The organism is Bradyrhizobium sp. WSM471, assembly GCF_000244915.1.
Lineage (GTDB): Bacteria > Pseudomonadota > Alphaproteobacteria > Rhizobiales > Xanthobacteraceae > Bradyrhizobium.
The window spans coordinates 3,575,772-3,686,732 of record NZ_CM001442.1 but is presented as its reverse complement, the minus strand read 5'-3'; the positions used below and the strand labels follow the sequence as shown (position 1 = coordinate 3,686,732).

At 63.9% G+C, this 110,961-nt stretch carries 109 protein-coding genes (1 of these 109 cut by a window edge); 44 read left to right on the top strand and 65 right to left on the bottom strand.

From position 1 onward, the window contains the following. Both BRA471DRAFT_RS16110 and BRA471DRAFT_RS16105 read left to right on the top strand, forming a co-directional pair. Window positions 1–1,127, top strand: the 3' portion of a protein-coding gene (locus BRA471DRAFT_RS16110) for a long-chain fatty acid--CoA ligase (RefSeq protein ID WP_007608956.1). The gene continues 499 nt to the left of window position 1, outside the view; 1,127 of the gene's 1,626 nt are visible here — the last part of the coding sequence; its start codon lies beyond the left edge, outside the window; its stop codon occupies window positions 1,125–1,127. 41 nt (window positions 1,128–1,168) lie between these two features. Beyond that, a complete protein-coding gene (locus tag BRA471DRAFT_RS16105; protein ID WP_007608955.1) occupies window positions 1,169–2,380 on the top strand; it encodes an acyl-CoA dehydrogenase family protein in 1,212 nt (403 codons plus the stop codon). 21 nt (window positions 2,381–2,401) lie between these two features. Here the strand turns inward: BRA471DRAFT_RS16105 and BRA471DRAFT_RS16100 are convergent, their stop codons facing one another. The 5 genes from BRA471DRAFT_RS16100 to BRA471DRAFT_RS16080 all read right to left on the bottom strand — a co-directional run bounded on the left by BRA471DRAFT_RS16100 (window position 2,402) and on the right by BRA471DRAFT_RS16080 (window position 7,243). Continuing rightward, complete coding sequence (locus BRA471DRAFT_RS16100) at window positions 2,402–3,268, bottom strand: HlyD family secretion protein (protein ID WP_007608943.1); 867 nt, start codon at window positions 3,266–3,268, stop codon at window positions 2,402–2,404. After that, a complete protein-coding gene (locus tag BRA471DRAFT_RS16095; RefSeq protein ID WP_007608941.1) occupies window positions 3,265–3,471 on the bottom strand; it encodes a DUF1656 domain-containing protein in 207 nt (68 codons plus the stop codon). Before BRA471DRAFT_RS16095 ends, BRA471DRAFT_RS16100 begins: the two co-directional genes overlap by 4 nt. After that, complete coding sequence (locus BRA471DRAFT_RS16090; RefSeq protein ID WP_007608940.1) at window positions 3,468–5,519, bottom strand: FUSC family protein; 2,052 nt, start codon at window positions 5,517–5,519, stop codon at window positions 3,468–3,470. The genes BRA471DRAFT_RS16095 and BRA471DRAFT_RS16090 overlap by 4 nt, the downstream gene beginning before the upstream one ends. A gap of 217 nt (window positions 5,520–5,736) precedes the next feature. Beyond that, window positions 5,737–6,645 (bottom strand): amino acid ABC transporter substrate-binding protein, encoded by a 909-nt coding sequence (locus BRA471DRAFT_RS16085; protein ID WP_007608938.1) that lies wholly within the window; start codon window positions 6,643–6,645, stop codon window positions 5,737–5,739. Window positions 6,646–6,823: 178 nt separating this feature from the next. Further along, the gene (locus BRA471DRAFT_RS16080) at window positions 6,824–7,243 is read right to left on the bottom strand and encodes a nuclear transport factor 2 family protein (RefSeq protein ID WP_007608934.1); all 420 of its coding nucleotides are present in this window, start codon (window positions 7,241–7,243) and stop codon (window positions 6,824–6,826) included. Between the two features lie 143 nt (window positions 7,244–7,386). Between BRA471DRAFT_RS16080 and BRA471DRAFT_RS16075 the strand changes: the two genes are divergently transcribed. Further along, a complete protein-coding gene (locus BRA471DRAFT_RS16075) occupies window positions 7,387–8,628 on the top strand; it encodes an amidohydrolase family protein (RefSeq protein ID WP_007608929.1) in 1,242 nt (413 codons plus the stop codon). 212 nt (window positions 8,629–8,840) lie between these two features. Next, on the top strand, window positions 8,841–9,152 hold the full coding sequence (locus BRA471DRAFT_RS16070) for a hypothetical protein (protein ID WP_007608928.1): 312 nt from the start codon (window positions 8,841–8,843) through the stop codon (window positions 9,150–9,152). Between the two features lie 12 nt (window positions 9,153–9,164). On the opposite strand, the gene BRA471DRAFT_RS16065 is transcribed toward BRA471DRAFT_RS16070, so the two are convergent. The 6 genes from BRA471DRAFT_RS16065 to BRA471DRAFT_RS16040 form a co-directional block, all read right to left on the bottom strand. After that, on the bottom strand, window positions 9,165–10,088 hold the full coding sequence (locus BRA471DRAFT_RS16065) for an NAD(P)-dependent oxidoreductase (RefSeq protein WP_007608927.1): 924 nt from the start codon (window positions 10,086–10,088) through the stop codon (window positions 9,165–9,167). Continuing rightward, complete coding sequence (locus tag BRA471DRAFT_RS16060; protein ID WP_007608926.1) at window positions 10,088–10,957, bottom strand: hypothetical protein; 870 nt, start codon at window positions 10,955–10,957, stop codon at window positions 10,088–10,090. Before BRA471DRAFT_RS16060 ends, BRA471DRAFT_RS16065 begins: the two co-directional genes overlap by 1 nt. A 12-nt stretch (window positions 10,958–10,969) precedes the next feature. Continuing rightward, window positions 10,970–11,662, bottom strand: a complete 693-nt coding sequence (locus BRA471DRAFT_RS16055; RefSeq protein ID WP_007608925.1) for a 4-carboxy-4-hydroxy-2-oxoadipate aldolase/oxaloacetate decarboxylase — start codon at window positions 11,660–11,662, stop codon at window positions 10,970–10,972. Beyond that, window positions 11,659–12,372 carry a PIG-L deacetylase family protein gene (locus tag BRA471DRAFT_RS16050; protein WP_007608924.1) on the bottom strand — a complete coding sequence of 238 codons (714 nt, stop codon included), beginning with the start codon at window positions 12,370–12,372 and terminating at the stop codon, window positions 11,659–11,661. Before BRA471DRAFT_RS16050 ends, BRA471DRAFT_RS16055 begins: the two co-directional genes overlap by 4 nt. A 75-nt stretch (window positions 12,373–12,447) precedes the next feature. After that, a complete protein-coding gene (locus BRA471DRAFT_RS16045) occupies window positions 12,448–13,332 on the bottom strand; it encodes an amidohydrolase (protein WP_007608920.1) in 885 nt (294 codons plus the stop codon). A 29-nt stretch (window positions 13,333–13,361) separates the two neighbouring features. Further along, a complete protein-coding gene (locus tag BRA471DRAFT_RS16040; protein ID WP_007608919.1) occupies window positions 13,362–14,072 on the bottom strand; it encodes a TetR/AcrR family transcriptional regulator in 711 nt (236 codons plus the stop codon). 111 nt (window positions 14,073–14,183) lie between these two features. Here BRA471DRAFT_RS16040 and BRA471DRAFT_RS16035 point away from each other — a divergent pair, with 111 nt between their 5' ends. Next, a complete protein-coding gene (locus BRA471DRAFT_RS16035; RefSeq protein WP_007608917.1) occupies window positions 14,184–15,164 on the top strand; it encodes a tripartite tricarboxylate transporter substrate binding protein in 981 nt (326 codons plus the stop codon). An 85-nt stretch (window positions 15,165–15,249) separates the two neighbouring features. Here the strand turns inward: BRA471DRAFT_RS16035 and BRA471DRAFT_RS16030 are convergent, their stop codons facing one another. Further along, the gene (locus BRA471DRAFT_RS16030) at window positions 15,250–16,398 is read right to left on the bottom strand and encodes a mechanosensitive ion channel family protein (protein WP_007608916.1); all 1,149 of its coding nucleotides are present in this window, start codon (window positions 16,396–16,398) and stop codon (window positions 15,250–15,252) included. Window positions 16,399–16,524: 126 nt separating this feature from the next. On the opposite strand from BRA471DRAFT_RS16030, the gene BRA471DRAFT_RS16025 reads away from it, so the two are divergent. Further along, window positions 16,525–17,775 (top strand): DUF763 domain-containing protein, encoded by a 1,251-nt coding sequence (locus tag BRA471DRAFT_RS16025; RefSeq protein ID WP_007608915.1) that lies wholly within the window; start codon window positions 16,525–16,527, stop codon window positions 17,773–17,775. Between the two features lie 37 nt (window positions 17,776–17,812). On the opposite strand, the gene BRA471DRAFT_RS16020 is transcribed toward BRA471DRAFT_RS16025, so the two are convergent. From BRA471DRAFT_RS16020 to BRA471DRAFT_RS15995, 8 genes are all read right to left on the bottom strand, one after another. Then, complete coding sequence (locus BRA471DRAFT_RS16020) at window positions 17,813–18,055, bottom strand: hypothetical protein (RefSeq protein WP_007608914.1); 243 nt, start codon at window positions 18,053–18,055, stop codon at window positions 17,813–17,815. Window positions 18,056–18,089: 34 nt separating this feature from the next. Beyond that, window positions 18,090–18,353 (bottom strand): hypothetical protein, encoded by a 264-nt coding sequence (locus BRA471DRAFT_RS36900; RefSeq protein WP_007608913.1) that lies wholly within the window; start codon window positions 18,351–18,353, stop codon window positions 18,090–18,092. A gap of 15 nt (window positions 18,354–18,368) precedes the next feature. Continuing rightward, window positions 18,369–18,596: a hypothetical protein gene (locus BRA471DRAFT_RS16015; RefSeq protein ID WP_007608912.1), complete on the bottom strand. Its 228-nt coding sequence runs from the start codon at window positions 18,594–18,596 to the stop codon at window positions 18,369–18,371. Window positions 18,597–18,599: 3 nt separating this feature from the next. Then, complete coding sequence (locus BRA471DRAFT_RS36895; protein ID WP_007592432.1) at window positions 18,600–18,800, bottom strand: hypothetical protein; 201 nt, start codon at window positions 18,798–18,800, stop codon at window positions 18,600–18,602. A gap of 12 nt (window positions 18,801–18,812) precedes the next feature. Next, window positions 18,813–18,995 carry a hypothetical protein gene (locus BRA471DRAFT_RS16010; protein ID WP_007608911.1) on the bottom strand — a complete coding sequence of 61 codons (183 nt, stop codon included), beginning with the start codon at window positions 18,993–18,995 and terminating at the stop codon, window positions 18,813–18,815. A 138-nt stretch (window positions 18,996–19,133) separates the two neighbouring features. Further along, on the bottom strand, window positions 19,134–20,390 hold the full coding sequence (locus BRA471DRAFT_RS16005) for a cytochrome P450 (protein WP_007608910.1): 1,257 nt from the start codon (window positions 20,388–20,390) through the stop codon (window positions 19,134–19,136). 109 nt (window positions 20,391–20,499) lie between these two features. Then, window positions 20,500–20,826, bottom strand: a complete 327-nt coding sequence (locus BRA471DRAFT_RS16000) for a hypothetical protein (RefSeq protein WP_007608909.1) — start codon at window positions 20,824–20,826, stop codon at window positions 20,500–20,502. Window positions 20,827–20,932: 106 nt separating this feature from the next. Further along, window positions 20,933–21,706: a ferredoxin--NADP reductase gene (locus BRA471DRAFT_RS15995; protein ID WP_007608907.1), complete on the bottom strand. Its 774-nt coding sequence runs from the start codon at window positions 21,704–21,706 to the stop codon at window positions 20,933–20,935. Window positions 21,707–21,862: 156 nt separating this feature from the next. Between BRA471DRAFT_RS15995 and BRA471DRAFT_RS15990 the strand changes: the two genes are divergently transcribed. After that, on the top strand, window positions 21,863–23,059 hold the full coding sequence (locus BRA471DRAFT_RS15990) for an amidohydrolase family protein (protein WP_007608905.1): 1,197 nt from the start codon (window positions 21,863–21,865) through the stop codon (window positions 23,057–23,059). Window positions 23,060–23,167: 108 nt separating this feature from the next. Next, window positions 23,168–23,857, top strand: a complete 690-nt coding sequence (locus tag BRA471DRAFT_RS15985) for a hypothetical protein (protein WP_007608902.1) — start codon at window positions 23,168–23,170, stop codon at window positions 23,855–23,857. A gap of 5 nt (window positions 23,858–23,862) precedes the next feature. On the opposite strand, the gene BRA471DRAFT_RS15980 is transcribed toward BRA471DRAFT_RS15985, so the two are convergent. The 9 genes from BRA471DRAFT_RS15980 to BRA471DRAFT_RS15940 form a co-directional block, all read right to left on the bottom strand. Beyond that, window positions 23,863–24,252, bottom strand: coding sequence for a hypothetical protein (locus BRA471DRAFT_RS15980; RefSeq protein ID WP_007608898.1), 390 nt, complete (start codon window positions 24,250–24,252; stop codon window positions 23,863–23,865). Between the two features lie 42 nt (window positions 24,253–24,294). Next, window positions 24,295–24,750 (bottom strand): MarR family winged helix-turn-helix transcriptional regulator, encoded by a 456-nt coding sequence (locus BRA471DRAFT_RS15975; protein ID WP_035974947.1) that lies wholly within the window; start codon window positions 24,748–24,750, stop codon window positions 24,295–24,297. 26 nt (window positions 24,751–24,776) lie between these two features. Then, a complete protein-coding gene (locus tag BRA471DRAFT_RS15970; RefSeq protein ID WP_007592446.1) occupies window positions 24,777–25,481 on the bottom strand; it encodes an ABC transporter ATP-binding protein in 705 nt (234 codons plus the stop codon). After that, a complete protein-coding gene (locus tag BRA471DRAFT_RS15965; RefSeq protein ID WP_007608894.1) occupies window positions 25,478–26,269 on the bottom strand; it encodes an ABC transporter ATP-binding protein in 792 nt (263 codons plus the stop codon). The genes BRA471DRAFT_RS15970 and BRA471DRAFT_RS15965 overlap by 4 nt, the downstream gene beginning before the upstream one ends. Further along, window positions 26,266–28,155: an ABC transporter permease gene (locus BRA471DRAFT_RS15960; protein ID WP_007608893.1), complete on the bottom strand. Its 1,890-nt coding sequence runs from the start codon at window positions 28,153–28,155 to the stop codon at window positions 26,266–26,268. Before BRA471DRAFT_RS15960 ends, BRA471DRAFT_RS15965 begins: the two co-directional genes overlap by 4 nt. A gap of 152 nt (window positions 28,156–28,307) precedes the next feature. Next, window positions 28,308–29,510 (bottom strand): ABC transporter substrate-binding protein, encoded by a 1,203-nt coding sequence (locus BRA471DRAFT_RS15955; RefSeq protein WP_007608885.1) that lies wholly within the window; start codon window positions 29,508–29,510, stop codon window positions 28,308–28,310. 26 nt (window positions 29,511–29,536) lie between these two features. Beyond that, complete coding sequence (locus BRA471DRAFT_RS15950) at window positions 29,537–30,121, bottom strand: amino acid synthesis family protein (RefSeq protein WP_007608884.1); 585 nt, start codon at window positions 30,119–30,121, stop codon at window positions 29,537–29,539. 27 nt (window positions 30,122–30,148) lie between these two features. After that, window positions 30,149–31,045, bottom strand: a complete 897-nt coding sequence (locus tag BRA471DRAFT_RS15945; RefSeq protein WP_007608883.1) for a UPF0280 family protein — start codon at window positions 31,043–31,045, stop codon at window positions 30,149–30,151. Next, window positions 31,042–32,499 (bottom strand): hypothetical protein, encoded by a 1,458-nt coding sequence (locus tag BRA471DRAFT_RS15940; RefSeq protein ID WP_035974002.1) that lies wholly within the window; start codon window positions 32,497–32,499, stop codon window positions 31,042–31,044. Before BRA471DRAFT_RS15940 ends, BRA471DRAFT_RS15945 begins: the two co-directional genes overlap by 4 nt. A gap of 281 nt (window positions 32,500–32,780) precedes the next feature. On the opposite strand from BRA471DRAFT_RS15940, the gene BRA471DRAFT_RS15935 reads away from it, so the two are divergent. Both BRA471DRAFT_RS15935 and BRA471DRAFT_RS15930 read left to right on the top strand, forming a co-directional pair. Further along, window positions 32,781–33,263, top strand: coding sequence for a (2Fe-2S)-binding protein (locus BRA471DRAFT_RS15935; RefSeq protein WP_007608875.1), 483 nt, complete (start codon window positions 32,781–32,783; stop codon window positions 33,261–33,263). Next, complete coding sequence (locus tag BRA471DRAFT_RS15930; protein WP_007608873.1) at window positions 33,263–36,793, top strand: molybdopterin cofactor-binding domain-containing protein; 3,531 nt, start codon at window positions 33,263–33,265, stop codon at window positions 36,791–36,793. Before BRA471DRAFT_RS15935 ends, BRA471DRAFT_RS15930 begins: the two co-directional genes overlap by 1 nt. Before the next feature lie 3 nt (window positions 36,794–36,796). Here BRA471DRAFT_RS15930 and BRA471DRAFT_RS15925 read toward each other — a convergent pair whose 3' ends face one another. Continuing rightward, complete coding sequence (locus BRA471DRAFT_RS15925) at window positions 36,797–37,759, bottom strand: catechol 2,3-dioxygenase (protein WP_007608872.1); 963 nt, start codon at window positions 37,757–37,759, stop codon at window positions 36,797–36,799. Between the two features lie 348 nt (window positions 37,760–38,107). Between BRA471DRAFT_RS15925 and BRA471DRAFT_RS15920 the strand changes: the two genes are divergently transcribed. The 3 genes from BRA471DRAFT_RS15920 to BRA471DRAFT_RS15910 are packed head-to-tail and all read left to right on the top strand — an operon-like array spanning window position 38,108 to window position 41,825. Then, window positions 38,108–39,331 (top strand): hypothetical protein, encoded by a 1,224-nt coding sequence (locus BRA471DRAFT_RS15920; RefSeq protein WP_007608871.1) that lies wholly within the window; start codon window positions 38,108–38,110, stop codon window positions 39,329–39,331. Then, window positions 39,328–40,428 (top strand): hypothetical protein, encoded by a 1,101-nt coding sequence (locus BRA471DRAFT_RS15915; protein WP_007608869.1) that lies wholly within the window; start codon window positions 39,328–39,330, stop codon window positions 40,426–40,428. Before BRA471DRAFT_RS15920 ends, BRA471DRAFT_RS15915 begins: the two co-directional genes overlap by 4 nt. 11 nt (window positions 40,429–40,439) lie before the next feature. Further along, window positions 40,440–41,825, top strand: coding sequence for a triacylglycerol lipase (locus BRA471DRAFT_RS15910; protein WP_156526714.1), 1,386 nt, complete (start codon window positions 40,440–40,442; stop codon window positions 41,823–41,825). Here BRA471DRAFT_RS15910 and BRA471DRAFT_RS15905 read toward each other — a convergent pair. After that, complete coding sequence (locus tag BRA471DRAFT_RS15905; RefSeq protein WP_007608867.1) at window positions 41,822–42,454, bottom strand: hypothetical protein; 633 nt, start codon at window positions 42,452–42,454, stop codon at window positions 41,822–41,824. The two genes, BRA471DRAFT_RS15910 and BRA471DRAFT_RS15905, sit on opposite strands and share 4 nt — an antisense overlap. A 273-nt stretch (window positions 42,455–42,727) precedes the next feature. On the opposite strand from BRA471DRAFT_RS15905, the gene BRA471DRAFT_RS15900 reads away from it, so the two are divergent. The 3 genes from BRA471DRAFT_RS15900 to BRA471DRAFT_RS15890 all read left to right on the top strand — a co-directional run bounded on the left by BRA471DRAFT_RS15900 (window position 42,728) and on the right by BRA471DRAFT_RS15890 (window position 46,393). After that, window positions 42,728–44,467: an ATP-binding protein gene (locus BRA471DRAFT_RS15900; protein ID WP_007608866.1), complete on the top strand. Its 1,740-nt coding sequence runs from the start codon at window positions 42,728–42,730 to the stop codon at window positions 44,465–44,467. Between the two features lie 204 nt (window positions 44,468–44,671). Next, window positions 44,672–45,253, top strand: a complete 582-nt coding sequence (locus BRA471DRAFT_RS15895) for a peroxidase-related enzyme (protein ID WP_007608865.1) — start codon at window positions 44,672–44,674, stop codon at window positions 45,251–45,253. Between the two features lie 198 nt (window positions 45,254–45,451). Next, on the top strand, window positions 45,452–46,393 hold the full coding sequence (locus BRA471DRAFT_RS15890) for a hypothetical protein (RefSeq protein ID WP_007608863.1): 942 nt from the start codon (window positions 45,452–45,454) through the stop codon (window positions 46,391–46,393). Between the two features lie 17 nt (window positions 46,394–46,410). Here the strand turns inward: BRA471DRAFT_RS15890 and BRA471DRAFT_RS38875 are convergent, their stop codons facing one another. Continuing rightward, the gene (locus BRA471DRAFT_RS38875; RefSeq protein WP_007608861.1) at window positions 46,411–46,554 is read right to left on the bottom strand and encodes a hypothetical protein; all 144 of its coding nucleotides are present in this window, start codon (window positions 46,552–46,554) and stop codon (window positions 46,411–46,413) included. A gap of 150 nt (window positions 46,555–46,704) precedes the next feature. Next, window positions 46,705–47,328: a ParB-like protein gene (locus BRA471DRAFT_RS15885; RefSeq protein ID WP_007608860.1), complete on the bottom strand. Its 624-nt coding sequence runs from the start codon at window positions 47,326–47,328 to the stop codon at window positions 46,705–46,707. A 272-nt stretch (window positions 47,329–47,600) separates the two neighbouring features. Between BRA471DRAFT_RS15885 and BRA471DRAFT_RS15880 the strand changes: the two genes are divergently transcribed. The 6 genes from BRA471DRAFT_RS15880 to BRA471DRAFT_RS15855 all read left to right on the top strand — a co-directional run bounded on the left by BRA471DRAFT_RS15880 (window position 47,601) and on the right by BRA471DRAFT_RS15855 (window position 52,464). Continuing rightward, window positions 47,601–47,942: a hypothetical protein gene (locus tag BRA471DRAFT_RS15880; RefSeq protein WP_007608858.1), complete on the top strand. Its 342-nt coding sequence runs from the start codon at window positions 47,601–47,603 to the stop codon at window positions 47,940–47,942. A 233-nt stretch (window positions 47,943–48,175) separates the two neighbouring features. Continuing rightward, window positions 48,176–48,463 carry an acyl carrier protein gene (locus BRA471DRAFT_RS15875; RefSeq protein ID WP_007592476.1) on the top strand — a complete coding sequence of 96 codons (288 nt, stop codon included), beginning with the start codon at window positions 48,176–48,178 and terminating at the stop codon, window positions 48,461–48,463. Window positions 48,464–48,473: 10 nt separating this feature from the next. Continuing rightward, complete coding sequence (locus tag BRA471DRAFT_RS15870; protein WP_007608856.1) at window positions 48,474–48,944, top strand: 3-hydroxyacyl-ACP dehydratase FabZ family protein; 471 nt, start codon at window positions 48,474–48,476, stop codon at window positions 48,942–48,944. Beyond that, on the top strand, window positions 48,941–50,146 hold the full coding sequence (locus BRA471DRAFT_RS15865; protein ID WP_007608849.1) for a beta-ketoacyl-ACP synthase: 1,206 nt from the start codon (window positions 48,941–48,943) through the stop codon (window positions 50,144–50,146). The genes BRA471DRAFT_RS15870 and BRA471DRAFT_RS15865 overlap by 4 nt, the downstream gene beginning before the upstream one ends. 99 nt (window positions 50,147–50,245) lie before the next feature. Beyond that, the gene (locus BRA471DRAFT_RS15860; protein WP_007608847.1) at window positions 50,246–51,523 is read left to right on the top strand and encodes a beta-ketoacyl-ACP synthase; all 1,278 of its coding nucleotides are present in this window, start codon (window positions 50,246–50,248) and stop codon (window positions 51,521–51,523) included. A gap of 8 nt (window positions 51,524–51,531) precedes the next feature. Then, a complete protein-coding gene (locus BRA471DRAFT_RS15855; RefSeq protein WP_007608845.1) occupies window positions 51,532–52,464 on the top strand; it encodes a lipid A biosynthesis lauroyl acyltransferase in 933 nt (310 codons plus the stop codon). A gap of 134 nt (window positions 52,465–52,598) precedes the next feature. Here the strand turns inward: BRA471DRAFT_RS15855 and BRA471DRAFT_RS15850 are convergent, their stop codons facing one another. From BRA471DRAFT_RS15850 to BRA471DRAFT_RS15800, 11 genes are all read right to left on the bottom strand, one after another. Then, on the bottom strand, window positions 52,599–53,705 hold the full coding sequence (locus tag BRA471DRAFT_RS15850) for a polyamine ABC transporter substrate-binding protein (RefSeq protein WP_007608844.1): 1,107 nt from the start codon (window positions 53,703–53,705) through the stop codon (window positions 52,599–52,601). Between the two features lie 5 nt (window positions 53,706–53,710). Next, complete coding sequence (locus BRA471DRAFT_RS15845; protein WP_007608842.1) at window positions 53,711–54,889, bottom strand: aminotransferase; 1,179 nt, start codon at window positions 54,887–54,889, stop codon at window positions 53,711–53,713. Window positions 54,890–54,897: 8 nt separating this feature from the next. Next, window positions 54,898–55,224: a rhodanese-like domain-containing protein gene (locus BRA471DRAFT_RS15840; protein ID WP_007608840.1), complete on the bottom strand. Its 327-nt coding sequence runs from the start codon at window positions 55,222–55,224 to the stop codon at window positions 54,898–54,900. A gap of 171 nt (window positions 55,225–55,395) precedes the next feature. Then, window positions 55,396–57,324 carry a potassium transporter Kup gene (locus tag BRA471DRAFT_RS15835; RefSeq protein WP_007608837.1) on the bottom strand — a complete coding sequence of 643 codons (1,929 nt, stop codon included), beginning with the start codon at window positions 57,322–57,324 and terminating at the stop codon, window positions 55,396–55,398. Between the two features lie 141 nt (window positions 57,325–57,465). Next, window positions 57,466–59,364, bottom strand: a complete 1,899-nt coding sequence (locus BRA471DRAFT_RS15830) for a potassium transporter Kup (protein WP_007608836.1) — start codon at window positions 59,362–59,364, stop codon at window positions 57,466–57,468. 273 nt (window positions 59,365–59,637) lie between these two features. Continuing rightward, window positions 59,638–60,468 (bottom strand): flagellar motor protein MotB, encoded by an 831-nt coding sequence (locus BRA471DRAFT_RS15825; RefSeq protein ID WP_007608835.1) that lies wholly within the window; start codon window positions 60,466–60,468, stop codon window positions 59,638–59,640. Between the two features lie 23 nt (window positions 60,469–60,491). Then, window positions 60,492–61,265 carry a motility protein A gene (locus BRA471DRAFT_RS15820; protein ID WP_007592499.1) on the bottom strand — a complete coding sequence of 258 codons (774 nt, stop codon included), beginning with the start codon at window positions 61,263–61,265 and terminating at the stop codon, window positions 60,492–60,494. Between the two features lie 351 nt (window positions 61,266–61,616). Then, window positions 61,617–62,336, bottom strand: a complete 720-nt coding sequence (locus BRA471DRAFT_RS15815; protein WP_007608834.1) for an RraA family protein — start codon at window positions 62,334–62,336, stop codon at window positions 61,617–61,619. Window positions 62,337–62,503: 167 nt separating this feature from the next. Beyond that, the gene (locus BRA471DRAFT_RS15810; RefSeq protein WP_007608833.1) at window positions 62,504–63,385 is read right to left on the bottom strand and encodes a phosphatidylcholine/phosphatidylserine synthase; all 882 of its coding nucleotides are present in this window, start codon (window positions 63,383–63,385) and stop codon (window positions 62,504–62,506) included. 86 nt (window positions 63,386–63,471) lie between these two features. After that, window positions 63,472–64,176, bottom strand: coding sequence for a phosphatidylserine decarboxylase (locus BRA471DRAFT_RS15805; protein ID WP_256379932.1), 705 nt, complete (start codon window positions 64,174–64,176; stop codon window positions 63,472–63,474). 77 nt (window positions 64,177–64,253) lie between these two features. Further along, complete coding sequence (locus BRA471DRAFT_RS15800; protein WP_007608830.1) at window positions 64,254–66,209, bottom strand: ABC transporter ATP-binding protein/permease; 1,956 nt, start codon at window positions 66,207–66,209, stop codon at window positions 64,254–64,256. Window positions 66,210–66,411: 202 nt separating this feature from the next. Here BRA471DRAFT_RS15800 and BRA471DRAFT_RS15795 point away from each other — a divergent pair, with 202 nt between their 5' ends. Next, on the top strand, window positions 66,412–67,017 hold the full coding sequence (locus tag BRA471DRAFT_RS15795) for a TIGR00730 family Rossman fold protein (RefSeq protein WP_007608828.1): 606 nt from the start codon (window positions 66,412–66,414) through the stop codon (window positions 67,015–67,017). Here BRA471DRAFT_RS15795 and BRA471DRAFT_RS15790 read toward each other — a convergent pair. The 4 genes from BRA471DRAFT_RS15790 to cysS all read right to left on the bottom strand — a co-directional run bounded on the left by BRA471DRAFT_RS15790 (window position 67,014) and on the right by cysS (window position 71,044). Next, window positions 67,014–67,391 (bottom strand): VOC family protein, encoded by a 378-nt coding sequence (locus BRA471DRAFT_RS15790; protein WP_007608827.1) that lies wholly within the window; start codon window positions 67,389–67,391, stop codon window positions 67,014–67,016. The two genes, BRA471DRAFT_RS15795 and BRA471DRAFT_RS15790, sit on opposite strands and share 4 nt — an antisense overlap. Before the next feature lie 50 nt (window positions 67,392–67,441). Further along, window positions 67,442–69,040 (bottom strand): citramalate synthase, encoded by a 1,599-nt coding sequence (cimA, locus tag BRA471DRAFT_RS15785; protein WP_007608826.1) that lies wholly within the window; start codon window positions 69,038–69,040, stop codon window positions 67,442–67,444. Next, window positions 69,037–69,546, bottom strand: coding sequence for a GNAT family N-acetyltransferase (locus BRA471DRAFT_RS15780; protein ID WP_007608824.1), 510 nt, complete (start codon window positions 69,544–69,546; stop codon window positions 69,037–69,039). The genes cimA and BRA471DRAFT_RS15780 overlap by 4 nt, the downstream gene beginning before the upstream one ends. 115 nt (window positions 69,547–69,661) lie before the next feature. Continuing rightward, window positions 69,662–71,044: a cysteine--tRNA ligase gene (gene cysS / locus BRA471DRAFT_RS15775; protein WP_007608822.1), complete on the bottom strand. Its 1,383-nt coding sequence runs from the start codon at window positions 71,042–71,044 to the stop codon at window positions 69,662–69,664. 292 nt (window positions 71,045–71,336) lie between these two features. On the opposite strand from cysS, the gene BRA471DRAFT_RS15770 reads away from it, so the two are divergent. Further along, window positions 71,337–71,642, top strand: coding sequence for a hypothetical protein (locus tag BRA471DRAFT_RS15770; RefSeq protein WP_007592521.1), 306 nt, complete (start codon window positions 71,337–71,339; stop codon window positions 71,640–71,642). Between the two features lie 130 nt (window positions 71,643–71,772). Then, window positions 71,773–72,960: a DUF2865 domain-containing protein gene (locus tag BRA471DRAFT_RS15765; protein WP_035973997.1), complete on the top strand. Its 1,188-nt coding sequence runs from the start codon at window positions 71,773–71,775 to the stop codon at window positions 72,958–72,960. Between the two features lie 210 nt (window positions 72,961–73,170). On the opposite strand, the gene BRA471DRAFT_RS15760 is transcribed toward BRA471DRAFT_RS15765, so the two are convergent. From BRA471DRAFT_RS15760 to BRA471DRAFT_RS15750, 3 genes are all read right to left on the bottom strand, one after another. After that, window positions 73,171–74,928 (bottom strand): NAD+ synthase, encoded by a 1,758-nt coding sequence (locus BRA471DRAFT_RS15760; RefSeq protein ID WP_007608816.1) that lies wholly within the window; start codon window positions 74,926–74,928, stop codon window positions 73,171–73,173. Between the two features lie 91 nt (window positions 74,929–75,019). Next, a complete protein-coding gene (locus BRA471DRAFT_RS15755; RefSeq protein ID WP_007608814.1) occupies window positions 75,020–75,373 on the bottom strand; it encodes a diacylglycerol kinase in 354 nt (117 codons plus the stop codon). Between the two features lie 4 nt (window positions 75,374–75,377). Further along, a complete protein-coding gene (locus BRA471DRAFT_RS15750) occupies window positions 75,378–76,766 on the bottom strand; it encodes a class II 3-deoxy-7-phosphoheptulonate synthase (protein WP_007608813.1) in 1,389 nt (462 codons plus the stop codon). Window positions 76,767–76,947: 181 nt separating this feature from the next. Between BRA471DRAFT_RS15750 and BRA471DRAFT_RS15745 the strand changes: the two genes are divergently transcribed. Together BRA471DRAFT_RS15745 and BRA471DRAFT_RS15740 are read left to right on the top strand one after the other, a co-directional pair. Then, the gene (locus BRA471DRAFT_RS15745; RefSeq protein ID WP_007608812.1) at window positions 76,948–77,844 is read left to right on the top strand and encodes an alpha/beta fold hydrolase; all 897 of its coding nucleotides are present in this window, start codon (window positions 76,948–76,950) and stop codon (window positions 77,842–77,844) included. Between the two features lie 104 nt (window positions 77,845–77,948). Next, complete coding sequence (locus BRA471DRAFT_RS15740; protein ID WP_231171119.1) at window positions 77,949–79,451, top strand: adenylate/guanylate cyclase domain-containing protein; 1,503 nt, start codon at window positions 77,949–77,951, stop codon at window positions 79,449–79,451. A gap of 380 nt (window positions 79,452–79,831) precedes the next feature. Here the strand turns inward: BRA471DRAFT_RS15740 and BRA471DRAFT_RS15735 are convergent, their stop codons facing one another. Beyond that, a complete protein-coding gene (locus BRA471DRAFT_RS15735) occupies window positions 79,832–80,095 on the bottom strand; it encodes a hypothetical protein (protein WP_007608805.1) in 264 nt (87 codons plus the stop codon). 187 nt (window positions 80,096–80,282) lie between these two features. After that, window positions 80,283–81,767, bottom strand: a complete 1,485-nt coding sequence (locus BRA471DRAFT_RS15730) for an aldehyde dehydrogenase family protein (protein WP_007608804.1) — start codon at window positions 81,765–81,767, stop codon at window positions 80,283–80,285. A gap of 113 nt (window positions 81,768–81,880) precedes the next feature. Between BRA471DRAFT_RS15730 and BRA471DRAFT_RS15725 the strand changes: the two genes are divergently transcribed. Next, window positions 81,881–82,963, top strand: coding sequence for a substrate-binding domain-containing protein (locus tag BRA471DRAFT_RS15725; RefSeq protein WP_007608802.1), 1,083 nt, complete (start codon window positions 81,881–81,883; stop codon window positions 82,961–82,963). A 33-nt stretch (window positions 82,964–82,996) separates the two neighbouring features. On the opposite strand, the gene BRA471DRAFT_RS15720 is transcribed toward BRA471DRAFT_RS15725, so the two are convergent. Further along, window positions 82,997–83,572, bottom strand: coding sequence for a hypothetical protein (locus tag BRA471DRAFT_RS15720; RefSeq protein WP_035973995.1), 576 nt, complete (start codon window positions 83,570–83,572; stop codon window positions 82,997–82,999). 158 nt (window positions 83,573–83,730) lie between these two features. Between BRA471DRAFT_RS15720 and BRA471DRAFT_RS15715 the strand changes: the two genes are divergently transcribed. Then, entirely contained in the window at window positions 83,731–84,669 is a 939-nt protein-coding gene (locus tag BRA471DRAFT_RS15715; RefSeq protein ID WP_007608798.1) for a LysR family transcriptional regulator, read from the top strand. Window positions 84,670–84,691: 22 nt separating this feature from the next. Here BRA471DRAFT_RS15715 and BRA471DRAFT_RS15710 read toward each other — a convergent pair whose 3' ends face one another. Genes BRA471DRAFT_RS15710 through BRA471DRAFT_RS15695 form a run of 4 tightly spaced genes read right to left on the bottom strand, consistent with a single transcriptional unit; the run spans window position 84,692 to window position 86,780 of the window. Further along, the gene (locus BRA471DRAFT_RS15710) at window positions 84,692–85,276 is read right to left on the bottom strand and encodes a TIGR00645 family protein (RefSeq protein WP_007608795.1); all 585 of its coding nucleotides are present in this window, start codon (window positions 85,274–85,276) and stop codon (window positions 84,692–84,694) included. A gap of 33 nt (window positions 85,277–85,309) precedes the next feature. Then, window positions 85,310–85,945: a TerC family protein gene (locus BRA471DRAFT_RS15705; protein WP_007608793.1), complete on the bottom strand. Its 636-nt coding sequence runs from the start codon at window positions 85,943–85,945 to the stop codon at window positions 85,310–85,312. After that, window positions 85,942–86,304, bottom strand: coding sequence for a hypothetical protein (locus BRA471DRAFT_RS15700; RefSeq protein WP_007608791.1), 363 nt, complete (start codon window positions 86,302–86,304; stop codon window positions 85,942–85,944). The genes BRA471DRAFT_RS15705 and BRA471DRAFT_RS15700 overlap by 4 nt, the downstream gene beginning before the upstream one ends. A gap of 2 nt (window positions 86,305–86,306) precedes the next feature. After that, window positions 86,307–86,780: a TerB family tellurite resistance protein gene (locus BRA471DRAFT_RS15695; RefSeq protein WP_007608789.1), complete on the bottom strand. Its 474-nt coding sequence runs from the start codon at window positions 86,778–86,780 to the stop codon at window positions 86,307–86,309. A gap of 552 nt (window positions 86,781–87,332) precedes the next feature. On the opposite strand from BRA471DRAFT_RS15695, the gene BRA471DRAFT_RS15690 reads away from it, so the two are divergent. The 7 genes from BRA471DRAFT_RS15690 to BRA471DRAFT_RS15660 all read left to right on the top strand — a co-directional run bounded on the left by BRA471DRAFT_RS15690 (window position 87,333) and on the right by BRA471DRAFT_RS15660 (window position 95,319). Continuing rightward, a complete protein-coding gene (locus BRA471DRAFT_RS15690) occupies window positions 87,333–89,090 on the top strand; it encodes an MOSC and FAD-binding oxidoreductase domain-containing protein (RefSeq protein ID WP_035973993.1) in 1,758 nt (585 codons plus the stop codon). A gap of 172 nt (window positions 89,091–89,262) precedes the next feature. After that, window positions 89,263–90,729 carry a PLP-dependent aminotransferase family protein gene (locus tag BRA471DRAFT_RS15685; protein WP_007608785.1) on the top strand — a complete coding sequence of 489 codons (1,467 nt, stop codon included), beginning with the start codon at window positions 89,263–89,265 and terminating at the stop codon, window positions 90,727–90,729. Window positions 90,730–90,803: 74 nt separating this feature from the next. Continuing rightward, the gene (locus BRA471DRAFT_RS15680) at window positions 90,804–91,430 is read left to right on the top strand and encodes an FMN-binding negative transcriptional regulator (RefSeq protein ID WP_007608783.1); all 627 of its coding nucleotides are present in this window, start codon (window positions 90,804–90,806) and stop codon (window positions 91,428–91,430) included. Window positions 91,431–91,522: 92 nt separating this feature from the next. Further along, a complete protein-coding gene (locus tag BRA471DRAFT_RS15675; protein WP_007608781.1) occupies window positions 91,523–92,350 on the top strand; it encodes a class II glutamine amidotransferase in 828 nt (275 codons plus the stop codon). 19 nt (window positions 92,351–92,369) lie between these two features. Beyond that, window positions 92,370–93,596 carry a carboxylate-amine ligase gene (locus tag BRA471DRAFT_RS15670; protein WP_007608780.1) on the top strand — a complete coding sequence of 409 codons (1,227 nt, stop codon included), beginning with the start codon at window positions 92,370–92,372 and terminating at the stop codon, window positions 93,594–93,596. A 63-nt stretch (window positions 93,597–93,659) separates the two neighbouring features. After that, window positions 93,660–93,845 carry a hypothetical protein gene (locus BRA471DRAFT_RS15665; RefSeq protein ID WP_007608779.1) on the top strand — a complete coding sequence of 62 codons (186 nt, stop codon included), beginning with the start codon at window positions 93,660–93,662 and terminating at the stop codon, window positions 93,843–93,845. A 334-nt stretch (window positions 93,846–94,179) separates the two neighbouring features. Then, a complete protein-coding gene (locus BRA471DRAFT_RS15660) occupies window positions 94,180–95,319 on the top strand; it encodes a hypothetical protein (RefSeq protein WP_007608777.1) in 1,140 nt (379 codons plus the stop codon). 6 nt (window positions 95,320–95,325) lie between these two features. On the opposite strand, the gene gor is transcribed toward BRA471DRAFT_RS15660, so the two are convergent. From gor to rpiA, 3 genes are read right to left on the bottom strand one after another with little or no spacing between them, the layout of a single operon-like run. Next, window positions 95,326–96,714 carry a glutathione-disulfide reductase gene (gor, locus tag BRA471DRAFT_RS15655; RefSeq protein WP_007608775.1) on the bottom strand — a complete coding sequence of 463 codons (1,389 nt, stop codon included), beginning with the start codon at window positions 96,712–96,714 and terminating at the stop codon, window positions 95,326–95,328. A 55-nt stretch (window positions 96,715–96,769) separates the two neighbouring features. Beyond that, the gene (locus BRA471DRAFT_RS15650; protein WP_007608774.1) at window positions 96,770–97,288 is read right to left on the bottom strand and encodes a DUF2059 domain-containing protein; all 519 of its coding nucleotides are present in this window, start codon (window positions 97,286–97,288) and stop codon (window positions 96,770–96,772) included. A gap of 2 nt (window positions 97,289–97,290) precedes the next feature. Then, window positions 97,291–98,004 (bottom strand): ribose-5-phosphate isomerase RpiA, encoded by a 714-nt coding sequence (gene rpiA / locus BRA471DRAFT_RS15645; protein WP_035973990.1) that lies wholly within the window; start codon window positions 98,002–98,004, stop codon window positions 97,291–97,293. A 167-nt stretch (window positions 98,005–98,171) separates the two neighbouring features. On the opposite strand from rpiA, the gene BRA471DRAFT_RS15640 reads away from it, so the two are divergent. The 5 genes from BRA471DRAFT_RS15640 (at window position 98,172) to BRA471DRAFT_RS15620 (ending at window position 103,077) form a co-directional block, all read left to right on the top strand. Continuing rightward, window positions 98,172–98,861, top strand: a complete 690-nt coding sequence (locus tag BRA471DRAFT_RS15640; protein ID WP_007608772.1) for an HAD-IA family hydrolase — start codon at window positions 98,172–98,174, stop codon at window positions 98,859–98,861. Between the two features lie 137 nt (window positions 98,862–98,998). Then, window positions 98,999–99,499 carry a hypothetical protein gene (locus BRA471DRAFT_RS15635; protein WP_007608771.1) on the top strand — a complete coding sequence of 167 codons (501 nt, stop codon included), beginning with the start codon at window positions 98,999–99,001 and terminating at the stop codon, window positions 99,497–99,499. A gap of 108 nt (window positions 99,500–99,607) precedes the next feature. Then, window positions 99,608–100,642, top strand: a complete 1,035-nt coding sequence (gene moaA, locus BRA471DRAFT_RS15630; protein ID WP_007608770.1) for a GTP 3',8-cyclase MoaA — start codon at window positions 99,608–99,610, stop codon at window positions 100,640–100,642. A 169-nt stretch (window positions 100,643–100,811) separates the two neighbouring features. Beyond that, window positions 100,812–101,393, top strand: a complete 582-nt coding sequence (locus tag BRA471DRAFT_RS15625; protein ID WP_007608769.1) for a TRAP transporter small permease subunit — start codon at window positions 100,812–100,814, stop codon at window positions 101,391–101,393. Between the two features lie 28 nt (window positions 101,394–101,421). After that, complete coding sequence (locus BRA471DRAFT_RS15620; protein ID WP_007608768.1) at window positions 101,422–103,077, top strand: TRAP transporter large permease subunit; 1,656 nt, start codon at window positions 101,422–101,424, stop codon at window positions 103,075–103,077. 76 nt (window positions 103,078–103,153) lie between these two features. On the opposite strand, the gene BRA471DRAFT_RS15615 is transcribed toward BRA471DRAFT_RS15620, so the two are convergent. Beyond that, a complete protein-coding gene (locus BRA471DRAFT_RS15615; protein ID WP_007608767.1) occupies window positions 103,154–104,242 on the bottom strand; it encodes a TRAP transporter substrate-binding protein in 1,089 nt (362 codons plus the stop codon). Between the two features lie 278 nt (window positions 104,243–104,520). On the opposite strand from BRA471DRAFT_RS15615, the gene BRA471DRAFT_RS15610 reads away from it, so the two are divergent. Beyond that, window positions 104,521–105,822 carry a M20/M25/M40 family metallo-hydrolase gene (locus tag BRA471DRAFT_RS15610; RefSeq protein WP_007608765.1) on the top strand — a complete coding sequence of 434 codons (1,302 nt, stop codon included), beginning with the start codon at window positions 104,521–104,523 and terminating at the stop codon, window positions 105,820–105,822. Between the two features lie 70 nt (window positions 105,823–105,892). Here the strand turns inward: BRA471DRAFT_RS15610 and BRA471DRAFT_RS15605 are convergent, their stop codons facing one another. Both BRA471DRAFT_RS15605 and BRA471DRAFT_RS15600 read right to left on the bottom strand, forming a co-directional pair. Next, window positions 105,893–107,302, bottom strand: a complete 1,410-nt coding sequence (locus tag BRA471DRAFT_RS15605; RefSeq protein ID WP_007608761.1) for a HAMP domain-containing sensor histidine kinase — start codon at window positions 107,300–107,302, stop codon at window positions 105,893–105,895. Between the two features lies 1 nt (window position 107,303). Next, a complete protein-coding gene (locus BRA471DRAFT_RS15600) occupies window positions 107,304–107,978 on the bottom strand; it encodes a response regulator transcription factor (RefSeq protein ID WP_007592584.1) in 675 nt (224 codons plus the stop codon). A gap of 309 nt (window positions 107,979–108,287) precedes the next feature. Between BRA471DRAFT_RS15600 and BRA471DRAFT_RS15595 the strand changes: the two genes are divergently transcribed. Beyond that, complete coding sequence (locus BRA471DRAFT_RS15595) at window positions 108,288–109,334, top strand: alpha/beta fold hydrolase (RefSeq protein WP_007608759.1); 1,047 nt, start codon at window positions 108,288–108,290, stop codon at window positions 109,332–109,334. A 227-nt stretch (window positions 109,335–109,561) separates the two neighbouring features. Further along, the gene (locus BRA471DRAFT_RS15590) at window positions 109,562–110,542 is read left to right on the top strand and encodes a sensor histidine kinase (RefSeq protein WP_007608757.1); all 981 of its coding nucleotides are present in this window, start codon (window positions 109,562–109,564) and stop codon (window positions 110,540–110,542) included. Between the two features lie 60 nt (window positions 110,543–110,602). Here BRA471DRAFT_RS15590 and BRA471DRAFT_RS15585 read toward each other — a convergent pair whose 3' ends face one another. Then, entirely contained in the window at window positions 110,603–110,947 is a 345-nt protein-coding gene (locus BRA471DRAFT_RS15585; protein ID WP_007608755.1) for a hypothetical protein, read from the bottom strand. Window positions 110,948–110,961 lie beyond the last annotated feature (14 nt).

Below are 110,961 nucleotides of genomic sequence, written 5' to 3'. Positions count from 1 at the left end.
ACGCCGGCTTCACCTGGCCGGAGTTCGACGAAAAGTCGGCGTCCACCATCTGCTACACCTCGGGCACGACCGGCAATCCGAAGGGCGTGATCTATTCGCACCGCGCCGCGATCCTGCAGACCATGGTCTCCTGCAATTTCGACTTCCTGCCCGGGCACCTGGAAGGCGTGCGCGAGGTGATGATGCCGATGGCGCCGCTGTTCCACGGCAACGGCTGGAACATGCCTTTCACCGCGCCTTATACCGGTTCGAAACTGGTGCTGCCCGGCCGCAATTACGAGCCCGACAAGCTCTACGAGCTGCTCGAAGGCGAGAAAGTGACGCTGTCGGCGGGCGTGCCGAGCTTCTGGCTGATCCTGCTCGACTGGCTTGGACGTACCGGCAACAGATTCTCGACTCTTCGTGCAACATTGTCGTCGGGCTCGGCGCCGCCGCGCGCGATGGTCGAGAAGCTCAAGCGCGAGTATGACATCGACTACGTCCAGGCCTGGGGCATGACGGAAGCCTTGGGTTGCTCGATGCCCGGCTTGCGGCCGGGCTCCGAGCATCTCGACGACAAGGAGAAGTTCGACCGCCGCCAGGTGTCCGGCCGCGCCTGTTTCGGTACCGCCTTGCGGATCGTCGACGACGGCGGCAACGAGCTGCCGCGCGACGGCAAGAGCGTCGGCCATCTGCGCGCGCGGGGCCCGTGGGTTGCGTCCGGCTACATGAAGCTCGACGAAGGCCTCGACCGCGACGGCTGGCTGATCACCGGCGACATGGCCGTGATCGACCCACACGGCCACGTCACGCTGACCGACCGCTCCAAGGACGTGATCAAGTCCGGCGGCGAATGGATCTCCTCGATCCAGCTCGAGGACGTTGCCTTGTCTCACCCCGATGTGCTGCAAGCCGCCGTGGTCGCGATCAACCATGAGAAATGGCAGGAGCGGCCTCTGCTCCTCGTCGTCCGCAAGAAAGGCGCGACCGTCGACGGCAAGACGCTGCTCGACCACATGCGTCCGAAGATCGCGAGTTGGTGGATGCCCGACGCCGTCGAGTTCATGGACGAGTTCCCGATGACCGGCACCGGCAAGGTGCTCAAATCGGCGCTGCGCGAGAAATTCAGAGAGTATCGCGTCGCGTGAGCCGATCGCGCCCGGCCTGTCTATCGATCAAGGAGACAAAAATGCTCTACCCGATGTCGCCCAAAGTCGTCGAGCTCAAGCGCAAGCTCGAAAGTTTCATGGACCGGCACATCTACCCGAATGAGGAGCGCTTTTATCGCGAGGCGGAGGAGCTGGGGCCCTGGAAGGTCTATCCTGTCGTCGAGGAGCTGAAGCCGCTGGCGAGCGCCGAAGGCCTCTGGAACCTGTTCCTGCCGGACTCCGGCCACGGAGCAGGCCTGACCAATCTCGAATATGCGCCGCTCTGCGAGGTCATGGGCCGCTCGCATCTCGCCCCCGAGGTCTTCAACTGTTCGGCGCCGGACACCGGCAACATGGAGGTGCTGGAGCGCTATGGAACGGAGAAGGACAAGGAGCGCTGGCTGAAGCCGCTGCTCGCAGGCGAAATCCGCTCCTGCTTCGCCATGACCGAGCCTGCCGTCGCCTCGTCCGATGCGACCAACATCGAAAGCTCGATCGTCCGCGACGGCGACCATTACGTCATCAACGGCCGCAAATGGTACACCACCAACGCGACCGACCCACGCTGCAAGATCTGCATCTTCATGGGCAAGACCGATCCTGACAACGCGGACCGCCACAAGCAGCAATCCATGATCCTGGTGCCGATGGACACAGCGGGCGTCGAGGTCAAGCGTGCCCTGCCCGTGTTCGGCTTCTACGGCGTGCCCGATCGCGCCTCCGAGGTCGTCTTCACCAATGTACGCGTGCCCAAGGAGAACATGCTGCTGGGCGAGGGCCGCGGCTTCGAGATCGCGCAAGGGCGCCTCGGCCCCGGCCGTATCCACCACTGCATGCGGCTGATCGGGCTCTCCGAGCGCACGCTGGAGAAGATGTGCCGGAGGGTGCGCAGTCGCGTCGCCTTCGGCAAGCCGGTCTCCGAGCAGGCGGTGACGCAGGAACGCATCGCGGAATCCCGCATCATGATCGAGCAGGCCCGGCTGCTGACGCTCAACGCAGCCTACGCGATGGACACCGTCGGCAACAAGGTGGCGAAAGCCGAGATCGCGATGATCAAGGTCGCCGTGCCCAACATGGCCTGCCAGATCATCGACTGGGCGATCCAGGCCCACGGCGGCGGCGGCACGTCGAACGACTTTGGATTGACGCAGGCCTATGCGACCGCGCGTTTGCTGCGTCTCGCCGACGGCCCGGATGAGGTCCACAGGAACCAGATCGCACGGTTCGAGCTGAAGAAATATTCGAATGCTTGAAGCGAGTGATGGCAGTCGCGCCTAGTTCAACACTTCAACCGTCGCCGAACGCCCGGCCACCAGCGACATCCCGTCAGGCACATGATCCAGCGCGATGCGCACCGGGACGCGCTGGGCGAGGCGCACCCAGCTGAAGGTCGGGTTGACGTTGGCAAGCAGGCTGGCCCCCTCGGCACGGTCGCGGTCCTCGATGCCGGCCGCGATGCTCTCGACATGACCCAGCAGCGTCACCTTCTCGCCCATCAGTCGGACCTGCACCTTGTCGCCTATACGAATGCGCGCGAGTTTCGTCTCCTCAAAATAGCCTTCGACATGCAACGTGTCGGTGTCGACCAGCGCCATCACGCCCTTCCCGGCCGTGACGTAAGCACCGGGACGCAGATTCATGTTGGTAATCACGCCGTTCACGGAGGCATGCACCTCGCTGCGATCGAGGTTGAGCTGGGCGACCGCACGGTCGGCAACGGCCTGGTCGAAGGCAGCCTTGGCCTGGAGCTGGGTCGCCAGAACCTGCTCCTGCTTCTGCTGCGACACGGCATCCGTCGTGAGCGCGCTGTAGCGCTTCAAATCGGCATTGGCCTGATCGAGCGTGGCCTGATGACCTGCCACGGACGCATCGGCCTGCCGCAGCGCCAGCGCAAATCGCTCGCGATCGATCTTGAACAGGACGTCACCGCGATGGACCTTCTGATTGTCCTTGACCAGCACCTCGGTGACGAAGCCGGACACGTCGGGCGCGACCTGCACCACGTCGGCGCGCACCCGGCCGTCGCGGGTCCATGGCTGCTCCATGTAATAGACCCAGAGCTCGCGGCCGACGGCGAGCGCGGCGACAACGGCAAGGAGCGTCAACGCGAGGCGCCCGAGCCAGGCAAGATTCCCTTTCATGCAAGGTACTCCGAGAGATAGACGACGACGCCGAGAATGCAGACGTAGATCGCGAAATCGAACAGCGCGCGGTGCCAAACCAGCCGGTAGAGATCAAAGCGCTGCATGAAACGGCGCAGCAGAGCACTCAGCCCGTAGGCGATGATGATCCACAACAGCAGCGCTGGCACGAGCACACCATAGATATCGATCACGTATCTCATGCCGCAACACTCTCGCCTGCCCGCGGCCGATAGGCCGGCGCATCCGGAAACAGGCCGCGCCTTATGCCGACGAGGCCGACCAGAGCGTCCTCGCGCGCCTTCTCATTGGGATCCTTCACCGCACGGGCCAGTGCCCGATCGACGCTTGCCAGAAGTTCGGCCGGCATTCCATCGCCCGCATATTTGCGGCAGGCGATGGCGAGCTCGTCGAGCATGTCGTCGATGACGGCAATGGTGGATGCCGCGAGCCCATAGCGGGCACGGCGCAGATCGATAATGTTGATTCCGATACGGAGCTGGACGAGGCTGTCGGTATCGCGCCGGTCGCTCTCGGAGAGGAAGGCGATGCGCTGTACGAGCAATCCGAGCCGGTGCAGCATGAGGCCTGCAAATACGGCGCGATCGCCCCTTCCGCGCCGCTCGGCGGCAACGGCGAGCGTCTTCCAGTTCGACAGCACCAAGCGATTGGCAATCCACTCCGCCCCCACCCCACGCGCGATCCGCGTCACCAACTCGGCGATGGCGACGCCGACGAAGAAGGCAACGGCGGAATTGGCGTAGGACGCAAAGTCCGCGCTGTAGGTCGATTGCAGCGCCAGCAGCGTCGCCGTGTTGGCCGCGAGCGCCATGCCGGTTCCGGTCGTTGCGGGCCGCGCGATCAGCAAGCCATAGAAGAGGAACGTCGGCGCGAGCGCGGCGACCAAAACCTCGAGATGCGAGATCGCTGGCACCAGTGCAAAAAGGTAGATCGCCACGACGACAATGGCGACCAGGGACCACAGGCCAAAACTGCGGATGAAGCGCGCGGGCTCGTCCTGCGCGGCGAAGAACGAACAGGCGACGGCCGCCATCATCGGCGCCGACGCGCCGTCCGGCCAGCCGGTACCGATCCAGAACGCGCAGCAGATCAGGATGGCCGCCGCCGCGCCGGCAGCCGACCACAGGGCAAGGCCGCGATCCCTATGGCGCACCGGCGCGGCACCTGCTTCGGATTGGAAATCCAGATCGAGGGTCGAGACGTTCCGGTTCTCGGCGATCACGTCCGTCAGGGCGCGGCAATCGCGCGAGAGGTCGACCAGATCGCGCAGCCGCGACAACAGGCTGGTGACGATGATCCGCTCCCAGGAGGCGCTGTCGTCGAGGACCGCCTGCTGCCGTGCGATCATGGCGCGAATCCGCTCGGCCGGCTGCCGTGCGTTGGCGTCGCTGGTGATCCATTCCGCGAGATCTTCCAGGAGCCGCCTCAGCTCGGATTGCCGCCACAACGCCTCCTCGCCCAGCGCGGCGAGCCGGTCCTCGAGCGAAGCGATCACCGGCAAAAGCATTAGCATGCGCAGCCGGATTTCACCCAGTCCGACGACGGCATTGCGGTCGGTCAACCGGTCATAAGCAAGATGGGTGGAGAGCGTGTCGATTTCGACGATGTCGGTCGCAAGCTTGATGCGCTTGCCGCGGCGGGTCTCGTTCGTCCCGTGGCGCAACAGGACGACTTGACTTAGGCGCTGCGCGTCCGCCACCCAATTCTCGATGCGATTGGCAACAGCCGGCGCGACGCTGCGTGGAAGGACGATGGTCGAAACCAGGCTGGCGCAGATGATGCCGAGCGAAATTTCCTCCAGCCTCGCCACCGCGGTTTCGAAAATGGCGCCCGGCTCGGATACCGAGGGAAAGCCGATCAGCGCCACCGTGTATCCGGCCAGCATGAAGACGTAGCTGCGCGGGGTGCCGTCGAGCAGCGAGAGATAAAGACAGAGCCCGACCCAGAGCGCGATGGCGAGGCACAGCAGCTCGGGTGCATCGATCAGGTTTGGAACCAGCGCCACCGTCGTGACGGCGCCGACCAGTGTGCCCATCACGCGGAAGAACGCCTTCGAGCTGGTCGCGCCCGCCAGCGGCTGCGAGGTGATGTAGACGGTTGCCATCGCCCAATATGGCCGTGGCAGATCCATCGCCAGCGCGATGACGAGCGCCAGGATCGACGCGGCGAACGTCTTCAAAGCGAAAATAAGGTCCGCGTGGCGGACCAGGAACGGTTCATTTGCGCGCATGGCTATTTCGCTTCGGCGTCGGTCTTGGCGGCTTGCCCACCGTTCTATGCGCTGGAGAGTCGCGAAGGTGACCGCAAGTTCCTCGGGGCGATATCATGCAGCAGGCTGGCCCGGCCCCCAGGCCGGCCCCGCGGCGAGGCGGGGGTTCCCGACGGCCTACTGACATCTCGGCGGACCGCTTGCGCGCAACACGCTTCCGGCGGCGACAACCCTCGCCTCAGTTCACCACGTAGACATCCGGGTCGAAGCTTGAGCTCGGCTTTTTAAAGGCGTTGCGCAAGGCGCCCGACATCGGGACGTTGTAGTTGAGGCCGTTCGGCGGCGTCGGCGATTCCAGCCACTTCTTGTAGAGGACCTCGATCTCCTGGCTCGCGTACAGCTCCGCGGTCGCGCGATCGGCGAGCGCCTTGAACGGCGCGTCTTCCCGCCGCAGCATGATCCCGTAAGGCTCCGGCTTCGAGAACGTCTCCTCGCTGATCATGAAGAGCTGCGGCTCCTTCGAGCGCGCGATCGCGACCGCGAGCTGCACGTCGTCGAGCGCGTAGGCCTGGGCGCGATCGGTTTCCAGCAGCAGGAAGGCTTCGGCCTGGTCCTTGGCCGGCATCACGTTGATGCCGAGATTGCGCTCGGTGTTGACCTTGGCGAGCTGCGTCAGGTTGACCGAGCCGGCCACCGCCGTCACCGCCTTGCCCTTGAGATCATCGATGGTGTTGATTTTTGCGGCTTTCTTGGCCGCAAATCGCGTTGCGCTAAGGAAGTGCGTGTTGGTGAAGGCGACCTGCTTCTGGCGATCGGCATTGTTGGTGGTCGCCGAGCAATGCAGGTCGAGCGTCCCGTTGACCATCAGCGGAATCCGGTTCGACGACGTCACGGCGAGGGTATCGACGGCGATGTCGGGCATGCCGAGCTGCTTCTTCACGGCATCCACGATCCTGAGACAGATATCCATGGCAAAGCCGACCGGCTTCTGGTTGCCGTCGAGATAGCTGAATGGGACCGAGGCCTCCTGATAGCCCAGCGTGATCTTCTTGGTCTCTTTGACCTTCTGAAGCGTGCCCGACAGGTCTTCGGCGGAGGCGGCAGTTGCAAGACATGTGAGAGCCAGGACAACAGTGGGTAAACGCATCGGGAACTCCTCGAGGAGGCTCACGCCTCCATGCCGGGCGCAGCAATCGCACCGTTGATAGCGCAGGCGCGCCGCAGCCGCCAGACGAGCTTGCGTCTATCAGCTATCGCGGCTTGCGATACGGTGACCAGCCGTTTGTCTCCGTGAAGTCAGGGCGGCTCAAGCGCTAGTATGGCTGTTACGCGTCGATGCCGCGCTGGACCAGGATGCGCTCGGCGCTGTCGTTCCAGACGTCCATCTTGGTGATCTGGCCGTTCCGTACGACGAAGCGGTCGACGTAGCGGTTGCCCTCGAATGGGGTCCCATCCATCCATTCGCCGTAGAGCGTGCCCACACTATAGACCACGGTCTCGCCGTCGCCGGGGCAGACGTCGAACCGGTCCATCTTCTTCTTGACCCAGCGGTAGCGCTTGGCGTTGAACCCGGTCGGGCCACGCGGATGATCGAACTCGCGCCCGCCGGTAAAGGTGATCACCGTGCCGGGCGCCATATAGGCCGCCGCGGTGTCCGGATCGGGGATCATCGACGCCGTGAGATAGGCTTCCACGATCTCGGCATCGGACGACGGACCGGCTTCGGCTTTTGCGGTAGCGGACATGGCTCATTCTCCCGGGTTTGCAGAATACTAACGCCGCGCCCGGGGAATACGTGCATATATTTTGAACATTTCCGTCGCTACACTGCCGACAATCTGGAGCCGCCAAACGCGGCCGACCGCACTAAATTCCTTCCGCAAGAGCCATGACCACGCAACCCGCCTTTGACCTCATCTTTCGCAACGCCTTGCTGCGTGGTGCCGCCGACCCAATGGACATCGGCGTCACGCGCGGCCGGATCACCGCCATCGAACCGACGCTCGCCTGCGAGGCCGTCGAGGTCGATGTCGGCGGGCGCCTCGCCCTGCCCGGCTTCGTGGACAGCCACATCCATCTGGACAAGGCCTGCCTGCTCGGCCGCTGCGGGCATGATCACGGCAGCGTCTCGGAAGCGATCCGCGCCGTCTCCGGGATGAAGAAGGACTTTACGGTAGAGGACGTATATGAACGCGGCGCCCGGGTGCTCGAACGTGCCATCGTCCACGGCACCACGCGCATGCGAACCCACGTCGAGATCGATCCGCGCATCGGCTTGCGCGGCTTCGAGGCGGTGAAGGCGCTGAAGCGTGACTATGCCTGGGCGATCGACCTGTCGCTCTGCGTCTTTCCGCAGGAAGGCCTCACCAACGATCCCGGCAGCGAGGAGCTTCTGATCCAGGCGCTGCGCGACGGCGGCGAGGTGATCGGCGGCTGTCCCTACACGGACACCGACCCGAACGCCCATCTCGCACGCATCTTCGACCTCGCCGAGGCGTTCGACGTGGACGTCGATCTCCATCTCGATTTCGATCTCGATCCCTCCTGGTGGCACCTCGACGAGGTCTGCCGGCAGACCGAGCGGCGCAACTACGGGGGGCGCGTGGCAATCGGCCATGCGACGAAACTCTCCGCACTGCCACCGGAGCGGCTGAGGGCCGCCACCGCGCAACTCGTGAAGGCTGGCGTTGCCGTCACCGTGCTGCCGGCGACCGATCTCTATCTGATGGGGCGCGAGGCGACCCACAACGCGCCACGCGGGTTGACGCTCGCCCACAAGCTCGCAGGCGAAGGCGTGGTGTGCTCGGTCGCGACCAACAACGTGCTCAATCCCTTCACGCCGTTCGGCGACGCCTCACTGCTGCGAATGGCGAATTTCTACGCCAACGTGGCGCATGCCTCGGTCAACGACTTCGATACCTGCCTTGATCTCGTGACCGAGCTGCCGGCGCGGCTGATGAACCTCGGGGATTACGGCATCAAGGTCGGAAACCCTGCCGATCTCGTCGTGCTCGATACGCAAGACAGCCGCTTCGCGATCGCCGAGCTGCCGGATATCGTGATGGGCTTCAAGCGGGGTCGGCAGACTTTTGCACGGCAACGGCCCACTCTATTTGGCCCCGGCTCCTGATCGCTCTCAATGCATATCTGCATTGAAGGGCGGCTGATTTCCGAGCAGCTTCCGTTCGATGTTACCGCTCATCGTTCCGTAATTCCGAATCCGGTAGATTCCCGGATAGTAGATTCTTGCTGATTCTCGATAGCTGCGCGCATTGCAAGTCCCGCGGTGCCGGTCATAGTAGGACCGGCACTGATGTCTGCATTCAACGGGGAAGCATCGACATGTTCAGCGCATTCAGCGACATCGACTACCAATCCAAGCGAGCGAGAACGCCCAGCGAGGCTGCCGTGAAGCGGCTCGACGGCATCGGGCACGTCCTGTCGGAGCTCGATCTGGCGGGCGTCGGGACACAGGATGACCTGACGCGCATGCTCCTGACGCTCGATACCGCCGACAAATGTATTCGATCGATCCGCGCAGAATTCCGGACCGAAGTCGCGAACGATCGGCTGGCCCGCAAGGCCGAAGACCTGATGGCGTTGATCGAACGCGCCCGCGACGAGCTCACCGGCTGTCGCACGGCAAAGTCCTGAGCAGGAGCCGCCCTATTTCTCGCGATTGATCTTCGCCAGGATTCGGTCCGCCTCGGTGCGCCAATCAGCGCTGCGGGCGAACTCCTTGGTGCCCTTCATTCCAAACAGGCCCTCGTCGGCGAGGTCCGCCACCCAGGCCTGCCGCTCGGCGGTGCCCTGCGCGGACCACGGCGCCAGCCCCGCTTCACGCACGGTCTCGGCGACCTCGCGTACTTCCTCGGCGCGGCGGCGGCCATGCTCGATCACGCGCTGGAAGCAATAAGCGCCCTGCTTCTCCCAATCGATCGTGGGAAAGGTTTCCGCCAGTGAAGCCAGCACCGCATCCTCGACTCCATAGGCGCGCGCGGTGGTAAAGCTTTCGATGACCATGGCCTCCAGGCCCTTGATCATGACGCTGCGGCACATCTTCACCGCCGAGGAAACCCCGAGCTTGTCGCTCGCAACCTTTGCCGCAAAACCGATCGTGTTCAAAAGCGGCTCCAGCTCCCTGGCACCGGGACCACCGAGCAGCAGCGGCACCTTGATGCGATAAGGCGGCACCGACGTCATAACCGCGCCCTCGACATAGCGTCCGGCGGCGCCATCGATCAGCGCGGCGGCGCGCTGCTTGGCGCCGGGAGACGCCGAATTGAAATCCAGGAACCAGGTGCCCTGATTGATCGCGGCCGCGCAGGCCTTTGCCACCGGCACGGCCTGGCTCGCGGTGACCGCGGAGATGATGAAATCGGATTTGACGGCGAGCTCGGCGTGCGAGGCTGCGAGCCAGACACCGAATTTTTCAGCATGCTCCTGCAGCGAACCGCCCTGCTCGCCTCCGAGCTTGATGTCATAGGCAGAGACCTTGATGTCCTGCTGGCGCAAATCCTCGGCCAGGATCCTGCCGACCTCGCCGTAACCGACCAGCCCGATCTGCCATCGCCTCGGATCACCCGCCATCAGTTCAGTCCTCGCGTTGTCTCGTCGAACAGCTCCTCGACGGCATAACGGCGCGGGATCAGCGCCTGCTGCAACGCATAGTCGATGATCAGCTCCAGCGGCTTCCTGTTGGCTTCGATTCCGAACGGAACAAGGTCCGGCATTGCCGCAGGTCCCGCCTGCATCTTGCTCCGCTTGAGGAGATCATAAATGCCCGAAACCACGTCAGGACGCGATTTCGCCAGCTGATCGGGCACGACCACGAGATGATTGACCGGCACGACGCCGCGACGCGCGTACCATTTGGCGGCTTCCGCGGCCGGATCGGGGAACAGCGTCTGCAGCTTGGGATCATCGGAGGCCTCGCCGAGGACGGCATCGAGCTCGCCGTCGATCAGCATCTGCAAGATCTTCTTGCCCTTCGGCGCGCGCTCGGTGGAGTCGACATATTCGGCGACGTGCGGATCCTCGAAGGTGACCCAGCGTATCTTGTCGAGATTGACGCCGTAGTCGTTGGCGAGAATGCCCCTGATCCAGGCGCCGGTCGTCGTCGTGAACGAGCGAATGCCGACCCGCTTGCCTGCGAGATCGGACGGCCCAAGCGTTCCCCGTTCCGGATTGTGGAGTGCATAGGAATGCTGGAAACGGCCGAGCATGGTGGCAGGTAGCAGCACCAGCGGCTTGCCATGCGCCTTCGCCATCAGATAGGTGACGATCGCCATCTCGCAGACGTCGAAGGCCTGCTCGCGCACCATCGGCTTGAACGCCGTATTGGTCGGCGTGTACTCGATGAAATCGAGATCGAACAGGTCGGAGCGGAGCTCGCCGCTCTTGACCGCCTGGACATGGGGGTGACTGCCGAGCACGGCCTTCAGCTTGAGACGACCCATCGGCCCACTCCGCTAATTGCTTTGGACATCCTCGGGATTGTCGACATAGACGAGCCCGGCCTTCGCCAGGGTCTCGCGCATGCTGTACATGTCGAGGCCCAGCTCGCCCGAAGCTAGCCGCTTGCGCTTGCCGCCTTCGTCCGCGTTGCGCTTCTTCGCCTTCGCGGCGACCTCGGCCGCGTAGCGCTTCGGCACCACCACGACGCCGTCGTCATCGGCCACGATGATGTCGCCAGGATCGACGTTGACGCCGGCGCAAACCACGGGGACATTGACCGAGCCGAGCGTCGCCTTCACTGTCCCCTTGGCCGAGACCGCGCGCGACCACACCGGAAACTTCATCTCGTGCAGTGCCCTGACGTCGCGGCAGCCGGCATCGATGATCAGCCCCTGCACGCCGCGCGCCTGCAACGAGGTTGCGAGCAGCTCACCGAACATGCCATCGGTGTTGTCGGTGGTACAGCCGACGACGAGGATGTCGCCCTTCCTGCACTGCTCGACCGCGACATGGATCATCCAGTTGTCGCCGGGCTGCGCCAGTACGGTGACGGCGGGGCCGGCGATCGCCGCGCCGGCCCAGACCGGCCGCAGATACGGCTTCATCAGGCCGAGCCGACCATAGGCCTCGTGCACGGTCGAGACGCCGTACTCCGCCATGGCGGCGGGATCGGCTCGCTCAATGTTGCGAACGACGACCGGCTTCATGCCAGCTCCTCCGCTACCGTCGGGAACAGGCGCTGATAGGCCTCGCCATACGTCATGGGAACGCCGGTGTTACGGCTGCCCTGGATGCCGCGGTTGAGCGCGACACGCTCGTAGTAGCCCCAGAGATGTTTTTGCGCGGCGAGGATCTGGAACGCCTCGTACTTCTCCTTCCAGACCTCGTCGATCTTGAGGAGCAGGTCCGGCTTGTAATTGCACTGCTCGGGCTGGTGCGGCTCGAACAGAAACACTGGCGGCGCCGAATATTTGTACTGCGCGCCGGGCTTGTGGCCCATGGCCTGCGCGACCACGCGGGTTTCCTGCGCGAAATGCGCCGCGTTCGGATGGTCGAAATTATAGGGGTCCTCCAGCGCATGCGTCAGCACGAAGCTCGGATTGAGCTCGCGGTAGATGTCGACCATGCGGTCGAAATGCGCCTCCGTCAGCTTCAGCGGATAGTCGCCGCAGTCGAAGAACTCGACCTCCGCGCCGAGCAGCTTTGCTGCGCGCTCCGCCTCATCCTTGCGGCCGGCCTTGACTGATTCCAGCGTCGCACCCTTCTCCTTCCAGGCGAACTGGCTCTCGCCGCGCTCGCCGTAGGACAAGCAGACGATCTTCATGCGATAGCCCTTCTTCGCATGCAGCGCGATGGCGCCGCCGGCGCGCCAGACGAAATCGCCGGGATGGGCGGTGACCACGAGACCTGTTTTCATGGGACAAACTCCCCTTTTCTGTTCGTCAACGTCATAAGTTCATCAAGCCGCGCGGCTTGTCGATCGCAAGCGCCGTCATTGGTCGAATTCGAACAGGCGCGCTGGATTTTCGACGAGGATCTTCTGCTGATACTCCGGCTCCGGCGCGAACAGCGGGATCAGGTCGACGAGATCGCCGTCGTTCGGCATCGTCTTGACGTTGGGATGTGGCCAATCGGTGCCCCAGATGACCCGGTCGGGCGCGGACTCGACGATCTTTCGCGCAAACGGCACCGCGTCGGTGAACGGCGGACCGGCCGACGACACCCGCTCCGAGCCGCAGATCTTGACCCAGCATTTCTCGTCGCGCTGCATCAGCTCGATCAGGATCTTGAACGGAAGCTGATCGAGCCCTTCGGACGCCTTCACCCGTCCCATATGGTCGATGGTGTAGCTCAGCGGCAGCCTTGTCAGCGTGTCGGCATATTCGGGCAGATCGATCGCGTCGAAATGCAGGTCGATATGCCAGTCGAGCGGCGCGACCATCGCGACGATGCGTTCGAACACCCGCTTGTCGGGAACGCCGCCGAGATGGCGAACGAAATTGAAGCGGCAGCCGCGGAAGCCGCCCTCGTGCAGTATGCGAATCCCGCGCTCCGTGATGGAGCCGTCGATATTGGCGACCGCGCGATAGGCCCCGTTGCTCTGCGCGATGGCGTCCAGCGCCACCGTGTTGTCGGTGCCGTGCACACTGGCATTGACGATGACGGCACGTTCGACCCCGAGCTTGGCATGTAGCGCGCGGAAATCGGCGAGCGGCGCATCCGGCGGCGTGTAAGAACGGTCCGGCGCGTAGGGGTATTTCGCGCCGGGCCCGAAGATGTGGCAATGCGCGTCGCAAGACAGCTTCGGCAGCTTGAACTTCGGCGTGCGCGTGTTCGGATCGGGCGGCGGAATGGTCGGCATGTACATGGTTGCCATCAGATAAACCGCCGAACGAGACCGAGTGTTCAAGTCTTGCTGCTGACGACCGGTCGTCGCCGTGCCGGCGCAGCCTGATCGGGTGCCGGCGCCTGGAACGCGGCGACGGTGGCCTGCACCAATTGCTCGATGGCGCTTGCGGCATCGCTACCGTCGGCCTCGCCGCGCGACAGGCGCGAGACGCGATCCGGCGTCACCAGCGAATAATAGAGTGCGCCAAGCAGGAAGTGGCTGCGCCAGACGATGTCGGTGCGCGGAACGTGCGGCAGGCTTTCGTGAACAGCATCGATGAAGGCGTGGCTGGTGTCGTCAAAAGTCTGCGCGATGATCTTTCGCGCGACCTCATTACCCTCTGCAGACATCACCGCGCGCAACCGCGTGAACCGCGCCCCGCCCCCGGCAAGATCACTGCCCGAGGTGAAGGCCGGCACGACATAGGCCCGCACCACCGCTTCGAGCCGGTCCTGGAGATCGCGCACGCGCTTGGCGGCGGCGAGCAACTCTGATCGGCGCAAATTCATTGGCCCGCAATGGCGCCGGTAGATCTCCAGCAGCAGACCGTCCTTGGTCTTGAAATGATAGGTGATGCTGCCGGGATTGGCGCCGGCGGCCTGTGCGATATCGCGCACCGACACGGCGTTGAAGCCGTTGGTGGCGAACAGCTCCTCGGCCGCGGCGAGGATCGCCTCGCGCATGTTCGGCTTGCGAGCCGTTTCCTTGCTGGCGGGGTTGCGCATCATGTGATTTGTACTATCGTACAAAAGATCAGGTCTCGTCAACAAAAACCACGGGCGGCGTCCGGACGGCTCGAAAGACCGACGGCACGCAACGCTCGCAAGGAGTGCTGGAAAATGCTGGATTTCAACAAAAAGATCGGCAGCTTGATGCTGAGTGCCGGTCTTCTGCTGGGAGGCAGCGCCGCGCAGGCCGCCGACAGCTATCCGAGCAAGCCGGTTCACATCCTGGTGCCCTATGCTGCCGGTGGCGCGGTCGACGTGCTCGCGCGCACGCTCGGACAGACGTTGGCAAAGACCTGGGGCCAGCAGCCGGTGATCGACAACCGCCCCGGCGCCGGCGGCATCATCGCCTCACAGGCACTGACGCAAGCCGCCCCCGACGGCTACACGCTGATCCTGGTCGCCAGCGGTCATCCGCTCAACCAGTTCATTTATCCGAGCGTGCCCTACGACACCTTCAAGGACTTTACCGCGATCACCGAAGCCGCCTCCTCGCCGCTCGCGATCGTCGTCGCCAAGGACAGCCCCTACAAGACGCTCGGCGATCTCCTCGCTGCGGCGAAGAAGGACCCTGACAAGCTTTCCTACGGCATGTCCGGCAACGGCACCTCGGCGCATCTCGCCGGTGAGCTGTTGAAATACATGTCCGGCACCAAGATCGTCGCGATCCCCTACAAGGGCGGCGCGCCCGCGCTGACCGCCGTGATCGCGGGCGACATCCCGCTCAGCATCAATCCCCTTGCCGAAGCCATCAGCCAGATCGAAGGCGGCCCGGTGCGCGCGCTCGCGGTGACCTCGGCCGAACGCTCGAAGGCGCTGCCGAATGTTCCGACTGTCGCCGAGTCCGGCGTGCCAGGTTACGATGTTTCGGTCTGGTGGGGCGTCCTTGGCCCGGCGAAAATGCCGCCGGAGACCGTGGCGAAGCTCGAAACCGATCTGAAGGCGGCGCTGCAGGACCCGAACGTACTGTCGACACTCAGCAAGATCGGCGCAGCCCCGGTCGGCTCTTCGTCCAGGGAATTCGACGCCTACATTCATGCCGAGGCAACCAAATGGGAGCCGGTGCTGAGGGCCGCCGACATCCGCGCGCAGTGAGGCTGTTCACACGAGGACCGGCGCACTGGACACGATCCAGCAGCAGTCCGGCTGCGCGATGCGACCAAGGCGACCGCCGAGTAGGTCAATTGCGTGCGCTCGCCCGCATCTTTTCCGGCGGCGCGGGACGCCGCACGAAATCGGTGTCATCGTCGCCTCCTCCCGACGGAATCAGGATCGCGCGCTCGCGCGGCAGCGCTTCCGGCATCTCGTCGCGGATGAAGGCGATGAGCTTCTCCCTCATCTCGCAGCGCAGGTCCCAGGACTGCGGCGCATTCCTGGCGCTGACGAGGGCGCGGAGCTCGATGGTGCGCGAATCCGCATCGACTACCTGGAGATTGACCACCTCGCCGTCCCAGAGCTTGGACTCCTTCACTGCTTCTTCCAGCCAACGCCGGATCCGCGGCACGTCGGCACGATAATCGACATGGAACGCAATCACGCCGATCAGGGACGCGGTGTCGCGGGTCCAGTTCTGGAATGGCTTTTCGATAAAATAGGACAGCGGCACCACCATGCGGCGCCAGTCCCACAGCCGGATCACCACATAGGTTGAGGCGATGTCCTCGACCCAGCCCCACTCGTTCTCGATGATGACCGCGTCCTCGATGCGGATCGGCTGGGTGATCGCGATCTGCATGCCCGCGATCAGATTGCTCAGCAGCGGCCGGGCGGCAAGACCAACGATGATACCCGCGGCACCGGCGGAGGCGAACAGGCTGACGCCATATTGCCTGACCGAGTCGAACGTCATCAGCGCGGTCGACACCGTTATGATGACAATGATGATATCGGTGACGCGCTTGAAGACGCGGACCTGGGTGACGTGCTTGCGCGCGACAAAATTCTCGGTGACGTCGCGAAAGTTCAGGAGATACCGTGCCGCGCTCATATCCACGATCCGGATCGAGATCCAGCCGATCAGCGCGATGAAGGCAACGACGAACAGGCGCGTCAGCGGCGTGCGGAAGGCGTCGTCCAGCGGCGCGAGCGGCAGCACCAACGCCACGGCAGCAAGACAGAGGGCCAGCTGAGCGGGGCCCGCCGTGCGCTCGATGAACACGCGCATGAGCGGGAGGCGGGTTCCGAAAGCGCGGTTGAACAGCCAAACCGAGAGGCGATAGATCGACAGGGCCATCAGAATCGCGCCAGCGACCAGACAGAGGCCGACGAACCACGACGGTATCCACCCGAACGTCCTGTCGATGTCGGCCAAAAGGGTCTGCCGATTCATTAAAGTCCCCCCATTTGCGTCGCGCTTGCCGTTCAACGCATTGCAGCGTGGTTCGCTCCCCCGCTCGGTGCAATGCAGCATCCCTCTGGTGCAATCATCGCCGAACTGCGCTATGTCTGGTCAACCATGACTCGACGGACCGGCAGCGCCGATCTTCCCCTTCACACCGGCCGGGTTCCACCCTGGCTGGCGACCCGCATGTCTTCGCTGGGCGCGATCATCACACAGGCGATCGTCCATCACTACGGGCGCGATGCATTCCTCCAGCGGCTCTCGCACCCATTCTGGTTCCAGTCATTCGGTGCTGTGATGGGGATGGACTGGCACTCCTCCGGCATCACGACCTCCGTGATAGGCGCGCTGAAGCGGGGTCTAGGCCCGCTCCAGGACGAGCTCGGAATCTACGTCTGCGGCGGGCGTGGCCAGCACTCGCGCAAGACCCCCGACGAGCTGATGCAGCTCGGCGACCGCGTCGGCTTCGATGGCGCAAAGCTCACGCGTGCGAGTCGCCTCGTGGCGAAGGTGGATAGCGCCGCGGTCCAGGACGGCTTTGACCTTTACCTCCACGGCTTCTTCGTCACAGCCGACGCCAAATGGACCGTGGTGCAGCAGGGCATGAACGGCGACAAGCGACAGGCCCGCCGCTATCACTGGCATTCCGAGGCGCTGAAGAGTTTTGTCGATACGCCGCACAGCGCGATCGACGGACCGCTGCAAGGCGAGATCGTCAATCTCACCGACCATCGCGCCGAGATCTCGCGCGCCGCGCAGCTCGAGCTTCTGAGCGATCTTGGCCCGGATCGCATCCTTTCCGAATTCGAGCGGCTCACCGGGACTGCGCCAGAGCCCGCGCAGGGGATACTGCCGCACCTGATCATGCCCGCGCATCACGATGTCCGGCCAAAGGATGTCTTCGCGCGTCGCCTGCACGGCACACTCGCGGCCGCGGCCGAGCGCGGCCCGGTCGACTTTCCGGAGCTGCTGCTGACGCCCGGTGTCGGCGCGCGCACCGTGCGTTCCCTAGCGATGGTCGCCGAAGTGGTGCACGGCGCGCCCTACCGCTTCAATGATCCCGCCCGCTTCTCGCTCGCCCATGGCGGCAAGGACCGGCATCCCTACCCTGTTCCAATCAAGGTCTATGACGAAACCATTCGCGTCCTGAAGGGGGCGATCCAGAGCGCAAAGCTCGGGCGCGAGGAAGAGATGCAGGCGATCAAGCGCCTCGACGACCAGGCGCGGCGGCTGGAGCGCACCGCGCGCGGGCCGTCAGTGGAAGAGTTCATCTCCGGAGAGCGTGCGGCCTCGCCCGATCTCGACGGGCGCTCCGTATTCGGCTGGGAACGCGACTTGGCATCGACAAAAAAGCGGACCGGCTGAAGACCGGTCCGCGAGTTCAGCGGGAGGAACGCCGCTCTCAGGTCTCGTCGGTGCCCGACTCCTCGTCGAGCCGGTTGGCCGAGTGATCCTGATATTGATCCGTCTGGATCGACTTGCCGTCCATGCCGCGAATGTCGGAATGCTGCTTCTTGTCGCGGTTTGACAGCACCATGTTGTCGCCGATCTTCTCCTTTGGCACGTCCGTCATGGCACCCGTGCCGTCGCCCTTGCCGTGCATGCCCGATCTGAAATGCGTCTTGCTGCCATGACCACCTGGCATCGGTCTCTCCTCTTGCTTTGATCGCCCGTGCAACTCAGTGCTTCTGTTGTGCCGGCGTCGGTTTCGGGGGCTTGTGTCCGCTTTGGCCGGAATCGTTGTGCTTGTTGTGGTCGCTTTCCTGGTTGAGGCCGCCTCGGCTCACCGGGAATTCACTCTGTCGTGCCTCAGGTCTCGCTCGGTGAACGGCGGTGTCCTCCGGATTGTGGCCGAGGGCCCGCTCAAGCTCTCGCGCGTCTGGAACATCCGGCTTGCGCTCGAGGATGCGAACTTGTTGCTCGTGAGTCTTCTTGCCTTGCATGCTCGTCCTCCGGAGCTATCGGTCTCGTCGGCGCGCGCCACTGCGCGCGACGTCCTTGTCGATGCCGCCAGCGGCGTTTACGTCGTTCTCGACATCGCCTTCGATCGTGTTCTCGCCCAAGGCGTCCTCGAGGTCCTCAGGCGAGATACCGGCCATCGTTGCGCCCTTCGATCCGCCGATCAGGGGATTTTCGCGCAGATCCTTCTCGGTCGGTGCGTAGAGTTTGGGTTGCTTATTGCTCATGCCTTACCTGCCTCCGCCTTTTCCGGCCTCGTCATGTCTGTGGTGTGAATCGTGCTCGCCACCTCCGCCGGAAACGCGGCTGTGGTTGCGCTGCGGGTCGTCCGCCGGTGGCTTTTTCACTTCGAGCGGCGCCTTCGCATTCTCATGCGATGCGCCAGGTCCGCCCTGACGGATGCTGTTCGGTGTCTTGGTGGATGTCGACATGAGGTCCGCTCCTCAGCGATCTTGCTGATAGCCTTGGTTGGTGGTGTTCTGCTTGATGTTGCCCTGCTGCCCTTGCTGGTCCGGGTTTTGCGCACGCTGCTGGCCTCGCGGGGCAGTCGAGGACACTTGCTTGCTGTCGCCGGTTCCCTTCGGGCTTTGGCTCTCGGCGGGAACAGGTGGCATCTTGCCGGTCATGATGCTGTCTCCTGTTGTTGATCTGCGACATCGTCCGGAGGAACTCATCGCGGCTTCCGATGTCCCAAAAACAACTAGAGAAACGACATGCCGTTCCTAGCGACGAATGCAGAGAAAATTTTCGCAAGCGTGTAAGTCTCAGCAGGCCGCTGGCTGCGAATGAACCATCATCGATCCGGCTGCTCCGTGACCGTCCGGCACGACAGGGAGGTTCGCGATCGCACGCAGGCCCGGTCGTTTGCGCCAGTGGATCTCCGACACGTCCACAGCAAAGCCAAGCCGGGGCCATCGCACAAACAGCGCTTCCAGGGCGCACGCACCCTCGATCCGGGCGAGTTGATGGCCGAGGCAGAAATGGATTCCCGTTCCGAAGGACATGTGACGGTTCGGCTTGCGCGCGAGATCGAGGCTGTCGGGATGATCATGCATCGCCGGGTCCATGTTCGCGGCGGCGAGCATCACCATGACGCGATCGCCCTTGTTGAGACGCACGCCCGCGAGCTCGATATCCCGCCTCACATAGCGCGGCTTGGAGAACTGCACCGGCGATACGAAGCGCAGGAATTCCTCCACCGCAAGTCCGACGCGGCTCCAGTCCTGCGCAAGCCAGTCGCGAACGCTGGGATTTCTGAGGAGCTCGTGGGCAGAACCGCTGATGAGATGCGTGGTGGTCTCCGAGCCCGCCGCGAGCAGCAGGAACACCATCGACACCATTTCGTCCGGCGTGATCTGGCCGCTCTCACGCTCGACCTGGACCAGCTCCGCGATCAGGCCCTCGCCGCCCCGCACGCGGGCAATCTGCAGCTGCCGTTCGAGGTAGGCTCGCATCTTGCGGAACGCGAACAGCAGGCGGAAGAAGCTGGCGACGTTCGTAAGCGAGGACATCGTATTGGCCCAGGCGATGAAGCGAGGGCGATCGGCCAACGGCAATCCGAGCAGCTCGGAGATCACCGCGAGCGGCAGGATGCGGGCATAGCGCTGGACGAGATCGGCCGGGCTTCCTGCCGAGAACAGCTCGTCGGCGAGACCGTCCGCGATGGCGCGGATGCGCGGCTCCATCGCGACGATCGCGCGGCGGCGGAAGGCCTCGTCCACGATGCTGCGCAGCCTTGTGTGGTCCGGCTCGTCCATCGTCAGCATGTTGTTGGCGATGGTCTTGACGTAGTTCGGCATCCACCAGCGCAGACCTGCGACGTCGCCATCCTCCTTGCGCAGCGTGAAATTGGTGCCCTCCTTCAGCACCTGCGCCGTGGCCTCGTGGGTCGTGGTGATCCAGACATGACCGACGAGAGGAAATCGCACCGCGACCACAGGACCGGACATGCGCAACGTTGCGATCGCCTTGGGCGGATCGCGAAAGAAGGCCTCGCTGGCGAAATCGAGGCGTGGTGCCATGTGATCACCGGAGCGGTTGATGGCGCCTCACCGAGATGGTGCCCGTCATTGCCCGCGCAAGGGGTACGGAACCTCCGCTTCGGCTTCGGTGCAGGCGTGAGAGCCGAGTCTACCCCCGCCCGGGCGAACGCGGGCCGATCTTGCGCTGCTGCTGGTTGGTGTAGGCGTCCCAATTGCTCCAGCTGCCTTTGCTGAGGCTTTGCAGGTCGGTGGTGAGCGGCCGGCGCGTGCGCTTGTCGTGATCGGCAATGGCGCGCTCGGATTGCGCGATCTTGCGCTTGAGTTCCCCGACCGCCTTCTGGGTTTGGCCGTTCCGCTTCGAAGACGCGATCTCGCCCATTGTGAAGCGCGCGGTCTCGAGCGCCTTCAGCTCGGCGCGGTTCTTCTTCAACTGAACCCGGTGCCAGGCGATGTTGCTGTCGCTGTCCGCAACCATGTGGGAACTCCGCTGATTCGTTCCCGCAGTGTATCGCGCGCCGAATCGGCGCCGCAACGGGCGTCCGGCGGCGAAAATACGGTCTTATTGCGCGAAAATTCCGGGCCTAGCGTTCGGCGAAGGCCTTTTCGACCACGAATTGGGCCGGCTCGCCGTGATTGCCCTCGATCAGCCCCCGCTCGCCAAGGAGCACGCGGGTATCCGCCACCAGCGCCGGGCTGCCGCAGATCATGACGCGGTCGTGGGCGGCTTCCAGGGCCGGCAGGCCGATATCGGAAAACAGCTTGCCCGAGGTGATGAGGTCGGTGATGCGGCCGCGATTGCGGAAGGGATCGCGCGTCACGGTCGGATAGTAGATCAACTGGTTGCGGATGTACTCGCCGATCAGCTCGTCCTTCGGCAGCGTCTCGGTGATCATCTCGCCATAGGCGAGCTCCTTCACGTGCCTGCAACCGTGCAGCAACACCACCTTTTCGAACCGCTCGTAGGTTTCGGGGTCCTTGATCACGCTCAGGAACGGCGCAAGGCCCGTACCGGTGCCGATGAGGTAGAGGTTGCGGCCGTCCTCCAGATTGTCGATCACCAGCGTGCCGGTGGCCTTGCGGCTGACGATGATCTCGTCGCCTTCCTTGAGATGCTGGAGCCGTGAGGTGAGAGGGCCGTCCGGCACCTTGATCGAGAAGAACTCCAGCGTGTCCTCGTAATTGGCGCTGGCGACGCTGTAGGCCCGCAGCAGCGGCTTCTCGCCGACCTTGAGGCCGATCATGGTGAATTCGCCGTTGCGAAAGCGGAAGGTCGGGCTGCGGGTGGTCTTGAAGGAGAACAGCGTGTCGGTCCAGTGATGGACGCTCAAAACGGCTTCCTGATTGAAATTGCTCATCTCACCCTTCCGTTGCGCGTCGTGGCGGTTTTCAAGGCGGCAGCTATGCGTCGTTTGTACACGATCATTTGTATACTAATGAATAATCCGGCTTGATCCCGCGGTCAAGGCTGCCCAAGATCGGAAGCGTTGCAGTTAAGGACAAGGACCCATTCCATGGCGCATGACGCACCCCAGGCCACCGGACCCTCGAAGCTCGTGATCCGCAATATCGGCCTGATCCTGTCCGGCGCGCTGGAAAAGCCGATCCTGGATGGTGACACCATCGTCGCCGAGAACGGCAAGATCACCGCAATCGGCCGCTTCAAGGACCTCAACACCGAAGGCGCGACCACCATCGTCGAGGCCAACGGCACCACGGTGGCGCCCGGCCTGATCGACAGCCATGTCCACCCTGTTGCGGGCGACTGGACGCCTCGCCAGAACCAGATCGGCTGGATCGACAGCAATTTGCATGGCGGCGTCACCACGATGATTTCCGCCGGCGAGGTGCATATGCCCGGCCGCCCGCGCGACGTCGTCGGGTTGAAGGCGATGGCGATCTTCGCACAGCGCGCATTCTGGAATCTGCGGCCCGGCGGCGTGAAGGTTCACGCCGGCGCGCCTGTGATCGAATGCGAGATGGTCGAGGAGGACTTCAAGGAGTTGGCCGCCGCCGGCGTCAAGCTGCTCGGCGAAGTGGGCCTGGGCGACGTCAAGGACGGCCCCACCGCGCGAAAAATGGTCGGCTGGGCTCGCAAATACGGCATCCAGAGCACGATCCACACCGGCGGTCCTTCGATCCCCGGCTCCGGCCTGATCGACAAGGACGTGGTACTGGAGGCCGACACCGACGTGGTTGGCCACATCAATGGCGGCCACACCGCGCTTCCCGACGACCAGATCCGCTGTATCTGCGAGGGCTGCAAGCGCGGCCTCGAACTCGTGCACAACGGCAATGAGCGCTCGGCGCTGTTCACGTTGCGCATCGCGCGCGAGATGGGCGATCTCCATCGCGTCATCCTCGGCACCGACGCACCGGCCGGCTCCGGCGTGCAGCCGCTCGGCATTCTCCGCATGGTCTCGATGCTGTCCTCGCTTGGCGACCTGCCGGCCGAGGTCGCGTTTTGCCTTGCTACCGGCAACACGGCGCGGATGCGCGAACTGGATTGCGGCCTGATCGAAGTCGGTCGTTCCGCCGACTTCGTCATCATGGACAAGGCGCAGCACTCGGCCGGCAAGAACATTTTGGACAGCGTCCAGCTCGGCGACCTCCCCGGCATCGGCATGACCATCATCGACGGCATTGTGCGCACCCAGCGCAGCCGCAACACCCCGCCGGCCGGCAGGGTGCCGGAGGTGGTGGCGAAGTGACGCAGCCGGAGCGGCTCGCCGCTCCGCGCGGGCCCCGGAAAGCATTGAACAAGTCGCCAGCCTGCTGCGTCTAACGCAGGCAGTTCATTGCTGGGCGTCGAGGCAGACATGAAGAATTCGTCGCGGATTGCTGCCGGCGTTGCCGGTGCGGTCGGAGGTTATGTCGCGACCTTTGTGCTGTTTTCAGTGCTCGATCTCGGCAACCGGGCGGACCCGATCACGTCTGGTCTATCGGCACTTTTCGTCTACTCTCCTATCGGAGCGATCGCTGGCGTGGTGCTTGCCAGCTGGCTGGTGACACGTTCCGGCGCGGATGCAAGCAATAGCGGTCTCGCGCGCAACAGCCTGAAGTCGCTCGGCGTTGTCGTCCTGCTCTGCGTTGCCGCTGCGGCCACTTACATGGGCGTCGCGTACATGACGGCCACGCCCTGGCTCAACCGGAACGGCGCCACTCCCCAGCTCGTGTTCGAGGTTCGCCTTCCGGCCGGCGCAGCGGTGCCGAAATCACCGCAAGACATCACTATCGAATTGCAGACCGACCTCAACACCATGCCGGGCGAATTGAACTCGGCCGGCTTCCATCGTGACGGCGATCAGCCCGTTATCGCAGGCGAAGTCGAACTGGCGTTCCGAACCTCGCACCGCCAGCTCGCCGTCAACATCCAGGGACAGCCCAGCCGAGTGTACCCGATCGGACTGACGGCATGGGCTCCGCATACGCCGGAGTTCGGAACGTGGCGACGGCTCGCCGACGGGAGCGAAATCCGCTATCGCGCCAAATGGCCGGGGAAGACGTAAGGGCATCACCGCGGTTTTGCGATTTCACAACGCACGTAGGTCTGACGCTTGCCTTGCCCGACCGGACTGTTGTCCATCACCAGCTTGCCATCAGCGGCAATGGAAACACGGGGACTGGAGCGATACTTCTCGCCCTCACCTTCGCAGGCGAGCTTCATTTTCCAGCTGAGCTTCCCGTCGGGAGTGATCTCACTGGCGCGGCACCGGGTCTCGTACCAATAGAGGCGGTTGCCGCCCTCGATGCTCATGCGGTTGGCGCTGTCCTGGTCGCGGCAATCCTTTTTGGTTGACGCCCAGAACCCCTCGTAGGCTTGCGCCGCCAGAGCGGGAGCACACTCGCCCGCCAGCACCGCACTCATACTCAGAGCCATCGCAAACCGGGTCGCCGCTCTCATACCGAAAACCTCGACAAGACCTTCACCGAGGTTAGTCGCGCCTCACCGCAGCTTGTTCAACAGCGCCATCAGCATCTCGCGTTCCTTTGGCTCGAGCGGCGCCAGCGTCTCCCGCGTGATCGAGAGCGCATTCGGCGCGACCTTTTCCGCCAGCTGCTGCCCCGCGCGCGTCAGGCTCACCAGAAGCCGCCGTCCGTCCTCGGGATCCTGGCTGGTCTCGGTGAGGCCGCGCGCCGTCAAACGATCGATCACGCCCTTGATGGTCGCCACATCCATCGCCGTTAGGCGCCCGAGCTGGTTCTGCGAGCATGGCCCGGCCTCGGCGAGCTTCGACAGTGCCGCCCATTGCGTCGGCGTAATATTGGTGCCGATCTCGCGAGAGAAGATCGCGCTGTGGCGCTGCCAGACCTGGCGAAGGATAAAGCCAACCTGCTCGTCGAGCACGTAAGGCGGCTTTGCCGGTTTGACGCTCTTCTTCGCCGCGACGCTTCTCGCCATCCGCTCGATGCCCTTGCCCTTTGCCTTCACAACGACAGATGCGCGTCGCGGATATCCGGACGCGCGTCGAGCTCGGCCATGGTGCCGCCGAAACAGATGCGGCCGCGCTCGATGATATAGGCGCGATCGGAGATCAGCCGCGCAAAATGCAGATTCTGCTCGGAGACCACGATGCTGACGCCCTCCTTCTTCATGGTCAGGATGGCCTCGACCATCTGCTCCACGATCTTCGGCGACAGACCCTCCGAAGGCTCGTCCAGCAGCACCAGCGACGGATTGCCCATCAGCGTGCGGGCGATGGTGAGCATCTGCTGCTCGCCGCCGCTCATGCGGCCGCCCGGGCGATTTTTCATCTCGCCGAGGTTGGGGAACAGCGAAAACAGCTTGTCGCGAGTCCAGTGCGGCGCGTTCGGGCGCTTCGGCTGGCGGCCGACCTCGAGATTCTCTTCCACCGTCAGGTCGGTGAAGATACGCCGCTCCTCCGGCACGTAACCAAGCCCATCCCGCACGATCTCATGTGTCGGGCGCGCCGAGACATCCTTGCCTTCGAACATGATCCGCCCCGAGCGCTGCGCGACGAGCCCGACGATCGAGCGGAACGTCGTCGACTTGCCGGCGCCATTGCGGCCGAGCAATGCCACGACTTCCCCCTCGCCGACCTCGAAGCCGATGTCGAACAGGATATGGGCCGGCCCGTAATGACTATTGAGGTCCTGCACCGTGAGCTTCATACCGATGCTCCCTCGCGATGACCGGCATCGTAAAGGAGGCCCTCGCCGAGATAGACCGCCTGCACCTGCGGATTGCCGCGGACCTCGGCCGGCGAGCCCTCGGCGATCAGCGTGCCGCGGTTGAGCACAATGATGCGGTCGGCGTGCTCGAACACCACGTCCATGTCGTGCTCGGTGAAGAGAACGCCGATCGATTCTTCCCGGGCGATCTGCGCGGTCAGCCGCATCAAATCGACGCGCTCGCGCGGCGCCATGCCGGCGGTCGGCTCGTCCATCAGCAGCAGCTTTGGCTGGTTGGCGAGCGCGACGGCGAGCTCGAGCCGCTTGAGATCGCCATAGGCAAGCTCGCCACAGGGGCGATCCGCGTAACCGCCCATGCCGACCAGCTCGAGCAGTCGCCCGGCTTCGCCGCGGTCGAAGTTCGGCGCCGAGCCCCAAAGATTGTACAATTGCTTGCCGTGCGAGATCAGCGCGACCTGCACATTCTCCCGCACCGTCATGGTCGCGAAGGTCGCGGTGATCTGGAAGGTGCGGCCCACGCCCATCCGCCAGATCTCGCGCGGCTTCCTGCCGGTTGTGTCCTCGCCGAGCAGGCGGACGTGGCCGGTATCAGGCTTGTTCTGTCCGTTGAGCATGTCGAAACAGGTGCTCTTGCCCGCACCGTTCGGCCCGATCAGCGCCAGGATTTCGCCGGCGCGCAACGAGAACGAGACGCCGCGCACGGCGTGCACGCCGCCATAGGATTTGGTCAGTCCTTCGACCGCGAGAAGTGGTGGGGCGACGCTCATTCGGCGGACTCGATCGGCTTGGCAAGCAAGGGTGATCCCGGCGGCGATGCTTTCCTGCGGCGCTGCGCCAGCATCTCCAGCATGCCGACGATGCCCTTGGGGAAGACGACGACGATCAGAACGATGAAGCCGCCTAGCACGAGTTTTGACAGATCGGTCTGGCTGACCAGCCAGATGTTCAAGGCCTTGTAGACGATGGCGCCGATCACCGCGCCCGAGACCGTCTCGACGCCGCCGAGCAGCACCATGACGAGCGCATCGACCGAGAGCGAGATGCCGAGATTGTCCGGGAAGACGCTGCCCTTGAGGTAGGCGAACAGCGCACCGCCGATGCCCGCGGTCGTGCCCGCGATCACGAAGGCCGTCCACTGGATGCGCTTGGCGTTGATGCCGACCGCTTCGCTGCGTAGCAGCGAGTCGCGCGTCGCCCTTAGCGCATAGCCGAACGGCGAGAACACCATCGCCCGCAACGCGATCGTCACGAGCGCCGCAACGCCGAGCGACAGCCAATAGAAATGCGATGGGCTCGCGGCCCAGCTCGCGGGCCAGACGCCCAGAATGCCGTTGTCACCGCCGGTGACGCTCACCCACTGGAACGCGATCGACCAGACGATCTGCGCGAAGGCGAGCGTCAGCATGGCGAAATAGACGCCGGAGAGCTGTACCGCGAAGAAGCCGAACACGGCAGCGCCCATGCAGCCGAGCAGCGGACCGAGCAAGAGGCAGACGATCATCGGCAGTCCCGCCATCTTGGCGAGGAAAGCGACGCCGTAGGCGCCGAGGCCGAAATAGGCGGCGTGACCAAAGGAGGCAAGCCCGCCGACCGACATCAGGAAATGCAGGCTGACGGCGAAGATCACTGAGATCGCGATCTCCGAGCCGACGGTCAGCGCATAGTTGCCGGCAAACAGCGGCAGCGTCGCCGCGATGACAAGCGCTGCAAGCGCAGCAACCCGCTCGTTCGAGTTCAGCGGCCGCCAGGGATTGACGGTGAGGCCCGGTGTCTTGCGCGCCGGCGCCTCGGGCCTGCCGAACAGGCCCCAGGGCCGCACGATCAGCACCGCCGCCATCACCAGGAAGACCAGGATGATGGAGATTTTTGGAAAGATCAGGATGCCGAAGGCATTGAGCTCGGAGACCAGCACCGCTGCGACGAAAGCACCGATGATGCTGCCGAGGCCTCCGATCACCACGACAACGAAGACCTCGACGATGATGCGCAAATCCATCGCATGATGCACGGCATCGCGCGGGATCTGGAGCGCACCGCCGAGAGCGGCGAGGAAAACGCCGACCGCAAACACGCTCGTGAACAGCCATTTCTGATTGACGCCGAGCGCTGCGACCATGTCGCGGTCCTGCGTCGCTGCGCGCACCAGCACGCCCCAGCGCGTGCGCTGGAACAGGAGCCAGAGAATGCCGAGCACGACCGGGCTGAGCACGATCAGGAACAAATCATAGCTCGGGATGTTTTGGCCGAAAAAGTCGATCGCCCCCTTGAATCCGGGTGCACGGCGCCCGACGAGATCGTCTGGGCCCCAGATTAGGACGACCAGGTCCTCGACCATCAAGGTCAGGCCGAAGGTCGCAAGCAGCTGGAACAGCTCGGGCGCGTGATAGATGCGCCGGAGTAGCACCATCTCGACAATGACGCCGATCACCGCCACGGCAAGCGCTGCGATGACGATCCCGCCCCAGAAGCCGAACGTCCCCGATAGGCGCTCCGTCAGCGTGAAGGCGATATAGGCGCCGATCATGTAGAAGGCACCATGCGCGAAATTCACGATCCGCGTCACGCCAAAGATGATCGACAGGCCCGACGCCACCAGGAACAGCGATGCTGCGCTCGCGAGACCGGTCAGAAACTGTACGACGTAAAAGGCCATCGGCGGTCCGGGTTAAGCATAGTTCTCAATATTGGGCTTCATCCTTCGAGACGGCGCTACGCGCCTCCTCAGGATGAGGTCCGGGACCCTCATGGTGAGGAGCGCGGCTGCGCCGCGCGTCTCGAACCATGAGGCCCCGGTCTCTCTTTGCATCAATCCTTCGGACGCAGCTTCTCGACTTCGGCATCACTTGGCAGATAGTCCGCGCCCTTCTTGTAAGACGAGTCCACCATCACGCCCTTGCCGTCCTTCAGCGCGGTCTTGCCGACATAGGCACCGAGCGTCGACTGGTGATCGATCTTGCGGAAGGTGATCTCGCCCAGCGGCGACGGCATCGACAGTCCTTCCGCCGCAGTGATCAGCTTCTCCGGATCGGTCGAATTGGCCTTCGCCAGGATCGCCGCAGCCGACTTGATGGTCTGGTAGCCGACGATCGAGCCGAGGCGCGGATAGTCGTTGTACTTGGCCCGATAGGCCTTCAGGAACGCGTCGTGCTCGGGCGTCTTGATCGAGTACCAGGGATAGCCGGTGACGATCCAGCCCTCGGGCGTCTCCTCCTTGAGCGGGTCGAGATATTCGGGCTCGCCGGTGAGGAACGAGACGACCTCGCGTCCCTTGAACAGACCGCGGGTGTTGCCCTCACGTACGAGCTTGACGAGATCCGCGCCGAAGGTGACGTTGAGGATCGCTTCCGGATTGGCCGCGGCAACCGCCTGCACCACCGGACCGGCGTCGATCTTGCCCTGCGGCGGCCACTGCTCGTCGACCCACTGGATGTCGGGCCGCTTCTCTGACATCAGCTTCTTGAATACGGCAACCGCCGATTGGCCGTATTCATAGTTCGGCGCGATCGTCGCCCAGCGCTTTGCCGGCAGCTTGCTGGCTGCTTCCACCAGCATCGCCGCCTGCATGTAATTGGAAGGACGCAGTCGGAACGTGTACTTGTTGCCCTTCGACCAGGTGATGGCGTCCGTCAGAGGCTCGGCCGCCAGGAAGAACACCTTCTTCTGGTTGGCGAAGTCGCTGACCGCAAGTCCGATGTTCGACAGGAACGTACCCGTCAGCATCGCCACGCCCTCGCTCGACACCAGCTCGTTGGCCGCGGTCTGCGCATCCGCCGGCTTGCCGCCGTCGTCCTTGGAGACGACGACAAGCTTCTTGCCGTTGATGCCGCCGGCCGCGTTGATCTCCTCAACCGCGAGCTGCCAGCCCTTGCGATAGGGCTCGGTGAACGCCGGCAGCAGCGAATAGCTGTTGATCTCGCCGATCTTGATGTCCTGCGCCAGGGCCGAATGAGCCATGCCGCTTGCCAACAGCGCGAACGCCGCGCCGACAAAATAGTTCTTTGCTCGCATCCCAACCTCCACTTTTCTGAAAAGATTTAACGCAGTCCGTCTTCGCCCTTGATCTCCGCGGCCGTCAGCCCGCCGACGCGCGGCAGCGGACGGCCGCTGTCGGTGACGGCGACCGCGACCATGATCTCGTTGGCGCGCGGCGCGTCGTTGATCTGCACTTCCATGCCGTCGAAATGACTGCGCACGAAGGCCGCATCCTTGTGGCCCAGCGGAATGTCCAGCGTCGTGCCGGGTCCACTGCGCTTCTTCGACGACGGGATCAGCGCAGCGCCTTTGCCCAGCACTTTACGGACCGGCGCGCCCATTTTCGGGTGAAGGATGGCAGCGGCATGCTCCAGCTCGCCATTCTCGCCGACGGCCGCAGCCTTGCCATAACTCTGCGCCTTGGACCCGTCGATTCCGAGCGCCGCCACCGCACGCTTCGACAGCAGCTCGCCGAGCTCCTCGCCAATCGCGATCAGCGGCGAGAGATCCTCGACATACTCTCCAGCGAACGGATTCTCGATCACGGCGATCGCCGCCGCACGCCGCGTCGGCGGCGAGACCTGGCGGCCCATCTCCATCTGCGTCTCTTCGACGACGGTGACGATCTTGCGGATGATCGCGCTCATGATTGTTTCCTCAAGCCGCTTCCCTGTTCAGGCATCAACCGCGTTCTCCAGCACAAGCGGGCGCGATCGTTGCCGTTCAATATCCTTGGTCCCGATGACAAGCATATCACCACAAAGCTGCAACACGGCACCCTCGATCAATCCGCGATCGAACAATTGCCGTGCACATTCCGCGCCAGATTCCAGCGCGGTGGTGATCTCGGTCTGCGACAATTCACTGACGTCACGGGTCACGAGCCGCGCGCCGAGATCGCTGTCGGGCTGAAGCTCACTCGCTGGCTTCCGGATGATGGCGGGATGCCCCGGGAGATCGACGGCATTGGCAATGATCGTCGCGGCCGCGTCGGCTTGCGACGCCGTTCCGGCCAACACGGTCACCGCATCGGCAATCCCGAGCGAAAAGCTGCGGCCGTGCCGTCCACTGGTCGCGATGCCGCGCACGGGGTCATCGGCGTCCACCCTGATTGTCCGCATCACGCCGTCGCCATCGGGCCGGTCCATCAGGCCGACCGAAAAATGCTCGCCGTCGCCGAGATGCAGGGCAATGTCGCCGCCATTGTTGACATAGGCTCGATCGAGCGCCGCAGCGTTCAGCATTGCGCCGAGAATCTCCTCCGCCACGGCGCCGGCAACCGCCGCCATCGGCGTAATGAAGTCATCAGCGGCATAAGGCGCGACCGCGGCGTGCATGCGGCGCGCCACGACGCCTACCAGCGAGGTCCGACCCTCGACGGCAGCCCGCAACTCCGGCAGTTCCGCGCAGAGCTCGTCGAGTAATCCCGTGAAGCGCCGGGCGGCCGCCTCATAGGCTGCACGTACCTCGCTCGGCTCTCCCCTCGCCTCGACGATCAAATCAATCGGTCCATCCTGCAAATGCAGCCGCCGGCCATCAGACAGCAACGCGATTTGCGGGAGCCTTGTCATGCCCGAGGTCCGGGAATCGGGTTTTGCCAGGGCAATTGGCGGACATCGTCGCCACGCTGAACTTCGGCGAGCGGTTTCACATAATCCATGTGCCCGCCGAGCGCCGCATAGTCCGACAGCTTCATCGTGAATTCGATCGGCGCGACCAGCGCGGGCGTCGGCACGTAACCGAATGCCCCCGCCGGCATCTGCGTCACGTCGACCATGTAGGTGATGCCGCCGCCCGGCCAGACATAGACCGGCGCGCCACCACTGGTGACGCGCGTCAGCGCGTCCTTCACCGAGCGGGTCAGCCGCACAGGATTGTCGGTCACGCCCGCCCGCAAGGAACCACCGGCGCCCGCCATGAACAGCACCGTACACAGCGCCGGCTCGCAATTCTCCTGAATGCGCTCGACCGAAAACTTGAGGACATCAGGCATCTCGGTCTCGACCGGCTTCAGGGCCTCGTCGAGCACATAATAGGAGGAATGTTCGCCCGTCGTGGATACCATCAGCATCGAGAGGCCAGGCTTGGCCTCATTCGCATCGAACGGTCCCAGGATTGCGAGCGGATCGGAGATATTGGTGCCGCCCCAACCCGTGCCGGGATCGGCGACCTGGAAATAGCGGCCGGGCGTCGAGCGGCGCCCCTTCATCTTGATGCCGGTGTCGGCGATGTCGAGCAGCTTGCCGGCCTGGTGCTCCGAGAGCACGCCGGTGATATGGTCGTCGACCACGACGACCTCGTCGACCTTGCCGTGCCATTGCTTGGCGAACATGCCGATCGTCGCCGAGCCGCAGCCGACGCGCATGCGCTCTTCTTTCATGCCGTTGACGATCGGCGGCTGGCCGGCCTGCACCACCACGCTCGCGCCGCCGTCGATGGTGAGTTCGACCGCCTTGCAATTTGCGAGGTCCATCAACGTGTCGCAGGTGACGCGGCCTTCCTTCTTGGAGCCGCCGGTCAGATGGTGCACGCCGCCGAGCGACAGCATCTGCGAACCGTATTCGCTGGTGGTGACATGACCGACCGCCTCGCCTTGTGCACGGACGGTCGCCGTCTCCGGCCCGAGATAACGGTCGGTGTCGATCTTCACCTTGATGCCGCAATAGGAGAAGATGCCCTCGGTGACGACAGTCACCATGTCGACGCCGTCGACCTCCGCCGAGACGATGAACGGCGCCGGCTTGTAGTCGGGATAGGTCGTTCCCGCGCCGATCGCCGTTACAAAGGTGGAAGGCTCGTGGACGATCTTGCCGTCCCAATCTTCGGTGCGGCTGAACGGAACGAGCTTGCCGCCATGCGACACGGTGCGCTCCAGGATCACATGCGGATCGACGCGGACGAGCTTGCCCTCGTGATTGGCATAGCGGTCGCAGGCGCCCGCCGCGCCCGGCTTGATGTAGCACATCACCGGACACGCATCGCAGCGGATCTTGTCGATGGCGGCGCTCGTAGGTTCAGTCACCATGTCAAAGCCAGCCGACAGTGCAGTTATCATTTGTACACGAACGATGTTGCGCGCCCTCCCGATGGCTGTCAAGCGGCGGTGCGGCGCAAAAGATACGCCTGCCGCATAAAACCTCATTTGCCTATCCGCTCTGTCCACAAAGAAGGCATTCGCGCTGCACTGCGGCATCCACGGCTTGCACGTTTGTGTACAAACGGTATCGTCGCAACATAGATTTTGAGCGGACCTGGATTTCGCGAAGCTTTGGCCGCGGCGCTCGACGAGTCGACTTGGGAACGAGGATGACGCAGACACCGATCCGCATCACCGTGAACGGCAGGATCCACGAGATCACTGCGGCGCGGGACACACCGCTGCTCTACGTGCTGCGCAACGATCTCGCGCTCAACGGTCCGAAATACGGTTGCGGCCTCGGTGAATGCGGCACCTGCACTGTCCTGATCGATGGCGCGGCGGCGCGCTCCTGCGTCATTCCGATCAGTGGCTGCGCCGGCCGCGACATCGTGACGCTCGAGGGGCTCGGTACCCGCGACAAGCCGGATGTGGTGCAGCAAGCCTTCATCGACGAACAGGCCGCGCAATGCGGCTACTGCCTCAACGGCATGATCATGACCACCAAGGCGCTGCTCGCGATCAATCCGCGGCCGACCGAACATGAGGCGCTGGCGGCGCTGCGCTACAATCTCTGCCGCTGCGGCACGCATGTCGAAATCCTGCGCGCGGTGATGCGCGCGTCGGGTCAACTCGCCGGGACCGCTGATTGATGGCCTCCCCTGTTTCGAACGGAGCTGAGCTGCCGCCGGGTTCGCTCGTCGTCGTCCGCACCGTGGACGAGTGCACATCCGAGACCTTCGTCCGCATCACGGCAGACGGTTCAGTCACAGCCTACAATGGTCATGTCGATCTCGGCACCGGCATCCGCACGGCGCTTGGCCAGATCGTGGCTGAAGAGCTCGACGTCTCCTTTGCCCGCGTCGTCGTGGTGCTCGGCGATACCGCAACGGTGCCAAACCAGGGCGCCACGATCGCCAGCGAGACCATCCAGATCACCGCCGTCCCCCTGCGCAAAGCTGCCGCGCAGGCGCGTCACTTCCTGATCGCACGTGCGGCCGAGCGCCTGGAGCTGCCGACAGCCGATCTCAGGATCGAAGACGGCCTTGTGCGCGGGCACGACAATCGCAGCGTCAGCTATGGGGAGTTGATCGGCGGAGAGACGGTTCGTCTCGAGCTTGCCGACGACGTCGCCGTCAAGCCGGTCGGCGATTACGCCATTGTCGGCCAATCGATGCCCCGCGTCGACCTGCCTGCCAAGGCCACGGGCGAGCTGACCTTCGTGCACGACATCCGAGTATCCGGCATGCTGCACGGCCGCGTCGTGCGTCCGCCCTATGCCGGCGTCGACGCCGGACCGTTCGTCGGCACCAGCCTGATTTCGGTCGATGAATCCTCGGTGCGCGACATCCCCGGCATCATAGCCGTCGTGCGCATCGGCGATTTCGTTGGCGTCGTCGCGGAGCGCGAGGAGAACGCGATCCGTGCGGCCGAGCAGCTTGCGGTGAGCTGGCGACCGACGCCTGAACTGACGGATCTCGCCGACGTCGAGACGGCGCTGCGTGCCAATCCATCGACGCCGCGCACCCTGATCGACAAGGGCAACGTCGATGCTGCCATTGCCGTCGCGGCCAAGCCGATGCAGCGCACTTACGTCTGGCCGTATCAGATGCATGCCTCGATCGGCCCGTCCTGCGCGGTCGCCGACTTCCAGGACGGCAACATCCGCGTCTGGTCGGGCACGCAAAATCCGCACGTGCTGCGCGCAGATCTGTCGCTGCTGATCGAGCGTCCCGAGAGCGAGATCGAGGTCATCAGGTTGGAGGCCGCCGGCTGCTACGGCCGCAACTGCGCCGACGATGTCACCGCGGACGCGTTGTTGCTTTCGCGCGCTGTCGGCCGACCCGTGCGCGTGCAGCTGACGCGCGAGCAGGAACACGCCTGGGAGCCCAAGGGCGCCGCGCAGCTCATCGACGTCAATGGCGGCCTGGACGCGAAGGGCGACGTCGCCGCCTACGATCTCGCCACGCGCTATCCGTCGAATGCCGCCCCGACGTTGGCGCTGTTGCTGACGGGGCGGATATCGCCGAAGCCGGACGTCCTCCAGATGGGCGACCGCACCGCGATCCCGCCTTACGATTACGACCACATGCGCGTCGTCGCCCACGACATGGCGCCGATCGCGCGCGCGTCCTGGTTTCGCGGCGTCTCGGCCCTGCCGAACACCTTTGCGCATGAATCCTATATCGACGAAGCCGCGACCGAGGCCGGCGTCGACCCGATCGAATATCGCCTGCGTTACCTGAAGGACCGGCGTGCCGTCGATCTCGTCCACGCGGTCGCCGATCGCGCGGGCTGGACGCCACGACCGGTGCGCGAAGAGAAAGACGGCGAGATCGTGCATGGGCGCGGTTTTGCCTATGCGCTCTACGTCCACAGCAAATTTCCCGGCTATGGCGCGGCGTGGTCGGCCTGGGTCACCGACGTTGCCGTGAATAAGGCGACCGGCGACGTCAGCGTGACGCGCGTGGTCGCCGGGCAGGACTCCGGATTGATGATCAACCCGGACGGCGTGCGCCACCAGATCCACGGCAACGTCATCCAGTCCACCAGCCGCGCGCTGATGGAGGAGGTCTCGTTCGAGCGCGGCGCAGTCGTGGCGCGGGAATGGGGCGCCTACCCGATCATCCCCTTCCCTGACGTGCCCAAGATCGACGTGTTGTTGCTGCCGCGGCCGGACCAGCCGCCGCTCGGCGTCGGCGAATCCGCCTCGGTCCCGAGTGCGGCTGCGATTGCGAACGCGATCTTCGATGCCACCGGCGTGCGATTTCGCGAGCCGCCGTTCACGCCCGAGCGCATCCTGAAGGGGCTGCACGGCGGCGCACCGGCCACGCCGCAGGCGCTGCCCGCTCCGCCTGCGCCACAACCGTCCCGTATCTGGGAGAATCCATTCGCCAAACGCGCCGGCATCTTCGCGACCATCGCGGCGATCTGCACCGCGGCGATCGGCATCGGCGCGGCTGTTTTGCCTGGCCGCGCCATCGCGCCTATCGCGCGGCCTGACCCATCGGTCTATTCCGCAGCGACGATCGCGCGCGGGCAACAACTGGCCGCACTCGGCAATTGCGCGGAGTGCCACACCATGATCGGCGGCGCGCTCAACGCTGGTGGCCGCGCGCTGGAGACGCCGTTCGGCATAATCTACGCAACCAACATCACACCCGACGTCGAGACCGGCATCGGCGCCTGGTCCTATCCAGCGTTCGAGCGCGCGATGCGCGACGGGCTGCATCGCGACGGACGGCAATTCTATCCCGCCTTCCCCTACACGCATTTTTCGAAGACCGGCGACGCCGACATGCAGGCGCTTTATGCCTACCTGATGGCACAGCCGGCGGTGCGCACGACGCAGCCTGCGAATACGCTCGCCTTCCCGTTCAATCTCCGTCCGCTACTTGCCGGATGGAATGCGCTGTTCCACCAGACGCGGGAGTTCAAGCCCGACCCTGCCAAGTCCGAAGTCTGGAATCGCGGCGCTTATCTCGTCGAAGGTCTCGGCCATTGCAGCGCCTGCCATTCGCCGCGCAACGCGCTCGGCGCCGAGCAGCGTGGCGCCTATCTCGCCGGCGGCTTTGCCGAGGGCTGGGAGGCGCCGCCGCTGACCTCACTCTCGCACGCGCCGATCCCATGGAGCGAGGACGAGCTTTTCGCCTATTTGCGCACGGGCCACTCGCGATACCATGGCGTCGCCGCCGGGCCGATGGCGCCGATCGTCCGGGACCTCAAAGCCCTGCCCGACCAGGACATCCGCGCCATGGCCGTCTATCTCAACTCGTTCAATGACAGCGCGACCGGGACGCCGACGCAGGACGCACTCGCGACCGGGTTAGAAGCTTCCACGCAAGTCACGATGGCGTCCTCCAGCGGCGCGCGACTCTATCAGGGCGCCTGCGCCGTCTGCCATGAGGTCGGCGGCCTGCCGCTGTTCGGCAGCCGGCCTTCGCTGGCACTCAACAGCAACCTGCACAGCGCCGCATCGGACAATCTCGTGCAAATCATCCTGCACGGCATCGCCGAGCCGGTGTCGAGCGATCTCGGCTACATGCCGGCATTCAAGAACAGCATGAGCGATGCACAGGTCGAGGAACTCGTCACGTTCCTGCGTAAGCAGTTTGCACCGGACAGGCCAGCATGGACCGGCGTGAAGGAGACGATTGCGCGTGTGAGAGCCGCCACGAACTGAGCGCTACTTCTTGTGCTCCACCGGCGGCGTGCCGTGCGTGTGGAAGGACTCAATCGTCTTCAGGCCCCACGCCTGCCCCTTCTTGCGTTCCTCTTCCGTCCACACGATCGGCTTCCAGTCGGGCGCGAGGATGAGGCGAGCGCCGGCATTGGCGACTTCGACGCGGTTGCCGCCGGGTTCGTAGACATAGAGGAAGAAGGTCTGCTGGATCGCGTGCTTGTGCGGGCCGGTCTCGATGTGGATGTCGTTCTCCAGGAAGATGTCGGCGGCGCGCAGGATCTCCTCGCGGCTGTCGAGGGCGTAGGTGACGTGGTGGAAGCGGCCGGGCGTGCCGGAGTGATCAAGCGAGTAGGCAAAGTCGTAGCTCTTGTTCGACATCGTCAGCCACATCGCCGCTTCGCGGCCGTCGTTGAGCACGATCTGCTCGGTGAGGCGGCAGCCGAGATAATTTTCGAAGAACTCGCGGTTGGCTTTGATGTCCACGGCGAGGCAGTTGAGATGGTCGAGGCGCCGGACGTTGACGCCGCGCGCGGGAAAGCGCTGCGCCTGGTTCTTCAGCGCGGGCTTCAGCTCGGGCGGCGCCTGATACCATTCGGTCTCGTAATAGAGCTCGACGATGTGTCCATCGGGATCGCGGCAGCGGAAGGTCGGCCCCTGCCCCATGTCGCCGTCGATCCAGCCGATATCGAAGCCGGATCCCTTCAGCGCCGCAACGCGGCGCTCCAGCGCCTGCTGGCTGCGCGCGCGCAGCGCCATGTGCTCCATGCCCGATGTCTTCGACGCCGTCAGTTTGAGCGAATAGCGCTCATAGTCGTCCCAGCCGCGCAAATAGACCGACTCGCCCTTTTGCCCGCTGACGGTCATGCCCATCACGTCGACGAAGAACTTCAGGCTCTCGTCCGGCTTCGGCGTCAGCAGCTCCATGTGGCCGAGATGAGCGAGATCGAGGATCGGTTCGGGCTGCATGGTGTCCTCCAAGGCGTGGCTTGCGATACGCTGGACCGGATCCCGCGATCTGGCGCCGGCTGCAATCCGCTCACGCGCCCGTAGGCGGCACCAGGCTGCCGGTTCATTTGTACTAATGTACAAATGATTAGGTCTCGTCAACAAATTCGTTCCAGCCGCGTGCTACCAAGATACTACTCAATCGGTCGCCGCCAATTCGCAGCTATGCGGAAGGCGCGAGACACTTGCGCGCGGCGATTTGTCATCCTCCCCCGGTTTATCTTGACGGCGGACGCTATCTCAAGGTGTATTGTTGGGAACCCGAGCTGCAGCCAATCGCTCGGTGCGCCGGGAGTTGGGGGAAGCTCGATGGCCAAGCAGTCCGGGAGCACGGAACCGGCCGGCAGTTCGCCGGGTAAAGGCATCGCAACGATTCGCGCGGCCGGTGTCCCCGATACGCCCGTCACCAATCCCGAACGACTCGCGCGCCTCGCGCAGGAATGGACATACCTTCTGCGGGTGCGCTCGCGCTGGGCATTCGACGTCGAGTTGCGCAAATCCATCGCCGAGCGCGCCGTCAAGGACCTCGCAGGCGTGGGCGTGTCGACCAAGCGTTTGCGCGAGCTGGCCACAGCCGAACGTATCGAGATCGAGGTGCACGACTGGGATCGCACGGATGCGAGGATCTGTGCGATCCATGAAGCGGCCTGTGAAATTCCCTGGGAATATCTGCTCAGCGCCGGCACGCGCGCGGAAGGCCGTTACCACAGCACCTTGATCTCGCGCCTGTTCGACAACGGGCTCGCGCAGGTCACCCCACACCCGCCGACAGGTATGCTCTTCGTCGAGAGCGCGCCCGGACGCTTCTGGGATAAATACGAATTCGCGGACGAGGAAAAGCGCATCAGCGTCGCGATCGGTGCGATCGACAAACCGGACAACGACAAATACCGGACCATCGTTCGCACGCCCCAGACAAGTGAGCTCGCCAAGACAATCCACGGCTCGAGGTGGGAGGCGATCCACGTCACAGGCATAGATACCCATCAGGCCGCCTGGATCGTCGAAGACTTCTACGTGGACATGAAGACGAAGAACAAGCCGCTGTTCGACACGCTCATCGACTCCACCGGACGGCTGCCAGACGGAATGATCCTTCGCGAAGGTCACGAGAGCGAGCTACCCGTTCCCTACGGCGACCTTGCCAAGATCCTCGTGGGTCCGACGCCACCCCGGATAGTGACACTCAATCTCTATTATTCCGGCGCACGCATCGCGCGCGAGCTGGTCAGAAACAAGGCCCACGTGGCGCTCGGATTTCTCGACGAGATCGACGACGAGGTGGCGGAGCTGTTCTTCCAGGCATTCTACTGGAACTGGTTTCACGGAAAGGACGGACTGATCCTTTCGATCCCGGATGCATTCCTGAAGGCTTGGGAGGCGATGCCGTCGGACAAGGTTCACGGCACGTCAATCGTGATCTGGATGGGACGAAGCATCTTCGCGCCAGGCAGCGAGTCGATCATGAAATCGGCGGCGAGATCGCGTTCCGCCAAGAAGGCGTCTCCCCGGAAGAAGAGGGCAGCCAGATGATCCCGATCCAGGTCGACCTGGACGTGGCGGAGGCAATCAACTATTCCCTCCTGCACAACAACAGGCCCTTGCTCGACAAATTGACGCTGACGCGGCTGACCCAGAAGCCAGTCGAAGCGATCACGATTCAGGTCGAACTCTGCGTCGGCGCCGAGAACTACCCCTACCGTTACACGATCCCGCTCATGGAGGAGTTGCAGCTGCCGCTGTCCTCCGACGTGATCATCCCTCTCACCGCCAGCTTGAGCCGTTCGCTGCACGAGCGAGTGCAGTCCGCCGTTTACGTCAAGGTGACGTGTGGGGGACAGACGGTGTTCGAGGACACCAGGCGCGTCACGTTGATACCCGTGGACGAATGGCTCGACGACACCAAGAACAATCCCTGGCTGCCGTCCTTCGTGTTGCCGAGGGATCCGGCGATCCTTGCGATCATCCACGCCTCCCGGCGTTACCTGGTCGGCATTCTGGACGACCCCGGCGCAGGGTTCGACGGCTACCAGCAGGGCGAACAGCACGCCGTCGATCGCCAGGTTCAGGCCATCTGGACCGCGCTCGTCAACGAATATCGTCTGCAGTACATCAACCCTCCCCCCGCCTATTCGGAGCAGACGCAGCGGCTGCGCACCCCCAGCGAGATCGTCGCTTCCAACACCGGCACCTGCATCGACCTGGCGCTGTTGCTCGCCTCGTGCCTCGAATATGTCGGCATCTTCCCGGTCGTGGTGTTGCTCACCGGTCATGCCTTCGTCGGCTACTGGCGGTCCGAGGAGGCGCACGACGACTTCGTGGGCGTGGCGAAGGTGCCCGCCACGGTGCCGACCGTCGGCGATGCCGCGACCCGCAATGCGGGCTTGTGCTACGTCGATCCTTACGGCTGGAGACTCACCAAGATGAGTTACGCCGAGATCATGGCCTATGTGACGTCGGGCGACCTCGTGATGCTGGAAGCCACCTACCTGACCGGGGCCTACAGCTTCAAGGACGCTCAAACCGAAGGACGGGCCAATCTGCGCAGCCAAAAGGAATTCGACAGCCTGCTGGACATCCAGCACGCACGAAGCCTGAACGTCACCCCGCTTCCGATCATCAATGAATGACGGCATCGAACATGTCACAGTTTGTTGCGGAAGACCCCGGACGTTTCCTGTCGCAGATCAAGGCGGCCGAGGATAACGATGACCTGTTTGTGCCCCTCTATGTCGATCATGACGAGAGGATGGACTCCGTAGCCGGCCTGCGCCGACGCAGGCGGCGCGCTTCCAACACACCCGACGACAACATCCTCGCGGCTTCCCTGGTCGAGGAAAACGGTGTGCTGCGATGGTATGACGGCGTTCCGGCACGCGCGGAAGCGCCGCAGCGCCGTCGTCGCGCACGGCGGGCGGGAGGGCCGCCGCCGCTTCCCGATCAGACGGTGATCCTGACCAAGGAGTTTCCAAGACTCCAGCCGAACAGGGCTGCCGCGGCCATCGGCGCCATCGACATGCGACTCAACTCCGCAATCGATGTTTCGCTGCGCTCACACATACGCCAGTTGCGGGGCGGTCCGTCCAACTTCGTCATCGACGCTGCCGATGCCCATGGACCATTCAAGGGGCGGACCCTGCTGCTGGTCCACGGGACCTTCTCGAACGCCGTCAACATGATCGGCGAGTTCCAGGCGACTGCCGATGGCCAGGCGTTTCTCGGGGCCGCCCTGAACGGACCCGACAAGTACGACCAGGTTCTCGTTTTCGAGCACGCGACCCTTGCCGTCAGCCCGGTTCTGAATGCGCTCGAGCTCGGACGCGCATTCGTCGATGCAACGGGACAAGTTGACGTCGTCGCCCATAGCCGCGGCGGCTTGATCGTGCGGTGGTGGCTGGAGGCGTTCGGCCGCTCGCTCGCCGCGACGACCCGCGTCGTGTTTGCGGGCTCGCCACTCCACGGCACCTCGCTCGCCGCGCCCGACAAGCTCCAGCACGCACTGAGCCTGCTTTCCAATATCGGTACCTTCGCCGAGAAGACGTTACAGCTCGCCGGTGGCGCCAATCCGTTCCTGTGGGTCGCCGGCAAGCTGGTCGAGGTGGTGATGACCGTCACCGGAACGCTTGCACACACGCCGCTCCTTGATGGGCTGGTCGCGCTCGTTCCGGGGTTGTTCGGGCAATCCATGATCGAGAACAATTACGAGCTCAATCTGCTGCGGCTCGGTCCTTGTACGACGCAGCCCGCCTACTTCGTCGTCCAGTCGAATTTCGAGACGGAGAATCCCGGCTGGCAGTTCTGGAAAAATTTCAGGGCACTGCGGATCGGCGACCTGGCCGCCGATGAAATCTTTCCCAGCAAGAACGATCTCGTTGTCGATACGGTCTCGATGTCGGACCTGGGAGCGACGGGCTTCCCGCTCGCCATCCAGGGCGTCGAGGATTTCGGTAACTCGCCCGACGTTTGGCACTGCAATTACTTTCGTCAGACCAGAACGATCGGCTTCATCCGGCGCAGCTTGGCCTAGGTTGCCGGCACTGACAGCTTCGTCGCATGCTCGCGGAACAGCGCACGCAATTGCCGGCGCAGCGGCACCAGCGGTTTCGACGCGGCACCGAGCTCACCCGACGGCGCAATCAGATAGGCCTGTGCCTCGTCCTCGATGACATGTTGCGCGTAACCGGCCTTTGCAATCTGCCGCTCGAGCGCACGGGTATCGTATGAGCGCATCGCCTCACGAACTCCCTTGCGGTAGCCGGCATCGGTGAAGAACAGCGCATGTGCGAGTTCGTGCGTCAGCGTGCTGCCGTGGCCTTGGTAGATCCCGATCACGTAGAAGCGTCCGCGCAGCCGTTCGAAAAAGCGAAGCAGACGCCTCTCCTTCCGCGTGAGCGGATCGAACGCGCCGGTATAGAACGGAGCGAATGCCGTCGAAGGCACGTTGAAACCGGACCAGTCCTGATAGTAGGTGAAATTGCCGTATTGTTCCGCATACCAGTCCATGTACTGCTCTAGCGAGAAAACGCGCCCGTGGAACTCTGGCGACTCGTAGTGCTCCTGCACACGCAGAAAGGTCGACGTCAGCTCATATTGTGTCTTGAAGCGAAGCAGGTAGATGCCCGGGCCTACCCGCTGCTTCACGATCTTTTCCGACATCCGCTACGTCTCTCTCCACGGCCGCTTCGGGCCGCACCGATTCCACTCCGCCTCTTGGCATATGGTAAACTATTCCTTAACCCACCCGCACACCAACCGGCCGGGAAAAAGCAGCATTCTCGCCGTTTCTGCCCACAAGTATGTATTGGAACAAACCTCGCACCCGAATTGTCGCGGATTTAACGAAGCGCCGGCGCCTGCCGCTTAACCGTTTGTCCAGCGACGGCCGTGCATAGTCCGGGCAACCCGTTGCTCTTGTCAGGTTCATTCATTGTGACATCCTTTGGACGCGTGATTTCGGTTCGCGGATCGCTCGCCCGGGTCGGGCTGCTGGCTGAAAGCCGGATGCCGGTCTCGGAAGTGCGGGCAACCGTCGGCCGCTTCGTCAGTATTCGCTGCGCCAGCTCGGTCATCGTCGCGATGATCACCGAGGTGTCCTGCGAGAACCTCTCGAGCAACGACAATTTGATCGCCATCGCCTCGGTCGACCTGCTCGGCGAAATCCTCAACGCGACTGGCAAGGCCAAATTCCAGCGCGGCGTCACCAACTATCCGACCATCGGTGATTCGGTCGACCTGATCACGAGCCAGGAGCTGCGCACGATCTACGCGCCCACCGGTTCCGACCAGATCAATGTCGGCTTCCTTCAGCAGGACAGCTCCGTCGTCGCCTATGTCGACATCGAGGAGATGCTCTCCAAGCACTTCGCGGTGCTGGGATCGACCGGCGTCGGCAAATCGACCGGTGTGTCGCTGCTGCTCAACGAGATCCTCAAGGCGCGCCCGAACCTGCGCATCTTCCTGCTCGACGTGCACAACGAATATGGCCGCTGCTTCGGCGACCGCGCGCTGGTGCTCAACCCGCGCAATCTGAAACTGCCGTTCTGGCTGTTCAATTTCGAGGAAATCGTCGACGTGCTGTTCGGCGGCCGCGCCGGCGTGCCCGAGGAGCTCGACGTCCTCGCCGAGGTGATTCCGCTCGCCAAGGGCGTCTACACCCAATATCAGAACACCGACCGCATCGGCCTGAAGCGCATCGATCCCAAGCAGATCGGCTACACCGTCGATACGCCGGTGCCCTATCGCCTGGTCGATCTGATGTCGCTGATCGACGAGCGCATGGGCAAGCTCGAGAACCGCTCCTCGCGCATCATATATCACAAGCTGATCTCCCGCATCGAAGCGGTCCGCAACGACCCGCGCTACGCCTTCATGTTCGACAACGCCAATGTCGGCGGTGACACCATGGCCGAGGTGATCAGTCATCTGTTCCGCCTGCCGGCCAACGGCAAGCCGATGACGGTGATGCAGCTCGCCGGCTTCCCGGCCGAGGTCATCGATTCCGTCGTCTCGGTGCTTTGCCGCATGGCCTTCGACTTCGGCCTGTGGAGCGACGGCGTTTCGCCGATGCTGTTCGTCTGCGAAGAGGCTCACCGCTACGCCTCCGCCGATCGCAATGTCGGCTTCGGGCCGACTCGCAAGGCGGTGTCGCGCATCGCCAAGGAAGGCCGCAAATACGGCGTCTATCTCGGCCTCATCACCCAGCGTCCGGCCGAGCTCGACGCCACCATCATCTCCCAGTGCAACACGCTGTTCACGATGCGCCTTGCCAACGAGCGCGACCAGGCGCTGCTGCGCGCCGCGGTGTCGGACGCGGCCGCGAACCTGCTCTCGTTCGTACCTTCGCTCGGCACCCGCGAAGTGCTGGCCTTCGGCGAAGGTGTCGCGCTGCCGACGCGGCTGCGCTTCAAGGAGGTGCCGCCGCATCAATTGCCGCGCGGCGAAGCGACGATCAGCAGCGTGCCCTCGGTCACCTCCGGTCACGACATGCATTTCGTCGGTGCCGTGCTCGAGCGCTGGCGCGGTGCCACCTCGCAGCGCGACGTGCCGAACGATCCGGTATTCTCGGCGCCGCCCGCGAAGACGCTCTCCAACGTCGAAGCCCCGATGCTGCAACCGTCGATGGGGCTGGATCCGGACCGCTTCTCGCTGCTGAAGAAGCCGCTGCGGTAAGGGGCGGATACCGCTTCGGCAAACTCCGCCGTCATGCCCGCGAAAGCGGGCATCCAGTACGCCGCGGCTTCTCCGTATCCCATCGCTGTCTCTGGAATACTGGATCGCCCGATTAAATCGGGCGATGACACTGAGTGTGTGGCACGTTGAGGCGACCGCCAGCATCGACTAATGTTCGGTGCCCCCGATCCGGAAAACAAGCCAATGACAAAAACCGCCGCGCAACGCTTCCCCGCTCCCGCTCTCGATGCGCTCCCTGACGACATCCGCACGCGTCTCCTCGCCGTGCAGGAGAAAAGCGGCTTCGTGCCGAACGTGTTCTTGACGCTGGCCTACCGCCCGGACGAGTTCCGCGCCTTCTTCGCCTACCACGACGCGCTGATGGAGAAGGACGGCGGCGTCACCAAGGCCGAGCGCGAGATGATCGTGGTCGCGACCTCGGCGGCTAATCAGTGCCAGTATTGCGTGATTGCGCACGGCGCGATCCTGCGCATCCGCGCCAAGAACCCGCTGATCGCCGACCAGATCGCCACGAACTACCGCAAAGCCGACATCACGCCGCGGCAAAAGGCGATGCTCGACTTCGCGATGAAGGTCTCGGCCGATGCGCAGCGGATTTCCGAGGACGATTTCACCGCGCTCGCGCCGCATGGGTTCAGCGACGACGACATTTGGGACATCGCCGCAATCTCCGCCTTCTTCGCACTGTCGAACCGGCTGGCGAATTTCACCGGCATGCGGCCGAATGACGAATTCTATCTGATGGGACGGCTGCCGAAGAAATGACCGACCGCCGAGCGCTAAAGAAACGGGTCGCCGACAAATGCAGCGGATGAGTTCCCGTTTGACGGGAACTCTGCGTTTTCGCAATCGCACACGTTTAATTAAGAATCTCACCCTCAACTAGCACAAACGCTTTGGCACAACTTGCGTAGTTTCCATCACCGGAGACGTGGATGAGTCGTGCCTGTTGAGGGGCTGCTCATGAACGTGCGGGCATTTGTTATTGCGACATGTATTGGCACGGCATTCTTCGCCGCCGGATACGCATGGAACTATCAGCCCGAAATCATCAACGCGAACGAGATATGGAGCATGTTCGAATCGGAGCATGGCAAGGCGCGAGCTGCCGTCTTGCGCGTCCTCGTTGCGCCGAATTCAGCTCACTTCAACGGCCTGCGAACGATCGATGCGGACCAGGCAAAATACGTATGCGGCTCCGTAAAGGCGATGGACAAGGAGAGGCAGTATGTCGAGGCCGCCTTCGTTTACACCGTCGCGATCGATTTTGCCCGTATCGACGACGACGGCCGGATGACGTCGCAGCGCTCTGCTTACAAGCCCTGCCCAGGCGCGGCCGACGACAAAATTGCCGACCAGAACTCACTGATATCGCCAGGCGCGCTGTCGATGATCAAGACCGTCGAAAAAATGATCCCCAAGTCCAACGGCGGAACGATGGAACAACAGCTTGGCCAGCTGGCCGGACAGACAGCGGCGCTCGCGCCAGGTTCGGCGGACGCGCGGAGATCGGCCGGCACGTCGGGTTCGGCAGCCTCAGCAGGGGCTGGATGGGCACCAGCAGCCCAGCATTCAAGTTCGGGCGTGGAGGCGCGACAAGCAGATGAACTGACGTGGCGTGTCGATCAGCCTCCGGCCGCATGGCCGAATTTCCCCTCGGACCATCCGCTGGCGAAATCGGCGCAGAAGCGGACGAGCGCCGGGGCCCTGGCTTTCGCAACAGATATCGAGGCTCGCTGGGAGCAAGCCAAATCATCCGGCGTTCCGGCCAAGCGTCCTTCGCCTGAGGAGATCAAGGAGGCATGCCGCGCGCTACTTACGATCGATCCCACGGACAAGGATTATCCGCGAGCCTGGGCCGCCTTTGTGCGGCTGCGCAAAATCGATCGCGACGCCGTTGGTTGAACCGGCGTGAATCTGTCCTAGCGCTTCGCCATCAACTCGAGCGCCGGGGCAAAGCGCTCGGAGAACGTCAATGTCTTGGCATGGTGAACTGCGGCAAACGATGCCGATATCCCGGCTGAAGCGACCACGAGCAGGGCAACGGCGAAAACCAGACGGCGCATTTCGGCCTCCTATGAGAGCTCGACGACTCCAACAGATGGCACGGCTTTGTTTCAGCACGGCTTCGCGCGGACGGAAGATGGTTTCGCTCAAGAGGCTGTGATCAGGCCCGCTTTGCGGGGCCGCATGCCGGACCGACGCGAGCGTTGCGCCTAATCATCGTCAGCCGGACCGCACCAGCCGGGCAGATAGATCGCGTCCTTGCTCTTGGCTGAGGACATCGCCTTCTCGAGCGCCTTGTCGAAATTGGCATCCACGGCCTTGCGCGACAGCTTTCGGCGCAGATAATCGGCCCACAGGAATTCGGAGAAGGGGGTTATGTCCTTGGCGAAGCCGCCCATGCGGCGCAGCTCGCCGGCAAGGCTCCGGAAAGGATCGTCCTTGAGATCGACGACGGATTTGGGCAAATCGCGGAACGGTCGCCGTTCGCCCTTGGCGTCGTAGGGGTAGACCCAGCGCTTGTTGTCCATCACGCCCCAGAACGCTTCGCGTTCGACCATCCTGAGGTCGCCGACGATGGTGACCAGCACCTCCTTGACGCCCTCGTCGTGCAGCGCGCGACCGAGATGATGATGGTCGATCACGTAATAGCGCTCGTCGGGGCCATGCACGACGGGGATCATATGCTTGCCGAGCAGATCGGCCTGCTTCTTCTTGTCGTGCTCGCGCCAGCGCTTGCGCTTCTCCTTGACCTCGCGCATCCCGACCGTCATCTGCGTCGGCCGCAGCGACAGGATCGACACCGGATGCACTCTCGGTTCGCGCGTATTGGTCATGGTCGAAAGGCCCTTAACATGGTTGCAGCTGCGTGGTCAGGTTCTCTCGACTATGCCATGGGCATCGCGTCGGCAAAACGCATTAGGCCCGGCGGAGATTATTGCATCGCACCCTTCTGCATGCCCGACACGACCGCGGTTCCGCGGTCATACGTTCGCAGCCCTGCAGGATAGTGCGAACGCGCAATGCACGTGCGCGTTGAGAAGATTTTCTGCAACGCGTTCACCACGTATGCTATCTAAAATCGCTGCTTCGGAGTGATCTCTGCACCATGACAAACCGGCGGCCCATAAGCTCGGATGACGAGCACCGGGTGCTCCAGTTCAGGCCGCGCACCTCGCCTTCCCCGACGGGCTACCGCGGCAACGCTAGCGTGCAGCAATTGCGCGTCGCGCCCGAGCCGCTCGACCTGTCGCGCTACGAGCAGCCCCGCACTGAACCGGACGATTTCCGCCATCGCATGCTCGCCAACGTCGCGGCGCTGGCCTTCACCATCGCACTGACCGCGATCGGGATCTGGCTCGCGGTGAGCATCGCCGACCTGCGCCGGACCCAGGATTGCGTGCTGATGGGCCGCCGTGACTGCGTCAAGATCACGACGCCGCACATCTAAGGAAGACGTCTGGCGAGGCGCGCCGACGGTCCTTCGGCGGAAACGGCTCAGCCGGGGCGTCCCTAGTCCTGTCCCCACACCCGCCGGCTCCATTGAACTCAGGGCGACGCTCCGATATACGGGCTCTCGACCCGGCCAGAGGGGGGTTGAGGGCGTCATCGGGGCGCGATGCCCACCCACCGTTCCACTCTGGACAATCTGAAAAATATCCGCAATCTATCAAAGGCTTACTGATGTCCTCCACATTCGATCAGGTCGCTACGATCATCGCTGAAACCTGCGACATCCCGCGCGACACGATCACGCCGGATAGCCATGCCATCGATGACCTCGGCATCGACAGCCTCGATTTCCTGGACATCGCGTTCGCGATCGACAAGCAGTTCGGTATCAAGCTGCCGCTGGAAAAGTGGACCCAGGAGGTCAACGACGGCAAAGCGACCACCGAGCAGTATTTTGTGCTGAAAAACCTGTGCGCCCGCATCGACGAACTGGTTGCGGCCAAGGGCGCGAGCGCCTAAGGGCGCGGTCATGCAACTCGAATACTTCCACATGATAGATCGCGTCGTCGACCTCAACGTCGACGCGAAGACGATTGTCGTCGAGGCTCAGGTCCCGATGGAGAGCACCATCTTCGAGGGCCACTTCCCGGGCTATCCCCTGATGCCCGGCGTGCTCCTGATCGAATCGATGGCGCAGGCCTCGGGCTGGCTTCAGCTTGGCGTGCTCAAATTCGAGCGCATGCCGATCCTGGCTGCCGTCAAGGAGGCCAAGGTCCGCGGCTCGGTCTTCCCCGGCGATCTCATGAGCATCGAGGCGAGCCTGGCCCATCAGGGCTCGGGCTACGCCGTGACCGAAGCCAAGATCAAGGTCGGCGGCAAGCTGCGCGCGAATTCGACGCTGACCTTCACGCAGATTCCCTTTCCCCATGCGGATATGCGCGCTCACATGGACGCGGTCGCCAAACGCGTCGGCTTTCCGCAACAGGCCGTATCGCCATGACCGAGACTGCTTCGAAGCCCGCCCAGACGGAAGTCTGGATCACCGGCATTGGCCTGGCCACCTCGCTCGGAGAGGGCCTGGACGCCAACTGGGCCGCGCTTCAGGAGAAGCGCATCAATGTCGACGAGAAGGGGTTTGCGCCCTACATCGTGCACCCCCTGATGCCTGTTACCTTCGACAGGCAGATTCCGAAGAAGGGCGACCAGCGCCAGATGGAAGCCTGGCAGCGCATCGGTACCTATGCGGCCGGGCTTGCGCTCGACTCCGCCGGGATCAAGGGCAACAAGGACATCCTGTCGAAGATCGACATGGTGGTCGCCGCCGGCGGCGGCGAGCGCGATCTCAACGTCGACACCGGCGTGCTCACGGCCGAGGCCAAGGGCGCCAACGCGCCCGGCTTCCTCAACGAGCGGCTGATGAGCGATCTCAGGCCGACGCTTTTCCTGGCCCAGCTCTCCAACCTGCTCGCCGGCAACATCGCCATCGTGCACGGCATCGGCGGCACCTCGCGCACTTTCATGGGTGAAGAGGTTGCCGGCGCCGATGCCGCCCGCATAGCATTGTCGCGCATCGCCTCCGGCGAGAGCGACATCGCGTTGATCGGCGGCTCGCACAATGGCGAGCGCAAGGACCTGATGGTCCTGTACGAATTCGGCGACTTCAATCTCAAGGACAAGTTCGCACCCGTGTGGGCGCGCAAGGACCACGCCGGCTTCGCGCTCGGCTCGGCTGGCGCGTTCCTGGTGCTGGAATCGAAGGCGCATGCGGAAGCGCGCGGCGCAAAGCCATTCGCGAAGCTGTCGAGCGTCGTTGCCGACCTTGCCCGCCGCAAGACCCCCGGCGACATGGCCGCGACGCTGGAGAAGCTTTGGGCGAAGTTGCCGAAGCGCGACGGCAAGGGCGCGATCATATCCGGTGCGACCGGCGCGGAGCCGGCGACATCGGAAGAGCGCGGCTTCCTGAAGGGCCACGCCGAGTTCCCGGTGCGCTCGACCGGTACGATGTTCGGCCACACCATGGAGACGCAATTCCCGCTCGGCATCGCGCTCGCCGCACTGTCGATCTCGCGCGGCGCGCTGTTTCCGCCGAACGATTCCACGGGCACCGAGATTGAAATGCAGGGAGCGCCCACCCAGATTGTGGTGGTGGGGGCCGGACACTGGCGCGGCGAAGGCATGGCGCTGGTCGAGGCAGTAAGCTAAAGCGCGTTGCGCTTCGGCAGGTTATTGTTTGGGCATGATCTTCTCGAAAAACCGCGTCACGCTTTTTCGGATCATGCTCCAGCTCAAGCGGGGATCGACATGACTGCACCACGCGACAAACTCGGGCGTCCCGTCGTCGTCGTCACCGGCATGGGAATCATGACCTCGCTCGGCAACGGCAAGACCGACAATTGGGCGAAGCTCGTCGCCGGCGAATCCGGCATCCGCACCATCACGCGCTTTCCGGTCGACGGCCTGAAAACCACGATGGCCGGCACGGTGGATTTTGTCAGCGTCGATCCGTTCTCCTCCACCGGCCTGTCCGAGCGGATGGCCGAACTGGTGACGCAGGAGGCGCTGGACCAGGCCGGCATCGGCGCCAAGGCGGATTTCCCGGGTCCTCTCTTCCTTGCGGTCGCACCTGTCGAGGTCGAATGGCCGCAGCGCCGCGAGCTCGGCCGCGCCGTCGGTAAGCCCGACTTCAATTACGACGATCTGCTGCGCATCTCCGGCGGCGGCAAGTACAGCGCCTATCACCACCGCTTCATGTTCGGTTCGGTCGCGGCCTACCTCGCGGAGACCTTCGGCACCAAGGGTTCGCCGATCTCGTTGTCGACGGCCTGCGCTTCGGGCGCGACCTCGATCCAGCTCGGCGTCGAGGCGATCCGCCGCGGCGAGACCGATGCCGCGCTGTGCGTGGCGACCGACGGCACCGTGAACCCGGAGGCGCTGGTGCGCTTCTCGCTGCTCTCGGCGCTGTCGACCCAGAACGACCCGCCGCAGGCGGCCTCCCGTCCCTTCTCCAAGAACCGCGACGGTTTTGTCATGGCCGAAGGCGCCGGTGCGCTGGTGCTCGAAAGCTATGAAGCCGCCACCGCGCGCGGCGCAAAAATCCTCGGCGTGATCGCCGGCTGCGGCGAGCTCACCGATTCCTTCCATCGCACCCGCTCCTCGCCCGACGGCAAGCCGATCATCGGCTGCATGAACAAAACGCTGGCCGATGCCGGCATGACGCCGGACCAGATCGACCACATCAACGCGCACGGCACCGCGACGCCCGAGAACGACAAGATGGAATACAATACGACGTCGGCCGTATTCGGCGATCTCGTCTCGAAGATCCCGGTCACCTCCAACAAGTCGATGGTCGGCCACACCATCTCGGCCGCCGGCGCGGTCGAGGCGATCTTCTCGCTGCTGACGCTGGAGCATCAGCGCATCCCGCCGACGATCAACTACGACAATCCGGATCCCACGATCCTGTTCGACGTCGTCGGCAACAAGGCACGCGATGCCCGCGTCACCGCAGTGATGTCGAACTCGTTCGGCTTCGGCGGCCAGAACGCCTCGCTGATCCTGACCCGCGAACCGGCCTGACCGGACGCATGGCGCTGCTTCCTGCGAGGACGAAGGCCCGCGCGCGGGAGACGGCCAAGTCGATCGGTGGAGGCCTGATCGGCGCTGCCACCGTCGGCATGTTGCGCACCACGCGATATTTCGATCCGGCCAAGACCTCGGACTTTTTCGCACGCGTCACCAAACTGATCGGCCCACGCCTGCGCGAGCACCGCATCGGCCGCGCCAATCTCACCGCGGCGTTTCCGGACAAGTCGCCCGAGGAAATCGAATCCATCCTGATGGGCGTCTGGGACAATCTCGGTCGCGTCGGCGCCGAATTCGCCCATATGGACCACGTCTGGGATTACGACCGCGATCATCCGGAAAACAGTCGAATCGAATTGCCCAGGCGCAGCATCGAGCTGTTCGACGGCATCCGCGACGACGGCAAGCCGGCGTTGATCTTCGCCGCGCATCTGGCCAATTGGGAATTGCCGGCGCTCGCCGCCGTCGCACACGGGCTCGATGCGGCGATCCTCTACCGCCGACCGAATATCGCCTCCGCCGACCGCATCATCCAGGAGATGCGCCAGGTCAACATGGGTACGCTGATCCCGGCGGGGCGCGACGCGCCGCTGCGGCTCGCGCAGGCGCTCAAGGACGGCAAGCACGTCGCGATGCTGATCGACCAGTATCTGACCGGCGGCGTCGAGGTCACCTTCTTCGGCCGCAAGACCCGAGCCAATCCGATGCTGGCGCGCCTGTTGCGCCAGGTCGAATGCCCGATCCACGGCGTTCGCGTCATCCGCCTGCCCGGCGGCCGCTTCACCGCCGAGATCACCGAAGAGGTCCAGCCGGTGCGCGACGCCGACGGCAAGATCGACATCCAGGGCACCACGCAGGCGATCACGAGCGTAGTGGAAGGCTGGGTCCGCGAGCATCCCGAGCAGTGGCTTTGGCTGCATAGAAGGTGGCGGTGATCTTGTTCCGTCATTGCGAGCGACTTGTCCGCCGTAGCTCGAAGAGCGAAGGCGAAAGCGAAGCAATCCAGAATCTCTCTGCGGACAGATTCTGGATTACTTCGTCGCTTCGCTCCTCGCAATGACCGGCGCGATTACCTTCCCGTCTTCACCCTGGTCCACAGCCGGTTGATAACCCGCTGGGTCGCCGGCTCGCGCGCCGTGATGACGAACAGCTTTGCAAGCGTTGCCTCGTCCGGATAGATGTTCTTGTCGTTCAGGATCTTCGGATCGACCAGCTTCTGGCTGGCGAGGTTGCCGTTGGCGTAGGACAGGAAGTCCGTGTTCTTGGCGGCCACGTCCGGACGGTAGAGATAGTTGATCAGCTCGTAGGCTTCCCTAACGTTCCTCGCATCCGCCGGGATTGCGAGATTGTCGAAGAACATCTGCGCGCCCTCCTTCGGGATGGCGTAGCCGATCTCGATGCCGCTTTTGGCTTCGGCAGCGCGGGCGCGGGCCTGCATGATGTCGCCGGACCAGCCGACCACGAAGCAGATCTCGCCGGTGGCCAGCGCGCTTAGATATTCGGACGAATGAAACTTGCGCACGGAGGGCCGCACCTTGGCGACGACATCGGCGGCCTTGTCGAGGTCGGCCTGCTTGGTCGAGTTCGGATCGAGTCCGAGATAGTTCAACGCCGCCGGAAAGATGTCGTCGGCGGAATCCAGCATGTGCACGCCGCAGTCTTTGAATTTCGCGAGGTTCTCCGGCTTGAACACGATGTCCCAGCTCTCGATCTTCGCATCCGCTCCGAGAATCTGCTTCAGCTTGGCGACGTTGTAGCCGATGCCCGTCGTGCCCCACATGTAATTGGCGGCGTAGACATTGCCGGGGTCGTAGATCGCGAGACGTTCGGTCACCACCGGCCAGGCATTGACCAAGTTCGGCAGCTTCGACTTGTCGAGCTTCTGGAAGATGTTGGCCTTGATCTGGCGCTGGAGGAAATAGGCCGTGGGCACCACGACGTCATAGCCGGATTTGCCGGCCATCAGGCGCGTCTCCAGGGTCTCGTTGGCGTCAAAAGTGTCGTAGACCACCTTGATGCCGGTCTCCCTGGTGAAGGCCTCGAGGACGTCGGGCGCCACGTAGTTCGACCAGTTGTAGAAGTTGACGACGCGCTCCTCGGCCCCTGCGGGGGCGGAGAGCAACGTCAGCGCGGCGGCGATCGTGAGGCCAAAACCAAAGCGGCTGACGTTCGTCATCTCCCCTACCTCTTGCGCCCGCGCACCGCGTCCGACAGCCGCTCCAGCGCGGTGTCGAGCGTCTCGTCCTTCTTCGCAAAGCAGAAGCGCACCACCGAGGTCACGGGGTCCTGCTCGTAGAACGCCGACACCGGGATTGCCGCGACCTTGTAGTCCTTCACGATCCGCCAGCAGAAATCTGTGTCGCTCTCGTTCAGCCCGAGCGGGGACAGGTCGACGGTGAGGAAGTAGGTGCCCTGTGACTTCAGCACCGGGAAGCCGAGGCTCTCCAGTCCCCTGGCGAGGCGGTCCCTGCTCCGCGCCAGGTCCTTGCGCATTGACAGGAAATACTCGTCCGGCTTGCCAAGGCCGTAGGCAACGGCGGCCTGGAGGTTCGGCGCGGTGGTGAAGGTCAGGAACTGGTGCACCTTGGCGGCAACGCGCAGCAACGGCGGCGCGGCGCAGACGAAGCCGATCTTCCAACCCGTCAGCGAGAAGATCTTGCCGGCCGAGCCGACCTTGATGGTGCGGTCCCGCATGCCGGGGATGGTGATCAGCGGGATATGCTTGTGCTCGTCGAAGGTGACGTGCTCCCAGACCTCGTCGCAGATCGCGATGACGTCGAACTCCTGGCAGTAGCGCGCCAACAGCTCGAGGTCCTCGCGCGGAAACACCACCGCGGACGGATTCAGAGGATTGTTGAAGAGCACCGCCTTGGTCTTTGAACTGAAGACGCTTTTCAGCATGTCCTCATTCAGCCGCCAGTGCGGCGGCTCGAGCCGGACCAGGCGCGGAATGCCGCCGGCCTGGCGGATGATCGGCAGGTAGGAATCGTACACCGGCTGGAAGCACACCACCTCGTCACCGGGCTGGACCACGGCGAGGATGGCCGAGGTCAGGGCCTCGGTGCCGCCGGAGGTCACCATCACCTCGCTCATCGGATCGAGCTCGAGGCCGTGCCAGTGGCCGTAATGGGTCGCGATCGCCTGGCGCAGTTCCGGCAGACCCATCATCGACGGATACTGGTTGTAGCCGTTCAGCGAGGCCTCGGCCGCGGCGCGGCGGATGTCCTCAGGCCCGGGATCGTCGGGAAAGCCCTGGCCAAGATTGATGGCGGCATTGTCGCGCGCCGCCTGGGACATTGCCTCGAAGATGGTGACGGGAAGGTCCGCGAAGACCTTGTTGAGGGACGAGCTCTTGGACATCGGCGGGGTCAACCGCCGACCTTGCTGGGAAGACCCGCCGCCTTCCAGCCCAGCATGCCGCCGGCCAGATGCTTGTCGTAAGGCAGGCCCGCGGCCTGCGCCGCCAGCGAGGCCGTCACCGAACGCTTGCCCGAGCGGCAGGCGAACACGACCTCCTTACCCTCCGGATCGGGGATCGCTTTGGGATCGAAAGTCGAGAGCGGCACGACCACGCCGTAGGGATAGGCCTCAGCCTCGACCTCGTTCGGCTCGCGGACGTCGACGAGGAGGTAGCGCCCTTCCGCGACACCGTTGGAGACCTCGTCCGGGGTCAGATCCTGTACTTGATTTGCCACATCATCCTCCAACGTCGCGGGCCGCTGCCGGAGCGATCCCGGCGGCCGGCAACCTCGCCTCTCGGCCGGTGAAAATCAAGCGCTACAAAGGCTTGAGCTGCCTTGCGCAAGTTAAAGCTAAATCGCAGCGACTTGAAGCGCGACCTTCAAATGGAGGATCAGATCGTCACTTCAGATGGTGACCTGGGTGCCGACCTCGACGACGCGGCCGGAGGGGATCTGGAAATAGTCGGTGGCGTCGTTGGCGGAACGGCTGAGCGAGATGAACAACCGGTCCTGCCAGCGCGGCATGCCGGAATGGGCGGCCGGCTTGAGCGCCCTCCGCGACAGGAAGAACGAGGTCGACATGATGTCGAACTGCCAGCCGAGCTTGCGGGCGATCGCCAGCGCCTTCGGCACGTTGGGCGATTCCATGAAGCCGAACTTCAGCGTCACCTTGGAGAAGGTCGGCGAGATCTGCTCCAGCTTCACCCGCTCGGCCGGATCGATGCGCGGGGTCTGCGCGGTTTCGATGGTCAGAATGACGTTCTTCTCGTGCAGCACCTTGTAGTGCTTCAAACTATGCATCAAGGCGGTCGGGGCGCTGAGGGGATCGCTGGTCAGGAACACGGCGGTGCCGGGCACGCGCTGCGGCGGCCGCTTCTCCAGCATGGCCACGAGGTCGGCGAGCGGGAATTCGAGCTTGCGCGACTTCTCGAACAGCAGCCGGCTGCCGCGCCGCCACGTGTACATCAGGATGATCATGAGCGCGCCGAGCGCCAGCGGCACCCAGCCACCCTCGAACACCTTGAGCAGATTGGCGGCGAGGAAGGTGAGGTCGAGGAACAGGAACGGCGCGATCAGGGCGGCAGCCGTGAACGGCGACCACCGCCAGACCTTCCAGATCACCACGAAGCCCATCAACGCCGTGACCACCATAGTCCCGGTAACGGAGATGCCGTAGGCCGAGGCCAGCGCGCTGGAGGAGCGGAACAAGAGCACCAGCAGGACCACCGCGACCAGCAGGAGCTGGTTGATGCGCGGGATGAAGATCTGGCCGGAATGGGCTTCGGACGTATGGCGAATTTCAAAGCGCGGCAACAGACCGAGCTGGATCGCCTGACGCGTCAGCGAATAGGCACCGGTGATGACCGCCTGGCTCGCGATAACAGTTGCGGCGGTCGCCAGCACGACCATGCAGCCGCGGAAAAAACCTTGCGGAAAGAGCTGGAAGAACGGGCTCACGATCGCGCCGGGGTCGCCGAGCACGAGGGCACCCTGCCCCAGATAGTTCAATGCCAGCGACGGCAGCACGATGAACAGCCAGGCGGTCTGGATCGGCCGCTTGCCGAAATGGCCGAGGTCGGCATAGAGCGCCTCGGCACCGGTGACCGCCAGGAACACAGCGCCGAGCGTCACGAAGCCGATGATGCCGTGGTGGATCATGAAGGACACGGCATAGAGCGGGTTCAGTGCGAGCAGCACCTGCGGCTGCTGGATGATCGGGTGGATCGCCGCGATCGCGATCACCGCGAACCAGACGCACATGATCGGGCCGAAGAAGGCGGCGACGCGCGCGGTGCCGCGGGACTGCACGGCAAACAGACCGACCAGGATGATCACGGTCAGCGGTACGATGTAGGGCTCGAAGTGCAGCGTGATGTCCTTCATGCCTTCGATCGCCGACAGCACCGAGAGCGCCGGCGTGATCACGGCGTCGCCGTAGAACAGGGCGCCGGAAATGATGCCGAGCATGACGATGGTTGTTCCGCGGGTGCCGACTGCGCGCTGGGCCAGCGCCATCAGCGCCAGCGTGCCGCCCTCGCCGTTGTTGTCCGCGCGGAGCAGGATCACGACGTATTTGAGCGTCACCACGACGATGAGCGCCCACAGGATCAGGGAGAGCACGCCGAGCACCGCCGCCGGCGTCGGCAACCCCTCCGCGCCAGAAGCCGCCATCACCGCCTCGCGGAACGCGTAGAGCGGGCTGGTGCCGATGTCACCGTAGACGACGCCGATGCTGCCGAGCGTCAGCGCACCGAAGCCGGCGGTGGTGTGGGCATCGCCATGCCCATTGGCCGCCGCCGTTTCCGGGGCGGAAATCGCTACGTCACTTGTCATGGGAGAGCCTGATGGCCTCTAAAAATGCTTCACTGCACAACGGCGGAGGAGCGCGCGGCTTATAGTCCTGCGCTGCCGGCATAGCCTAGCCCGATTTTGGGCCTTAGACATGCAATTTCGCATATCTCTGCCAATCGCCGTTTAGATGGTGACCTGGGTTCCGACTTCAACCACCCGTCCGGTGGGAATCTGGAAATAGTCGGTCGCGTCGTTGGCGGACCGGCTCAGTGCGATGAACAAATGGTCCTGCCAGAGCGGCATGCCGGACTGCGCCGAAGCCTTCAGCGAGCGCCGCGACACGAAGAACGAGGTCGACATGATGTCGAACTGCCAGCCCTGCTTGCGCGCGATCGCGAGCGCCTTGGGCACGTTCGGCTGCTCCATGTAGCCGAAGCGCAGGCGGACCTTGAAGAACTTGTCGCTGATCTTCTCCATCCGGAAACGCTCCGACAGGTCGACCCGCGGCGTATGCGCGGTCTCGATGGTCAGGACCACGTTGTGCTCGTGCAGCACCTTGTTGTGCTTGAGATTGTGCAGCAGCGCAGTCGGCACGAAGGAGGGATCGCTGGTCAGGAACACCGCGGTGCCCTTGACGATGTGCGGCGGCCGCTTCTCCAGGCTCCGGATCAGATCGTCCAGCGGCACCTCGATGCGGCGCGTTTTCTGGATCAGGATCCCCGACCCTCGCCGCCAGGTCCAGATTGTCCCGGCCATGATCACGCCGAACAGCAGCGGCACCCAGGCGCCTTCGAGCAGCTTCAGAAGGTTCGCGCTGAAGAAGCTGATGTCGACCACGACGAAGGGCAGGATCACGGCTGCGGCCGTCGCGGCGCGCCAGTTCCACAATTTCCAGATCACGATGAAGCCCATGATGCCGTCGGCGACCATGGTGGTGGAAACCGCAATGCCGTAGGCCGAAGCCAGATTGCTGGGGGTGTGGAACAACAGCACCAGCAGCATCACACCGATCAGGAGCAGCCGGTTTACACGCGGCAGATAGATCTGGCCGGCATGGGTTTCCGAGGTGAAGCGCACCTCGAAGCGCGGCAGGAGACCGAGCTGCACAGCCTGATAGACCAGAGAATAGGCCCCTGTGATCACCGCCTGGCTTGCGATCACCGTCGCCGCGGTCGCAAGCCCGACCAGCGGCAGCACGAAATGCTCGGGTACCATGCGATAGAAAGAGTGCTCGATCGCGCTGGGATCCGACAGCACCAGCGCGCCCTGCCCGAAATAGTTGATCAGGAGCGAGGGCAGCACGAAGAACATCCAGGCCGACTGGATCGGCTTGCGGCCGAAATGGCCCAGATCTGCGTAGAGCGCCTCACCGCCGGTCACCGCGAGGAACACCGCGCCCAGCGTCACCAGGCCGATCGTGCCGTGCGACAGCAGGAATTGCAGCGCGTAATAGGGATTGATCGCTGCCAGCACCGACGGATCGTCGGCGATGTGAATGGCGCCCAACACGGCAAGAACGGTGAACCAGACGACCATCACCGGCCCGAAGGCCGAGGCGACCAGCGCCGTCCCCTTGCTCTGGACCGCGAACAGCAGCGCCAGGATGAGAACGGTCAAGGGGACGACATAGTGCTCGAAGGCGGGCGTTGCGAGCTTCAGACCCTCGACCGCCGACAGCACCGAGATCGCCGGCGTGATCATGGAATCGCCGATGAACATGGAGGCGCCGACGACGCCGAGCGCCATCAGGAACCAGCTCCGCCGCCCGAGCGCGCGCTGGCCGAGCGCCATGAGGGAAAGCGTGCCGCCCTCCCCGTTGTTGTCGGCGCGCAGCAGCAGCAGCACGTATTTGGCGGTGACGACGATCAGCAGCGCCCAGAGGATCAGCGAGAGCACGCCGAGCACCATGACGCGCGAGACCGGCTGACCGTGGGCCGCGCCCCTGACGGCCTCGTGGAATGCGTAGAGCGGCGAGGTGCCGATGTCGCCGAAGACAACGCCGATGCTCCCGAGCGTCAGGCCCCAGAAACCCGAGGTGACCGGCCCGTCCGGAGCTTCGGTCGATGTGATGCTCGCCGTCATATGAAACTGGAACGCTTCTGCCCGAGAATTGATCCGGCGCCTTTTGACGGTTCCGGCGCGCCTGTCAATCGGCACATCACCATAGCAGGCGCCGGGGCGGATGCTGTGACGGCGCAGCAACGGTCGCCGCCCACGCGACGACATGCCTCAGGTAACATGGTGGCACAAGAGCCCTGAGCCTTTCCGTCCCCGATTGAAGGGGAATTGGCTCTACATCCTTGTTTTGTTGCGCTTTCTTCGTACGAAACGGGGTCCACTTCGCTCGAATGCGCCCTACGGCTTCAGATTCGGCGGCAGCGGCGGATCTTCGCGCATCAGGGTGATGGTCACCCGCCGGTTGGCCGCGAGCGAGGGATCGTCCGGAAACAGCGGCTGGGTGTCCGCCTTGCCGGAGACGGCAAAGACATGGGCGCCCGGCAGGCCCTCGCGTTCGAGAATCTGACGCACGGCATTGGCGCGGTCGGCCGACAGGTCGAAGGCGCCGTAGTCGCTGCGGGTCGGCACGAACCCAGCCGCGGTGTGGCCGGCGATGGAGACGCGCAGCGGCGTCGCCTTGAGCGGGACAGCGAGCTTCTCGATCAGGCGCCGGGTGCGGTCATAGGGCACTTTGGAGCCGTCGGCGAACATCGAGCGGCCGTCCTGGTCCACGATCTCGAGGTTGAGGCCCTGCTTGGTCTCCTCAAACATGATGTGCTTGGACATCTCGGTCAGTTCCGGCATGTCCTGCAGCGCCTGGCGCAGCGAGGCCGCCGCCAGTGCAAAATTGCGGTCGACCTTGATCTTCGCGCCCGACGTGCGGTCACGATCCTCCTGGTCCGGCGTCGGCGTATTGGAGGAGTCCTCAGGCTGAATGTGATCGACGTTCTTCAGCCGAGGGCGGGTCGGCAGCCCGTCGGACTCGACAATGCCGGAATAGCGCGCTTCGGTCTGGACACCGAAGGCGTCGCGCATGGAGCCCGCGACGACCTTCAGCTTGTTGGCATCCTGGGTCGAAAACGCGACGAGCATCACGAAGAAGCTCATCATCAGGCCCATCAGGTCGGCGAAAGTCACGAACCAGCCGTGACCGCCTCCGTGTGAATCGCCTCGCTTCTTCTTGGCCATTTCTCAAATCCCGGCGGGCGGCCTCAGGCCGGTACCGGCTCGCCTTCGGCGTGGCGGTGCTTCTCGGGCAGATAGGCCAGCAGCATTTCCCGGACCAGCGTCGGGCTCTTGGAATCGCGGATCATCAGGATGCCGTCGATGATCAGCGTGCGGTTGGTCTCTTCGTCCAGGAGCTTGCCATGCAGCTTGTCGGCGATCGGGATACAGAACAGGTTGGCGACCAGCGCGCCGTAGAGAGTGGCGAGCAGCGCGGTCGCCATGAACGGGCCGAGCTTTGACGGGTCGGTCATGTTTGCGAACATCTGCACCATGCCGATCAGCGTGCCGACCATGCCGAAGGCCGGCGCGCAGTCGCCGATCGCGCGGTAGATCTTGCTGCCTTCGTCCAGATGCATCAGGAAATTGTCGCGGTCGCGCTCGAGATTGTCGCGAATGAAATCGAGGTCGTAGCCGTCGGCGACGTAGCGGATGCCCTTGGCCAGGAACGGCTCGTCGGTCTCTACTTTTTCCAGCCCCACCGGCCCCTGCTTGCGGGCGATCTCGGCGATGCGGGCGAGCTCGTCGACCAGATCGTGCGCCGACAGACGGCTCATCGTGAAGGCAAACTTGGCGCCGAGCGGCAGGCCGTGGATCAGCGTCGAGAGCGGAAAGCGGATCATGGTCGCAGCGGTCGAGCCGCCGAAGATGATGATCATCGCATGCTCGGAAATGAACATGTGGAGATCGCCGCCCAGCAGCATCATCGTCGCGATGACGACAATGCCCGCCACGAGCCCGATGCTCGTCATGATATCCATGGGAGACTCCAACCCGAACGCAACAACGGCCGTCCTGGCCGATGGCGCGGCCCAACCCCGAACCGCATCGGAACCCTAGTGAGCCGCGATTAAAGACGCGTAAAGGTTAAGTTGAGCCGGCGCGCCTGGCGGCCGCAGCGCGCTGAAAGGCGCCGGCTTTTGCCGAGTGCCGACAGGGATTTCAATCTTTTGCTAACCATACGGCATCGCGCGCACCCCATCACTCAAGGCCGCGCGCGCGAAACCGTCGGCTGCGCTGCCGCGATGTTCGGCGAGCCGGACCGAACTGCCTTGTTCCTGACGGAACAGGGCAGCCTGCGAGCGGCGTCGTAGATCGTTCCAGTCCCGCCGTTAGTGAATCTCCGCCGAGCGCTTCAATGCAGCCTTCAACTTCTCCAGCGAGAAGTCGGGGCTGCGGGCGATCTCGAGGATCGGCGTCTCGCGGCGGCCGCAGAGCTCGGCGGCGTCGGGCAGCTTTGCGGCGATATCGTGCGGAATCACGATGGCGCCGTGCTGGTCGGCGTGGATCAAATCGTCCGACTTCACGGTCATGCCGGCAACGCGCACCTCACCGCCAAAGCTCTCGGCATGCACCCATGCATGCGACGGGCCGATCGAGCCGGCCAGCGCCTGGAAGCCCGGTGCCCATTGCGGGATGTCGCGGATCGAACCGTCGGTGATGACGCCGAGGCAGCCGAGCGCCTTGTGCACGTTGCTCTGCACCTCGCCCCAGAACGCTCCGTAGCCGACGTCGGGACCGTCGATGTCCTGGATCACCGAGATGCGCGGACCGTGGCCGGTCCCGACATATTCGTAATATGCGATGCGACGCTTGGACTGCTCTTCCGGCGGCAGCGAATTTTTCAGCACCGAGCGGATCGCGACCGTGCGGGCGTAGCCGACGATCGGCGGCAGATCGGGGAATGGGCAGACCAATGGCTTGGTGGTGTAGCCGATCAGCCGGCGCTCGGGCGCCACGATCTCCATGGCATTGCAGATCGTCGGGGTGTCGTAGCGGCCCAGCGCTTCGAGGACGGAAGCGGGCAGCGGCCCGGTCGCGTTATTCGTCACGGCGTTCTCTCCCAGATTGGCGGCCGCTGTTGGCGCGGTGCCGCCTGCACCGGGCGATATAGCCGAGATCGGGCCTCAACCCAACTCAGGGCGCCTCATGGCAGATATCCAAGTCTTGCTGCTTAAGTGGCTTGGGCTCAGTGCCTCGCTGCTTGGTGCCTTGCCGTTCAGTGCAGCCGGTCGGGCCGGTCATCGTCCCGCGGCGGCTCCGACAGGTTTGTCAGCGTCGGTGCCGACGGCGGCGACGAGACCTCGCCTCCCGCCGGCGCGGTGGTTTCCAACGCGCGCGCCTGGTCGCGATAAGATTTGTAGCCGAGCGGCAAAGCGAGCAGATACAGCACCGTGCCGATCGACAGCACGTGCCAGGGATAGGCGATCAGGATCGCGATGAAGACGATCACCGCAACGAACGCAGGCAGCACCAGTTCGGGCGGCACGCGCATGCGCTTGGTCTTGCCGGAGAACACCGGCAGGCGCGACACCATCAGGAAGGCGATCAGCAGCGTATACGCAGCCGTCACCGCCGCAGGCAGCCGGCCGAGCTCGAGGAACGCGACATAGATCGGCAGCAGCACCGTGATCGCGCCGGCCGGCGCCGGCACGCCGGTGAAGAAATTGGCGGCAAAGGCCGGCTTGTTGGGATCGTCCATAGTGGCATTGAAGCGCGCCAGGCGCAGGCCACCGGAGATCGCGAATACCATGGCGGCAATCCATCCGGCATTGCCAAGCTCGTGCAGCTGCCAGAAATACAGCATCAGGCCGGGCGCCACACCGAAATTGACGAAGTCGGCGAGGCTGTCGAGCTCGGCGCCGAACTTCGACTGCCCCTTGATCATGCGCGCGATACGGCCGTCGATGCCGTCGAGTGCCGCCGCGAACACGATGGCGTAGACCGCGAGCGACATCCGCCCCTCGATCGAGAGCCGGATCGAGGTCAGGCCGGCGCAAATCGCCAGCAGAGTGATGACGTTGGGCACCAGCATGCGCACCGGGATGGGGCGGAACCGCCGGCGGCGCACGTCTGGATCTCTAGAGTCGTAGGGCGTCATGGCTCGTCCTCACCTTGGGGCGAGATATAGCAAGCCGCGCTCCCCTCCGCCATTGCGGCGGAAGGCCCCTCAGGCCGACTTATTGGTTAATTGGAGCGGTAAGCGCGACTCGGGTCGTCTCCGGCGAGATCGGCCAGAATCGTCTCACCGGCGATCGCGGTCTGCCCTTCCGAGACCAGCGCCTTGGTGCCCAGCGGCAAATAGACGTCTAGCCGCGAGCCGAAGCGGATCAGGCCGAAGCGCTCGCCGGCGCCGATCGCCTGCCCCTCCTTGACGAAGCAGACGATGCGCTTGGCGACGAGCCCTGCGATCTGGATCACGCCGATCCGCGCCGTCGGCGTCGTGATCACCAGCGAGTTGCGCTCATTGTCCTCGCTCGCCTTGTCCAGCTCGGCGTTGATGAACAGGCCGGGGCGGTAGGCGATACGGTCCACCCTGCCCGCGATCGGGCTGCGGTTCACATGGCAGTTGAACACACTCATGAACACCGAGATGCGCGGCAGCGGCCGGTCGCCGAGCCCGAGTTCGGCCGGCGGCAGCGCCATGGTGATCATCGAGACGCGGCCGTCGGCCGGCGACACCACGAGCCCCTCGCGCACCGGGGTCACGCGCACGGGGTCGCGGAAGAACAGCGCGCACCACACGGTCAGGATGGTGCCGATCCAACCTAACGGCGACCAAAGCCAGAACAGGACCAGGCTTGCCAGCGCAAAGCCACCGATGAACGGATAACCCTCCTTGTGGATCGGCGGGATCTGACGCTGGATCGAATCGAGAATGGACATCGCTATCTGCCGCTCAGGGTTGATGGCGCAGGTCGTCCCGCGCGGTGATGTTGTTTAGGCCAGAGTTGGGACCGGAGACAAGGTCACTCCGCCGCCGCAGGCGCCGTGAGGACATCCGCAACCGGCGGTGGCTCCCGATTGGGCGCCTCGCCGGAATCGGCCATCCTGGCCAGTTTCTCGCGCGCCGCCTCGGCCTCGCGCTGCCTGTTCCACATGCTGGCGTAAAGTCCCCCCTCCGCGAGCAGTTTTGCGTGGGTGCCGCGCTCGGCGATGCGGCCCTGGTCCAGCACGATGATCTCGTCGGCGCCGACGATGGTCGAGAGCCGATGGGCGATCACCAGCGAAGTGCGGTTCTTCGCCACGCGCTCGAGCGCGCCCTGGATCTCGTGCTCGGTGTGGGTGTCCAGCGCGGAAGTCGCCTCGTCCAGCACCAGGATCGGCGGCGCCTTCAACACGGTGCGCGCGATCGCGACTCGTTGTTTTTCGCCACCGGACAGTTTCAGGCCACGCTCGCCGACCTGGGTCTCGTAGCCTTTCGGCGCCATGCGGATGAAACGATCGATCTGCGCCAGCTGTGCCGCCTGCTCGACCTCGGCATCGCTGGCGTCCCAGCGACCATAGCGGATGTTGTAGCGGATGGTGTCGTTGAACAGCACGGTGTCCTGAGGCACCATGCCGATGGACGCGCGCAAGCTCGCCTGCGTGACTTCGCGAATGTCCTGGCCGTCGATCAGGATCTTGCCGCCGGAGATGTCATAGAGGCGAAACAAAAGGCGTGAGATGGTCGACTTGCCCGCACCTGACGGGCCGACGATCGCGACCGTCTTGCCGGCCGGCACCTCGAAGCTGATGCCCTTGAGGATCGGGCGGGACGGCTCATAGGCAAAGCGCACGTCCTCGAAACGCACATTGCCCGCGGAGACCACCAGCGGCTTCGCGCCCGGCGCGTCCTTGATCTCGGCCTCGCGCCCCAGCACGTTGAACATCTTCTCGATGTCGATGATCGCCTGCTTGATCTCGCGATAGACCATGCCCATGAAGTTCAAGGGCTGGTAGAGCTGGATCATCATGGCGTTGACCAGCACGAAATCGCCGACCGTATTGGTGCCGTTGCGCACGCCGATCGCGCACATCAGCATGGTCGCGGTCAGCCCCAGCGTGAAAATCACGGCCTGCCCGGTGTTGAGCACGGCAAGCGAAGTGTAAGCCTGGACGCTCGACTCCTCGTAACGCGCGACCGATCGGTCGTAGCGCTGCGACTCGCGGGTCTCGGCGCTGAAATATTTGACGGTCTCGTAGTTGAGCAGCGAGTCGATCGCCTTGGTGTTCGCCTCGGTGTCGGCATCGTTCATCTTGCGGCGGATGCCGATCCGCCACTCGGTCGCGATGTAGGTGTAGTACATGTAGACCGCGACAGTGACGAGGGTCGCGAGCACGTAGCGCCAATCGAACTGCCACAGCAGCACCGCCATCAGCAGCGAGACCTCGACGATGGTCGGGATCAGCTGCAGGATCACCATGCGCACGATGACCTCGATGCCCTCGCGGCCGCGCTCGAGCACGCGCGTCAGGCCGCCGGTCTTGCGCTCCAGGTGGAAACGCAGCGACAACTCGTGCATGTGGATGAAGGTGATGGTGGCGAGCTTGCGCACCGCATGCATGGCAACGCGCGCGAAAATGCCGTCGCGCCATTGCGTCAGCACTGCCATCACGATGCGCATCACGCCGTAGCTGGCGGTCAGCAGCAGCGGCGAGGCGATCACCCAGAGGTGCCAATTGTCGGCCTGGACCGGCGCGGTGTTGGCGCCGGTCAGCGCGTCGGTCGCCCATTTGAAGCTGAAAGGAACCGTCAGCGTGATCAGCTTGGCGGCGAGCAGCAGCACCATCGACCAGACCACGCGCATCTTCAGGTCGAAACGGTCGCCCGGCCAGATATAGGGCCACAGATGCGCCAGCGTGCCCATCAGCGTGGCCCGCTCCAGCGGCCCCCCGGCGGGATCAGGAACGTTGGGGCCGGCGGGCGATTGAACTTGGTCCATCAAGAAGCCTGAAAAGCCCGTCGGATGCGGGCTGTGTTGCCATTAAGGATTTTCGTTTGTCATATAGAGCCTTACCGATGCCCATGCACCCCGCCAGATGGCGAATCTTCGATTGTTCGCCGCCGTTTACCGGTAGATTTCCGGAAGTCCCGAATCACCGATTGGGCTTGACGCCTCTTCGCTGCAATGCATCATGGCACCAATGAGCACGATCAAAACCGTCTGTGTCTATTGCGGCTCCGGCCCAGGAACCAATCCCCGTTTCACCGAAGGCGCCAAGGCGTTCGGCAAGGCGCTCGCCGAGAACAACATCCGCCTCGTCTATGGCGGCGGCTCGCTCGGCCTGATGGGTTCGGTCGCGACCTCCGTGCTCGATCACGGCGGCACCGTCACCGGCATCATTCCCGAATTCCTCCGGAAGCGCGAGAACGCGCTGACCCGCGTGCAGGAGATGATCGTCACTCCAGACATGCACGAGCGCAAGCGGCTGATGTTCGAGCGCTCCGACGCCTTCGTGGCGCTGCCGGGTGGCGTCGGCACGCTGGAGGAACTGGTGGAGCAGCTGACCTGGAAACAGCTCGGCCGTCACGCCAAGCCGGTGCTGCTCGCCAATATCGACAATTTCTGGGAGCCGCTGTTCTCGCTGCTGTCGCACATGCGCCAGACCGAGTTCATCCGCGCCGGCCTCTCGGTCGACATCCTCAAGGCCGATCGCATCGAGGAGATCTTGCCGAAGCTGAAGGCCGCCGTGGCACAGCTCGCTGACGCAGAAAAGCAGCTTGCCCCGGAAGTCGCGCGCAAGCTTTAGTCCGCAGGAAACGTCACCGCCTCGATCCGGTTGCCATCGGGGTCGACGACGAAGGCTGCGTAATAACGCACACGATCGTGCGGGCGGATACCCGGCGCGCCGTCGGACGCGCCGGCGGCGGACAGCGCTGCAGCGTGAAATGCATCGACCTCGGCGGTCGTCCTGGCCCGGAGGCAGATATGCACGCCGCTCTCCGGCGTGACGTGCGGCATGCCCTCGCGCAGATTGATCCAGAATTCGGGATAGGCCTTGCCAAAGCCGATCGTCCGCGGTCGCGTGACGACGCGCGTGAGCCCGAGCGCCCCGAGCGTTGTTTCGTAGAATTTTGCTGAGCGTTCGAGATCGCTGACGCCGACGGAGATGTGGTCGATCATGGGTCGCGCTTCCCCTCTCTCCTCGTCATTGCGTTCCTGGCGCCATGTCCCTACGCCGGCGCCCCCGACTTCACCAGCTTGTAGATCACCGAATCCATCAGCGCCTGGAAGGAGGCGTCGATGATGTTGGGGGACACCCCGACCGTGGTCCAGCTGTCGCCGTTCTCGTCCTCGCTCTCGATCAGGACACGCGTGACCGCGCCGGTGCCGCCGTTGAGGATACGCACGCGATAGTCGATCAGCGTCAGGCCTTCGATATATTTCTGGTACTTGCCGAGATCCTTGCGCAGCGCGACGTCGAGCGCGTTGACGGGACCGTTGCCTTCGGCCGCCGAGATCAGATGCTCGCCGGCAACGTCGACCTTGACCACCGCCAGCGCCACGGTGACGCGCTCGCCATGCGAATTGTAACGCTGCTCGACATTGACGTCGAACTGCTCGACCTCGAAATAATGCGGCACCTTGCCGAGCGTGCGCCGCGCCAGCAGCTCGAACGAGGCGTTGGCGGATTCATAGGCATAGCCTTGCGCCTCGCGCTCCTTCAATTCCTCGACCAGCCGCGACAGCTTCGGATCGCTCTTCTCGTAGGCGATGCCGGCGCGGTCGAGCTCGGCGATGACATTGGAGCGGCCGGCCTGATCGGACACCAGCACCTTGCGGTGATTGCCGACCCGCTCCGGCAAGACATGCTCGTAGGTCTGCGGATCCTTCAGCACGGCGGAGGCATGGATGCCGGTCTTGGTGACGAAGGCGCTCTCGCCGACATAGGCTGCATGACGGTTCGGCACGCGGTTGAGCATGTCGTCGAGTGTGCGCGACACCTTGACGAGGGTCGCAAGCTTTTCCGCCGTGACGCCGATCTCGAAAGCGTCGGCAAACTCAGCCTTCAGCTTCAAGGTCGGGATCAGCGAGCAGAGATTGGCGTTGCCGCAGCGCTCGCCGAGGCCGTTCAGGGTGCCCTGGATCTGCCGCGCCCCCGCGCGCACCGCGGCGAGCGAATTCGCCACCGCCTGCTCGGTGTCGTTATGGGCGTGGATGCCGAGATGATCGCCGGGGATGTGCTTCGCCACTTCGGTAACGATGGCCTCGATCTCATTCGGCATGGTGCCGCCGTTGGTGTCGCACAGCACCACCCAGCGCGCGCCGGCTTCATAGGCGGCTTTCGCGCAGGCGAGCGCAAAACCGGAATCCTCCTTGTAACCGTCGAAGAAATGCTCGCAGTCGAGCATCACCTCGCGGCCGGCGGCCTTGGCCGCCGCGACGCTGTCGCGGATCGAGGCGAGGTTCTCCTCGTTCGTCGTCTCCAGCGCAACGCGCACCTGATAGGCCGACGACTTCGCCACGAAGCAGATGGCGTCGGCTTTCGCTTCGAGTAGACCGGCCACGCCGGGATCGTTGGAGACCGAGCGCCCCGCCCGACGTGTCATGCCGAACGCAGTGAAGCGCGCATGCGAAAACTTCGGCTTGGTGCCAAAGAACTCGGTGTCGGTCGGATTGGCGCCGGGATAGCCGCCCTCGACATAGTCGATGCCGAGTTCATCAAGCATCTGAGCGATGATTTGCTTGTCGGTCAGCGTGAAATCGACGCCATTGGTCTGCGCACCGTCACGCAGCGTGGTGTCGAACAGATAGAGGCGCTCCTTGCTCATTGCAGCGCTCCCGTCGCGGGTCCGCTGCCCAGCGTCTTTTGCATGGTGGTGTTGGCCAGCCACTCGTCGTTGACGGTGATGCTGTTGCGCTGCATGGCGACATAGCCGCGCTTGGCGAAAAAGCCCTGCGCGTTGTCGCTGGCGTCGACCGTCAGCTTGTCGGCGCCGCGGCCGCCCGCAAGCTTTTCCAGCGCATCGACCAGCATCGTCGCCAGGCCCTGCCCGGCCACGGCCGGATGCACATAGAGCATGCGGACATGATCCTTGCCGCGCAGCGAGGCAAAGCCCACCGGTGATCCCTCCAGCGTCGCGATCAGCGTCAGGTCGGAGGCGAGCCGCTTGCCGAATTCTTCGTCCTCGGCCGCCGCCATCCAGGCCTGCTGCTGCGCTTCGCTATAGTCGTCGCCGGTCAGCTCTTCGATGCTGGCGGCGAAGATCGCGGCGAGAACCGGCACGTCCTCCGGCAGGAAGGGCCGCAAGCCGGGCTTTGGGAGTGCTTGTGCCATCGTCTTCACCACATCCCATAGAGTTTCAGCGCCAGCGCCACGGCGGCGCCCAGCAGCAGGATTTTCAGCGCGATGTAATAGAACCAGTGCCGCGGAAAAGGCGTGTCGGGCCGCTTCATCGTGCGACCTCCCAGGTCGTGCCTTCCTTGGAGTCCTTGATCGCAACGCCCATCGCGGCAAGCAGATCGCGGATACGATCGGACTCCGCAAAGTCCTTGCGCGCACGCGCCGCCGTCCGCTCCGAGATCAGGCGCTCCACTTCCTTGGCATCGACGCCGCTCGCCTGCTGCTTGCGTCCTTCCCACTGCGCGGCACTCTCGGAGAGAAAGCCGAGCAGACGCAACGAACCCGCGAGAGCACCAACGTCGCTGCCGCGCAAGCCATGCAGCGCCGCGATGGCCAGCGGCGTGTTGAGGTCGTCGAGCAGCGGCTCGATCACTGACGGGGCGGGCTTGCCGGGTACGACGTCAGCCGCAACCCGATACCAGTCGTCGAGCGTCCTGGCGCTCTCCTCTAGCGACTTCATCGTCCAGTCGATCGGCGAGCGGTAATGCGTCTTCAGCATATTCAGGCGCAGCACTTCGCCCGGCCAGTCCGCGAGCAGCTCGTGAATCGTGACGAAGTTGCCGAGCGATTTCGACATCTTCTCACTCTCGACCTGCAGGAAGCCGTTATGCATCCAGTAGTTCGCCATGCGCTCCCGATGGAAGGCGCAGCAGGTTTGTGCAACCTCGTTCTCGTGATGCGGAAACACGAGATCGATGCCGCCGCCATGGATGTCGAAGTGCTCGCCGAGATGCTTCCAGGCCATGGCCGAGCACTCGACGTGCCAGCCCGGGCGCCCCTGCGCGGCGATGCCGGCCGGTGATGGCCATGACGGCTCGCCGGGCTTGGACGGCTTCCACAGCACGAAGTCGGTGTTGCCCTTTTTGTACGGCGCGACATCGACGCGGGCGCCGGCAACCATCTCGTCCAGCGAGCGGTTGGACAGCGCGCCATAGCGCGGCAGCCCGGCATCGGCCGCGTTCATCGCCTGCGGCGAGAATAACACGTGATCCTCGGCGACATAGGCAAAGCCGCCGGCGACCAACCGCTCGATGATCTCGCGCATCTCGCCGATATGCTCGGTGGCGCGCGGCTCGACGTTCGGCCGCAGCGCACCGAGTGCGTCGACGTCGGCGTGAAACTGCTTGCCGGTCTGCTCCGTGACTTTCCGGATCGCCTCGTTCAGCGGCAGGCCGGGGAAATCACGCGCGGCACGGTCGTTGATCTTGTCGTCAACGTCGGTGATGTTGCGGACATATTTGACGTGCGCCGCGCCGTAGAGATGGCGCAGCAGCCGGAACAGCACGTCGAACACGATCACCGGCCGGGCATTGCCGATATGGGCGAAGTCATAGACCGTCGGTCCGCAGACATACATGCGGACGTCCTTGGCATCGAGCGGCACGAAGGTGCGCTTTTCCCGGCTCAGCGTATCGTAGAGGCGCAATTCCATAAGGATACCCGTCGGCTGTTGGCCGGGCGTCCAGTGCTCTCAATGGTTTTGAGAAAAGACGGCTCCAGCCAGCGAATCGCTAGCTCGTAATCTCGCGGCAAATGGCGCAAATGACGAGGAGACCGTTCATAACGGAACATATGGGCTATGAGGCGGCCCCGCGTCAAGAGAGCCGCGAAAATGCCGTTTTATCTCCGCAATGCGCAGCCGCTACGGCTAGATGGTTCAGATCCTTAACCATTTGAGCCCATTCTGGAACTGGCAGTTCCTGTTTTTTGCCCCCGGTGTTTTCATGCGATCATTGCTCGCGCTCATTTCCTGCGCCTCCATCCTTGTCGTTTCCAGCGCTCTCGCCGAGACCCGCGTCTTCATCATCCCCAACCAGGCGGATGGCTACGGCGTCGATCAGTGCCTGGCCAAAAGCGACAAATGCGGCGCGCAGGTCGCCCGCACCTACTGCCAGTCACGCGATTTTGCCCAGGCTTCGGCCTATCGCCGGGTCGATCCCGACGAAATTACCGGCTCTGTCCCCAAATCCGGCGCAAACTGCTCCCATGGCCATTGCGATGAATATGTCGCAATCACCTGCCAGCGCTGAATTCGCTCGGAACTGGCGTACTTTAGGCCCAATCGCTGGCCTCTGAAACGACGTGACGATGCCGCAGGAAGCGGCTATGGGAGGGCGCGCTTCGGCCCCCCACATCACGCGTGGCCGTGACCTCGCTAGAATGGCGGATATGCCTGAATTTTTGTTTCTCTCCCGTGCTCGCTCGATCCTTGCCTGCGCCGTGCTCTTGAGCACGGTCGCGCTCGCCACTAACGCGTTCGCACAGGCCGGCCCGCCGGGACCGCCACCTCAGCCTGGCCAGAACGGGCTCGGACCCAACCCGATGTGCGCGCGCCTGGAAGGCCAGCTCGCCGGTCTCGATCGTGGCGGCGGCGGTGATCCCGCGCGCGAAGACCAGATCCGCCGGTATCAAGAGTCCCAAAGCAAGCAGCAGGCCGAGCTCGACCGCGTCACCATGCAGGCCAAGCGCATGGGTTGCGATTCCTCCGGCTTCTTCTCGCTGTTCAGCGGCCAGTCGGCGCAATGCGGTCCGGTCAACACCCAGATCCAGCAGATGCGCGCCAATCTGGACCAGATCACCGGCAATCTCGAACGCCTGCGCGGCGGCGGTCCCGGCGGCTTCAGCCCCGAGCGTGACAACCAGCGCCGCTCGGTGCTGGCAGCGCTGGCGCAGAACAATTGCGGCCCGCAATATGCCAACGCCGCACAGTCGCAAGGCGGCGGCAACTTCCTGAGCAATCTGTTCGGCGGCAACAACCCCAACAATCCGCAAGGCGTGCCGCCGTCCGATCTCGGCCCGCAATCAGGCACCTATCGCACCGTGTGCGTGCGCACCTGCGACGGCGCTTATTTCCCGGTCTCGTTTGCGACCGTGCCGGCGCGCTTCCCCGACGACGAGAAGACCTGCAAGGCGCTGTGCCCGGCCGCCGAAGCCGTGCTCTACACCCATCGCAATCCCGGCGAGGACATGAACTCCGCGGTCTCCACCAGCGGCCAGCCCTACACGGCCCTGCCGACCGCGTTCAAATTCCGCAGCGAGTTCAACCCGTCCTGCTCCTGCAAGGCCGCGGGCCAGACCTGGGCCGACGCGCTCAAATCCGCCGACGACAAGGCATCGGCCGAACAGCAGGGTGACATCATCGTCACCGAGGAGAGCGCCAAGAAGATGCAGCAGCGGCAGCTCAACAAGGGCACGCCTGCGAATGCCAAGAAGGGCGCGGCCCCGGCGACGACGACGACTGGCGCCCCGGCAGCAACGCCGCCGGCGGAAACCGCCACCCCTGCCAACTCCGAGAACAAGCCGATCCGTTCGGTCGGCCCGAGCTTCCTGCCCCAACAGCAGAAGTAGGTCGCTCTTCCCTTCTCCCCCTGCGGGAGAAGGTGGCGCAAAGCGCCGGATGAGGGGTTCGATCCGCGCTCACACGTGCACACGAGTACGCCGAGACAGACCCCTCACCCGAATGAGTTCGCTTCGACAGCGAAGCTGCCCTCTCCCGCAAGGGGCGAGGGCACAATAACGCCGATCTCGCTTGTGGAAACGGCAGCGCAAGCGCCAGCCTCACCCTTCGAACGCGTCGATCGAGGCTTTGCTCCCGCGCGACACCAGCGTCTCGTCCGGGGCGGCGAGCTGCTCGCCTTTGTCGCGAAAGCGGTTGGTGATGGGATAGCGGCGGTCGCGGCCGAAATTCCTGGCCGTGACCTTGACGCCGGGCGCGGCCTGGCGGCGCTTGTATTCGGCGACGTTGAGGAGATGATCGATGCGGGTGACCGTCTCGCGGTCGAAGCCAGCGGTAATGATTGTCTCGAGCGGCTCTTCGCGCTCGATCAGACGCTGCAGGATGGCATCGAGCACGTCGTAAGCGGGCAACGAATCCTGGTCGGTCTGGTTCTCGCGCAGCTCCGCTGTCGGCGGACGCGTGATGATGTCGGGCGGGATCACCTCGCCGGCCGGCCCCAGCGCCCCCTCGGGCTTCCACGCATTGCGCAAGCTTGCCAGCCGAAACACCTGCGTCTTGTAGATGTCCTTGATCGGATTGAAGCCGCCATTCATGTCGCCGTAGAGCGTGGCGTAGCCGACCGACATTTCCGACTTGTTGCCTGTGGTCACCACCATCAGCCCGGTCTTGTTGGAGATCGCCATCAGCAACGTGCCGCGGGTGCGGGCCTGGAGATTCTCCTCGGTGACATCGGGCGGCAGATTCTTGAAGACGCCGGACAGGATAGTCTCGAACCCGTTCACCGCCTCCGCGATCGGCAGCACCTCGTAGCGGATGCCGAGATGGCCGGCGAGCTCGCCGGCGTCCGCGATCGAGTGTGCCGCAGTGTAGCGATAAGGCAGCATCACGCCATGCACCTGATCGGCCCCGAGCGCATCGACCGCGATGGCAGCGCACAGCGCGGAATCGATGCCGCCGGAAATCCCGAGCAGAACGCCGGGAAAGCCATTCTTGGCGACGTAGTCGCGCAAGCCCAGCACGCAGGCCGCGTAGTCGGCGTGGTCGCCCTCGGGCTGCGCGGCGATCGGACCGGTGCAGCGCCAATCGTCGCCGTTTCTCGTGAACCGCAGTGTGGTGATGCTCTCCGCGAATGCCGGCAATTGCGCTGCGAGCGAAAGGTCGCCGTTGAGCGCGAAGGAAGCTCCGTCGAACACCAGCTCGTCCTGGCCGCAAACCTGGTTGAGATAGACCAGCGGCAGGCCGCTCTCGGTGACGCGCGCGACCGCGACCGACAACCGCACGTCCGCCTTGTTGCGGGCGTACGGAGATCCGTTCGGCACAAGGATGATCTCCGCGCCGGTCTCGGCCAGCGTCTCGACCACATTCTCGTAGTCCTCGGACTCCTCCAGCCAGATGTCCTCGCAGATCGGCACACCGATGCGCACGCCGCGCACGGTGACGGGGCCGGCCGCAGGGCCGCGCGAAAACAGCCGCTTCTCGTCGAATACGCCGTAATTCGGCAGATTGCATTTGAAGCGCAAGCCGGCGATACGGCCGCCGTCGAGCAGTGCACAGGCATTGTAGAGCCCGCCCTCCTCGACCCAGGGCGTGCCGATCAGCATCGCCGGCCCGCCATCAGCGGTCTCGCGCGCCAGCGCTTCGATCGCAGCGCGGCAGGCGGCCTGAAACGAAGGCTTCTGCACCAGATCTTCCGGCGGATAGCCGGCGATGAACAATTCCGGAAACAGCACGAGATCGGAGCCGTCGGCGGCTGCCTGCACGCGCGCCGCGCGCGCCTTCGCGGCATTGCCCTCGATGTCGCCCATGGTCGGATTGAGCTGGGCGAGCGTGACCGCGAATGCGTTGAGACGTTCGGTCATGGCGCTCCGATCAAAGCATGATCCGGAAAAGTGTGAAGCGGTTTTCCGAAAAGATCATGCTCAAAAAACAGTCTAAAGCGCGACGTGCGCTCTAGAGGAATCCTAAACGCTCGATGATGGCGATGATCCAGAACGTGCCGGCCATCAGGAGCGCAACACCGACCGCGGCCGAGCCCATGTCCTTGACCCGTCCAATCTGCTTGTCGTGATCCATGGTCAGCCGGTCGGCAAGCTTCTCGATCGCAGTATTGAGGAGCTCGACCACCAGCACAAACGCGACCGCGCAGATCAGCTCGACCGCGCGCATCGCGGTCGCGCCGACGAACCACGCAAGCGGCAGCGACACGAGGAGCGCAACGATCTCCTCGCGGACGGCCTGCTCCGAGCGGAACGCAAAGGCCAGACCGTTACGGGAATTGATCGTGGCCTTCCAGATTCGTAGCAAGGTCTCAGAGCCCCGCTGCGGCGGGCATCGGCCTGACTTTGCCGGCGCGTTCCTGCTTGAGCAGTTCTGCGACCAGGAAAGCCATGTCGATGGATTGCTCGGCATTGAGCCGGGGATCGCAGACCGTGTGATAGCGGTCGTTGAGATCCTCATCGGTGATCGCGCGGGCGCCGCCGAGGCACTCGGTGACGTCCTGGCCCGTCATCTCCAGATGCACGCCGCCGGCATGGGTGCCTTCCGCGGCGTGGATCGCGAAGAACGACTTCACCTCGGACAGGATGCGGTCGAAGGGCCGCGTCTTGTAACCCGACGTCGAGGTGATGGTGTTGCCGTGCATGGGATCGCACGACCAGACCACCACTTTTCCCTCGCGCTTCACGGCGCGGACCATGTTCGGCAGGTGCTCGCCGATCTTGTCGGAGCCGAAGCGGCCGATCAGCGTCAGCCTGCCCGGCTCGTTGTCGGGATTGAGCACGTCGATCAGCTTCAGCAGCTCGTCGGGCTTGAGCGATGGGCCGCATTTGAGCCCGATCGGATTCTTGATGCCGCGGAAATATTCGATGTGGCCGTGGTCGAGCTGACGGGTGCGGTCGCCGATCCAGATCATGTGACCCGAGGTCGCGTACCAGTCGCCGGTGGTGGAATCGACCCGGGTCATGGCCTGCTCGTAGCCGAGCAGCAGGGCTTCGTGGCTGGTGTAGAAATCGGTGGCGCGCAGCTCCGGGTGGGCCTCGAGATCGAGGCCGCAGGCGCGCATGAAATTGAGCGCATCGGAGATGCGGTCGGCCAATTCCTTGTAGCGGCGGGACTGCGGCGAGTCCTTGAGGAAGCCGAGCATCCACTGATGCACGCTGCCGAGATTGGCGTAGCCGCCGGTGGCGAACGCACGCAGCAGGTTCAGCGTCGCCGCCGACTGGCGATAGGCCATCAGCTGGCGCTGCGGATCAGGGACGCGCGCTTGCTTGGTGAAGGCGATGTCGTTGACGATGTCGCCGCGATAGCTCGGCAGCTCGACACCGTCGATCTTCTCCATCGGCGAGGATCGGGGTTTTGCGAACTGGCCGGCGACGCGCCCGACCTTCACCACCGGGACGGCACCGGCATAGGTCAGCACGACCGCCATCTGGAGCAGCACGCGGAAGAAGTCGCGGATGTTGTTGGCGCCGTGCTCGGCAAAGCTCTCGGCGCAGTCGCCGCCCTGCAGCAGGAACGCCTCTCCGGCCGCGACCCGCGCCAGCGCCTTCTTCAGATTGCGCGCCTCGCCCGCGAACACCAGCGGCGGAAAGCTCGCAAGCTGCGCCTCGACGTCGGCCAAGGCCTTGGCGTCGGGATAGTCGGGCACCTGTAGCACCGGCTTGCTGCGCCAGGATTCGGGCGTCCACCGCTCGGACATCGCAATCTCTCCGTGAAGCAAAAAGCACAACCTGATCTGTGGGTTGCGAGGGTCGCCTTATACACAGGCTGGCCACCGGCCGCCAGTTGTAAATCCGTTTGGCACCGCAAAGCCTTGCGGGGAAAGCCAAATTCGCATTTGCTGGGAAACGGCTTGGAAACTGGCAAGATACCTTCGGCCCATGGGCGTGGCACTGGACGACGTTTTCATCGACGAGATCAGCTTCCCGGCGACCGACGGGTATGCGCTGACCGGCACGCTATTCCTGCCGCGCGGCACCAACCGTCATGCCGTGTTGGTCAATTCGGCGACTGCCGTCCCGCGAAAAATCTATCGCGGATTTGCCTCATATCTCGCCCATCGCGGCTGCGCGGTCCTGACCTACGACTACCGCGGCATCGGCGACTCCCGGCTGCCGGCGATGGTCGGCTACAACCGGCCGAAATCGCTGGTCGGCTTCAAGGCCTCGATGTCGGACTGGGCCGCGCTCGACGTCACCGCCGCAGTGCACTGGATGCGCGAGCGCTACAACACCCTGCCCTTGGCCTATGTCGGGCACTCCTTTGGCGGCCAGGCGCTCGGGCTGATCGCGAACAACACGGACATTTCGCGCGCCGCGTTCGTGGCCTCGCAGGCCGCGACCTGGCGGCTGATGACGTCCCCGGAAAAATACCGCGTCTTCGCCTTCATGAATTTTGTCGGCGTGCCGCTCGTCCACGCGCTCGGTTACGCGCCGGGCTGGGCCGGCATCGGTGAGGATTTGCCCAAGGGCGTCTTCCTGCAATGGGCCGAGTGGGTCTCGAGCCCTCGTTATCTCTTCGATTCAAAGCTGGCGGCCCTGGAGAACTTCGCGAAGTTCAAGGGCGAGTTGCGCACACTCTGCTTCTCCGACGATCCCTGGGCGACGCGGCCCGCGGTCGAGCTGCTTGCGAGCGGATTTACCGCGATCAAGCCGGAGGTGCTCAACGTGAAGCCGTCCGACGTCGGCGCCAAGGCGATCGGACATTTCGGCTTCTTCCGCCCGGACCACCGCGACACATTGTGGCGTGGCGTCGCGGAATGGATCCAGGGGGAGTGAGAGTAAAGCCGGGACGAATGTCGGTGCTGGCCGGAAGCAGCTCTGCGTGCTTTGATGCGCTGGTCCAAATATCATATTTTTGAGGCCATTTTGTTGAGGCCAATTTGACCGGCGAGCGCGTGGAACGACGACTTGTAGCGGTATTGGCTGCCGATGTCGCCGGCTACAGCCGTCTGATGGGTGCTGACGAGGAAGGCACGCTGGCGCGCCTGAAGGCAGCTCGAAAGATCGTTGTCGATCCCATGATCGCTGCGCATCGCGGGCGCATCGTCAAGACCACCGGCGACGGCATGCTGGTCGAGTTTGCGAGTGCGGTGGACGCGGCGCGCAGTGCGGTCGAAGTCCAGCGCGGAATGGCGGCGCAGAACGCCGACGTCTCCCCGGCAATCAGGATCGAATTCCGGATCGGCATCCACATCGGCGACATTATTCTTGATGACAACGACATCTTCGGCGATGGCGTCAACATCGCCGCGCGCCTTGAAAGCATAGCCGACCCCGGCGGCATCTGTATCTCCGACGATGCTCGTCGGCAGATTCGCGGCAAGATAGACGTCGCCTACGACGATATGGGTCTGCAAGCGCTCAAGAATATCGCCGAGCCGATGCATACATGGCGCCTCCTTGTCGATGGGAATTCATCTGCAGCATCAAAGCCACGACAAGTGCCTGAACTTGCGCGACCGCTGGCGCTTCCGGACAAGCCATCCATCGCGGTGCTGCCGTTCCAGAACATGAGTTCCGATCCGGACCAAGAGTTCTTCGCCGACGGAATAGCGGAGGACGTCATCACTGCGTTGTCGCGATATTCCTCGCTGTTCGTCATCGCTCGCAATTCGTCGTTTTCCTTCAAGGGACGCGCGGTAGACGTGAAACAGGTCGGGCGCGAACTGGGCGTTCGCTATGTGCTTGAGGGCGGCCTGCGAAAATCCGGCAACCGCGTCCGTGTCACCGCACAGCTTGTCGAAGCAGAGACAGGCAACCATGTCTGGGCAGAACGCTACGACCGCGACATAGCCGACATCTTCTCCGTACAAGATGACATCGCGCAGTCCACGACCATCGCCATCGCTCCGGTCATTGCCGGCGCCGAGCAACAGCGGGCCATGCGCAAGCCGCCCGCAAGTCTTGATGCCTGGGGTGCCTACCAGCGTGGAATGTGGCATCTGGGCAAGGCGAGCACCGAGGATGATTCAGTTGCCGGAGAATTCTTTCAGCGGGCCATTGATCTCGATCCCATGTTCGCGCCCGGATATATCGGGCTCTCCACCGTGCTCAGTCGGTCGAAAGGAACGCAACTCGAAGAAGAAGAATTGGCGCGACGCGCGGTCGCTCTCGATCGTGGCAACGCGGACGCCCATTCACGCCTGGCGCTGGCGCTCAACGCTCGGGGCGATCACGGCGGAGCACGTGCGCAGGCCGAGCGTGCGCTGGCACTCTGCCCGAATCTGGCACCAGCTCACGGAGCGCTGGGCGTCATTCTCGCGTATTCCGGCTGTCCGAAAGAGGGGCTCGTCGCGCTCGAGACGTGCATTCGGCTGGACCCTCGTGACCCATCGCTGGTCAATCGCTTGAACCAGGTCGCATTGGCTCACTATTTTTGCTGAGACTACACGGCCACGGTCGAGGCGGCGGAGCGCGCGATCCGAACATTTCCCGACTTCCCCTCCCCTTACCGCTGGCTTGCCGCAGCTCTCGGCCAACTCGGTCGAACTGCTGAAGCCGAGGATGCGCTGCAAAAAGCAATCGCAATTTCCTCAGCATCGTTCGAGTTTCAGGTCCGTCAGCGGCCACCGTGGTTTCGGCCGGAAGATCACGCCCTGATGCTGGACGGCCTTCGGAAAGCGGGTTGGGAAGATTGAGGAAGCAGTTGACGATTGCTATTCACGGCCCGTCGCGTCGGTGATGTGCCGTGGAGTCCGGCGCACGCGGGCCATCGCGGCCTGGGCGCGAACCGCGATTGCGGTCGGAACAATGAGTGTGCGCCCTAGCGGAGGATCGTCGTCAGCGACGAGTAGCGCTTGTTCGGCTTGGCTTCGCCCGGCGCGAATTGCGCAAATGCCTCGCTGACGCGGACGGCCGGCGGCGTATCGCCGGCGAAACGAAACTCCTTCGGCCGCGGCGCGTAGAAGCTGGCGCTGTAATAAGCATCGTCGAAGCGTGCCTCGCCGATCCCGAACATTGTGTCGCACGCGAACAGAAGTGCGCAGACTCCCGCGACCGCGACGACGACCTCCCTGAGAACTGACATGCTGATGCCCCACCCTGTTGCAGGCAGGATGCACGCCGGTTCCAAAGCCGGGGTTTAAGGCCGCATGGTTCTTGTCCGCAGGGTTTGCCGCCGCTGAGCGGAATGCAGACAATTTTATCGATCTCGAAAAAAGAGCCCGCCTGCACGGGTGGTCAGGCGGGCTCCAGGCTTGGCCGCTCGGGAGGTATCAAACGGCCAGATTCATCCAGACAGCCTTGGGCTCGGTGAAATTGTCGAGCGCGGCGGTGCCGTGCTCGCGGCCGAGCCCGGAGTCGCGCTCGCCGCCCCAAGGCAGCCGCACGTCGGTATAGCCATAGGTGTTCATCCAGACCGTGCCCGCGCGCGCCCGCTTGGCGAAGCGCTGCAGCTTGCCGATGTCGCGGCTCCAGACGCCGGCGGCGAGGCTGTAAGCCGTGCCGTTGGCAATCCGCAAAGCGTCGGCTTCATCCTTGAACTTGATGACGCTGACGACGGGTCCGAAGATCTCCTCCTGTGAGATCCGCATCTCGTGCGCGACATTCGCGAACACCGCGGGGCTGATGAAGTAGCCGCGATCGCCGACCTTCTCGCCACCGGTGACGAGGGTCGCGCCCTCCTTCCGGCCAATGTCGACATAGTCGAGGACCGACTTCATCTGCTTCTCGGATATGACGGGGCCGAGCGTCGTCTTGCGGTCGAGCGGGTCGCCGATCCTGAGCGACTTTGCGCGTGCCGCCAGTCGTTCGACGACCTCGTCATAAGCCTTCTCCTGCACCAGCACGCGAGAGCCGGCCGAGCAGACCTGGCCGGCATTGAAGAAGATGCCGGAAGCCGCAGCTTTCGATGCGGCTTCGAGATCGGCATCGTCGAAAATGACGTTGGCAGATTTGCCGCCCAGCTCGAGCGAGACGCGCTTGAAGTTGCTTGCGGCGCCCTTCATGATTCCCCGCCCGACACCCGGAGAGCCGGTGAAGGTGACCTTGTCGACGTCAGGGTGATTGACCAGCGCGTCGCCGACGACGCGGCCCGGGCCAGTGACGACGTTGAAGACGCCCGCCGGCAGGCCGGCTTCGAGCGCGAGCTCGGCGATGCGCAGCGCCGACAACGAGGTCAGCTCGGCCGGCTTCATCACGATGGTGCAGCCGCAGGCCAGCGCCGGCGCGAGCTTCCACATCCCGATCATCAGCGGGAAATTCCAGGGCACAATCGCCGCGACCACACCGACCGGCTCGCGCACAGTGTAGGTCAGGGCATCATCGCGCACGGGCACGACGTCGCCACTGATCTTGTCGGCCCAACCGGCATAGTAGATCAGCGTGTCGACGGCCGCCGGAAAATCCTGCCGCGATGTCGCCGCGATCGGCTTGCCCGCATCGATCGACTCGAGTTCGATGATCTCCTCGGCGTGAGCCTTGAGCAGATCTGCCCAGCGCAGCAGGATCTGGCCGCGCTCGGACGCCCGCATCGTGCGCCAGGGGCCTTCGAAGGCCCGGCGCGCGGCGGCGACCGCATGGTCGACATCGGCCTCGTTGCCTTCGGCGACGACGGCGATGACCTGCCCGGTGGCAGGATTGAGCGACTTGAAGGTGCGCCCGGAGCTGGCGGGGACACGGCGACCGTCAATCAGCAGATGCTGTGGCCGAGACATGAACTCGGTGGCCGGCGAGTGTACAAAGTCATATGCAACAGACATCATATTTCCTCCAGTTCTGGTATACCAGACTAGGCGCCCCTACCTCGGAGTAAATATGATATGAATTGCCAATGGACGGGCAGCATATGAAGTACAGTTCATAAGGCAGACGAATGCTTCAGATCGAGATCGAGGCCGTATGGCGGTTTCGCCGCGAGGGCAATCCGCGGACCGCCATCGTCATGCTCGGCGTCCTCAACGAGATCAGGAGAACCGGGAAGATCACCAGCGCAGCCAAGGACGCGCACCTCTCCTATCGCCATGTCTGGAATCTGATCGAGCAATGGTCGGAGTTCTTCGGCACGCCGCTCGTGGAAACGCAGCGCGGCAAAGGCTCGAAACTCACGCCATTCGGCGAGCGGCTGGTGTGGGCGGGCGAGCGCATGCAGGCCCGGCTCGGACCTCAACTTGAGAATCTGGCGCAAGAGCTGGCGAGCGAGATCAAGCCGTTCCTCGAGCAGCGCCCGTCAGTGATCCGCGTCCATGCCAGCCACGGCTTTGCGGTCGCAAAACTGCGCGAATTCCTCGACCGCGAGCCCGGCATCGGCGTCGATCTGCGCTATGTCAGCAACCAGCACTCGCTGGTCTCGCTGGCGCAAGGCGCCTGCGATCTCTCCGGCCTGCATCTGCCGCACGGCGCCCTGCGCGCCCAGGGCATCAAGGCTGCGCGGGAATGGCTCGATCCGCGCGAGGATCGCATCATCAGCTTCGTCACACGCGAAATGGGATTGATGGTCGCGCGCGGCAATCCGCTGCGCATCGCTTCGCTTGATGATCTCACCGGACCAAAAGTCCGTTTCGTCAACCGCGACCACGATTCCGGCACGCGGCTTCTGTTCGACCAACTGCTCGCGGCAAGCGGAATTGACGAGAGCCGCATCAACGGCGCGCAGCAGATCGAATTCACCCACGCCGCGGTCGCAGCCTATGTCGCGAGCGGCATGGCCGATGCGAGTTTCGGCGTCGAAGCCGCCGCCCGGCATTTCGGCCTCGATTTCATCCGGCTCCTGACCGAGGATTATTTCTTCGTCTGCAAGCGCGCGTTCCTGGACACCGGGCCGATGCAGCGCATCCTGGAGATCATCCGCAGCGCCGATTTTCGCGCGGCCGTCGCGACGCTACCCGGCTATGTGCCGTCCGACACGGGCACCGTCACCGGCGTGAAGGCGTTTCTGGAGATGCACGCCGTGCGATGATGCCGAAGGATACCGTCGCCTTGTCCGCGCCGGTCAGATCACCGGCTCGTCCTTCAGCGCCGATATCACCTGCTCGCCCTGCGCGGTCAGGCGGTACGTCACCAGCGGACGGCTCGAAGGCGGCTTTCGCGCGAGCTCGACGATGTAGCCGCGCACCATCAGGGCTTCGAAGCTGCCGTAATAGCCGAACATGCTGATCTGGTTCTGCCTGAGCAGCTTGAACTCGCGCAAGAGACGTATCTCGTTACCCGACAGCAGCGACCGGCGCACGCGCTGAACGAACCGCGCCCGCTGCTCGAACCAGGCCTGGTCCGGCAGTTCGGGCAAGGCCGGTGCCGGGGCCGGTTCGCAGGGACGCGCGTCCTGCAGAATCTCGACCGTCACCTGCGGCAGGCACGGCATGCTGCTGCTGACAACCGCGCCCTTCGCCACGTCGAGCAACGCGAGCGGCCAGCGCCGCTTGTTGTCCACCATGACCGGCGGTGGCACGACGTTATCGCGCACCAGCTGCTCGAAGCGTCCGGCGGTCACGCCGACATAGGCCGCCGCGCGACGGCGATCGACCAGGCGCGTATCCGGCGCGACCTCGCAAACCATGCTCTCGTCCACCCCGGATCCCCTGGCGCCTCGTTGCGCATGGCATGACGGTCCGACGGGACCGGCAAGCCGGCGGCGAACCTAGGTGGGAGGAGCGCGCTCGAAAAGCACCGAATTTCGTACATGTTGATGCTGTTTCAGCAACAGCTATAGTCCAGCCCGGGGGTCCCATGCGATTTCACTCACCGGCGATCCAGTACTTCCACGCCGTCCGCCGCACCGGTTCGATCCGGGCCGCGGCGCGCCTGCTGAACGTTGCCTCGTCGGCCGTAAGCCGCCAAATTCTCAAGCTCGAACAGGAGGTTGGGTCACCGTTGTTCGAGCGCAATGCGCGCGGCCTGACGCTGACGACGGTCGGCGAGATGTTGGCCCGGCACGTTATGAACGTGCTCCAGGACCTCGACCGCTTCCGCTCGGACGTCGCGTCCCTGTCGGGGACCTGGCACGGCACTATCAGCATTGCCTGCATCGAATCGCTGACGGAGTCGGTGCTGCCGGACCTGATCGCCTCACATCGCGGCCGGGCCCGGCGCGTCAGCTTCACCACCGAGGTGAAGGGATCTTCGGATGTGCTGGAGGCCCTGAGCCGCGGCGAGGCCGACATCGGCATCGCCATGGCGCTTCGCCATCCGCCGGATCTGCGCCAGGTCGCCTTGAAACGGTTTCGCCTCGGCGCGGTCGTGGCGGGCGATCATCCACTGGCGCGCGGCAAGACGGTCACGCTGACCCAATGTCTCGCCTTTCCCGTCATCCACGCGCTGCCGGAGCTGTCGATCTACCATCTGCTCCAACCGCTGATCGCGCAGCTCTCCGAAACGCCGGAGCCGGCGATCCAGGCCAACTCGATCGACCTGATGCGCGAGCTCGCCGCGCGCGGCGTCGGCGTCGCCTTCCAGACCCAGCTCGGCATCGGCAGGCTGTCACGCGACAGCCGGCTCATCTTCCTGCCGCTCGACAATGCCGGCAGTCCGGTGTGGTCAGATCTCGGCATCTACGTTCGCGCCGAGCGCACCCTGCCCGCCCACACGGAATCCTTCCTCCAGGAGCTGGTGCGCGAACTGGGCGAGCGCGAGCGGCGGGAAAGCGCGGCCTATCCGCAGATCGCCTGATCAAGCGCCGCCGGTCGAGCGCTCAGCCGTGGCCGGCTCCCTTGCGCTGGCCGCTCTCACTGAGGCGGTCGACCCAGGCGATGCCGATCGCGGAGATGATGAAGGTCAGGTGGATCAGCACCTGCCACATCACGCCGCTCTCGGTGAAATTGCTGCGCGTCGTGCCGAGATTGCCGGCCTCGATGAAGGTCCTGAGCAGCGAGATCGAGGAGATGCCGATGATCGCCATCGCAAGCTTGATCTTGAGCACGCTGGCATTGACGTGGCTGAGCCATTCCGGCTCGTCCGGATGACCGCTGAGGTTCAGGCGCGAAACGAAGGTCTCGTAACCGCCGACGATCACCATCACCAGCAGGTTCGAGATCATCACGACGTCGATCAGCCCGAGCACGACCAGCATGATCTGCTGCTCGCTGGCGTCGAACGAGTGCACGACCAGGTGCCAGAGCTCCTTCAGGAACAGCAGCACATAGACGGCCTGCGCAACGATTAGGCCGACATAAAGCGGAACTTGCAGCCAGCGCGAGCCAAAGATGAGTTGGGCGAACGCGCCGATTTGCGGCGCCGGCACGGAAACCGCCGAAGGTGCTTTGGGTTCGGACGTCATTGATCACTCCGGATGATAGACAGACGCGCTGCCTCAGAGACTCGCGATCACAGGCGCAAGCTCGAGCGACCCGCGATAGATCATCTCGAAGGCGACGTAAACGATGATGGCGAGGCCGACATAACCGATCCAGCGCTGCTTCTGGAGCACGCGGCCGAGCAAATCGGCGGCGACGCCCATCAGCGCGACCGACAACAGCAGGCCGAAGGCGAGGATGTAGGGATGCTCGCGCGCAGCGCCCGCGACCGCGAGCACGTTGTCGAGCGACATCGAGACGTCGGCGGCGACGATCTGAACGGCCGCCTGTCTGAAGGTCTTTCGGGAGGCAGGAGCAGCGCTGCTTCCGCCATGGCTGAACGCGAACTCGTTCGCATGCGCGGACTGCTCGCGCAGCTCCCGCCACATCTTCCAGCACACCCAGAGCAGCAGCACGCCACCGGCGAGCAATAGCCCGATCACTTGCAGAAGCTGGGTCGCGACGCCGGCAAAGACGATGCGCAGGGCGGTGGCGGCGATGATGCCGACGACGATGGCGCGCCGGCGCTGCTCGGCCGGCAGGCCGGCTGCGGCAAGGCCGATGACGACGGCATTGTCGCCTGCGAGCACGAGGTCGATCAGGACGACCTGAAGCAGCGCGGTCAGCGCTTCGGTGGTGATGAATTCAGTCATGATTGGTCATTTTTCGGTGCGGACGGATCGAGCCATTGCGGCTTCTTCCGCTCGACCCAATCCAGAACCTTGCCGCGCGAGGAGCGCAACGCGGGCACGTCTTCCGCGAGCAAAGCGAGGCCGAGCGGGAGCATCCAGACGCCGAGCACCGGCAGGAAGGAGAGCACGCCGCCGACAATGAGCAGCGCGCCCGAAGGGATCCTCACCCAGCGGCTGGACGGCTTGAGCAGATAGGTGACGGTGTCGCCCATGCGCGGCGGCAGGCGACGGACAAGCTTGTCGAGGCGCGGGTCCCCGCCGGCCATCTGGCCGGCAGCGCCCGCAGTCCCTGTCTTATCCTCGTCCGAAACTACGCTCATGCTTACTCCTCGGCGGCCATGCGCTGTTCAGCCCGCACGGCACCGATCGTCACCTGCTTTGCGCGCGGCAGCACCAGCGTCAGCAGGCGCAACAGCTTGATCGCCTGCACTTCGTGGGGATGCACGTCCTCGTCCGCGGCCGCGACGCGCTCCGACAATTCCATGAGGTGAGACGACAGCGGCAGGTCCGAAACCGGGCGCAAATGGTCGATCACCACATTGGCGAAATCCGGCTCCTCAAGTCGTTCGGCAAGCTCGTCGAACATCGCGTAGAGCCGGTCGTCCGATATGTGCGGCGCCAGCTTGCGATCCTTGATGAAACGGACGACCTCGTCGCGTTCGACCGGCGAAACTCGCCGGTCGGCGACGGCAACCAGCGCGCCGACGATCACAAGCGCCACCGCAGCCTGCTCGTTCAGGCTGGACGGCTCGGTGATCTCGATTGCGATCGGATTTGAATGCTTGGCGTCGGACATCGTTGCTCCCGTATCTTGCGAAATGACCGCACGGGGCTGCGATGGGGACGATTGGGTCGGAGAGACTCTCAAGAAGGCCCGACGATCGGCCGATCCATCGCATTCGCGCGGGACAGGTCATCCGACATCGCGAGGTTTTGCCGACAACGTCGACTTCCTCGCCAGAGGGGCCCGGATTCTTGTTCCTTTCACACATAAAGGTGGGGCCGTCGGAATCAAGACGACGCGACTGCGACCAGCGGCCGCATCGGGTTCCGTGTTGCAAGATTGGCTCACGCAGCTGTCCACGTGTCCCGGACGCGCTGCAGCGTGCAACGCTGCTGCGCTGAGCCGGGACCCAAAAAGCTGCGCGTCACGTCGCTGTGGGCCCCGGCTCTGCAGCGCACCGCCAAGGGGCGCTGCGCTGCGTCCGGGGCACGAAAGCGTCGCTGGCGCCAAGGCCTCTCGCAACGTCTAACAACGGCTAACGAGCCAGCAGTCCGATTTGGGCGCAGATTAGTCTGGAGGCGCCCCGTTGCATTCTGAGGTGCGCTCATGGTCAGGAAAACTGTGATGGCACGTCTGCTTTCGGTCAATGTCGGCCTGCCGCGCGAAATCGCCTGGCAGGGTCGGACCGTCCACACCGGCATCTGGAAGGCGCAGGTCAAAGGCCCGCGCAGGGTGCGCCGGCTCAACATCGATGGCGACGGCCAGGGCGATACGGCCGGTCATGGCGGCGAGCATCGTGCCGTATTCGTCTATCAGGACGAATCCTATCGGTACTGGCAGGAGCATCTGGGTCGATCGAACCTCGTTCATGGCCAGTTCGGTGAGAACTTTACGGTCGAGGGCCTCGCCGACACCAACGTGTGCATCGGAGACCGCTACAGGATTGGCTCCGCGCTGTTGGAAGTGACGCAGCCGCGCGTCACCTGCTACCGGCTCGGCATTCGCATGGACGAGCCGGACATGGCCGCGCTGCTCGTCAGGCACGGCCGGCCCGGGTTCTATTTTCGTGTGATCGAGGAAGGCGACGTCGAAACCGGTGACGAGATCACACAGATCGCTGTGGGACCCGAGCGCATGAGCGTGTTCGAGATCAATGCGCTGCTCTACATGCCGCCGCATCCGCGCGAACGCCTGGAGCGCGCGCTGCGGATTCCCGCGTTGAGCCGCGGCTGGCACCGTTCTTTCGAGGCGCTGCTCGAGCAGCAGAAGGACAACAAGACCGCGGGAAACGCCGGGCTTGGACCGGTGGCGAGCCCAGCTCCCGCCTGGCGCGGATTCCGCTCCTTTCGCGTGGCGCGCAAGATCGCGGAGAGCGGCAACGTGACGTCGCTGATCCTCGAACCTGCCGACGGACGTCCCGTGGCGGACGCCCTGCCCGGTCAATTCGTCGTCATCAGGCTCGAGCCTTCCGCTGCGCAGGCGATGACGCGCAGCTATTCACTGTCGAGCGGCGCCGATGCCGCGTCCTATCGCATCAGCATCAAGCGCGAACCGCACGGCGCCGCCAGCCTCTATGTCGCCGACGAGCTCAAGACCGGCGACGTCATCGAGCTCGGCGCGCCACGCGGCAGTTTCACGCTCCGGCCGGATGCGCGGCCCGTCGTCCTGCTGAGTGCCGGCATCGGCGTGACGCCGGTGCTCGCCATGCTCCACGCGCTCGCTGCGCAAGGCGCAATGCAGGACGTCTGGTGGCTGCACGGCACCCGCAACGGCCGCGAGCATTCGTTCGCCGCCGAGGCGCGCGGGCTGTTGGCCCGGCTCGCTCACCATCACAGCCATGTCTGCTACAGCGTGCCTGATCCGGCCGATCGTCCTGGCCTCGATTTCGACACCGCAGGACATCTGGACCGGCGCCTGCTCGAACAGCTCGAGGTACCACGTGACGGTGATTTCTATCTCTGCGGCCCCGCCGCTTTCATGAGCGATCTCACCGCCGGCCTCGCTGCATTGGGCGTCCCGCCCGATCGCATCCACACCGAGCTGTTCGGCAGCAAGCCATCGCTGACACCGGGCATCGCGGCAGCACCGAAGCCGAGAGCACATATGCCGGCCGGAGCGACCGGCCCCGGTCCGATGGTGTCATTCGCCCGCAGTGGCCTCAATGTCCGCTGGGGAGCATCCTATGCCAGCCTGCTGGAGCTGGCCGAAGCCTGCGATGTCCCCGTGCGATGGTCGTGCCGAACCGGCGTCTGCCATAATTGCGAGAGCGGATTGATCGCGGGGACGGTCGACTATGCGCCGGATCCGCTCGATCCGCCGGCAGACGGCAATGTCCTGATCTGCTGCTCACGGCCCCGCAACGACGTCGTGATTGATCTATAGAAGTGGAGACCTGTTATGCGAGGTGGCGCCCCGGCCTCCTTGCGTTGTGGGACCAAGGCCGCAAGGAACATTTTCATCCCAACGACAAGGCTTACGTCGAAACTCTCGGCGAACGGGATTAGAACCGCATTCCGACATCGTCCGCTCGGGCGAATGCCGGCTTGGAATGTGGATGATCCAGATGAAGACCAAACCCACTCCCCGTGCCGACCGCATGGGCGCGCGCCAGATCTACGAAGCGCTGCGGGATCAGATCATGGCGCGGGTGTACGGGATCGATGGGTTGCTGCCGTCCTCTCGCGCGTTGGCCGGCGAGATGGGCGTGGCACGCTCGACCGTCACAGTTGCCTACGAGCAGCTCGCCGCCGAAGGTTTCATCGAGACGCGCCATGGCGCGCGGCCGCGGGTGGCTCGCGCCGTCGTCGAACGGGGACACACGCGCGTAGCGTCGCGGCCATCGGCGCGGAAGGTGCGGCTGTCTGCGTTCGGTGAGCGATTGCTTCAGGACCCGCCGCGCTGGACCGAGCCGCCGCGCGGGCTTGTCGCGAACTTCCGCTATGGCGAGCTCGCGCCATCGGATTTCCCGGTATTGGCATGGAAGAAGGCCGTGACTGCCGCGATGGCGCGCAAGCCCGAGCGGCTGACCTATGACGATCCCTGCGGCGCGCTGCCGCTTCGGACCACGCTCCAAGGCTATCTCTGGCGGTCGCGTAGCGTCCGCTGCGAGGTCGATCAGATCGTCGTCGTGAACGGCTCGCAGCAAGGCCTCGACATCTGCGCGCGCCTGCTGCTCGATGCCGGCGACCGCTTCGTGATGGAGGATCCCGGCTACCAGATGGCGCGGCACACTTTTGCCGCGACGGGCGCCGAGACGATCCCGATGCCGGTCGATGCGGATGGATTGGAGACAGCGCGGCTCGATGGCGTCGAAGCCCGCCTCGCCTATGTCACGCCGTCGCACCAATATCCGCTCGGCGGCGTCATGCCGATCGGACGCCGACACCAATTGCTCGCCTGGGCCAGGACAAACGACGCCTACGTGATCGAGGACGATTACGACAGCGAGTATCGCTACGATACCAAGCCGATCCCGCCGCTGCACGCGCTGGAAGGCGGCGGCAACGTGATCTATCTCGGCACCGTCTCCAAGACGCTCTCGCCGACCTTGCGGATCGGCTATCTGGTGGTGCCCGCCGCCCTGCGATCCCTGTTCGCCGCCGCCAAGCAGATCATGGACCGGCACACGCCACTGATCGAACAGGACGCTCTCGCGTCGATGCTCGAAAGCGGCGCCTATGACGGCCACATCAGGCGTGTGCGCCGGCGCAACGCCGAACGCCAGCGGGCACTGCTCGACGCGCTTCGCCGCCGGTTCGGGGATCGCGTCCGGATCGAGGGCACGGCCGCCGGCCTGCACGTCGTGGCATGGTTCGATGATCTGCCGCAAAAGCGTGAGGACGCGTTGATCAAGGCGGCCCATGCCAAGGGCGTTGGCATCTATTCCGTCTCGGCACTGTTCGTCGGACCTCGCCGACCGCGGAAGACAGTCGGCCTCGTCATGGGCTATTCGGCACTGGAGGTGTCACAGATCGAGCGCGGCTGCAGGCTTCTCGCCCAGGCCGTCGCCGAACTGGACTGATCAAATAGACGATAACTGGCAGTTTCTTACAGGCCAGATTCGGGCTATCTCCAGACCAACACCGGAGATAGACCATGTACATCCCTCCCGCCTTCAAGGACGACATCGAGAGCATTCGGGCGACCATTCGCGGCGCCCGGCTCGCCAGTCTGGTCACGGCCACGAGCGAAGGCCCGGTCGCCACGCCGCTGCCGCTTCTTCTCGATGAGGGCGAAGGCGAGCATGGCGTGCTGTACGGACATGTTGCGAAGGCCAACCCGCAATGGAAACTGCCGCCGGTCGGAGACGCGCTGGCGATCTTCAGCGGTCCCGACGCCTACGTGAGGCCGTCCTGGTACGCGACCAAGCAGGAGACCGAAAAGGTCGTGCCGACCTGGAATTACGTCGCGGTGCATGCCTACGGCCCGGTCGAATTCTTCCAGGACCCTGAGCGCCTGCTCGAGGCCGTGACGCGGCTCACGAACAGGCACGAGGGATCGCGCGCCAAGCCCTGGGCCGTTACCGATGCCCCTGCGGATTTCATCGCTGCGCAGCTGCGTGGAATCGTCGGCGTACGCATTCCCGTCGTGCGGTTCGAAGGCAAGCGCAAGATGAGCCAGAACCGTCCCGAGGCCGACCGTGTCGGCGTCGCGCAAGGTCTCGCGGCGAGCGAGAACGCGCTGGATCGCGAGGTCGCGCCATTGATTCCGGTGCCGGTGTAGTGACCACTTGGTTCCCGACACTCGCTGTCGGGAACTATCGTCCTGTCAGGTTCGTTGATACATTTCAGCAAGCATCTCCTGACAGGATACCCATGTGCCGCTGGATCGCATACCGTGGCGAGACCACGTCTTTCGAGCCCTACGTCACCGAGCCCGAGCATTCGCTGATCGCGCAAAGCATCCGCTCGCTCCAGTCGACCGCTGGCTCGAATGGCGACGGGTTTGGTCTCGGCTGGTACGGCGAGCATCCGGAGCCTGGTCTTTATCGTGAAACACGCCCGGCCTGGTCGGACGAGAATCTCCGCTACCTCTGCCGCCATCTGCGCTCGCATCTGTTCTTCGCCCATGTGCGCGCCGCCACCGGCACGGCGGTGACACGGCAGAACTGTCATCCCTTTGCATGCGGTCAGTGGATGTTCATGCACAACGGCTTCGTCGGCAGCTGGAATCGTCTGCGCCGCAAGGTCGAGGCGCTGATCCCCGATGCCTACTATCCTTCGCGGACAGGCACGACCGATTCGGAAGCCGTGTTTCTCGCCATGATGGGCGCGGGACTCGATACCGATCCCCTGGGCGCGACACATCGCGTGCTGCGAGCCCTCGTCGGCCTCGTCAACGAAGGCGAGCTTCGTGAGCGACTACGCTTCACGAGCGCCATCGCCAACGGCCGGGATCTCTATGCCTTCCGGGTTGCGATCAACGATGCCGCCAACACGCTGTATTTCCGCGAGGCTGGCGGCCAGGTCATCGTCGTGTCCGAGCCGTTCGATAAGGAAAAGGACTGGACCGAAGTGCCAGCGAATCACGCGCTGGTCGCACGTGCGTCCGAAAGCGCGAAGATTGTTCCGTTCGACCTTGCAATTTCCAGTATGGCCGGCGCGGAACCGGCCCCTGCCAGAAGGATTATCGCCCGCAGATAATACTTGGCCGGGTGGCACGATGACATTTACTTCAGAAGTTTTAAAACTGCTGCGGCTCGATTCCTCGGAAGACAAGCAGCACCTCGTCATTCGCTCGGCCGGCGGACGCGGCAAGGCCGCGGAATATTCGTTCGGTATCGAGGAGGAATACTTCCTCGCCGATCGCCGCAGCCTGGAGGTCGCGATCCAGACCCCCAATGAGCTTTTCGAATCTGCGAACTGGTCGACAGGCGGCCAGGCGATGCGGGAGATGTTGCAATCGCAGCTCGAGGTCGCCACCAACGTTCATGTCGACGTCGCCGACGCACGCGAAGAGCTTCGCTTCCTGCGTCGCGAAGTCGCAAACGTCGCGGCACAATACGGCTTCGTGATCATGGCCTGCGGCACGCATCCGACGGCGGTCTGGCGCATGTCGCAGCCGAGCCCGAAGCCGCGCTACGAAGAGATGATCGAGGATCTGCGCAGCATCGGCCACCGCAACCTGATGTGCGGTATGCATGTGCACGTCCAATTGCCCGATCCCGAGAAGCGCATGGCGGTGATGCGAGCGATGCTGCCGCATCTGCCGCTGTTTATCGCCCTGTCGGCCTCCTCCCCGTTCTGGAATTCACACAAGACCGGACTGAAGGGCTATCGGCTCGCCGCCTATTCCGAGCTGCCGCGCACGGGCCTGCCCGAATTGTTCGAGAGCCGGCAGGACTACGACGAATATGTCGGCGCGTTGCAGCGCTCGGGCGTGATCCCCGATGAAAGCCACATCTGGTGGGCCATGCGCCCCTCCATGAAGCACCCGACCCTCGAGCTGCGTGCGCCCGATACCTGCACCTTCGTCGACGACGCCGTTGCCATCGCCTCGCTCTATCGCTGCCTGACCCGCTATCTCTACCTGCGGCCTCATCTGTCGAAAGAGGTCACCGCGGTCGAACGCGCAATCGCGGTGGAGAACAAATGGCGCGCCCAGCGCTACGGCACCGATTGCATCTTTGCCTCCAAGGACGGGCCGGTCGAGATCTCCGAGCTGCTCTCCCGCGTAATCGAGGACATCGCCGAAGACGCCGCCGCGCTGAACTGCGCCACCGAGGTCGAACACTGCCGCACCATCGTCGAACGTGGCAGCTCGGCCGAATTCCAGCTTCGCGCCTTCCGCGACAATGCGGAGGACATCGCCGCCGTGTCGCGCTGGATCGCGGACGCGACGACCGCGGGCACGAGTGCCCCGGCCGCAGGAGTCGCGGCGCCCTCATAGCGCCCGCGCAAGCTTGGGGAGCAACAGTGTCGCTCCTGAATTCGGAAGGTCGCGGAGAGAACCATGAATCGCGTCAAATGTTGCGCCGGCTGTGGCCATGGCCTCATTCCGATGCTCTCGGCCAAAGGGCGCGCGGAGCTCAGCTGCCTGTGGTGCGAACTCATCGAGGCACGTGCTGTGGACATGGCGAAGTGGGCTGACAGCCCGTACGGCAAGCCCGAGCGGACCGTCCGTCGATCTTTCGACTGAACGGCTTCAGACACCCCGGCCGCCGACTTCTCCTGATCGGCGCCGCTGCACGTCCGCGCCAGACTGCCGACAAATTAGACAAGACACGTCTCGTCGCCGGGTTTGCAGACCGGGCGAACATGGCCATGCAGGCTGACGAAGCTTGTCATCTAACCTCAGGTGCAACCTCGATTTTTCTTCGTGTGGCTGCGAGTCGCAAAGCCTCCCTGCCGCACGGCGCCTCGACTGGCCCAAAATTCGCAAGGCAGCATCAGGCCTGATCCCCCGCTCTCCCGATTGGAGCAGCAAGATGCGTGCGCCGAGACAGGGTGAGCGGGCCAGATCGGAGAATGCCATGAACGTGCATGCCGCCGGCGATCTCAAAATCACCGGCCTCACCCGCCCGGACGGCGCGCCCCTTCGCCTCAACGCTCAGGATTTCGTGGCAATCGACCGCGATCGGAATGCGAAGTTCGAGGCGACGTACCGGCCGCAAGCGCTCTACAATCGCGCCAACGAGGGCTTTCACGCCAACAATGAAACTTTCCTGCTGCACGAGGTCGCGACCAATCTGCCGATCTATCTGCCCGACACCGGTCCGACGGATTTCCATCTTCATCTGCCACCGGGCGGCTTTCAGCTCGTGCTGGTCACCTCGGGCGCGTTCACCTTCGACTATGACGGGCGCTTCTATAATGTCGGTCCCGGCGCGGTGATGCTGCAAAGCGCGATCGTGCACCGACAGCTGTTCTACACTTGGTCGGGACTGTCGACCGAAGCGAATTTGAAGACGCCGCAAACGGTGGCGCCGGATCCAATTTCCATGGGTTACTCCGGCAAATTCCTCGAAGCCTTCATCACCGATCCGACGACCTTTCCAAACCCGACCATTGTCGGCCCGGATCAGATCAACGAAGACGAGACGCCAAGGGTGGCATGGAGCCACTCTCTGCATGATCGCCCTGCGGACGCAGGCTTTTGGCTCCAGGACCCGCTGGCGCTGGATGCGCTGTTCAAGCCGCTCCCCGACAGCCCGGTCAAATCATCCATGCCGGTCTATGTGCGCGACATCGGCATAGAAGTGCCGAGCGGTCATCTCGTCGTCGGCCACATCATCGCAACCGACCCGCACGGCCAATCGCTGTTGCCCAAGAGCACCTCGGCAGCAGCGGATACCACCTGTTTCGCCAAGGGGGAGGTCGTGATCTACCGCGTCATCCGCGGCACGGCCGAATTCAGGAACAAGACTGGCGAGACCTTTGAGCTCACGGCGGGTGATGTGGTGACGGCAGGCAAGAACGCCACGGCCCTCGTCGGTGTCGGTGAGAACACGCAGGTCCTTCGGCTCGGCCTTCTCAGGGGCATGAACGACCTCCGCAGCTGGACGCCGACGCAACGCGACGAGATCGATGGTCTCGCCGGTCAGATCATCACGCAGAAGGACATCCGTCCGCTGCGGACCGAGGGCAAGCCGGTCGGGTACCTCTACGGCTGAGCGGAGTTACTCCGCCGCCTGACGCACGTGGCGCGCGGTCGGGGTGCGCATGGTTACGAGCTCTTCGGCCGCGGTCGGATGCAGCGCGATCGTCGCATCGAAATCGGCTTTGGTTGCCTTCATCTTCACCGCAATCGCGACCGCCTGCGTGATCTCGGCCGCGGCATCGCCGACGATGTGACAGCCGAGCACGCGATCGGAGGCGCCGTCGACGACGAGCTTCATCAACACGCGGGTATCGCGGCCCGACATCGTCGCCTTGATGGGCCGGAACGTGGTCTTGTAAATGTCGACATGGCTGAATTGCGCGCGCGCCTCCGTCTCGGTGAGGCCGACGGTGCCGACCTCCGGCTGCGAGAACACGGCGGTCGGGATGTTGGCGTGATCCACCTGCACCTCGCGCTTGCCGAACACCGTGTCGGCGAACGCATGGCCTTCGCGGATCGCGACCGGCGTCAGGTTGAAGCGATGGGTGACGTCGCCGATCGCATAGATGCTGTCGACCGAGCTCTTGGAGAAATGGTCGACGGCGATGCCGCCGTTCCGCGGGTTGATGGCGACGCCGGCCTTCTCCAGGCCGAGATTGGCCACCGCGGGATGGCGGCCGATCGCGAACATCACCTGGTCGGAGGCAAGGCTCGATCCGTTTGACAGATGTGTGGTGAATTCCTCGCCGTGCCGATCGACCTTCGCCACCGTGCAGCCGGTGAGGATGGTGATGCCCTGCTTCTCCATCTCGGCGCGGACGTGGGCGCGAACATCCTCATCGAACCCTCGAAGAATGTTGTCGCCGCGATAGATCACTGTGACGTCGGAGCCGAAGCCGGCGAAGATGCCGGCGAACTCCAGCGCGATGTAGCCGCCGCCCTGGATCACGATCCGCTTCGGCAGCTTGGTCAGGTGAAACGCCTCGTTCGAGGAAATCACGTGCTCGATGCCGGGAATTGGAGCGCCGTGATTGGGCGCGCCGCCGGTGGCGATCAAAATGTATTTTGCGGTGATCTTCCTGTCGTTCTCGAGCAGGCGGACCGTGTGTTTGTCCTCGATCACCGCGCGGCTCTTGACGATCTGCGCGCCGGACTTCTCGACATTGGCGGTGTAAGCCGCCTCCAGACGCGCGATCTCCTTGTCCTTGTTGGCGATCAGCGTCGGCCAATCGAAGGTCGCAGGCGGAACGGTCCAGCCAAAGCCGGCGGCGTCCTCGATCTCATGGCGGAAATGCGAGCCGATGACGAACAGCTTCTTCGGCACGCAGCCGCGGATCACGCAGGTCCCGCCCATGCGGTACTCTTCCGCGATCATCACGCGGGCGCCGTAGCCGGCCGCGATTCGGGCGGCACGCACGCCGCCCGAACCGCCACCGATGACAAAGAGGTCGACGTCGAATTCAGCCATTGTCCACTCCGACCTCTTTCAGAACATGATCCGGATTCCGATCAGATAGGAACTGTCAGATCTCCTTGCCACGCTTGCGCATCTCGGCGCGGAAGTTGCCCATCACGGTCTCGGAGAAGCTCTGGGCCCAGGAGTTCATGAAGGCCATGCTCTGCCCGATGGCGCGCGGCTCGGCTTCGATCAGCTTCTTGCCCAGCGGCGACTTGTAGAAGGTGACGAGATCCTTCAGCTCCTGCTCGGTGAACTCGCTGGCATAGATCTGCGCCATGCCATCGCCTATTTCGCTCTCGCGGCCCTTGAGCTGCTGGGCGACGAGGTGGGCGACCTCGGTGAGGTCCTTCTGATAGTTGAGGTTCTGCTGGATCAGCGCGTTCTTGGTCTTGTCGACCAGGGCGGGCACGGCGGTGGCGTACATCGCACTGGCGTTCTTGATCGCCAGGATCTCCTTGGCCGCCGCGAGGGCCGCCGGCGACGATTTCGGCGCCGCTGCCTGCTGGGCCCCGGCCGGGACGACCGAAAGGGCCAATCCCACAGCGAGGGTCGCGGCCGGCAAGAATCTCAAAACGCTCTTCATTCTTAGTCTCCTTTCGGCTTTCGCCGTTCAATCACGCGGATTCCATCGCCACCCGCCAAAACAGCCGAGCTGGCCAAGCCGATGAACAAACCATGCTCGACGACGCCGGGGATCGCGCTCAACGCCGTGGCGAGGCGGGCGGGATCCTCAATCTTTTCGAGCTGGGCATCGACGATCCAGTGGCCGCCATCGGTGACGAAAACGTGGCCGTCCTTGCCGTTGCGGACCGCCATCTGCCCGGAAACGCCGCATTCCGCGAACGCCTTCTCGACAGCGCGACGCGTTGCGCCGAGCCCGAACGGGATGACTTCGACCGGCAGCGGAAAGCGGCCGAGTGTCGGCACCCATTTGGTGTCGTCGGCAATCACGATCATGCGATCCGAAGCGGCCGCCACGATTTTCTCGCGCAACAGCGCGCCGCCGCCCCCCTTGATCAGATTGAGTTCGGGGTCGATCTCGTCGGCGCCGTCGACGGTGATGTCGAGATGGTCGATCTCGTCCAGCGTGGTCAGCGGCACGCCGCAGCGGATTGCATCGAGGCGCGTCGCCTCGGAGGTCGGCACGCCGATCACGTTCAGTCCGGCGCGGACCCGCTCGCCGAGCAGCTCGACGAAATGTTTTGCGGTCGAGCCGGTGCCGAGCCCGAGCTGCATGCCGTCGCGGACCTCCTCGAGGGCGCGCGCCGCAGCCTGCCGCTTCAACTGGTCCATGTTCACGTTTGCGCCGTCCCTGAATTACGAGTGTTAGGCTTGCGGCGGCCTGTGTAGCCTCGTTTTCCCTCGGAGAACAGGGTCTGGGGGAACAGGCTTCCGGGCCCAGCTTATAAGGTGATCTTATGGCTTCGGCCCTTGCGCGGGCGGGGCCGGGCCGGTAGCGCTGGGCCATGACCCCCTCCCACACCATCGTCTTCGATCTCGACGGCACGCTTGTGGATACGGCGCCCGACCTGATCACCGCGCTCAATTACGTGCTCGACCGCGAAGGGCTGCCGCCGGTGCCGATGGCCTCGGCCCGCAACATGATCGGCGCCGGCGCCCGCAAGCTGATCGAACGGGGGCTGGAGGCCGAGGGCCGCAGCGTCACGGTTGCCGACATGGACCGGATGACGGCCGATTTCATCGCCTATTACGCCGACCATATCGCCGTCGAATCCCGGCCCTTCGAGGGGCTGGACGCCGCGCTCGACCATTTTGCGGCTCAGGGCCATCGCCTCGCGGTCTGCACCAACAAGCTGGAATGGCTGTCGAAGCGCCTGCTGGACCAGCTCGACCTGAGCCGGCGCTTCGCCGCGATCTGCGGCGCCGACACTTTTGGCGTCCAGAAGCCCGATCCGACCATTTTCCGCGAAACGGTGGCGCGGGCCGGCGGCGAGGTCAAAGCCAGCATCATGGTCGGCGACGCCGGACCCGATGTCGGCGTGGCCCGGCGCGCCGGAGTTCCCGTGATCGGGGTGAGCTTTGGCTATACGGACGTGCCGATCGCCGAGCTGAAGCCGGACCGGCTGATCCATCATATGCGCGACCTGCCGGCCGCCGCCAGCAGCCTGATGACTGCGCAGGAAACCCTCAAGTAGCTGAGTTAGCTTGGTTATTCCACGGAATCCAGCGTTAACCATCTACTAACTATGCGCGGCCGGCCGGTTGCTTGCTTGGAATGACGCTCCTAAGTTCGCCCGGGGATGTGGCGGTTCGCCGCACTAGGGTGGATGTCATGCGTCGTGTCATCGCGATTGCGTTAGCTGGGGCAAGCCTCCTTGGGGCAACGAGCCTTGCCGGCTGCTCCTCGATGTCTTCGGTTTCCTGGGACATGTTCAAATCGGCCCCGCCGACCGTCCAGGTCCGGCTCGAATCCAATCCCCCGGGTGCTGACGCCACGACCTCATTGGGTGCAGGCTGCAAGACCCCCTGCTCCGTGTCGGTTCCCGCCCCCGAAGCCCCCTTCACGGTGGCTTTCGCGCTGCCAAAACACCAGCTGGTGAGCGTGCCGGTGAACGTCGTCAGGAATCCCGGCGACTTCACGACGCCCGCCTCGGTCACCACCGACCCCAACCCGGTTTTCGCGGAGCTCCAGCCGGCCATTCCACCGAAACCGGTCCGCAAGCCGCACCGGCCGAAGAAGCCGAAGCCGGCGGCGCCCGCCACTGCCCCGGCGGCTGCTGCCGCACCGGCCGCGGGCTCGCCGTTCCCCGATCCGAACACGGGCAAGCGCTGACCTCCGCTAAAGCCCCAATTGTCTCTGACGCGTCCGATGCTTAGATTGCTTCTGAAGCACAGCTGAAGCAAAGCTGCTCCCGTCGCCGCAAGTGACAAGGCATTTGGTATGAACGGACTTTCCGCGAGCCCCCGCGCCGCGCTGTCGAGCGCGATGACCGATCCGTTCGGACGGACCATCTCGTATTTGCGCGTGTCTGTCACCGACCGCTGCGACCTGCGCTGCTTCTACTGCATGTCGGAAGACATGACGTTCCTGCCCAAGGCGGACCTGCTGACGCTGGAGGAACTCGATCGGCTCTGCTCGGCCTTCATTGCCAAGGGCGTGAAGAAGCTGCGGCTCACCGGCGGCGAGCCGCTGGTCCGCCGCAACGTGATGACGCTGGTGCGCTCGCTGTCGCGGCATCTCAAGAGCGGCGCGCTGAGCGAGCTGACGCTGACCACCAACGGCACCCAGCTTGCGAAACACGCAACCGAGCTTGCCGATTGCGGCGTCCGCCGCATCAACGTCTCCCTCGATACGCTCGACCCGCAGAAGTTTCGCGAGATCACCCGGTGGGGCGAGATCGACAAGGTGCTGGAGGGCATCGAGGCGGCACGCGCTGCAGGCCTCGCGGTCAAGATCAACGCCGTGGCGCTCAAGAACCTCAACGAGGACGAACTTCCCGACCTGATGCGCTGGGCCCACGGCAAGAGCATGGGGCTGACGCTGATCGAGGTCATGCCGATGGGCGAGATCGGATCGGGACGAATCGATCAATATTTGCCGCTGTCGCTGGTGCGCGCGCGCCTCGCCCAGCAGTTCACGCTGACGGATCTGGCCGAGAGCACCGGCGGGCCGGCGCGCTATGTCAGCGTCGCCGAGACCGGCGGCAAGCTCGGCTTCATCACCCCGATGACTCATAATTTCTGCGAATCCTGCAACCGCGTGCGCGTCACCTGCACGGGAACGCTGCACACCTGCCTCGGCCACGAGGATGCCTCCGATTTGCGCAAACCTCTGCGTGCATCGGACGACGATTCGCTGCTTGCGGATGCGATTGACCGCGCCATTGGGCTGAAGCCCAAGGGCCACGATTTCATCATCGACCGCCGCCACGACCGCCCCAGCGTCAGCAGGCACATGAGCGTCACCGGCGGCTAGCATCGGCTGCCCGGCCGCGGCTTATTCCCCTTAACTATCAACAAACTTCCGATTGACTGGCGGCAAACTCGCTGGTTTGGTGCGGCTGCCTCATGCCTGCGCGGCGAGACAAGCCAACGCGCCACTCGGCGCAGTCAAGACGGCCGGGGCAAATCGGGGAGGACCAATCTTGCAAGCGCTCCTGAAGCTGAGCAATGGAATTGACGCGTTCACACGTTGGACGGGCAAGCGTCTGGCTTGGCTGATCCTGGTCGCCGTCGTCATCTCGGCGGTGAATGCGATCATTCGAAAGACGTTGGACACGTCCTCCAACTCGTGGCTCGAGCTGCAATGGGTGCTTTTCAGCATCGTGTTCCTGCTGTGCGCGTCCTGGACGCTGCTCGACAACGAGCACATCCGGATCGACATCTTCAACAGCATGATGCCGAAGCGGGCTCGCAACATCATCGACATCATCGGGCACATCTTCTTCCTGATCCCGCTGACCGTTGTCATGATCGTGACCGGGGTACCGTTCTTCCTGCGCTCGCTTCAGATCAACGAGCAATCCGGTAATGCGGGCGGCCTGCCGCAATGGCCGGCCAAGTCGCTCATCATGATCGGCTTCGCGTTCCTGCTTGTTCAAGGCGTCTCCGAACTGATCAAACGGATCGCCGTCATGCGTGGCATGATTCCGGATCCCCACGAGTCGCAGATTTCGGCGCTGGAGGCCGAAGTCGAGCATCTCGTCGAAGCGATCGAACAGAAGTGATCGCCAAGCGGCATCGTAGGGGGATTCAATGACCGCGTTTATCGTCGCCAATATGGCGCCAATCATGTTCGCGACGCTGGTGATCGTGCTGCTGCTCGGCTACCCGGCTGCATTTTCGCTCGGCGCCGTCGGCCTGTTCTTCGCGATTATCGGCGTCGAGCTCGGGCAATTCCATCCGGACTTTCTCCAGGCCCTGCCCGAGCGCGTCTATGGCGTGATGAACAACGACACGCTGCTCGCCATTCCCTTCTTCACCTTCATGGGACTGGTGCTCGAACGCTCCGGCATGGCCGAGGATCTGCTCGACACCATCGGCCAGTTGTTCGGCACCATTCGCGGCGGTCTCGCCTACGCGGTGGTGTTCGTCGGCGCCCTGCTTGCGGCGACGACTGGCGTCGTGGCGGCGTCGGTGATCTCGATGGGCCTGATCTCGCTGCCGATCATGCTGCGCTACGGCTACGACCGCCGCGTGGCGACCGGAATCATCGCGGCCTCCGGCACGCTGGCGCAGATCATTCCGCCGTCGCTCGTCCTGATCGTGATGGCCGACCAGCTCGGCAAGTCGGTCGGCGACATGTACGAGGGCGCGTTCATTCCGGGCCTGGTGCTCGCCGGCCTCTATGCGAGTTACGCGTTCCTCGTGACCATGATTTTCCCGAAGGCCGCCCCGGGCCTGCCGAAGGAAGCCATCGGTTTCCGCGAGGAGAGCGGCGACCGCGGCCTCAGATCGCTCGGCGTGCTGTTCCTGGCGAGCTGCGTGTTCGGCTGGTTCATGATGCGGAATTCGGAGACACACGGCGCCGACTTCGTCGTGCTCAGCATGTTCTTCGGCATCCTCTTCGCGTTCTTCGTCGCCATCGCGAACTGGGTCCTCGACAAGCTGACGGGCTTCCGTTTCCTCTCGAAGATGGCGCAACAGACCACCTTCGTCATGGTGCCGCCGCTGTTCCTGATCTTCCTGGTGCTGGGCACGATCTTCATCGGTGTCGCGACGCCCACCGAAGGCGGCGCCATGGGTGCAGCCGGCGCCCTCATTCTCGGAGCCGCGAAGCGGCGCCTGACCTGGGACCTCGTTCGTCAGGCCACCGAATCGACGGCAAAGCTGTCCGCCTTCGTCGTCTTCATCCTGGTCGGCGCGCGCGTGTTCTCGCTCACCTTCTACGGCGTCAGCGGCCACGTCTGGGTCGAGCACCTGCTGACCTCCCTGCCCGGCGGCCAGGTCGGCTTCCTGATCTTCGTCAACGCCTTCGTCTTCGTGCTGGCGTTCTTCCTCGACTTCTTCGAACTCGCTTTCATCGTGATCCCATTGCTCGGGCCCGCGGCGGAGCATCTCGGCATCGACCTGATCTGGTTCGGCGTCATCCTCGGCGTCAACATGCAGACGTCGTTCATGCACCCGCCATTCGGATTTGCGCTGTTCTATTTGCGCTCGGTCGCGCCGAAGGAGCGCTATACCGATCGTGTCACCGGCAAGCGCATGGAGCCGGTCACGACGGGACAGATCTATTGGGGCGCGGTGCCGTTCGTCGTGATCCAGATGATCATGGTGCTGCTCGTGATCATGTTCCCGTCGATGGTGATGCACTACAAGGGCGTGCAGTCCACCGTCGATCCCAACAGCATCAAGATCGAGATTCCCCAGATCGATCTGCCGCCGCTCGACTTCGGCCAGCCGAAGCAATAGCCCGGCCCGCCTGAAAAAAAGAACCCGGAGCTTTCGCTCCGGGTTTTTTCGTTTGGGCGGATCGTGCGCTCTGCGATCAGCTCTGCGAGTTGCGCGCCATGAAGTTGTCATAGCCGACTTCGGCGACCTGGAACCACTGATATCCGTTGTTCGAGAACGCGGTCAGCGATTCGTAGACCTTCTTGAAGTCCGCGTTGCTGGCCGAGACTTCGGTGTGCAGCTCCTTTGCCGCCTTGAAGCAGGCTTGCATGACCTCTGGCGAGAACGGATGCAGCTTGGCTCCGGCGGCGAGCAGACGCCGCAACGCTGGCGGATTAGACTGGTCATACTTCGCCATCATCCAGTTGTTGGCGTAGTGCCCCGCCTGCTCGAGGATGCTCTGATAGTGCTTCGGCAGCGCATTCCACTTGTCCTGGTTGACGAAGGCGAGAAGCATGGGCCCGCCTTCCCACCAGCCCGGGAAGTAATAATGCGGCGCGACCTTGACGAAGCCGAGCTTCTCGTCGTCATACGGTCCGACCCATTCGGCGGCGTCGATGGTGCCCTTCTCCAGCGCCGGATAGATGTCGCCACCCGCGATCTGCTGCGGCACCGCGCCGAGCTTGGCCATCACCTTTCCGGCGAAGCCGCCGATGCGGAACTTCAACCCGTTGAAGTCCTGGGGCGTCTTGACCTCCTTGCGGAACCAGCCACCCATCTGACAGCCGGTGTTGCCGGCAAGCAGCGAGACGACGTTGTACTTCTTGTAGAACTCGTTGAGGATGTCCCTGCCACCGCCGAGCGTGTACCAGGCTTGGTTGATGCGCATGTTCGGTCCGAACGGCACGGCCGAGCCGAAGGTGAAGGTCGGGTCCTTGCCGAAATAATAGTAGGACGCAGTGTGGCCGATTTCGCAGGTGCCGTTCTGCACGGCATCGAGCACTTGAAGCCCCGGCACGATCTCGCCGCCGGCAAATGTCTGAATCTGGAATTTGTTGTCGGTCGCTTCCGCGACCATCTTGGCCATCATCTCGGCGCCGCCATAGAGCGTATCGAGTGATTTCGGCCAGCTCGTCGGCATGCGCCATTTGATCTCGGGCGTCGTCTGCGCGATCGCTGGAGCGGCTAGCGTGGCGACACCCGCCGCACCAAGCCCGGTGACCTTGATAAAGTCTCGTCTTTTCATGATTTCCTACCCTGATGGATTGTGACGGTGAGCCTTCTTGCCGAGGCTTGGACGCCAGCATGGAACATGTGTCGTCCGATTTCCATCCCTCACGATGTGAAGGACGAAAATGCTCAGCTCCCGCGCCCTCCGGTTCTACGACTTTAGGCTTAGAGGGCCAGCCGCCCTGGCGCTCCATATGATCTCCGCCTGGGCGGTCCTGACCAGTGCGCCGGGCGCGTGACAAGCGCCGGAAACACGGGCATACCGCGCCATTCCCCCAACCTAGGCCGCCACGCATGTCTCGATCGCACCCTGCTCCATCGCTCGTTGGTCCGTTGATCGCGTCGCTCTGGCTGGCGTGTGCGGCATTGCCGGCGCATGCGGATTCCCGTGCGAATGTCATGGCCGACGTCCATGCGCTGGCGCAAAAGGAGCAGCAGCCGCTGCTCGATACGCTGCGCGATCTCGTCAGCATCGAATCCGGCAGCAAGGATGTCGAAGGCCTGAACCAGATCGCCGAGCGCGTTGCCGGCCAGCTCAAGCAGCTCGGCGGCACGGTGGAGATCCTGCAACCCACCGACGTCTATCGACTCGACGACACACCCGAGAAGATCGGTCCCGCCGTACACGCCGTATTCAAGGGCACAGGCAGCAAGAAGATCATGCTGATCGCCCACATGGACACGGTGTACCTGAAGGGCATGCTGAAGGATCAACCGTTCCGCATCGACGGCGACAAGGCCTACGGCCTCGGCATTGCCGACGACAAGCAGGGCGTCGCGCTCATTCTCCATACCGTGGCGCTGTTGCAGAAGCTGAGCTTCCGGGATTACGGCACGCTCACGGTGCTCACCAATGGCGACGAGGAGATCTCCTCACCGGGCTGGCGCAGCACCATCACCAGGTTCGCCGCGGATCAGGACGTGGTGTTCTCGTTTGAAGGCGGCGGCACCGACGGCACGCTGCGGCTGGCCACCAGCGGCATCGGCTCGGCCTATCTCACGGTGCAGGGCAAGTCGTCGCATGCAGGCTCGCGGCCCGAGGGCGGCGTCAATGCCCTGTACGAACTCTCCCATCAGCTGCTGCAAATGAAGGACCTGTCCAAACCAGAGCAGGGGCTGAAACTGAACTGGACGGTCTCCAAGGCCGGCACCAACCGCAACGTCATCCCCGCGGAGGCCACGGCCCAGGCCGACGCCCGTGCGCTCAAGGTCGCCGATTTCGACGAGCTGGAGAAGGCGCTGCAGGAGAAGATCAAGAATCACCTGCTGCCCGACTCCAAGGTCGCGCTCAAATTCGAGGTGCGTCGTCCGCCGCTGGAGGCCAACGACGCCTCACGCCGCGTGGCGGCCTACGGCAAGACCATCTATCAGGAGCTCGGATTACCCCTGAAGGTCGACGAGAAGGCGACCGGCGGCGGCACCGACGCCGCGTTTGCCGCGCTCAAGACCAGCGGAGCCGTGGTCGAAGGCATGGGCCTGTCGGGTTTCGGCGCGCATTCCAATGATGCCGAATATGTCAAACTCGACAGCATCGTGCCGCGTCTCTATTTAACCACGCGCATGATCATGGACCTGTCCACCGGCAAGCTGAAATAAGCGCTCTCTTCCTTCTTCCCTCATGTCCGCCGAAGCCTTGGCGAAGGCGGATGTGGGAGACGGTGGCGCGTCAGTGCCGCACCACGTTCAATTCAACGTCGCCCGACTTCTCCGCCAGCCTGAAACGCAGCGTGAACTGCGCGCCGCCTCCCGGAAGGTTCTCCACCGCAACCGTCGCGGCGTGATCATCCGCGACGGCGCGCACGATCGAGAGCCCGAGGCCGGCGCCGTCGCTGCGCTGACGGTCGGCGCGCCAGAAGCGGTGGAAGATCAATTCGCGCTCGGCTTCCGCAATTCCCGGTCCGCAATCGCGCACGCGCACCGCACCGTCCTCGCTCACATCGACATCGACCGACGTGTCCTTTGCCGTGAACTTGATGGCGTTTTCGGCGAGGTTGAAGATCGCGCGCTGGAGCATCACGGCATTGCCGTGGATCAGCACCGGCGCCTCGGTGCCCCTCAGCGCGATATCCTTGTGCTGCGCGATCGCGAGCGGCGCGATCGAACCGACCACCTCGGCGCAGACCGCGCGCAAATCTGCAGTCTCGCCGGGATCGAGCACCAACGTGTCGAGTTCGGCGATCTCCAGCAGCTGCGCGACGATGCGGCTCATGCCCTCGATGTCGGCATGCAGCGCCTGCCTTGCAGCGCCGTCGCCGAGCGTCTCGATCCGCGTGCGCAGGATCGCGAGCGGCGTGCGCAATTGGTGCGCGGCGTCGGCGGTGAACTGCCGCTGCACCCGAAAGCCGTCCTCGAGGCGGTCGAGCGCCTGGTTGACGGCGGTGACGAGCGGCATGATCTCGCGCGGAATCTGCTCCGTCGGCAGGCGGATGTCGGTGCGCGCCGGGCCGATATTGCTCGCCTCCTCGGAGGCCTTCCAGAGCGGCGCGACAGCGCGGCGAAAAATGATGATGTCGATGCCGAGCAGGACCAGCAGGATCGGAATGGTGATCCACCCGACCCGCCGGAAGAAGTTCGACACGATGTCGTCGATGATGACGTCGCGGTGCGCCAGATCCTCCGCGACGCGAATGCGCATCACCTTGCCGTCGATGGTGCGGGTGACGCCGGCACCTGAAATCGTCTCGGAGAGCGGCGGCGGCGCGGCCGGGGCAGTACCGGTCTTGCGCCGCGACGAAAACAGCAGATTCCCCTCGGCATCGCGAATGTCGTATTGGTAGCGACCATAGGCTTCCGAATAAAGGCCCTTGAGACTGTCCGGCAGGTTGAACGTCAACAACCCGTCGTGCTGGGCGACGATGCGCTCGGCCAACACCTCGGCCTGCGCGCGCATGGCATCGCGATGCAGCTGGTCGATTTCGGAATTGAGCAGCCAGAACAGCACCAGCGGCAGGAAGATTGCGACCACCGCGACCGCCACGATGTGCAGGAACACGATGCGCCAGATCAGCGATTTGAACGTCGGCGACCTCGCACGGATCCCGGCGCGGAATCCGGCGTGAGGTCCGATCCGCGCCACGCTATTTCTCCTCGGCCATGAGATAGCCGACGCCGCGGATGGTGTGGATCACGACCTTGGCGCCATGCTCGGCGAGCTGCTTGCGCAGCCGCGAGACGTAGACCTCGACCGCGTTGGAGGCGACCTCGCCGTCGAGCCCGAAGATGTGGTCCTCGACGTTCTTCTTCGGCACCACCCGCCCCTGCCGGCGCAGCAGGATCTCGAGCACCGAGGTCTCGCGCGCGGAGATGATGCGCGGCTGGTCGTCGACGAAGATCTGGCGGCTTTCGGTGTCATAGACGAGGTTGGCAAGGCGCAGCGAGCGGCCGAGCAGCTGGCCAGGACGGCGCAGGATCGCCTCCAGCCGCGCCACCAGTTCCTCCATCGCGAACGGTTTTGCGAGATAGTCGTCGGCGCCGCTGCGCAGGCCGCTAACGCGATCCTGCAAGCCGCCGCGCGCGGTCAGCACCAGCACCGGCAATGGCTCCATCTGCCGGCGCAGCTCGCGCAGCACCGACAAGCCATCGCCGTCGGGCAGGCCGAGGTCGAGGATCATCGCGGCATAGCTGACGCTGCTGACCGCCTCGCGCGCTTCGGCGGCACTGCCGACGATGTCGCTCTCATAGCCGGCCGCCGATAGCCCGCCGGCAACGAGCCGCGACAGCTCGGCATTGTCCTCGACGATCAAAAGGCGCATCGCATTGTCCCGCGGGATGTTCCGGTGTCACCGCACGGCTTCCGCCGCATCTTCGCTGTCTTCCATCATCCGGGGCGTCTCGGCCAGCGAAAAAGCACCGGCGGGCCGGCCGCTCCCTTCCGTCAGGTTCCTGTAAGCCAGTCAGGGCACGTGCGGATGAGGTCGCGGGTGGCGGACGTTTGCCTCTTGGGCCCGCCGCCGGCGTCGCATCGACCCTTCCAAGGAACGAACACCCCCGCGAACCGTTGAACTCAGCTGCAACATTTCTCATTTGATGGGGCGTCGTGCAGACCACCTAAGGTAATGCACATGCGGCTTGCACGACGAACGCGTTCCAGCTCCGTTCTATCCGATTACCTGACCGCCATCACGCGACATCCGGGCGCCGCCGCGTTTGCTGCTGCAGGTACTCTCATCGCGGCTACCGCAATCATAAATCGGCGGCTCGCGAACAAAGCGCAACGCGATAATCCTCCGCAGGGTCGGTTCATCGACGTCGAGGGGGTTCGCCTGCACTATTTGGAACGCGGCAGGGGCAAGCCGCTGGTTTTGTTTCACGGCAATGGCAGCATGATCCAGGATTTCGACTCGAGTGGATTGATCGATCTCGCAGCCGAGAACTACAGGGTCATGGTGTTCGATCGTCCCGGTTTTGGGCATAGCTCGCGGCCGAGGCACGTCGTCTGGACCCCGGAGGCCCAAGCGGACCTGTTCAAGAAGGCGCTCGACCAGTTGGGCGTCTCTCAAGCGATTGTCTTTGGCCATTCGTGGGGAGCGTCGGTTGCGGTTGCGCTGGCGACAAGACATCCTCCGTTCGTGCAGGCTCTCGTGCTGGCCTCGGGTTATTATTTCCCGACGCCCCGCTCGGACAGCGCTACGTCCGTGCTATCCGCCCTACCGGTGGTCGGCGACGTCATCAGCTCCACGATTTCGCCGTTGGCCGGTCGAATGATGTGGCCCGCGATGTTGCGCAAGCTGTTTGGCCCGCGGCCGGTCCCGAACAAGTTCGCCGGCTTTCCGAAAGAAATGGCGCTCCGCCCATCACAGATGCGGGCCGCAGCGGCCGAAGCGACGATGTTGGTCCCCGCCGCATTCTCAGGTTCGAAGACCTATGCAGAACTCAAGATGCCGACGATCATTATCGCGGGTCAGAACGATCGTCTGATCGATATCAAGCAGTCGGTCAGGCTGCATGGCGAGATCAAGCAGAGCAAATTGCGCCGGATCGACGGCGCGGGACACATGATTCATCAAACCGCAACCGCTGACGTGATGGCGGCCATCGACGAAGCTGCTGCCGAGGCCGTGTTGACTCATGGAAGGGAAGGCCCGGGCGTTTCGCGAAGCAACGCGTAATCACTTAGGAACAACGCCGCTTATGACCGTCGGCGAACCTCATGGCTCGTTTGCGGAGGATCGCTTCTGAGCCAACTCGGGCGCTGGACCACACTTCAACCCGCCCTTTCGGTCGAACCGAGACCTTTTCGACCAGGTATGGTATCTGTCGATCACCGGTCGGCAGAGGTGCCGATTTGGCCGGATAAGCGGGAAAGCAAAGCGCAATGTTTCCTAGCCAGGTGACAATGCCCTTGTGGCACGAAAAGCACCTCCGGGCTGCCACTCGCGCCGCCGGTGTCGCTCTATGGTCCTGGAACGTTGATACCGACGCCATCACCATGGATGAACCCGCGTACGACCTTTGGGAGGTGCCCAAGGGCGAGCAGAAAATTACGTTCGAGATACTGTCCAAAAACATCCACCCCGCAGATCTCGAGAGGGTGAGATCGGCATTTGCGGCTACTCGCGCAGTCGTAGGCTCCTACGAAATAGATTTTCGTATTCTGACGGGAAGCGATATCCGTTGGATTTCCGCTCGGGGCCAAGGCGACGATGCCGATATAGCCGATCGAACCATGTTCGGTATTTTCCTAGATGTAACCCAACGCAAGCAAGCTGAGGAAGCCAACGAGCTACTGGCGGGCGAGATGAGCCACCGCCTGAAAAACCTTCTAACCATCGCAACGGCGCTTACTCAAATGAGCTCGCGCTCGGCAGCATCCAAAGAAGATATGGCCCAGGAACTGACCAGTCGCCTGATCGCCCTTGGGCGTGCTCAGGACCTTGTTCGTCCGGTACTAGGACGAAATAGAGAGGGAACGCTTCTTGGAGACCTCATCTCTGTTCTGCTTGCGCCGTACGATGAAAAGGGAGCCAGCGTTCGTATTCGTGTCTCGGTCCCCAAGATGAACGTGGGAGAGACTTCCAGCACAGCACTCGCCTTGGTGATGCATGAACTGGCAACCAACTCTGCGAAATACGGTGCGCTGTCTCTATCAAGCGGCACCCTGGACGTGTCGTGCAACGCCCACGAGGACGAGGTCGTGGTCAAGTGGACGGAGCGGGGCGGTCCTCCCGTTGTCGCTCCAACAAAGCTCGAAGGCTTTGGAAGCAAGTTGGTGCACCGAAGTATGGCCGCCCAGCTTGGCGGGGCTATAACTTTTGACTGGTCGGAAGAAGGTGTGGTGGTCATCCTGCGCATGAGCAAAGACCGTCTTGCGAATTGATGTTCAGCTGATTTCCCGCGCCCACTCCTGTCACCCGTCTGCGATTGGCGCCCCTTGGCTTTACTTCGTACGATGCTCGTGAAAAGCGACTCTGAGTCCGCCCAGTTCATCGCTTGTCGCTCCCCGTTCCGCATCGGCACGGCTTGCGGACGAATCCTTGTAAGCAATCGGCTGATCGAACTGGCTCGCCGTGAAGTCATACCGCTGGCCTTTGATACGATTGTAAAAATGGTCGCCGGCCGGCAGCGGCGTCCTCAGCACCTCGCCGCCGAAGAGCTCGTGAATCAGCAGCGAGGTGACGTTGCATTGCCCTGCCGCCGGATTGCTCGCCGTCCATTGACTGGCGGTTGCCAACGACCAGGCCTTGCGCAATGCGCTTCGAACCTCATCGGGATCGAAGCTCATCATCAACCCCCGGC

Excerpts from the sequence above, each read along its gene's own strand:
- BRA471DRAFT_RS15590 (WP_007608757.1), top strand. The coding sequence starts at position 109,562 with ATGCCCTTGTGGCACGAAAAGCACCTCCGGGCTGCCACTCGCGCCGCC.
- BRA471DRAFT_RS36895 (WP_007592432.1), bottom strand. The coding sequence starts at position 18,800 with ATGTCGACATCCACCAAGACACCGAACAGCATCCGTCAGGGCGGACCT.
- cysS (WP_007608822.1), bottom strand. The coding sequence starts at position 71,044 with ATGGAATTGCGCCTCTACGATACGCTGAGCCGGGAAAAGCGCACCTTC.
- BRA471DRAFT_RS15980 (WP_007608898.1), bottom strand. The coding sequence starts at position 24,252 with ATGAGAGCGGCGACCCGGTTTGCGATGGCTCTGAGTATGAGTGCGGTG.
- BRA471DRAFT_RS15735 (WP_007608805.1), bottom strand. The coding sequence starts at position 80,095 with ATGTCAGTTCTCAGGGAGGTCGTCGTCGCGGTCGCGGGAGTCTGCGCA.
- BRA471DRAFT_RS15825 (WP_007608835.1), bottom strand. The coding sequence starts at position 60,468 with ATGGCCAAGAAGAAGCGAGGCGATTCACACGGAGGCGGTCACGGCTGG.
- BRA471DRAFT_RS15875 (WP_007592476.1), top strand. The coding sequence starts at position 48,176 with ATGTCCTCCACATTCGATCAGGTCGCTACGATCATCGCTGAAACCTGC.
- BRA471DRAFT_RS15635 (WP_007608771.1), top strand. The coding sequence starts at position 98,999 with ATGCGTCGTGTCATCGCGATTGCGTTAGCTGGGGCAAGCCTCCTTGGG.
- BRA471DRAFT_RS16065 (WP_007608927.1), bottom strand. The coding sequence starts at position 10,088 with ATGGCGGGTGATCCGAGGCGATGGCAGATCGGGCTGGTCGGTTACGGC.
- BRA471DRAFT_RS16075 (WP_007608929.1), top strand. The coding sequence starts at position 7,387 with ATGACCACGCAACCCGCCTTTGACCTCATCTTTCGCAACGCCTTGCTG.
- BRA471DRAFT_RS15695 (WP_007608789.1), bottom strand. The coding sequence starts at position 86,780 with ATGTCCGACGCCAAGCATTCAAATCCGATCGCAATCGAGATCACCGAG.
- BRA471DRAFT_RS15990 (WP_007608905.1), top strand. The coding sequence starts at position 21,863 with ATGGCGCATGACGCACCCCAGGCCACCGGACCCTCGAAGCTCGTGATC.
- BRA471DRAFT_RS15880 (WP_007608858.1), top strand. The coding sequence starts at position 47,601 with ATGACAAACCGGCGGCCCATAAGCTCGGATGACGAGCACCGGGTGCTC.
- BRA471DRAFT_RS15760 (WP_007608816.1), bottom strand. The coding sequence starts at position 74,928 with ATGACCGAACGTCTCAACGCATTCGCGGTCACGCTCGCCCAGCTCAAT.
- BRA471DRAFT_RS15890 (WP_007608863.1), top strand. The coding sequence starts at position 45,452 with ATGAACGTGCGGGCATTTGTTATTGCGACATGTATTGGCACGGCATTC.
- BRA471DRAFT_RS15865 (WP_007608849.1), top strand. The coding sequence starts at position 48,941 with ATGACCGAGACTGCTTCGAAGCCCGCCCAGACGGAAGTCTGGATCACC.
- BRA471DRAFT_RS15710 (WP_007608795.1), bottom strand. The coding sequence starts at position 85,276 with ATGACGTCCGAACCCAAAGCACCTTCGGCGGTTTCCGTGCCGGCGCCG.
- BRA471DRAFT_RS38875 (WP_007608861.1), bottom strand. The coding sequence starts at position 46,554 with ATGCGCCGTCTGGTTTTCGCCGTTGCCCTGCTCGTGGTCGCTTCAGCC.
- BRA471DRAFT_RS15855 (WP_007608845.1), top strand. The coding sequence starts at position 51,532 with ATGGCGCTGCTTCCTGCGAGGACGAAGGCCCGCGCGCGGGAGACGGCC.
- BRA471DRAFT_RS15950 (WP_007608884.1), bottom strand. The coding sequence starts at position 30,121 with ATGAGCGCGATCATCCGCAAGATCGTCACCGTCGTCGAAGAGACGCAG.
- BRA471DRAFT_RS15780 (WP_007608824.1), bottom strand. The coding sequence starts at position 69,546 with ATGGCACAAGCACTCCCAAAGCCCGGCTTGCGGCCCTTCCTGCCGGAG.
- BRA471DRAFT_RS15670 (WP_007608780.1), top strand. The coding sequence starts at position 92,370 with ATGACATTTACTTCAGAAGTTTTAAAACTGCTGCGGCTCGATTCCTCG.
- BRA471DRAFT_RS15585 (WP_007608755.1), bottom strand. The coding sequence starts at position 110,947 with ATGAGCTTCGATCCCGATGAGGTTCGAAGCGCATTGCGCAAGGCCTGG.
- BRA471DRAFT_RS15675 (WP_007608781.1), top strand. The coding sequence starts at position 91,523 with ATGTGCCGCTGGATCGCATACCGTGGCGAGACCACGTCTTTCGAGCCC.
- BRA471DRAFT_RS16090 (WP_007608940.1), bottom strand. The coding sequence starts at position 5,519 with ATGCGCGCAAATGAACCGTTCCTGGTCCGCCACGCGGACCTTATTTTC.
- BRA471DRAFT_RS15610 (WP_007608765.1), top strand. The coding sequence starts at position 104,521 with ATGTCTCGATCGCACCCTGCTCCATCGCTCGTTGGTCCGTTGATCGCG.
- BRA471DRAFT_RS15795 (WP_007608828.1), top strand. The coding sequence starts at position 66,412 with ATGAGCACGATCAAAACCGTCTGTGTCTATTGCGGCTCCGGCCCAGGA.
- BRA471DRAFT_RS36900 (WP_007608913.1), bottom strand. The coding sequence starts at position 18,353 with ATGCAAGGCAAGAAGACTCACGAGCAACAAGTTCGCATCCTCGAGCGC.
- BRA471DRAFT_RS15600 (WP_007592584.1), bottom strand. The coding sequence starts at position 107,978 with ATGCGCCTTTTGATCGTCGAGGACAATGCCGAGCTGTCGCGGCTCGTT.
- BRA471DRAFT_RS15790 (WP_007608827.1), bottom strand. The coding sequence starts at position 67,391 with ATGATCGACCACATCTCCGTCGGCGTCAGCGATCTCGAACGCTCAGCA.
- BRA471DRAFT_RS16045 (WP_007608920.1), bottom strand. The coding sequence starts at position 13,332 with ATGGCAACCATGTACATGCCGACCATTCCGCCGCCCGATCCGAACACG.
- BRA471DRAFT_RS16015 (WP_007608912.1), bottom strand. The coding sequence starts at position 18,596 with ATGAGCAATAAGCAACCCAAACTCTACGCACCGACCGAGAAGGATCTG.
- BRA471DRAFT_RS16085 (WP_007608938.1), bottom strand. The coding sequence starts at position 6,645 with ATGCGTTTACCCACTGTTGTCCTGGCTCTCACATGTCTTGCAACTGCC.
- BRA471DRAFT_RS15750 (WP_007608813.1), bottom strand. The coding sequence starts at position 76,766 with ATGTCCGAGCGGTGGACGCCCGAATCCTGGCGCAGCAAGCCGGTGCTA.
- BRA471DRAFT_RS15955 (WP_007608885.1), bottom strand. The coding sequence starts at position 29,510 with ATGCGAGCAAAGAACTATTTTGTCGGCGCGGCGTTCGCGCTGTTGGCA.
- BRA471DRAFT_RS15860 (WP_007608847.1), top strand. The coding sequence starts at position 50,246 with ATGACTGCACCACGCGACAAACTCGGGCGTCCCGTCGTCGTCGTCACC.
- BRA471DRAFT_RS15985 (WP_007608902.1), top strand. The coding sequence starts at position 23,168 with ATGAAGAATTCGTCGCGGATTGCTGCCGGCGTTGCCGGTGCGGTCGGA.
- BRA471DRAFT_RS15995 (WP_007608907.1), bottom strand. The coding sequence starts at position 21,706 with ATGAGCAATTTCAATCAGGAAGCCGTTTTGAGCGTCCATCACTGGACC.
- BRA471DRAFT_RS15800 (WP_007608830.1), bottom strand. The coding sequence starts at position 66,209 with ATGGACCAAGTTCAATCGCCCGCCGGCCCCAACGTTCCTGATCCCGCC.
- BRA471DRAFT_RS15975 (WP_035974947.1), bottom strand. The coding sequence starts at position 24,750 with ATGGCGAGAAGCGTCGCGGCGAAGAAGAGCGTCAAACCGGCAAAGCCG.
- BRA471DRAFT_RS15810 (WP_007608833.1), bottom strand. The coding sequence starts at position 63,385 with ATGACGCCCTACGACTCTAGAGATCCAGACGTGCGCCGCCGGCGGTTC.
- BRA471DRAFT_RS16060 (WP_007608926.1), bottom strand. The coding sequence starts at position 10,957 with ATGGGTCGTCTCAAGCTGAAGGCCGTGCTCGGCAGTCACCCCCATGTC.
- BRA471DRAFT_RS15940 (WP_035974002.1), bottom strand. The coding sequence starts at position 32,499 with ATGGTGACTGAACCTACGAGCGCCGCCATCGACAAGATCCGCTGCGAT.
- BRA471DRAFT_RS15665 (WP_007608779.1), top strand. The coding sequence starts at position 93,660 with ATGAATCGCGTCAAATGTTGCGCCGGCTGTGGCCATGGCCTCATTCCG.
- BRA471DRAFT_RS15685 (WP_007608785.1), top strand. The coding sequence starts at position 89,263 with ATGATCCAGATGAAGACCAAACCCACTCCCCGTGCCGACCGCATGGGC.
- BRA471DRAFT_RS15930 (WP_007608873.1), top strand. The coding sequence starts at position 33,263 with ATGGCCTCCCCTGTTTCGAACGGAGCTGAGCTGCCGCCGGGTTCGCTC.
- BRA471DRAFT_RS15935 (WP_007608875.1), top strand. The coding sequence starts at position 32,781 with ATGACGCAGACACCGATCCGCATCACCGTGAACGGCAGGATCCACGAG.
- gor (WP_007608775.1), bottom strand. The coding sequence starts at position 96,714 with ATGGCTGAATTCGACGTCGACCTCTTTGTCATCGGTGGCGGTTCGGGC.
- BRA471DRAFT_RS15765 (WP_035973997.1), top strand. The coding sequence starts at position 71,773 with ATGGCGGATATGCCTGAATTTTTGTTTCTCTCCCGTGCTCGCTCGATC.
- BRA471DRAFT_RS15615 (WP_007608767.1), bottom strand. The coding sequence starts at position 104,242 with ATGAAAAGACGAGACTTTATCAAGGTCACCGGGCTTGGTGCGGCGGGT.
- BRA471DRAFT_RS15640 (WP_007608772.1), top strand. The coding sequence starts at position 98,172 with ATGACCCCCTCCCACACCATCGTCTTCGATCTCGACGGCACGCTTGTG.
- BRA471DRAFT_RS16080 (WP_007608934.1), bottom strand. The coding sequence starts at position 7,243 with ATGTCCGCTACCGCAAAAGCCGAAGCCGGTCCGTCGTCCGATGCCGAG.
- BRA471DRAFT_RS15960 (WP_007608893.1), bottom strand. The coding sequence starts at position 28,155 with ATGGCCTTTTACGTCGTACAGTTTCTGACCGGTCTCGCGAGCGCAGCA.
- BRA471DRAFT_RS15835 (WP_007608837.1), bottom strand. The coding sequence starts at position 57,324 with ATGACAAGTGACGTAGCGATTTCCGCCCCGGAAACGGCGGCGGCCAAT.
- BRA471DRAFT_RS16100 (WP_007608943.1), bottom strand. The coding sequence starts at position 3,268 with ATGAAAGGGAATCTTGCCTGGCTCGGGCGCCTCGCGTTGACGCTCCTT.
- BRA471DRAFT_RS16050 (WP_007608924.1), bottom strand. The coding sequence starts at position 12,372 with ATGAAAACAGGTCTCGTGGTCACCGCCCATCCCGGCGATTTCGTCTGG.
- BRA471DRAFT_RS15845 (WP_007608842.1), bottom strand. The coding sequence starts at position 54,889 with ATGTCCAAGAGCTCGTCCCTCAACAAGGTCTTCGCGGACCTTCCCGTC.
- BRA471DRAFT_RS16010 (WP_007608911.1), bottom strand. The coding sequence starts at position 18,995 with ATGACCGGCAAGATGCCACCTGTTCCCGCCGAGAGCCAAAGCCCGAAG.
- BRA471DRAFT_RS16000 (WP_007608909.1), bottom strand. The coding sequence starts at position 20,826 with ATGGTTGCGGACAGCGACAGCAACATCGCCTGGCACCGGGTTCAGTTG.
- BRA471DRAFT_RS15910 (WP_156526714.1), top strand. The coding sequence starts at position 40,440 with ATGTCACAGTTTGTTGCGGAAGACCCCGGACGTTTCCTGTCGCAGATC.
- BRA471DRAFT_RS15915 (WP_007608869.1), top strand. The coding sequence starts at position 39,328 with ATGATCCCGATCCAGGTCGACCTGGACGTGGCGGAGGCAATCAACTAT.
- BRA471DRAFT_RS15680 (WP_007608783.1), top strand. The coding sequence starts at position 90,804 with ATGTACATCCCTCCCGCCTTCAAGGACGACATCGAGAGCATTCGGGCG.
- BRA471DRAFT_RS15715 (WP_007608798.1), top strand. The coding sequence starts at position 83,731 with ATGCGATTTCACTCACCGGCGATCCAGTACTTCCACGCCGTCCGCCGC.
- BRA471DRAFT_RS15660 (WP_007608777.1), top strand. The coding sequence starts at position 94,180 with ATGAACGTGCATGCCGCCGGCGATCTCAAAATCACCGGCCTCACCCGC.
- BRA471DRAFT_RS15595 (WP_007608759.1), top strand. The coding sequence starts at position 108,288 with ATGCGGCTTGCACGACGAACGCGTTCCAGCTCCGTTCTATCCGATTAC.
- BRA471DRAFT_RS15745 (WP_007608812.1), top strand. The coding sequence starts at position 76,948 with ATGGGCGTGGCACTGGACGACGTTTTCATCGACGAGATCAGCTTCCCG.
- BRA471DRAFT_RS16070 (WP_007608928.1), top strand. The coding sequence starts at position 8,841 with ATGTTCAGCGCATTCAGCGACATCGACTACCAATCCAAGCGAGCGAGA.
- BRA471DRAFT_RS15700 (WP_007608791.1), bottom strand. The coding sequence starts at position 86,304 with ATGAGCGTAGTTTCGGACGAGGATAAGACAGGGACTGCGGGCGCTGCC.
- BRA471DRAFT_RS15970 (WP_007592446.1), bottom strand. The coding sequence starts at position 25,481 with ATGAAGCTCACGGTGCAGGACCTCAATAGTCATTACGGGCCGGCCCAT.
- BRA471DRAFT_RS16035 (WP_007608917.1), top strand. The coding sequence starts at position 14,184 with ATGCTGGATTTCAACAAAAAGATCGGCAGCTTGATGCTGAGTGCCGGT.
- BRA471DRAFT_RS15725 (WP_007608802.1), top strand. The coding sequence starts at position 81,881 with ATGCTTCAGATCGAGATCGAGGCCGTATGGCGGTTTCGCCGCGAGGGC.
- BRA471DRAFT_RS15730 (WP_007608804.1), bottom strand. The coding sequence starts at position 81,767 with ATGTCTGTTGCATATGACTTTGTACACTCGCCGGCCACCGAGTTCATG.
- BRA471DRAFT_RS16040 (WP_007608919.1), bottom strand. The coding sequence starts at position 14,072 with ATGATGCGCAACCCCGCCAGCAAGGAAACGGCTCGCAAGCCGAACATG.
- BRA471DRAFT_RS15850 (WP_007608844.1), bottom strand. The coding sequence starts at position 53,705 with ATGACGAACGTCAGCCGCTTTGGTTTTGGCCTCACGATCGCCGCCGCG.
- BRA471DRAFT_RS15905 (WP_007608867.1), bottom strand. The coding sequence starts at position 42,454 with ATGTCGGAAAAGATCGTGAAGCAGCGGGTAGGCCCGGGCATCTACCTG.
- BRA471DRAFT_RS16005 (WP_007608910.1), bottom strand. The coding sequence starts at position 20,390 with ATGGCACCACGCCTCGATTTCGCCAGCGAGGCCTTCTTTCGCGATCCG.
- BRA471DRAFT_RS15925 (WP_007608872.1), bottom strand. The coding sequence starts at position 37,759 with ATGCAGCCCGAACCGATCCTCGATCTCGCTCATCTCGGCCACATGGAG.
- BRA471DRAFT_RS15965 (WP_007608894.1), bottom strand. The coding sequence starts at position 26,269 with ATGAGCGTCGCCCCACCACTTCTCGCGGTCGAAGGACTGACCAAATCC.
- BRA471DRAFT_RS15650 (WP_007608774.1), bottom strand. The coding sequence starts at position 97,288 with ATGAAGAGCGTTTTGAGATTCTTGCCGGCCGCGACCCTCGCTGTGGGA.
- BRA471DRAFT_RS15870 (WP_007608856.1), top strand. The coding sequence starts at position 48,474 with ATGCAACTCGAATACTTCCACATGATAGATCGCGTCGTCGACCTCAAC.
- BRA471DRAFT_RS16025 (WP_007608915.1), top strand. The coding sequence starts at position 16,525 with ATGACTCGACGGACCGGCAGCGCCGATCTTCCCCTTCACACCGGCCGG.
- BRA471DRAFT_RS15945 (WP_007608883.1), bottom strand. The coding sequence starts at position 31,045 with ATGACAAGGCTCCCGCAAATCGCGTTGCTGTCTGATGGCCGGCGGCTG.
- BRA471DRAFT_RS15705 (WP_007608793.1), bottom strand. The coding sequence starts at position 85,945 with ATGACTGAATTCATCACCACCGAAGCGCTGACCGCGCTGCTTCAGGTC.
- BRA471DRAFT_RS15770 (WP_007592521.1), top strand. The coding sequence starts at position 71,337 with ATGCGATCATTGCTCGCGCTCATTTCCTGCGCCTCCATCCTTGTCGTT.
- BRA471DRAFT_RS15690 (WP_035973993.1), top strand. The coding sequence starts at position 87,333 with ATGGCACGTCTGCTTTCGGTCAATGTCGGCCTGCCGCGCGAAATCGCC.
- BRA471DRAFT_RS16105 (WP_007608955.1), top strand. The coding sequence starts at position 1,169 with ATGCTCTACCCGATGTCGCCCAAAGTCGTCGAGCTCAAGCGCAAGCTC.
- BRA471DRAFT_RS15895 (WP_007608865.1), top strand. The coding sequence starts at position 44,672 with ATGACAAAAACCGCCGCGCAACGCTTCCCCGCTCCCGCTCTCGATGCG.
- BRA471DRAFT_RS16095 (WP_007608941.1), bottom strand. The coding sequence starts at position 3,471 with ATGAGATACGTGATCGATATCTATGGTGTGCTCGTGCCAGCGCTGCTG.
- BRA471DRAFT_RS15620 (WP_007608768.1), top strand. The coding sequence starts at position 101,422 with ATGACCGCGTTTATCGTCGCCAATATGGCGCCAATCATGTTCGCGACG.
- moaA (WP_007608770.1), top strand. The coding sequence starts at position 99,608 with ATGAACGGACTTTCCGCGAGCCCCCGCGCCGCGCTGTCGAGCGCGATG.
- BRA471DRAFT_RS16020 (WP_007608914.1), bottom strand. The coding sequence starts at position 18,055 with ATGCCAGGTGGTCATGGCAGCAAGACGCATTTCAGATCGGGCATGCAC.
- BRA471DRAFT_RS15920 (WP_007608871.1), top strand. The coding sequence starts at position 38,108 with ATGGCCAAGCAGTCCGGGAGCACGGAACCGGCCGGCAGTTCGCCGGGT.
- BRA471DRAFT_RS16030 (WP_007608916.1), bottom strand. The coding sequence starts at position 16,398 with ATGAATCGGCAGACCCTTTTGGCCGACATCGACAGGACGTTCGGGTGG.
- BRA471DRAFT_RS15830 (WP_007608836.1), bottom strand. The coding sequence starts at position 59,364 with ATGACGGCGAGCATCACATCGACCGAAGCTCCGGACGGGCCGGTCACC.
- BRA471DRAFT_RS15885 (WP_007608860.1), bottom strand. The coding sequence starts at position 47,328 with ATGACCAATACGCGCGAACCGAGAGTGCATCCGGTGTCGATCCTGTCG.
- BRA471DRAFT_RS16055 (WP_007608925.1), bottom strand. The coding sequence starts at position 11,662 with ATGAAGCCGGTCGTCGTTCGCAACATTGAGCGAGCCGATCCCGCCGCC.
- BRA471DRAFT_RS15820 (WP_007592499.1), bottom strand. The coding sequence starts at position 61,265 with ATGGATATCATGACGAGCATCGGGCTCGTGGCGGGCATTGTCGTCATC.
- cimA (WP_007608826.1), bottom strand. The coding sequence starts at position 69,040 with ATGAGCAAGGAGCGCCTCTATCTGTTCGACACCACGCTGCGTGACGGT.